This is a genomic window from Lacrimispora amygdalina (assembly GCF_003432035.1).
GTDB classification, from domain to species: Bacteria; Bacillota; Clostridia; order Lachnospirales; family Lachnospiraceae; genus Lacrimispora; species Lacrimispora amygdalina.
Genome location: NZ_QOHO01000071.1, coordinates 1 through 115,343, shown reverse-complemented (window position 1 = coordinate 115,343; position 115,343 = coordinate 1). Strand labels below are relative to the sequence as shown.

Sequence of the window (115,343 nt, the reverse complement as noted above, 5' to 3'; positions counted from 1 at the left end):
GATGTATGTAATGGACATTTTATCCCCTTCCGGTGAATACGTTCCGGCAATTTCCCGGGGGTTGTTTGAGACCAAACAGGTAAATTTTATATTTGACCAGACAATCCTTTCTATTGATTATAACATGATCGAGCGGGACAGCGGTAAACAGGTTATTATTCTGCGTTTTAAAAATCCGGCACAGGGCATCTGGAGGTTTCATGTATCCGGAAGCGGTGATTTGCCTGGAGATTTCCACATATGGCTGCCTTCCGGTAATTTTATATCGGATCAGACATTTTTTATTAATTCAAACCCCTTTACTACCATAACATCACCTGGCAACAGTATCATTCCAATCACTGTGACGGCTTATAATGCAGCGACGGGAGCGTTATATCCGGAGTCGGGAAAAGGATTTTCAACATCAAATATAATAAACCCGGATCTGGCCGCTCCAGGTGTTGACGTAGTATGTCCGACATTAAACAACGAATTTACTACCATAACGGGAACGGGTGCGGCTGCTGCACATATGGCTGGTATTGCAGCCATGATATTTGAATGGGGTATCGTGGATAATAATTATCCGAATCTGGACACAATAGGAATCAAAAAATTTCTTCTGCGGGGAGCGAAAAGAAGCAGTAATCTTCAATATCCCAATCAGAATTGGGGCTATGGTATTGTGGATGTTTATAATTCTTATAATATTTTCAGAACCATTTTATAGATAATGGGCATTTTTAATTTTCACTATAAAATACATACAGGTAGATGTTGTCGCAATAGCAATACTTGCCATTGTTTCGATTTGCTTGTTGGTTGCAAAAAAGAAGTTTAAGAAAGAATTACCTCCAATTATAATAATTCTTATTTGCGCTGCGTTAGGTGGAATATTATATTAAATGTATTAGAACACGGATACCTCCAGACTGATAATACTATCTTATATCAATTTGGAGGTTTGTTTTTCTGTTAATTCTTTACATAAGGCTTTTAACAAATTCTACAGGGAACATGGTTTTCTTTGCAGTTTCCTCAATACCAAGTCCTTGTGCTAAAAAACGTTTTGCTACACTTGCCATACTTTCCGCCACTTCAACTATAAATTTATCATAGTCATAAAACCTTATAACACGCTGTCCCCACGGATATTCTTTGGCCTTGTGAATAAATTCAATTCCTTCTGTGCTGCTGATTTTATCTTGCCAATAATCCAAATTTTCCACTTCAAAGTAAAGCTGAAAGTTGTTCGGCTGTGCCTTTAAGGGCAAATCTGCACCAACAAGTTCGGCGTAATTGGATTGCAGGGATAGCCCTCTTTCAAAAGACACATGTACCCCCAAATCCATCATAATCGTTTGTTCCATTACAGTTTCGTAAAAATACTTTGCCTTCTCCATATCAGATACGGCAATCAAAGTGCCTTGATATTGCATACTATCACTCCTTTTTAGTTTTACTTAATTATATATTAGAATTTGGCTATCTCGCTGTAAAAATCGGACATATTATCCCGATACTCCTGTGGGGTGATGCCGCAAATTGTCTTAAAATCATTAATGAAGTGAGATTTATCATAAAAACCAGTTTCCATAAAAACCTGTGTTAAGTTAAAATTATGTCGCTGTAAAAGCCGTATAGACTTGTTTACACGTACAAGGCGAGAGAACGATTTTATACCCACGCCCATATATTCGTCAAAAAGCCGTCCTAAATGACGTTCGCTATAAAAAACATTGTGTGAAAGCTCTTTCACGGAAAGAGTCCCTCCGCTGTTTATAATCAGATTGTTTGCTTGTGAAAATTCCTGACGATAAAATGCACCTTCCAAATACGCAAGAAAAAGCCTGTCTATTTTAGTAATCAGGTTATGGATGCTTAACGACATCTCCACTTCATATGCCATCAGGCGGTTCATTGAGGGATTAATATCTTCAAAGTCAATTACACAATCTGCTATTTCTTTTTGCGGCATTCCGCTAAAGGCATAATATCCCGCCGGTTGAAACTCGACAATAAACAAGAGGCTGAAATTATTGGCTGACTTACCAACGAAGGAAGGTTTCGTGATGGGACCAAACAAGTTGCAGTGGATATGACTATCAGTACATGTTAGTACAAGTGTAGCACTCCCGTGGGGTATAACAGCGTAATTATCTGACATCATACCGTTACTGGGAAAAGTGATGGTGTAATTGGAAATAAAATTTCTTAGCTCTAAATGTGGTTGAATATATATAAAATCAACACCTCGAATTAGTACACGGCTATGATTCATATAGTTTTGAATTGATTCTTTTATAAGCATGGCACGACCTTTGCCCCCTTTAGCATTTGTGATTCAAGTGTAATGTATTGATATTTTCATTTTACAGACTCCGGCACTTTGATGTGCCAGAGCCTTTTTTAAGGAATTAAGGCAATCTCTATTTTGTTCTGCTTTGCTGCAGCAATAAAAATATCTTTACTGCAAAAAATAGAAATAGCAGTATTGTTGCATATGGTTCTCTTGCTGCAGCAAATAAACAGATTGCTACCGCACCGGCTGCAATAGAAATTTTCGAGGTAATGCGATACAAAGCCCCTTTATCGAAGTAAGTAAAAGCAAGTCTGGCAATTCCAAGACCGATTATAAATAAAAAAACAGCCCAATGTACTCTGATATCTATATTTGGCATATGTGTATTTGACAGTAGATTTACATGGTAAACATAGTTGCCTTGAGGCTCTCCATAGATTGGTAATACAATAAATGAAACTGCCGACACATCTATTATTCCGCTGATAATGTTATAAATTCTTTTCACATTAGAATGGTTTTCAGTTTCGGCAAGAGTAATCAGTTCTTCACCTGATAGCAGTTCATCTATCGTCACAGAAAAGAATTTGGAAATACACTTGAGCGACTCAATGTTAGGGTAGCCTTTGCCGCTTTCCCATTTTGAAATTGCTGTCCTTGACACATATAATTGCTCTGCAAGCTGTTCCTGTGTCAGGTTTTTCCCGGTTCTGAGTTGTTGTAGTTTTTCGTTAAATTCCATGAGCGTTCTCCAGTTTGTTTCTTCTTTTTATATGCCCGATACAAGTCCCAGCAATCGGACAGTGTTTGCCACAATCATACATACAACAATACCAGTTACTGTTGGAATTGTAAAGGAGACCAGTGTCCATTTTAAACTCTGTGTTTCTTTTTTTACTGTAAGGCATGTGGTACCGCATGGCCAGTGCAGTAACGTGAACAGCATTGTACATACGGCTGTAAGCCAGGTCCACCCGTTATTTACAAAAAGCTGATGTAATTCTGTCAGACTATCCATGTCAGTCAATGTTCCCGCTGCCATATAGCTCATAATCAAAATTGGAACTACGATTTCATTAGCTGGAAAGCCTAAAATAAACGCCATTAAAATGTACCCGTCCAGACCAATGAATCTGGCGAACGGATCAAGAAAACCAGCACAATGAGCAAGCAGGCTCAAATCTCCCGCATGAATATTGGCCAGTATCCAGATGACCAGCCCTGCAGGAGCGGCAACGGCTATGGCTCTGCCTAGCACGTAAAGTGTCCGGTCAAAAATTGAGCGCACAATGACTTTTCCAACCTGCGGCCGGCGGTACGGTGGGAGCTCCAGTTGAAAGGAGGAGGGCATTCCCTTAAGAATCGTCTTTGAAAGCAGCTTTGAAATCAGAAGCGTCATTGCAACACCCAGTACGATGGTTACGGTCAGCATCAGGGTTGAAATGACGGATTGGAATGCTCCGTTGGCAGATCCGGCAAAAAACATGGTAATAATGGCAATCAGCGTTGGAAATCGTCCATTGCAGGGAACGAAGTTATTTGTCAGAATGGCGATTAAGCGTTCACGGGGCGAATCAATGATTCGGCACCCGATCACACCGCAGGCGTTACATCCGAAGCCCATACACATAGTTAGTGCCTGTTTTCCATGGGCACAGGCCTTGCGGAAAAAGTTGTCAAGGTTAAATGCGACACGCGGCAGATATCCCAAATCTTCCAGAAGTGTAAATAACGGAAAGAAGATTGCCATTGGAGGAAGCATTACGGAGATCACCCAAGCCAAGGTCCGGAAAATACCATCTACGAAGATTCCTCGTAACCATTCCGGTGCAGACAACCATAAAAAGAACTGGGAAAGGGGGTTCTCCAGCATAAAAAGTCCTGACGCAAGAAGGCTGGAAGGAACATTGGCGCCAGTAATGGTAAACCAGAAAATACCGAACAGCATCGCAATCATAATCGGTATACCAGTAATTTTTGACGTGATTATCTTATCAATTTTACGGTCCCGTGCCGCATATTCCTCTTTTTCAAAGGTCACGGCTTCTCTGCAGATATTCTCACAGCACTGAACAATTTTTGTGACAATCTGATCCCGGAACTGATCGGTTTGTACTCCGGCCTCCTCCATAATGAGTTTTGCCTCTTTGACCGCCTGTGCTATTTCATCATTTTGCAAAAGATCAAAGCCAAGATGATTTTTCAGAGAGGTAAGCAGGCTCTCATCCCCGTCAAGCAGCTTCAAAGCCACCCATCGGCTGCTGATTTTTTCACCTGAAAGATCAGTAAGAACTGGTTCCAGCATACTCACAGCGGCTTCTATTTCTTCACCGTAATCTATGCGAAGCGGATTAAGTGCCGCTTCACTTTCTGATAATCCTTTCACTGCTTCCATCAACTCATCTAAGCCCTTTTTGGATCGCGCACTGGTCCCGATTACTGGAATTCCCAGTCTTGAGGTGAGAACCTTTAAGTCAATGTTTATTTTCTTCTTTCTCGCTTCGTCCATTAAATTAACGCACAATATAACACGGTCAGTAACTTCCAGCGTCTGCAGAACCAGGTTTAAATTTCGCTCCAGGCAGGTAGCATCAGCCACGACTACCACACTGTCAGCTCCACCAAAGCAGATGAAATCTCTGGCAATTTCCTCTTCGGTGGAATTTGCCATCAGGGAATAGGTACCTGGAATGTCTACCATGATGAAATTCGTATCTTTATATCGGTATTTTCCCTGTGCGTTAACAACGGTTTTTCCGGGCCAATTGCCTGTGTGCTGATTCAGCCCTGTCAAAGCATTGAAAACCGTGCTTTTTCCCACATTTGGATTTCCTGCTAATGCGATTATCTTATCTTTTGGTGTCACCTTCTCAATATGTAAGCCGCAGTGATTCAAAACTCCCGTCCCGGTTGATGCATTGGTAAGTCCCATATGAGCAATCCTCCTAAGATAATGAAATAATTGTCATCTCTCTTTAACCATATTATTTATTAATCGATACGATAATTTTTTCGGATACATCGGAACGCAGCGCAATGACTGCACCGCGAATAAGGTAGGCTGCCGGATTGCCGGAGGGGCTCTTATACAGGGGTTCTATTTCAGTCCCGTCAACGATACCTAAGTCCAGCATGCGTCTTCTTATTGTACCGTCAAAAGTCAAAGCGAAAACATGTGCTTTTCTTCCGATTGGTAATTGGTTTAATGATATTTGTGCAGTATCCATAGTAAAATCCTCCTTAACAATATATTTGGTATTATAGTTCGTCTGTCTGTTAGGGGCGGGAAACACCGTTTCTTATGACTAATTTATGAAGATAAAGCATAAGGTGTTACAGGTATACTAAAAAAATGTTGTGATGGGGGAACATGCTTATGAACAAGCCAATAGAAAACGAATTTCATACCGTTCGCGGATATCAGCTGATAAAGCAAAGTGAGAGCAGACTAACCCCTGCTTTGGAGGACTATCTAGAGATGACGTATCGATTGTGTTTAGAAGAGGATTATACGCGCATTAATAAGCTTTCTGAGAAATTAAATGTCAGACCACCTTCTGCATCTAAAATGGTTTCCAAACTTGTTGAATTGGATTTCTTAAAATATAATAATCTTGATAACATCCTTTTAACCACAGAAGGAAGAATAACAGGGGCTTATTTATTGGAGCGCCACAATATTATAGAAAGTTTTTTTACATTGGTAGGGAGTGCAAATGCCTTGGAGGAAACGGAATTGGTTGAACATACGCTGGGCTCTGCTACCGTGTTCAGGATTAAGCGTCTGCTGGAGTTCTTTACACAGAATCCGTCTGTTAATCAGGAGTTTCAGTCATTTATGGACTTGTCTGCCTTTCCTGAATTCTGAATGCCTCTTACGGGTATAAATTATTAGATAAGTGAATAAAAAATATGGAAGACATAACTTAATTTCGTTATATAAGGATTTAAGGTACCTTTCTGGTAAAGGAGAAGAATGGCAATACCTGTTTATGTTGTCACAGGGAGTCTGGATGCAGGGAAAACGACCTTTTTAAATAATCTGTTTGAAAAAAGAAAAGTAAAAGCTCTGGTAATACAGTTTGAGGATGGAGATGAAGATTTCTTTTACGGCTATGCCGGACACAGGAAGCTGATGATTCCCAGGCGGCTGTTGGACCAGCAGCAGGAGCTGATATCCGGTCAGATTTACGAGGCGGTACAAAACGGAGAGTGGGAAGAGATTTGGATTGAATGGAATGGTACAGCCCCTTTTTCCTGGCTTTTGTCATTGTTTTGGGACCCGGTATTTCCCACAGTCTGCCGGTTGGAAAAGATCATTCATATTGCGGACGCTGAGAAGCTGGAATTCCTTCTTAGTGGAATGGGTATTTATTTAATTGATCAGATTTCAGAAAGTGATATCGCGATTGTCCGCAATTGCGATACAAAAAGCCAATATCGACGTGCCCGCCGATTATTGAAAGGAGTAAATCCCGGATTAGAAATTTTAGAAATGACCTCTGACAGAAAACTTAGTAAGCGGGTTTTAAAACAGCCAGATGGACCGGTCAGCTCTTTTCTTATGGAATTTATGCTTTTCATCTGCCTGTTTCTTCTGGCTGGAATCATATCTGCATCGGAGGGATTACCGTTAAACAGAATGGTGAATCTTTTTTTTGGAATGACTCTGCAGGCCGTTCCCTTTTTGCTTATTGGAATTATGCTATCATCTGTCATTCAGATATTGATTCCGGATGGAATGCTGGAACGGTGGTTTCCAAAGTCTCTTGTTTGGGGAATGGTGGCAGCATTAGCCGGAGGATTTTTACTGCCAGTCTGTGACTGTGCCTCAATTCCTGTGTTTAGAAGTCTCATGAAAAAAGGAATTCCGCTTCCAGTAGCGGTCACCTTTATGATGGCGGCGCCTGTCATGAATCCGGTTGTCCTGCTGTCAACCTTCTATGCGTTTGGCGGTAACTTGGCGGTGGTGGCTGGCAGGGCAGGGATCGGAGCATTCGCGGCAGTTTTGATTGGATTGTTTGCTGCTGCCTTTCAAAAAAAGACCCCGCTCCTTTTGGGGAGTGGAAGAAGCAGGATCATCTGTGCGTGCGGATGTTATGAGGATAGTCAAAAAATGAAATCACTTGCAGGAAAGCTGGTTCTTTGTCTGCGTCATGGGCAGGATGAGTTTTTTCGGGTGGGCAGATACCTTCTGATTGGAATACTGGCTGCCTCCGTCTTCCAGGCGTTAGGAAATGGGCATCTGGCTTTTGCACAGTACAGAGGCGGGCTGGCCGCTTCCATTCTGCTTATGATGGCAGCGGCCTTTATCCTGTCACTGTGTTCTTCATCTGATGCGGTCATTGCCCGCAGTTTTGCCAGCCAGCTGCCAGCCGGAGCTGTTATGGGGTTTCTGGTATTTGGTCCAATGATGGACATTAAGAATATGCTGATGCTCTCCTCCGGATTTACGAAAGGATTTATATTGAAGCTGATGCTGGTAACTTTCACGGTATGCTTCTTCCTGGTCTTTTTGCTGTATGAAATAAGGGGGATCAGGTTATGAAGAAAACAGTCAAAGTGTTAAATTCCCAGGTGTTAATTGAAATCGTCTGTCAGATTTCTTTTGGAGGAATGATCGCTTATCTCGCTGCCAGCGGTGATTATCTCCGGTATGTTACTCCGAGAATGAGGCCTTATCTGTATTTTACCGCCTGCATCATGGGATTATGGGCATTAGCAGGAACCGGAAGATTGTTCAGACCCAGATATAAAATACGCATGAACCACTGCTTCCTGCTGATTATCCCGGTCCTCATTATGCTGCTGCCGCACACACCTATTGATATCTCTTCCTATAATACCATTGGTGAAAGCTCACTGCAGATAAGTCAGGCAGAGCGGAAAGAGCCTGAGCATACTCCGGATCAGGCGGAGGAGACAGCCGGCCGGCAGCAGGAGACGGTTCCGTTGGAAAAGACATCTGCCAAAGAAGAAAATGAGAACGCAATGCCAGGACTTAATAAGGCAGAAAAGAAAATTATGGTATCGGATGATTTATTTGGAATGTGGTATTCCGAGCTGTACATGCATATGGAACAATACGAAGGATATACCATTTCAATAACCGGATATGTGCTGAAGGACCCTAAGGTCTATGGAGAAAATGAGTTCGCAGTGGCTCGTCTTGCGATGACCTGCTGTGTGGCTGATTTGGCTCCTGCCGGTCTTCTATGTAATTATAGGGAAGTACCGGATTTGAAAGAAGATTCCTGGATAACCGTAGAGGGAACCCTGACTTTAAACTACGAAGATTACGATGGACATAAGTATGCAAATCCTATTATTATGGTGACAAAAATAACACCCGCAGAAAAAGTGGAGGGATATGTATATCCATATTAAAACGTACTTATTTAAAACCGCAATCCCTTATAAAAAAGGACTGCGGTTTTTATCTGCAGTTTGTATTTATTTTCAGCCTGAAAGCAGGCAATTACTTGTTTTAACATGGATTCTTATTATCTTCGTCCAAAAAATATTTCATACTGCTTTTCTTTAATTCTTTTGTGCTATATAAAACTTCATAGTTATCAATATGTGTCATTTGGGAAATCTTTTTAATGGTATTGTCACATAAATCAAAACTATCAGAATGTATCATGGTATAAATATTATATCTCCAATTATTCAAAAGTTCCCGTTCATAACAATGGCTTACCTGAGGAAATGAAACCATAATATCTGTAACCTCTTTTATTCTTTCGGCGGGAACGTACCAGACCACCATGGCATTAGCCAAAAATCCTACAGACCTGTGGTTTAATACCGCACCAATTCTGCGTAAGGTTTTATTATTTTTCAATTCTTTGATATAATCAAGGAGTTCTTTCTCTGATATTCCAATTTCATTTGCAATAACTTTATATGGTTCAGGTACTAAGGGTAATTTATCCTGTAATTTTTGAATGACCTGTTTTTTCTGAGAAATGTCCATAAACTATGCTCCTTTAATCTTTAAATTAACATTAATTTTAAACGTCTGCAGAGAGTTCAAAATCATGATATCATTAATCCCGGTTTTGTTTTTTATCTCATTGATATGTGTATCAAGACTGTATTGAGAGGGCACAATCAGAGTAAACCACATATTGTATTTATGATCTCTAAGATAATTATGTGTAACGCAAGGATAAGAATTTATAATTTGAGAGACTTCTCCGATCCTGTTCTCCGATACTTCCATAGCACATAATGTACCTTTATAGCCTAATTTTTTAGAATCAAAAATACCACCTAATCTGCGGATGGTTCCTTGTTCTTTTAACTCTTTTATGATTTCCAGAACCTCAATTTCAGACATTCCTAATTGATCAGCAATGGATAAAAAGGGTCTTGGTTCAATCGGGAAACCATTCTGAATCATATTCAGCAAATTATTATAATTACTCAGCATATTCTAATATTCCTCCGTTCTATGTCTAAATCAACGCTGTATCTTCAGGTACTCCAATTTCTTCATTGGTGAGATAACATGCCGGATCTGATGCCCAGAAATCACTGGTAACGGCTTCTGCCCTGACCCGGAGATTACCATTGCATACGTTCAGCCAACAGCATTTGCTGCATCTTCCTTTTAATAAGGCTTTTCTGTCCCTTAGACCAATTGCTAATGGATTTTTTGGATTTGTCCATATTTCACTGAATTTAGTTTCCTTTACATTTCCAAAGGTATGATGCCACGTAAACTGGTCAGCATGTACATTCCCTTTGAAATCAATGTTTCCAATTGCAATACCAGATCTGTTTCCGCCATTCATTTGAATTAATTCCCATATTCTGTCTGCCAGGTGAGGATACTTCTTTTTAGCCTGAAGATATAAATAAACGTTGTCAGCATGATTATCAACTGTTAAAATTTCCACTTTATTTCCGAATTCCTGTGCTTTTTGCATAATCAAATCTAATGCAGCCCTTTTTTCTTCGTTCTCGATATCCAATGATATCACCTTGCTTCCCCTTCCAGAGTAGGCAAGGTGATAAAAACATACTCTGGGAATTTTTTCTTCTTTTATCAGAGCAAAGATATCATTTAACTGATCATAATTATACCGGTTAATTGTAAAACGAAGACCGGCCTTTTGTCCAATTTCCAGGCAGTTCCTGATTCCTTCCAATGATTTATTAAAACTGCCGGGGCTTCCTCTAAAATCGTCATGTCTGGTACCAATACCGTCTAAACTGATCCCTGTATAACTTACGCAAGCCTTTTTTAAATATTTTGCAATATTTTTATCTATTAATGTACCGTTCGTTGAAATAGTAATACGTATATTGTATTTATTTGCATAATTAATTAATTCGAAGATGTCTTCCCTCATCAGCGGTTCTCCTCCGGATAAAAGCAGTACCGGGATATGTAGTTTTGCCAGGTCTTCAATTAAATTTTTAGCCTCTTTGGTATTTAACTCTTCCTCTGATTTCCTGCTGTTTGAATCAGCATAGCAGTGTTTGCATTTTAGATTACATTGATTGGTACAATTCCATACCACTACAGGTCCATAGCCTGTACTGGTACCGTATTTTTGTTTTGATGCATCCGGTACATAACGTAATTTGTCACCAAAATTATCAGAATTGCATAATAGTTTCGTTATTCCTACCATAATAGCTCCTCTTCAATAAACAAATTGAAAATAAGGTTTCATATATATTTTTATTTATATCGTGTATGTACTGATATTATGAAGCGTAATTGGATTATTTCAGAATAGCAGGTTACTGTAAGCTGATAAATGCCGATAAAATAACCAGAGGTTAAATCTACGCATAGATTTTAATATCAGAGTATATCTGGCAGTGAACTTAAGTCCATGCGCAGATGCCGTATCTAAAAATAGAATTAATTAGGGGAGGTAAATTGTGAGTAAGAGAAAAGGCGTTATATTTTTAGTTGTATTTCTGTTGATTAATTTATTCATTTTTAATCTGTGCGGGGAAACTGTAAAGGCGGCTTCCGTATTTTATGTTTCTGGGGCGGGGAATGACAACACTGGAACCGGAACACTATCAAATCCATGGAAAACCATACAAAAGGCAGCAGATACCATGACAGCCGGAGATACCTGTATCATACGAGGCGGTACATACCGGGAAACAGTAACACTTAATACTTCCGGAACTTCTGCAAATCCCATAACCTTTAAGGCTTATACAGGAGAGACGGTAACAGTGTCAGGTGCCGATCCGGTCACCGGCTGGGTAAATCACTCTGGATCCATCTATTATGCAGCCATGGCTGGTTCTCTTGGAACAAAAAATCAGATTTTTGTTAATAAACAAATGCAATTAGAAGCCAGATGGCCCAATTCAGCAGCACTTGATCCTTTAAATTCAACATTTGCAACAGCTGATTCCGGCTCCACCACAACCATCAATGACGGGGACTTAATTCAGGCAGCTGGTTACTGGGTTGGGAAAACTGTTTGGTGTGTTCCGGGAACAGGCTATAAATCCTATAAAAGTACCATTACCAGCTCAAGTGCCGGCTCCATTACCTTTGATACAATGGGCGTTGCGGCGACAGCTGGCAACAGCTATTATATTACCGGTAATTTAAAAGATCTTGACAGTGCGGGAGAATGGTACTATGACAGCAGTACCGGCAGGCTTTATTTATGGGCGCCCGGCGGAGTTAATCCCAATACTTTAACAGTAGAAGCAAAGAAGCGGACTTATGCATTTGATCTAAGTTCCCGTTCGTACATAAATATTACAGGAATTAATATCTTTGCCTCCAGCATTAAAATGTCTGCTTCTAATTCCTGTAAGGTTTCTAATATGACTGCGGAATATGTCAGTCATGATTCTGATGTTACCAGCCAATACAGTACAGGGATATTTATGTCCGGCACCAATAATGAGCTTAGAGACAGTACTTTGACTTACAGTTCCGGTAACTTGTTAAGTATACAGGGAACAGGCAATAAAGTAATTAATAATCTTATTCATGAAGCAGATTATTCGGCAGCGGATATCCCGGCAATCTATCTGCTGGGGGCAAACCACCTAATCAGTCATAACACGATATATAACGCCGGGCGTCATCTGATATTTATGCCGACCCAAAACAGCCGGATACAATATAATAATCTGTACAATGCAGGAAAGCTGACAAGAGACTGCGGAATACTCTATGAGTTTGCCTGGGATGGACAAGGGACGGTTATTCATCATAATTACATTCATGATAATCTGGCAAAGAATTATTCCGGCGCTGGTATCTATCTGGATAACGGCAGCAAGGGTTATATTGTGCATCACAATGTTGTATGGGGAAATTATACAGGGATAAGACTGAATACACCCAGTAATTTTAACCTGATCTATAACAATACCACCTACGGTAACGGAAACATTGGATATTGGGGAAGTGATTTTTCGTCAGATATGTACGGTGACAGAATTTTCAACAATATCTTTACCACAGCCTTTACACTGCCTGGTACTCATATAGAAGGAAACAATATTACCTCAGGAACCAATCTGTTATTTGTAAACCCCGCAGCATATAATTTCAGGCTGCAGGCATCTTCTCCGGCTATTAATGCAGGGGCTGTAATACCTGGAATCACAAATGGTTATGCTGGTACGGCACCGGATATTGGAGCATATGAGTATGGCGGAACTGACTGGACTGCCGGGCATGATTTTTCTTCACCTCCGAACCCGATTTTTGAGAATGTCAGTGTACTTTATGAAAATAAAGTAAGGCAATCTGATTTCGAGAAAGGGGTAATCTCACCCTGGGTAAAAACCTGTTCAGGTACTGCTGCAAGTGCTTCGGTATCAAGAAGCTGCTCTAAAAGTGTTCGCCTGGGAATCGGGGAAGATGGTATCAAGCAGGAGATTACGGGGCTAAGTCCTAATACCAGCTATAAATGTTCCGCCTGGGTTAAGACAGACACAGGAGAGCAGATTCAGATTGGTGTTAACGGCTTTGGAGGAACGGATGTATCCGTTACATCTGCCAGTACATCCTGGACTATGGTAAGCATTCCTTTTACAACCGGACCAGATGCTTCCAGTGCAACCGTGTATGCTTACAAGAAGCCCGGTACAGCACATGTTTATGTGGATGATTTTGGGGTAGTTGTGGCCAGATAAGCTTAAAAAAACGCAATCCCTTAAAAAAAGGACTGCGTTTTTTTCTGCAGTTTTGTATTTATTTCCAGCCTGAAAGCCAGGTTTTATCATTTGCAATAGCGGTTACTACTTCTTCACCGGATTTGAAATTATCAAAAGTTCCGTTGTTGATTTCGTTTATCACTTTACCTAACAGGTTTTCATAATAAGCTTCCGGTGTGATCTCGGTTGTGGTCTGGTGGAAGTGCTGCTGGGATTCCATAGAGGCTATTCGTGCGTATTCATTTTTTACCTGTGCTATGAGTTTATCGCGATTCATATAATTTGCTCCTTTGCATAAAAAGTTGTTTTAATCCTTACTAATAATAGAATTATTATTTACACGCAAAGGGATATTATACAACAGCAGGCATTTTTGCATATCTTGACACTTCTTCCAAACACCACTATAATGGGACCAGATTAGACTGGTGGAGTGGAATAAATTGGAGCATGTATAAAATACTATCGGAGGGTTCGTATGACAAAAGAAGAAAAACTGAAACAAGTATGCAGTCAGTTTACCTTTAAAGGAATTTTTGATGAGGCAGAACCTTATGGAGACGGTCATATTAATGATACGTTCAAAGTAACTTATGTTGATGATGATAAAAAGCCAACGCAATATATTTTACAAAGGGTTAATCATCTGGTTTTTAAAAATACAGTTGGCTTAATGGAAAATATCGAACATGTCACTTCTTATCTAAGCAGCCGGATTACGAAAGAGCAGCAGGCAGAGGGGTATGAGATACTGACTTTAATAAAAACAAAAGGTGATAAAAGTTATTTCCAGGATGACGAAGGCAATTTCTGGAGAGCCTATGTTTTTGTGAAACATGCAACCGGTCATACCTTTGCAGAAGACGCAAATATGTTATACGAAGCAGGTAAAGCATTTGGCCAGTTTCAGCATTTGCTTAGTGAATACCCTGCGGAAAGCTTAATTGAGACAATTGAAGGCTTTCACAATACCATTTGGCGTTTCAAAAATCTGAAACATGCGGTTCATGAAGATCCTCTGCTAAGGGCTGACCAGTGCAGGGAAGAAATCCAGTTTGCACTGTCCAGAGAAGAAATAGCATCAACGCTGGTTCGTGGTTTGGAAAGCGGCGCGATTCCTCTTCGGGTTACTCATAATGACACGAAGATTAACAATGTCTTACTGGATGATACAACAGGAAAAGGCAGATGTGTAATCGACTTAGATACCGTGATGCCGGGAAGCGCATTATATGATTATGGAGATGCCATTCGTTCGTGTGGAAGTACAATTGCAGAAGACGGCGAGAATTTGGAAGATTTAAAAGTGAATTTCGAAAAGTATGAAGCATATACAAAAGGTTTCCTTGAAGCAATGGGACGAAATTTAACTCAACAGGAAATGAAATGGCTTCCTCTGGCTGCAATTATTATGACTTTGGAATGTGGTGTTCGTTTTTTGACTGATTATCTGGAAGGGGATAACTACTTTAAGATTCACAAAGAGAATCACAATCTGATTCGTGCCAGAAACCAATTTAAATTTGTTGATGAAATGGAAAAGCAGTTGGATGTAATGACAGAAATTATCAATAAATATTGGAGATAAAGGAGCAGCCGGTAAGATCACAGGATCCTGCCGGCCGTATGAGAAAATTATATTTTAAAGGATATTACCTGTAACAATTATTAATATACCCATTGGCTGTGTAGAAAAGTTGTGGAAATTGTGAATAGACTGTGAATCAGGTGTAAAATTGCGTGTCTGTATAAATCGGGAGGGTTAGTTTCCTCCTACTGATATAAGTTCTGTTGCATAACTTCTTAGTTTAGACATTAGTGCTGCATTTACATCATAAGAAGCATCATCGGCTGCGTTATCAAATTTCCAGGTAAAGTCACCCTGGTTTAAACGCCCGGCACCAGTTGTAACAATTTGTTCAACATGATTCACGCTATCGATATCAGCGGGGCTGGCACCAATGTCTTTTCTGGTGTCAAAATTGTTATAAGCAGTACCTCCTGCTAAGGTTTTATAAGAATTTGGAACGGTTTCGTTTCTTGCAGATGCTAAATAAGCGTCAAAGGACACCCCGTCTTTCTTGGTTGTTCCTTCATTGGAGTTTGCATAAATCAGGCTGGAGGCATTTTCTGTTATATTATCAAAAGCTTTGATCATACCGCCATTTTCTCCGGAAAACGTACCTTCACCTAAAGCATCCGTACCTTGTAAGGAACTCATCATAGGGTATTTGCAATGTCTGAAATAGTTTGCTTCCACAAATGCAGAACTTCCTTTTGTAACACCAACTCCGTATTTTGCATTTCCATCAAAGAAATTATTGTAAATATGTACGGAGGCGGTCCTGATTCTCGGATGGCGGGAATCGGAATGATCGTACCAGTTATGATGATAGGTTACGAAAAATTCCGCAGTATCTTTCATTCCGCAAAGAGAACATTTTCCGGAATCCCAGAAATGATTGTAGGAAAGGGTCACATAAGTGGAACCGCCCTTAACATCGGCTGAACCATCTCCTTTCGCCTGATCAGCATCGGATCCTGCACTTCCGTAAAAGATATCATTATTATGAACCCAAATATTACAGTTAGCCGTATCAAGTGAAATTCCGTCGTCAGGGAACAGCATAACACCTAAGTTCCTGATTTCTAGGTTTCCGCAATTTCTGATTAAGAATCCCCAGCCATAAGCGGTTGCATCATCGCCAATGCCTTCTAACGTCATATTCATTTCTTTGTAGGAAGTTTTTCCTTTTACCTCAAGGTATCCGTTGCTGTTAAGCTCTAAAGCCATGCTGCTGTCTGTTATTTGTCCGATAAAACGGATTGCAAGCGGAGTTGTGTCATATCCCTTCTGACGTAACTTTAAAATTTCACCAATACCGGTACCTGTTTGCTTTTTACCGGAACTGTTTACTATAACATCAAGTGTTACGGTTTTTGCTGTATCAGAAGTTATATAAATCACCTGTGCATGATCTTTTAGTATTCCATTTTCCCTGTATGCGCCAGATCCGGATTTATACTCAGAATCACCGGAAAAAGCAAATCCGGTTCTGTCGTTAGCATTCACGGTGATAGTACCGGAAACAATGCTTTCTTTCGTGTTACCGGGGAGTATAGCTTCTGCTTTCATGACATATTGGCCGGCTGCAAGACCTACCGCATCAGCTCTCCAATAAGTGGGATACTTTCTTATTAATTCATTATCAATCTGCTCATAAAAAGAATCGTCCGCTGCCGCTGGTTTAATATACACTTTGTAGGAGACCGCATTGCTGACAGGTTTCCATTTGATATAAGCACTTTCAAACCAGCCTCCGCTCTCTGTCAGCGAAATACCTGCTGCAGAAGCCGGCAGTATATAATTACCTGATACCATCGTCAGCATCAAAGTAAATAACAGTAGTTTTGTAATAATCATTTTGCATTTATCTTTCATATTCCTTCTCCTCTTTTATAGTCCGGTGAGCACTAATTATAGAGTGCATACATCGTATCGGCACCTGCAATACCATCCGCAGTTAATCCTTTGCCGGACTGAAATTTCTTTACAGCTGATGTTGTACCGGAACCAAAGATTCCATCTACTCCATTGGGGTTAAATCCCCGGCAATAGAGCATTCCCTGCAGGAGATGAACCGCATTTCCCTGGCTGCCGGATTTTAAGGTTTTTACAGCAGCCTTTGAGCCTGCACCGAAAATGCCGTCGGCAGTTACTCCAAGGACTCTTTGATAAGCTTTCGTAGCAGCCTTCTTCGTATTTGCTCCATAAATGCCATCCGGGGTTAAGCCGGCGGAATAGTTGTTATTAAGCCAGGTTTGAAAGCTCCTGATGGTGCTGTCTCCGGTTGGTCCGCTGCCGCCGCCTGTATACCGGAGAACATAAGTCCATGGACTGTTATAGTAAGAGCGGGTACAAATTTCATTTCCGGTCTGATCACCGGTTTTTCCTCCTGTGCTGGTTTCCTTTTCATTCTGGCTGGCATGTACAATTCGGCTGCCTCCGATAAACATGGCAGTATGTCCGTGATTCCCGGTTCTTAGCAGTACATCACCATATTCTAATCCTTTGCCGGAACTGAGTGTGACCTGAGAGGTGACGTCAGAAAACCCGCAGTTAAGAAAGGGGCCGTACATTGTACCGGTAGCTCCGGCTCCGTTGCTTTTAACGGGTACACCTGCATTTTCCCATGCTGTGATAACAGCGGAAGAACAATCGTAATCAGGTCCCCATCTGTGTGTCTGGTCATAACCATGTGCATCGTCGTTAGCCAGATTAATCATCCATTGTGTGGCAATTTCAATTTTCCCCATTTTAAAAACCTCCTGTTGAAATGATTTTAGTTACAGAAAATCGGATCCGCGTTTTCTATAACTCAATGCTACAGCCAGTGGGGAATGCAATACAATGAAATGGTTTTAAAGTACAGCACAGAGGTTAAAATAATTTGTGGTTTACAAAGTGCTGCCATTCGCCTTTTTCCTTAGTAAATACCTTTAAGGAGGATTCGTTTATGAATGGCGGAATCGAAAAAAAAGAGCAGAAAAAAGCTTTTTTACAATCATATCAGACACTCAGTTTTTCGATAAAAACTTTGGGAAATTTGCTGGTCAGTCTTCAGGAGGAACAAAATCAAGTGCTTTCTGTTATGCAGGGAGATACGGACACAGACTCAGGTATGGAAATGAAGGATGTATTCTCATCTTTAAGAAAGCAGCTGGGGGAAAAGAATCAGATATGTAAGATAATCGTTAAGAATGTGAGCCGCATGGACTCGGAAATAGAAAAAAATATACTTCTGTTAAAATATATCTCCGGATATACATGGGAAGAAATCAGTGAAATGACCAACTATAGTTTAAGACAGGTCTATAATATACATAATCTTGCACTGAAACATTTTACCATGTGATAAGTATGGGAATGACTGATTGTTACAAACTGCGAAAGAAAAGGGAGGCAGTAAGGTACCGGTTCTTTTCCGCCTCCTTATTCCTTTCAGAAATGTATTTATCCTGCTTCGTGTCCGGGAATACTGTTGTTAATATAATTATTTCCTTCTAATTTAGGAAAGCCGGTGACCTTCATATCGCGGATGATGGGATAAAGATCCTGATCATGAGGGAATTCAAAATGTAAGGTTTGGTCCTTCCCAATATATGCAGCTTCGGTACCGTCTCCAGTGAAATAAGCGGTACTGGTTGGGAAAATAATTGTACTTTCATCGGTTGCCATAACCGTTTCAGATATTGAAAAATCAAAAGAAGTATCAGTAATATTACTGATCATGATTTCACAATATACAAACGGGGATTCCGCCGCTGGAATATCCACATATTTGTATACACCTTCATCAAAATAAGTTCCTTCATATAACTGGACATTTGCTTTGACATGATCAGATTCGGTATCTGTTGGTGCTTCATTCGTTGGAACAGCTTCGCTGGAGGTATTTTCTACTGTAGTTTCTATGCGCTGGGTCATTCGGTCAGCTCCCTTCGCACAGCCGCTTAACAGGAAGCCTGCGGATAGACAGATGCATACTAAAACAATTCTCTTTTTCATACCTTTCACCTCATATAATTAATTGCCAGGCTTTAATGCCATTTAATATATTATATTTTACCATGAAACGGAAATTGTTTCAAATAACCAACAGCGAATTTGTGCCAGTGGGCAGGCAGTACAAGCAATAATCAGCAGTGGTCTATTGTAACGCCTTGATTGTAAGACGTTAAGCAACGATTAGAAGAAGGGGAACTTCTCTATGACTTTTCCGTATTTTAGAGATTGTCATAGAAAAGTTCCCTTTCCTTTGCAGCTTTCTAAAGACATAACGATTTTATTTTTAGGTTTACATTTTAGATTAAAATTTCTTTATAAAAGTTAGAAGCAATTCAATTTTTCAATTAATTCAGATAGTTGGTAATCCACCTGCAATAAATGGGGGAAAGGAGAGGCGAGAGATATTTTACAGGTAAGGAACCGGCTGATGAACTGATTGTTAGATTAAAAATATTAGGAGGTTATCGTATGATAAGAAAAGAGTTATTTAAACGTAATTCAGTTACATCGGATAAACCAAACCAGGCAGCCAATAATACTGCAAAAAGCGCAGATGAATATCAAAAAAGATTTATGGAACTTTGGGGAGACATTAAGGATCCGAAAAATGGGTATTTCAGTAACAAGGGCATTCCATATCATTCTGTTGAGACTTTGATTGTAGAAGCTCCGGATTATGGACATGTAACTACAAGTGAAGCTTTCAGCTATTATATGTGGCTGGAAGCCATGTATGGAAAATTCACAGGAGATTTCAGCGGTTTCAAAACAGCCTGGGATAAAGCAGAAGCCTACATGATTCCAACGGAAAAAGACCAGCCCGAATCCAGCATGAGGAAATATACGGCTGACAAGCCTGCTACTTATGCCCCGGAATGGGAATTGCCCAGCTTATATCCTGCCCAGCTGAATTTTGGTGCAGCTGTTGGATCTGACCCTATTAACAGTGATCTGGCCACTGCCTACGGCAGCAATACCATGTATGGAATGCATTGGTTATTAGATGTAGATAACTGGTACGGCTTTGGAAGCAGAGGTGACGGTGTATCAACACCATCTTATATCAATACGTTCCAGAGAGGTGAGCAGGAGTCTACCTGGGAGACCATACCTCAGCCATGCTGGGAAACAATGAAATACGGCGGCAGGAATGGATATCTTGATCTGTTCACTGGAGACAGCAGTTATTCAAAGCAGTTTAAATATACCGATGCACCCGATGCAGACGCCCGTGCAATCCAGGCTGCTTACTGGGCTGATAAATGGGCTGAAGAATATGGTGTTGACCTTGGAACCTATAATTCCAAAGCCAGCAAAATGGGTGATTATTTAAGATATGCCATGTTTGATAAATACTTCCGTAAAATCGGTTCTCCGGCAGCTGCTGGTACCGGGTATGATGCAGCTCATTATCTGTTGTCCTGGTATTATGCATGGGGCGGCGGAGTAGGTTCCGACTGGGCATGGAAAATTGGAGACAGCCATAACCACTTTGGATATCAGAACCCCATGGCAGCCTGGATATTATCGGAAGTTGAGGATTTTAAACCTCTGTCCCCAAAAGGAGCCAGTGACTGGAAGTTAAGCCTTAACAGACAGCTGGAATTTTATCAGTGGCTGCAGACTTCGGAAGGTGCGATTGCAGGCGGAGCAAGTAACTCCCATAAAGGCCGTTATGAAGAATGGCCGGCAGGTACGTCAACCTTTTATGGAATGGGATATGTAGAAAATCCAGTCTATGCAGATCCTGGAAGCAACACCTGGTTTGGTTTTCAGGCATGGTCCATGCAGCGTGTAGCTGAATATTATTACAAAACGAAGGATGACAGAGCAAAAGCTATTTTGGATAAATGGGCAGGCTGGATTAAATCAGTGGTACAGCTGAATGAAGACGGAACCTTTGCTATTCCAAACGGTCTTGACTGGTCCGGACAGCCTGATACCTGGACAGGTACTTATACAGGTAATAAGAACCTGCATGTAATTGTTACCAGCTATGGCACAGACCTTGGTGTTACAGGTTCTCTTGCAAACACCTTATTGTTTTACAGCAAGGCATCTGGTGATGATGAATCAAGAGTACTGGCAAAGGAATTATTGGATCGTATGTGGAATCTGTACAGAGATGATAAGGGCCTTTCAACGCCAGAATCAAGAGCAGATTACAAAAGGTTCTTTGACCAGGAAGTCTACGTACCAGCAGGCTGGACGGGGAAAATGCCAAATGGCGATGTGATTAAATCCGGTGTTAAATTTTTAGACATTCGTTCTAAATATAAAGATGATCCGGATTATGAGAAAGTTCTTACTGCTTATAACAATGATACTGATCCGGTATTTCACTACCACCGTTTCTGGGCACAGTGCGATATCGCCATTGCAAATGGTGTATATTCCCTGCTGTTTGGAGAAGGCGGTGAACCAGTAACCAACTCTGCTATCAACCCTGTAGCTGCAGTTTTTGATAAGAATATTACTGAACAAACAGATATAACAGTAGAGCTTATCTTAAATGGTAATACGTTTACCGGTATTAATGACGGAAGTACTTATTTAACGGAAGGTACAGATTATACCTTATCCGACAGTACGGTTATTTTGTCTAAAGACTATTTAGCAAGTCAGGATATCGGCAAGTTAAAGCTTGTTTTTGATTTCAATAAGGGAGTTGATCCTGTACTGACAGTAACGGTCACTGATTCCACACCAAGCGGTTCTGTTACACCTTCTGCAGCTACCTTTGATAAGAACCCTGCAAAACAGGCAGATATTACAGCCGTCTTAACTATGGCAGGACATAAACGAAAAGGTATCAGGCTGGATAGCAGAGAGTTAGTTGAAGGCGTGGATTATACCATATCTGGTAGTTCCATTACTTTCTTAAAAACTAAGCTGGCTGGACTTAATACAGGTACCTACAATGTAGTATTTGATTTAAGTGCAGGAACAGATCCTGTAATGGTTCTGACTGTAGTAGATACTTCCATTGCGAAAGGAAGCATTAAGATACAGATGTATAATGGAACCACATCAGCGCAGAACGTTTCTCTCAGTCCGAAATTCAAGATTTATAATAACGGCACAACCAGTGTAAAACTTTCTGATGTCAAAATTAGATATTATTACACTATAAATGGAGAAATGGATCAAAACTTCTGGTGTGACTGGTCTTCAGTTGGCAGCAGTAACATTACCGGAACCTTTGTTAAATTGCCTGCTGCAAAGAAGGATGCCGACTACTGCCTGGAAATCGGTTTTACATCTGAAGCCGGTAATCTGGCGGACGGAGAGTATGCTGAGATTCAGGTAAGAGTGACTAAAAGCAACTGGACGAATTTTACTCAGACAGATGACTATTCCTTTGAGGGTTCAGCAATGAGCTACGTGGATTGGCCAAAGGTTACAGGGTATATATCTAACAGCCTGAAATGGGGAATTGAACCTTAAGTGATGTCATAACAGATGAAAGCACATAATGATTAAAGGGTGGGCGGGTGTAAAATAACTGAGTATCAGTCATTTTGCACCTGCCCCCTTTCTTACAGGAGTGGGTTTAAAAACTCATAGTTGTGAACAACCGTGCAGAACTAAACTCATAATTTACGCACTGGTCTGACATATTTCCAGAATCGCTCGGGATTGTGATAAAAGTAAAGAATTCTGCCGGGAGAAGTATCAAAGCAGTAGCCGGTATCCGCAAAATCAAAGTCCGCCATTGCCTTTTCGATTTTTTCTTCCACACTTCGGTTTTCCTGTTCATAATCAAATGGCCCGTGTTCAAATGTAATATACTCTGCTTCAGGGACATCAATCAGAAGCATTTGGGGCGGTACTTCGCCTTTGTAATCAACAGGAAGACGTACACCATAACACTCTGTGCGGGGAATGCCCCAATCGCAGAGCCGTCCGTCAGGGTCATTCATATAAGCCATAATCTGACCGCTGCCGCTGTTTGATTCAGTTCCGCCTTCGTCATCCAGTTTGCCCTTAATACTATCCAGTAAGCCGCAGATGGTGTCGCAGTCCTGTCCTGGAATCAGGCTTTGTTTCTGCCAAAAATCCCAATATCCATTACTTTCGTAGTTTTTAATGTGCAGAAATTTGTGTGCTGGAATGGTAACAAAATAAATCTTTACATTATTTTCCGATTTTATCATGCCAATCTCTCCAAATCCTAAAAAGTAGCGGTCAAAAGGAGTTATTTTAGTACGAAGAACTACAGGTTTGGGCTTTTTCCGGTATTCACTTGGAGTTACACCATAGGAATTTTTAAAAGCTCTGGTAAAGGCTTCATGTGATGAAAAACCATAATCAAAAGCAATATCCAAAAAACTTTTCTCACTGTCACGGACCTCTTTTAACGCAAAGGCTAACCTTCTAAGCCGCAAATATTCTCTAAACTGCATACCTGATATTTCTTTGAATTTTCTGGTCGTATGAAATTCAGAATAACCAAGCTTACGGGAAAGAAAGCGCAGTGTCAGTGATTCATCATGATACTGTCTGATCGATTCATCAATTTCATCAACAATTAGCTGAATTTGTTTGTGCCATTCGTACATTTAATATTCACCTCGTTTCAATCGCTCTAAAAGAATTATAACGGATAAGAAATCAGAATTCTTGATTTTACTTGCTGAAAAACTTATAAGCGTCCCCTAAAAATTGAATACTTCTTCCCATGCAAAACAGGCGGATTCTTCTGTACTTTTAGGCCAATGGCTGCACCATGCAGGTACACCAGGAGTTTCTACTCTGTCAAAGCTTGGTGTATAGGGTTTAATGTCAATTACTGGGGTATTATCGTTAGCGTCGATAAATGCAATTTGAATCATCCCTTTTACATAATCAATATGGATCACATCTACTGTGGTCAAAGCAATCGGATTAGGACGCAGCGGTGATCTTGTGGCAAAAACCCCTATTACTTGGGGAGCACCCTGATAGGGCTGCTCTTCCTGAAGCGTTGAGCGGGATTGATCATCATCAAAATCGCTGAACCACCAGAAGATATTAATGTTGCTGAATCCTTCCAATGCTTGCAGCGCTGGAATATAGTGTTCATTTACCTCAATAAACGTGCCGTCTTCGTTGTTATGAACCGTTCCAATTGGTTTTACTGTAAAATTACTCATGTGTTTTTCCTCCATTTTCTTGGTTTCAAGCAGAGCATAACCCCTCACACCATGTGAGAGTCAAGTGGATAAAAAGAAGAATGGGGCTATTTAATTTCTAATGGTATCTGAATCTCTATCAGATATTTTTCAGGACTGCTTTCATTCCACGGCCCGCGGTGTACGATTTGTCTGGTTGGGGCGGACATTTCATATTGACTGTTTTCTTGCAGCCATTGTGCAAATGCAAGGTAAGCGCCAGCAATATTTGAAAAGGCTCCGTATACCATTGTGCAAGCCATCATTGGTACTGGCTCAACGTTTCTAAACGTAAAGCCATCTATGTTTTTTCCTGGTTTTTTTACAGGTGCGCATAACTCAACGTCTACATCTTTTTCCCTGTATTCGGTATCATAGTAGATTGAAAAAGTACTTTTTGATAATTGTATTTGATGTTCAGCTGCAAAACCGGATAACTCCTGCCATAAACCACCCTCTGCATAATAATCAGGTATTGTGCGGCGTAAGGAAAGAACCGGATAACCTGGAATGGATTTAATTGAAATGTTATAATGCATTTCGCTTTTTTTGTTTAACAGTTCCCTTTTTGCAAGTTCTATTTTATTTAATTTCTCCTGTTCAGCCAGGATTGCCTGTTCCACCTCCAGCTGTTTCCTGTCAAGCTGCGACACAAGAGAATAGTCGTCCTTGATGCTTAGAGCTGCGGCAATTTCTGAGACAGTAAAACCGCTGTCACGAAGATAGATGATTTTGTTTAGAACCGGTATTTGCTCCACAGAATACATACGATATCCCGTCCAAGGGTCGATTTCGGCAGGTTTTAGAAGCCCTGCCTCATCATAATATCGGAGCATACGAATTGTTATTTGCGTCAGCTTTGAAAATTCACCTATCTGGAACATTAATTTATCCCCCTTTTGGATTTCCACTTTTATTATAAGCATAGTTTAACGATACTTCAATTTTTTTAGAGTTGTTTATTTCTTAAAAATCTGTTATTATAGTCGACATCTCTGTAAAAGAAAAGGAGGATAACTGCTATATGAAATTTCCAGATGGATTCCTATGGGGAGGAGCAGTGGCTGCAAACCAGTGTGAAGGAGCATATAACGAGGATGGAAAGGGGTTAAGTACTCAGGATGTGACCCCACGTGGTATTAAAGGACCGGTAACAAAAGAACCGACTCCAGATAATATGAAGCTGGTAGGAATTGATTTTTACCATCGATACAAGGACGATATCAAGCTGTTTGCGGAAATGGGTTTTAAAGTGTTCCGTACTTCAATTGCCTGGAGCCGGATATTTCCAAATGGGGATGATAAAGAACCCAATGAAAAGGGACTTCAGTTTTACGATGATTTGTTTGATGAGCTGCTGAAACATGGAATTGAACCTCTGGTAACGATTTCTCATTATGAGACACCTTTAAACTTGTCCGTTAAGTATGATGGCTGGATAAACCGGGATTTGATCAGCTTTTATGAACGGTATGTCAGAACTATTTTTAAGCGCTTCGGTGGAAAGGTAAAATACTGGCTGACATTTAACGAGATAAACTCCGTGCTGCATGAACCATTTTTAAGCGGGGGAATCTATACGGATAAGAACAGGTTAAAGAAACAGGATCTTTATCAGGCCATTCACCATGAACTGGTGGCCAGTGCTCTGGCTACGAAAATCGGACATGAGATGATGCCCGGCTGCAAAATCGGCTGTATGATCTTAAGCATGCCAATATATGCCCTGACCTCTAATCCGGATGATGTAATTGCAGTCATGAAATCAGATCATATGAATACATTTTTTGGAGATATGCATGTCAGAGGCCGGTATCCTGGTTATATGAAACGGTATTTCAGGGAAAATAATATTCAGATTCAGATGGAAGATGGCGATGAAGAGCTGTTAAAGAATCATACTGTGGATTTCGTATCATTCAGCTACTACATGAGTATTTGTGAAGCCGCCGACCATTCCGCGGCACAGGCAGGGGAAGGAAATCTCATGGGAGGTGTAGCAAACCCTTATCTAAAACAAAGTGAATGGGGCTGGGCGATCGATCCCCAGGGACTTCGCTACGTGCTCAATCAGTTTTATGACCGGTGGCAGAAACCTCTGTTTATTGTGGAAAACGGATTGGGAGCAGTCGATGAGCTTGTAACACAGCCGGATGGAACAAAGACAGTCCTTGATGATTACCGGATTAATTATTTAAGAGATCATTTAATTCAGGTAGGAGAAGCCATAGAAGACGGAGTTCCGGTTATGGGCTATACCAGCTGGGGGTGCATCGATGTAGTCAGTGCTTCCACTGCGGAATTAAAGAAACGGTATGGCTTTATCTACGTTGACCGGAATGATGACGGAACTGGCACATTAAACAGATATAAGAAAAAATCCTTTGACTGGTACAAAAAAGTGATCGCAACCAATGGGGAAAGCCTGTAAAAGTTCAAAAATAGTAGTTGATTACTTTGACACTCCTGTGATATGCTTTAGATAATTCACAGGAGTGTTACTATTAAATTAGGCAAGTCTGCATCTGTTTTTTTGGTGCATACTTGTTTTTTTGTTTTAAAAAGGATTGAGTGAAAGAAAGGGGTACATATGAAATTATCAGTGAACCAGGAATTGTGGGTGGATGAAATTCTGGAAAAGATTAAATCAAAAATGAGTCTGGTAGCAGAACGCAATCAGAACAAGATACCATATACGGCGGAAAACGGAGTTTTCAATGATTATTCCCATGAGAAAATTTACTGGTGGACCAATGGTTTCTGGCCTGGAATCATGTGGCAGATGTATCATGTTACCGGAAATAATCTGTATAAAGATATTGCAGTTAAAACAGAGCAGAAGATGGATCAGAATTTTCTGATGCCGGCAAAGCTGGATCACGATAATGGGTTTAAATGGCTTCCCTCGGCAGTGGCCGATTACCGTATTACAGGAAGCCAGGAGTCTCGAAACAGAGGACTTCTGGCGGCAGAACTTCTGGCGGGACGTTACAATCCTGCCGGACATTTCCTTCGTGCATGGAATGAATGGGGAGGAGAAAAACACCTTGGCTGGGCAATTATTGACTGCATGATGAATCTGCCGCTGTTATACTGGGCCTGGAAAGAAACCGAAGATCCCAGATTCCGCCATATAGCGGTTAACCATGCGGATATGGCACAGACCTGTTTTGTAAGGCCCGATGGTTCCGTTAACCATATTGTTGAATTTAATCCGGAAACCGGAGAAATGATAAAATCACATGGAGGTCAGGGATACGAAGACGGATCTTCCTGGACAAGAGGACAGGCATGGGGAATTTATGGGTTTGTTTTAAGCTACAGGCATACACAAAAAGAATCTTACCTGAATACTGCTAAGGTCATTGCAAATTATTTTATTGCCAATATCCCAAATAGCAGCTTAATCCCTGTGGATTTCGCCCAGCCACAGACCTGCGTCTGGGAAGATTCTACGGCGGCAGCCTGTTCTGCCTGCGCAATGATTGAGCTTTCCAAATATGTCAAAGAATCAGAGAAGCAGGTTTACCTTAATCCAGCCATTCGTCTATTAAAGGCACTGGCTGAGAACCGTTGTAACTGGAATCCTGACATCGATAATCTTCTGGAGAACTGTTCTGCGGCTTATCATGATACGAGACACAATTTCCCAATGATTTATGCTGATTATTATTTTATAGAGGCTATTTTGAAACTGGCCGATAAAGATTTATTTATCTGGTAAAAGAAAGGAATCATTTTATGTCGATGAAGACCGAGGTAAGATCATACTGGCTCAATACAATGCTTAAAATTGCTCTTCCGGTACTTGAAAATCTGGCAAATGACAATTTAAAGGAGCGCTTGCCAAATACAAATCCCAGCTGCCATAAAAATGCATTGCTGGAGGCATTTGGGCGTACCGCTTATGGGATCAGCCCATGGCTGGAACTGGAAGGCCTCACCGGAGAAGAAAAAAAGATGCAGGAATCCTGTCGGAAGCTTTTTCATAAGGCACTGGCCAACGCAACCGATCCGAAAGCGAAAGACTATATGATATTCGGAGGAGATGAGGATGAAAGACAACCGCTGGTGGATGCGGCGTTTTTATGCAGTGCCCTGGTAAGAGCACAAAACAGTCTTGTCTGCAATATGGATGGGAAAACAAAGGAGCAGCTGATCCGCTGCCTGATGATGACCAGAAGGATCCAGCCATTAGATAATAACTGGGTCTTATTCAGCGCCATGGTGGAAACAGGTCTTTATCTTCTGGGAGGAGATTATGATAAGAACCGGATCCGTAACTATGTCTGCAAGATGCTTGGCTGGTATAAAGGGGACGGATTTTACGGAGATGGAGAAATATTTCATTTTGATTATTATAACAGCTTTGTCATACAGCCGATGCTGCTGGATATTATGAATTGTTTTAAAGATATGGAACAGGAGATGCTGCCTGCTGTCTGGCAGCGTTCAAGGCGGTATGCAGCAATTTTGGAGAGAATGATTTCTCCGGAGGGGACATATCCGATTGTAGGACGTTCCGTATGCTACCGGTTTGGCGCATTTCAGACTTTATCGCAGATGGCCCTGTACCACAGTCTTCCAGAGGAACTTACGCCTGCTCAGGTGCGCTGTGCCCTGACTGCAGTGATCAAACGGATCATGGAGGGACCTTGCATTTTTGATGAAAACGGCTGGTTGATAACCGGTTTCTGCGGCTATCAGCCGGATTTGGGAGAGCGTTATATCAATACTGGCAGTTTGTATCTATGTACTACTGTATTTATGGCTTTAGGTCTTTTGCAGGAGGATCCGTTCTGGTCAGATGAGGATCAGCCGTGGACCTCACAAAAATTATACTCCGGTCAAAATATGGCTGCAGATAAAGCCATTAAGTTATAAAAAATATTAGAAACAAACGGTTAAAAACAGTAAAAGTGTACAAAATATATGAATCAATATTGGTCAAAATACCGATTGCCTTTGCTGCACTCCTGTGATAAGCTTTACGTAGTTTACAGGAGTGTTACTATTAAATTAGGCAAGTCTGCATCTGTTTTATTTGGTGCACGCTTGTTTTTTTTGCTTTTAATCCATCTGTAGCGTTATGTTTTTTACACATTGAGATCGAGGAAACTTTTATGAAAATGGTTATTAAGCAGATATTAAATACAAATGCTGTGATATCAAACGATGAAAATGGACAGGATGTCCTGCTGCTTGGAAGCGGACTTGGATTTAAAAGCCGTATCGGTGATGCCATCGATCAGGAGCGGGTTGAAAAGCAGTTTATTCTGAAGGATAAAAACCATAAAAGTCAGTTCCGGGAAATACTTGACACAGTGCCCCAGGAATATATCATGGTTGCAGAGGATGTCATTGATTTTGCAGTCCAGGTCTTTGATATGACTCTCAATGAAACCATTCATATTTCCCTGGTCGATCATATTTATCATGCCGTAGAAAATTTTCAGCAGGGGCTAGTTGTACCGAATTCTATACTTCATGATATCATACGGTTTTATCCGGACGAATATAAGGTTGGACAAAAGATGCTTGATTTGATCGAGTCAAGATTCGGGTACCGGTTATCCAATGATGAAGCTGGATTTGTAGCCATGCATTTTGTAACAGCCCGGCATAATCAGATAAGCGGAAATGCAAAAAAGATGATTGTCATGGTGAGCGAACTCAATGATCTGATTATGTCAGAACTGAATTTTCAGGTGAAGGAAGATTCCCTTCCCTATTACCGGTATATGACCCATTTGAAGTTCTTTGCCCAGCGTGTCATGAAAAAGTATTATTATAAAGAGCATGGCGGGGCGCGTATGTTAGAAGAACTGCTTAGGAACTACCCCGATGAATATCGTTGCAGCCAGAAAGTATGTCAATACATTGAAGATAAATATCATTACAAAGCAGGACACGATGAATTAGTTTATCTGGCAGTTCATCTGTCACAATTGAAAAACAGTTAGATTTTGGCAGTGTTATGATTCAGTTCAGCAAAGCCTGGTTATTCTCTTGATTATGGGGGATAACCAGGCTTTTTTGATAAAAAATTATTAGGGAGGTATCAAAATGGCGGATTATTCAAAATTAGCCAAAGATATTGTAGAACATGTTGGCGGGGAAGAAAATATAAACTCCCTGACCCATTGTATCACACGGCTTCGTTTTAAGTTAAAAGACGAAAGCAAGGCAGATACGGAAACACTGAAAAATATGCAGGGTGTTATTAAGGTAATGCAGGCTGGCGGCCAGTATCAGGTTGTAATCGGAAGTGATGTGGAAGATGTGTATGACCAGATTTTACTGAGTACTTCCATTGGGGAGAAAAATCAGAGTGAACCAGCGGAAGCAGGCAATTTGGCATCAGAAAACAAAAAGAACAGTTTTATGGAGAAGATGACAGATCTTATTTCCGGCATATTTATGCCCTTTATGGGAGCATTTGCCGGTGCAGGACTTTTAAAGGGTTTTCTGGTATTATTCACAACCCTGTCCCTGCTTGATAAAACTTCTACCACTTATACCATACTTTATGCTGCATCAGACGGTATTTTTTATTTCCTGCCTGTTTTTCTGGCATATTGCGCAGCACAGAAATTTGGCGCAAAGCCGTTTATTTCGATGGCAATCGCCTGCGCTATGTGTTATCCTTCCATGACGGCGCTGTTCGGTAATAAGGAAGTTGCTGTTACATTTTTCTCAATTCCTGTAAAACTGATCAGCTATCCCAGTTCTGTACTGCCGATTCTCTTAACCGTTTATGCGCAGTCGAAACTGGAAAAAGGGTTGATGAAAGTAATTCCTAAGATTATTCAGAGTATTGTTATTCCGGTGGTGGATTTTGCTGTTGTTTTCCCTGTCGCTTTGATCGTGATCGGACCGGTTACTGATATTGTGAGCAAAGGTATTGCCGGAGGAATTCAGGCAGTATTTACTTTCTCTCCAGCAGTTGCAGGATTTGCTATGGGCGCTTTATGGCCGCTGTTTATCGTGTTTGGTTTGCACTGGGGATTTGTACCTATTATTATGAATAACTATTCCGTATTAGGATATGATTACATCTCACCAACTACATTTGGCGCTAACTTTGGTATTGCAGCAGCATGTTTGGCAGTATTCTTAAAAACAAGAAATAAAGATATGAAGTTAGTATCCGGCTCTGCTTCCGTCTCAGCTCTGATTGGTGGAATAACAGAGCCAGGTATCTACGGTGTTTTAATGAAAAACCGTAAAATATTCATTGGAATGTGTATCATTAACGGGGTCAGCGGTATTATTGCAGCAGTTACAGGATGCATCCGTACAGCACAGGTTCCAGTCAACCTTTTAACGATTCCAGCCCTTTTTGCTATGGCAGGTCCGGCTATCGTTGTATCAATCACATTTTCTTTTGTGGTAGTATTTTTATTAACTTATTTCTTTCTCTATAAAGATGAAGTATAATAAAGAATGGTGAATTATGGCAGCATAAAAAGATAACAGGAGAGTGAACGATGCTGAATTTTTCAGAATTATACCCATGCAGCAATCAGGCCAGAATGGCGCAGCTGTTGGATGGTATGTGGAAATTCCGGTTTGATCCGGAAGAAAAAGGACTTCAGGAGGGCTGGCAGCATAAGCTGCCAGACCCAATCTCCATGCCGGTTCCCGCCAGTTTTTCGGATTTTTTTACTACAAAAGAGGAACGGGATTACTGCGGTGATTTCTGGTATGAGACGGAAGTATTTGTACCACGGGAATGGGAGAAACAGGAGGTGGAGATCCGTTTTGGAAGCATTACCCACCGTGCAGGCGTTTATTGCAATGGTAGTCTGACAACTACCCATGAGGGCGGATTTTTGCCGGTGATTGCCAGAGTGACGGATCATGTAAAATTTGGTGAGGTAAATACATTTATCGTAAAGGCCAACAACGAATTAAATGAAGAGAGTCTTCCCTGCGGAGCCACTGCAGTGCTCAGTGACGGAAGAAAACTGGCCAGGCCTTATTTTGATTTTTTCAACTATTCCGGAATCCAGAGAAGCGTATGGCTTGTCTCAAAACCCATTGAATCCATCGAAGATTACAGTGTGGAATATGAATTAAACGGAGAAGATGCGGTTGTTCATTATGAGATCAGGACAAATGGTAATCATGAGGTTTCCTTTGAATTATTTGATGAAGAAAAACAGCAGGTGGCTAAATGCACGGGCAAGCAGGGAAGTGTGATTATTCCCAAAGCCCATTTATGGAACGTAGGAAAAGCCTATCTGTATCAGGCTGTCATGCGCATCTGGAATGGGGAAACGCTGATTGACGAGTATTCCTCTAAAATCGGTATCCGCACTGTAAAGATAGAAGGAAAAGAAATTCAGATTAACGGCAAAGCTGTTTATCTGAAAGGATTCGGAAAACATGAAGATTTTGAAGTAATTGGAAGAGGCTTTAACTGGGGGGTATTAAAGAGAGACTTTGAATGCATGAAATGGATCGGTGCAAATTGCTTCCGGACCAGCCATTATCCTTATGCAGAAGAGTGGTATCAGTTTGCAGATGAAGAAGGCTTTTTGATCATTGATGAGGTTCCTGCAGTGGGAATGATGAGATCCACCAGAAACTTTGCAGATGCAGGTACAGGTAAGTTTACAAGATTCTTTGAAACACCTACCGTACCTAATTTGTTAAAGGCCCATCTTCAGGCAGTGGAAGAGATGATTGTAAGAGATAAAAACCATCCCAGTGTAATTGCATGGAGTCTGTTTAATGAACCGGAAACTACCAGTGAACAGTCGAAAGATTATTTTACAACGGTTTTTGATGCTGCAAGGGCTTTGGATCCCCAGAAACGTCCGATGACAGGAGCATTTGAAAAGAATAGTCAGCCGGAAATCTGCCAGTGCTACCAGCTTTGTGATTTTATCTGTTTAAACCGGTATTACGGGTGGTATATTAAAGGAGGTCCGGAGCTTGTTGATGCAAGGGAAGCCTTCCTGATTGAGATGAATAAGTGGAAAGATAAAAATTTGAATATTCCGTTTGTATTTACTGAGTTTGGTACGGATACCCTGGCAGCAGAGCATAAACTGCCAAGTATTATGTGGAGCCAGGAGTATCAGAACGAATATCTGGATATGAATTTTGAAATATTTGACCAGTTTGATTTTATACAGGGTGAACTGGTTTGGAATTTTGCTGATTTCCAGACTACAGAGGGAATCATGCGTGTAAATGGAAACAAAAAGGGAATTTTCAATCGTGCCAGGCAGCCAAAAAGTGCTGCTTTTGTATTAAAAAAACGGTGGGAATCATTGGACTAAACATATAAAGGACTGAATAGAATGGGATTTTTAGATAATATATTTGGTAATAAAGAGAAAAAGGAATTAGAGACACCTGCTGTAAAGAGTATTACCTGTGAGCCGAAAACAATTTACAGCCCTTTAAAGGGAACCGTAGTACCGCTTTCTAAGGTAAGTGATCCGGTATTTGCTGAAGAAGTTATGGGACCGGGTGTGGGAATTAATCCGGAAGAAGGAAAGTTATATGCTCCGGTGGATGGAGAAATTGCATCCGTATTTCCTACCGGACATGCAATTGGAATGACAACCGGGGATGGAATGGAAGTTTTACTTCATATCGGTATAGATACCGTACAGCTGGAAGGTGATGGCTTTCACGCGTTAGTAAAGCAGGGAGATCATGTGAAGGCAGGGGAGCTGCTGGTAGAATTCGATTGTGTTAAGATTAAAGAAAAGGGCTATCAGACTACCACTATGGTACTGGTACCCAATGCAGCTATATTAGGCACGATGAGTCAGCCTCATACAGGTCCGGTTGAACCTCTGGACCGGTTATTTGATTTTCAGTAATCACTTTCAGGGGAGTGATAACGATATAGATCATGCATAATAAAGAAAAAATCGCGGGCAGCTTTCCAGTATCGAAGCTGCCCGCGATTTTTTCTTTTATAATGAAGTCTCTCTTATATTTTTCAGGATATTAACAACTTCTTCCTTTTTTAGTACTTTACCAAAGGAAACCACCTTACCGTCTACCACAAGGGCCGGTGTGGACATAACCCCGTATGCAGCAATCTGTGTGAAATCTGTCACATGATCAATGGTACTCTCCATACCCAGTTCTTTCAGTGCTTCCCGGGTTGCTGCTTCCAGCTGGTTGCATTTTGCGCAGCCTGAGCCAAGCACCTTGACTGAAGCGCCGTTTATCTTCGTTTCATCATTGTCAGCCATTGTGTCGCTGCAGCTGCAGCTGCCCTCACAGCAGACTCCGGAGTTTATTTCCTTTTCCTCCTCTTTTTTCTTACCAAACCCAAACAATGCCATAATTTTATCCTCCTACAAATTTTTATTTACATAAGAAAACTTTGAAAAACATTAAACAGGTAACCAATGATAATGATGCCTATGGTGCAGATTGCCACGAAAATACCAAGCAGTCTGGGCTTGACGGCTTTACGCAGCATGATAATGGAGGGAAGACTTAAAGTCGTGACCGCCATCATAAAGGAGAGGACGGTACCCAGCTGTGCCCCCTTATAAAGAAGTGCCTCTGCAACCGGTATTGTTCCGAAAATATCCGCATACATGGGAACGCCCAGCAAAGCGGCCAGTATTACACCAAACGGGTTGCGGCTGCCCAGCACCATCTCAATCCAGTTTTCAGGAATCCAGTTGTGAATGATTGCTCCAATACCTACACCGATTAAAATATAGGGCAATACCTTCCTGAAGGTAGCTGCCACCTGATCCCGTGCGTAAATCATACGGTCTTTTCTGGTCAGGCTGGGCGAATCAATATCCACTCTGCCGGCTGACCGGATAAAATCCTCCACATAGCTGTCCATGTGCAGTTTTTCAATCAGAGTTCCTCCCAATACTGCAAGGATCAGTCCGATGATCACGTAGACAAGCGCCACCTTTGTTCCAAAGATGCTCATCAGCAGCACAAGGGAACCAAGGTCCACCATGGGAGAGGAAATAAGGAAAGAAAAAGTCACGCCCAGGGGCAGGCCTGCACTGGTGAAGCCAATAAACAGCGGAATGGAAGAACAGGAGCAGAACGGTGTCACAGTGCCAAGCAGTGCTGCCATAATGTTTGCCCATACACCATGAAAACGGCTCATAATTTTCTTGCTGCGTTCAGGGGGAAAGTAGCTTTGTATGTATGAAATGATGAAAATCAGCACACAGAGCAGCACGGTGATTTTCAAAACATCATAGATAAAAAACTGTATACTGCCGCCAATCTGCCCGGAAATGTCAATGCCAAGGGCCAAAAGCAGTCTGCCAATGAAATCATTGAGCCATTTCATACCAAGTACCTGGTTTTGAAAAAACAGCCACATTGTTTGAAGGGGGTTCATTAGAAAAGTACCTCTCTTTCTTAATCAGATATTCATATCAAAAAAAATTGATGCTTCGCGTTAAATAAGAGCCATCTCTCATCTGATGGCTGTTATCAATTACTACGGCCGCTAACCTCTGCAGCCGGATTGGTAGTGGTTATTGCTTTTAAAAGGAGCATGGCATCTCTGCTTCCCTGTTCACTGATTTTATAATGTGTCCATTTCCCTTCCTGTCTGCTTTCCACAATTCCGGAATCACATAAAATCTTCATGTGATAGGACAGGGCGGACTGACCAATATCCATCTGATCAATCAAAACACAGGCGCATTTTTCACCGCTTCGCAGCAGTTCTAAAATCATAAGCCGTTTTTCATCACAAAAAGCTTTGAATACTTTCGCGTTTTTTTCAGAACTGAGTTCCATATTTTTACCTCACATCAAAATAATTTGATGTAACATAGTATATGCTTTTAAATAAAAAAAGTCAATACAATATAGAATAAAATAACAAAAATAATTGTTGCAAAATACAACAGTTGCATGATAATATATTTTTTGAGGTGATGATATGATAAATCAGGACAGTAAAGTCTTGCGTGAATTAATCCGTATACTGGTCAGGGATTTAGGAATTCTTGAAAAAAGCGATGCTTCCTGTTGCGGCGTTAGTTTAACACAGTGCCATGCGATTGTTGAAATCGGCCGTAAAGGAAAGATTTCATTAGTTGATCTGTCCCGCTTATTGGGACTGGATAAAAGTACAATGAGCCGGACGATCAATAATCTGGTGGAATCGGATTACGTTATACGAAAATCAGATATGGAAAACAGGCGTTATATAATTATTCAATTAACGGAAAGAGGCAGAATCGTTTTTCAGAATATTGAAGAGAGTATGGATAAGTATTATAAAGGTATCTTCAATGCAATACCAGAGAATAAAAGAAGTCAGGTACTTGAGAGCTTACAGCTTCTTAAAGATGCGGTGGAATTGAGCAATTGAGCAGTATAGGTTGAGGCATATTGTTAGGAGGAAAAAATCATGGAATACAGAATTGATGAAATGACAGCATCGGACTGGCCGCAGGCTGCAGATATTTATATGGAGGGTATTGAAACTAAAATTGCTACGTTTCAAAGCGAGGCACCAGACTGGGAAGATTGGGATAAAGGTCACTGTAAGAACTGCCGGCTGGTAGTCAGAAGCGGTGATAAGATATTGGGCTGGGCAGCTTTATCTCCGGTTTACGGGCGGTGCGTTTATTCAGGAGTAGCAGAAGTAAGCATCTATATCAGTAAGCAAAATCAGGGCCAGAAAGTTGGTACAGCACTTTTGGAAGAGTTAATCAGGCGGTCCGAAGAAAATGGATACTGGACTTTACAGTCTGGAATTATCAGAGAGAATTCCGCCAGCTTAAACCTGCATAAAAAATGTGGATTCAGGGAGATTGGGTATAGAGAAAGGTTAGGTAAAATGGATAACGGTAAGTGGCATGATGTAGTATTGGTTGAGCGGAGAAGTAAAGTAACTGGCTAGTATTTTACAAAAGATAACCCTAAAGTTTACACAAAGCATATTGACAAATATCAATATGCTTTTATAATAAAGATATAGATAAATATCTATGCATTAACAGAAGTATATGGAATGGAGAGAAACAAAATGGATCTGCATACAGACTATGCTCCGGTGTTTAAAGCATTAGGCGACGCTACAAGACTAAAAATCATAGAGATGTTATCCTGCGGTGAACTTTGCGCATGTGATATACTGGAATGTTTTGACATTACACAGCCCACATTATCTTACCATATGAAGATATTGACAGAATGCGGGCTGGTGATTAGCCGCAAAGAAGGATCCTGGATGTATTACAGTAATAATACACAGTTAATTGAACTTATAAAAAATTACTGGAGTAACATGACTACAGAACAGGAAAATTGTATCTGCAAATCCCTTAAAACAGATAAACAATGCAATTAAGCATGGCTGATAACGCGTATTTTTTGGAACATATAATTATCCGGCGCATAAAATATGCATATATGCTCATATAAGTATTTAAAGAGGAAGGGGTGAAATTGTGGTTGATATTTTTAAAGCACTGTCTGAAGAGAGCAGGCTGCGAATCCTGACTTTGCTGATGGAAAGAGAAATGTGTGTCTGTGAGATAGAAGTTTGTCTGAATATGACACAGTCAAACGCTTCCAGGCATCTGACTGTACTTAAAAACTGTGGAATTTTATATTGTTATAAGAAGGCGCAATGGGCATATTTTGGCATAAGCGATAGTTTTAAAAAGGAACATAAAGACTTATGGGAGTATCTGCAGCAAAAGATTGTTGAATTACCTACCTATGAGACAGATCATGAACAATGCGAAAAGTATAAAAACGTTGATGTTTGTGCAAATTCAAAAATAACACATTAAGGAGAGTCGAAATGAATAAAGAGAAATCAGCAGAAATTGGTTTTTTTCAGAGATACTTAACCATATGGGTGGCATTATGCATGATCACAGGAGTATTGATCGGTAAATTTCTGCCGGCAGTGCCTGGGTTTTTTAATCAGTTTGAATATGCTAATGTTTCAATTCCTACGGCAGTATTAATCTGGATTATGATTTACCCTATGATGATGAAGGTGGATTTTGAAAGTATAAAGCATGTAGGAAAAAATCCAAAAGGATTGTATGTAACGTGGGTTACCAACTGGCTGATTAAGCCGTTCACTATGTTTGGAATCGCTTCGTTCTTTTTCTATGTCGTATTTAAAGGGTTGATTCCAGCAGATTTGGGAAAAGAATATTTAGCAGGTGCCGTTTTATTAGGAGCAGCACCCTGTACTGCGATGGTTTTTGTATGGAGCCAGCTGACGAAAGGAAACCCGGCCTATACAGTCGTACAGGTAGCAACCAATGATTTAATTATTCTGATTGCTTTTGTACCTATTGTCAAATTTTTACTGGGAGTGAGTAAGGTATCCGTTCCCTGGGATACTCTGGTTTTATCCGTTGTTTTATTTGTTGTGGTACCTTTAACTGCAGGAGTGCTGACAAGAATGTATGTCAGTCAGAAAAAAGGAAGAGAATATTTTGAAAACCAGTTTCTGCCTAAGTTTGATCATGCAACAATTGCCGGATTGTTATTGATGCTTGTACTTTTATTTTCCTTCCAGGGTGATGTTATTTTAAATAATCCTCTGCACATAGTACTGATAGCAGTGCCGCTGACCATACAGACATTTTTAATTTTTTTCATTGCGTATCTGGCAGCAAAGGCGTTTAAGCTACCTCATAATATAGCAGCTCCGGCAGGTATGATAGGCGCTTCTAATTTCTTTGAACTTGCAGTTGCGGTTGCGATTGCCCTGTTCGGAATGGATTCTCCGGCAGCTCTGGCTACTGTAGTAGGCGTTTTGACTGAGGTACCGATTATGCTGATACTTGTTAAGATAGCAAATAAGACAGCTCATTGGTTTCCTTCCGGTATTAATGCAAATACAAAATAAATGATTCAGGAAAGGAAGTATTATTAATGAAAAAGATGCAGATATTTGAACCAGCCATGTGCTGCTCAACAGGACTTTGCGGAGTTGGAGTGGATCCGGAATTATTAAGGATATCCACAGTTCTGAATACCTTAAAGAATCATGGAGTGCATGTTGACCGGTTTAATCTTACAAATGCACCTCAGGAATTTGTAACGAATAAAACAGTAAATGATTTTGTCAGAGAAAAAGGCGTGGAAGGGTTACCGGTTATCGTTGTGGATGGAGAAATTACTATAACTGGAAGATATCCATCAAATGAAGAGTTTATGCAATTGCTTGATGTTCCGGCACATTATATTGGCAGTAACACAGGTGATCGGAAAGCTGAAACTAAAAAAAATAAGGGCTGTGGCTGTTCTGGAGGGGATTGCTGTTGTTAATGGAAAATTTTCAAATAGAAAAGGCAGGATTCACAAAGTATCTTTTCTTTACTGGAAAAGGCGGAGTTGGAAAAACTTCAACAGCCTGTGCCACAGCGGTATCCCTCGCTGATTCAGGTAAAAAAGTTCTGCTGATCAGTACGGATCCGGCCTCCAATCTCCAGGATGTATTTGAAACAGAATTAAATAATAAAGGCGTTCCCATTCCTGGAGTAGCTAATCTTGTAGTGGCAAACTTAGATCCCATTGAGGCAGCCGGGGAATATCGTGAAAGCGTAATCGCACCTTACCGCGGACAGCTGCCTGAGGCTGTGATAAAAAATATGGAGGAACAGCTTTCTGGTTCCTGTACTGTTGAAATTGCAGCATTTAATGAATTCTCCAAATTTATTACAGACCAAAAAGTTCAGGATGAATTTCATTATATTATATTTGATACTGCACCCACAGGGCACACATTAAGGATGCTGAAGCTTCCAGCGGCCTGGAGCAATTTTATCAGCGAAAATACCCATGGTGCTTCCTGTCTGGGGCAGCTGGCCGGACTGGAAAGCAAGAGAGAAATCTATAAAAAGGCTGTAGAAACATTAGCGGATGGAAATCTTACGACCTTAATTCTGGTTTCAAGACCAGAGGTAACACCGTTAAAAGAAGCGGCGAGAGCCTCTCTTGAACTCACAGATATTGGAGTAAGAAATCAGATGATGATCGTAAATGGCATATTAACATCTTATGATGATACTATTTCAGAAAGCTTATATAAAAAGCAGCAGGCAGCTCTTGCCGGTATGCCGGAAGAACTTAAGAATATGAAATGCTGTTTCATACCTCTCAGAGCCTATAATATAACCGGTATGGAAAATGTAAGAGCTTTGCTGGAAAAAGACAGTTATATCATTCATGATGATAAAATTAAGGCAGATATCATTCCGGGTTTAAATGATGTAATTGACGATTTATATGTTTCCAACAAAAAAGTCATATTTACCATGGGGAAAGGCGGTGTGGGTAAAACAACAATAGCAGCCTCTATTGCATCAGGTTTGGCATCAAGAGGAAAAAAGGTTCATCTGACTACAACCGATCCGGCCGCTCATCTTAAATTTGTTATGAGTGAGACTGATAAGATTACAATGAGCCATATCGATGAAAAAGAGGAGTTAAAGAAGTATCAGCAGGAGGTACTTTCAAAAGCAGGGGAATCTATGTCAGAAGAGGACCTCGCATATATAGAAGAAGATTTAAGATCTCCCTGTACCCAGGAAATTGCCGTATTCAGGGCCTTTGCAGATATCGTTGAAAAGGCAGAAGACCAGATTATAGTGATTGATACCGCACCGACCGGACATACGTTATTACTTCTGGATTCAACACAAAACTACAATCAGGAAATGAAACGCTCCCAGGGTGAAGTTCCTGAATCAGCAAAAAAACTGCTTCCAAGATTAAGGAATAAAGATGAGACAGAAGTTATTATTGTAACTCTTGCAGAAACCACTCCGGTCTATGAAGCATTACGCCTGGAAGAAGATTTAAAGCGGGCTGACATTTCTGCAAAGTGGTGGGTGATCAATTCTTCCCTTTACCGTACCGGTACGACTAATAAATTGCTGTCAGCAAAGGCCGGTAATGAAATTGAATGGATTAATAAGGTGGCTGAGCATGCAAATGGAAATTTTGCAGTGATAAGCTGGATTCCGGACGAAATAAAAAATGAGAGTCTATATTTGCTGTAGATAAAAGAGGTGATAGCAATGGAGAAAATGAAAAAAGATAATAAACCGAAAGTTGCCTTCGTTTGTGTGCATAATTCCTGCCGGAGTCAGATAGCAGAAGCGCTGGGAAAGCATCTTGCCAGTGATGTATTTGAAAGTTATTCGGCAGGAACTGAGTTAAAGGATCGGATCAATCAGGATGCGGTTCGGTTAATGAAAAAGATATATGGGATTGATATGGAGGCAACGCAGAAGAGTAAGTTAATTCAAGATATACCTGGTCCGGATGTAGTAATCACTATGGGCTGCAATGTGAATTGTCCTGTTCTTCCATGTAAAATGAGAGAGGACTGGGGATTAGATGATCCCACAGGGAAAGATGATGCTGTTTTTGAGGAAACAATCGGGATAATTGAGAACAAAATCATTGATTTAAAAAACAGGCTGAATAAGTAAATATATGAATAAATAGTGGGCAGCTTCAAACAACAGGCTGCCCACTATTTGTGGTTTGTTGTTAGAGAACCATCAGCACCTCCTTTTCCAGCAGTATACCATGACCGGCGAATATGCCGCTCGACTGTGAATGCTTTTTTAGAGTATAAAAGAATCGTTTTTGTAAAAGTGCAATATCCAGAACTATATATAAAAAAGAATGATTAGATTGGCTGTTTAAGAGATTGAATAATGGGGTAAGGAAAACGAAAAGGAACGGATTTCACGACTTGTCTAACTTCGGCATAAAATATAGTATATCCTATTAAGAAAGGAGTGATATTTATGTGTTGTTGTAGATGTGCTTGCTGCAGACGTAATTCCTGGTCTGTAATTGACTGGGGTGAAGTGGAATCTGATGACGACTACAACGGTAACCTTAACGATTATTTCAGCGATAATTTCAGCGATAACTTTAGGGATAACTTCAACGATAACTTTAGGGATAACTTCAACGATAACTTTAGCAATAACATTATCATTATAATTAACGATAGCTTTAACAATAACACTCTTTAGGATATGATAAAAGGCAGGTATCCAGTTGAACGGGCCTGCCTTTAATATGAGTAATTTAAGAACAGGCAGATGTGGAAAAAGCCAAAGTATTATACAAGCACAGGAGAACCATAACGGAAACTGAAAATCTCTGCATACCCGGCCCTAATAGATCTGATGCCCGCCTTCCAGAGCATCATCCAGCTGTTTATCGGTGCATCTCCTCGCTGCCCCGGCATCACGTTCTTTGATACATTTATATAAACAAAGCACACTGTCGTATAACGCCTCTTTTCCGTATCGCAGACAAAAGCGCTTCCAAAGCTGTGTTACAACAGGTTTAAATGATATGTAAATCAACGGTATAATACTGTTTCCACTGATAACAGAAAGCTTGTGATGAAAAGAAAAGGTGGCAAGAACAGTATCATCTATGGTTTTTGCAGCAGCAACCTCCTCTAATAATCCTTCCAATCCGAGAATATCTTCATTTGATGAGTTTTTAATAATTGAATCGGTTGCCAGATGTTCCAACGCCCTCCGAACTTCTATGATTGAGTAAATTTCGGCCTGTCCAAGTGTATCTCCATGATATTCCATAATGGCATTTAAGGTATTAATGTTGCCGTTCCTGCCGTAATCTGCCACAAATACTCCCTGCCTCGGATGCACTTCCAGAAAACCCTGTTTTTCAAGTTCAGCAAACCCGCTGTTAACGACTGCCCGGCTGACCTGCATCTGCCTTGCAATGTCCCTCTCAGAAGGCAGTCTGCTTCCAACCGGCATTTGTCCGGATAAAATCATGTCACGAATCTGACGAATAAACATTTCTTTTAAGCTTAAAGCGCTAAGTTTCTGAAATTCCATTTTTTTTCCTCATTCTGGCTCTGGTCATACCAGAGATTGAACCTATTTTATCATATATTCTTACTAAAATTCAATAAATAATTATGGGAAAATGACAGTTATTTTTTGCATGATTGCCAGTGCACTGAGAATATTTTATAATAATATTGTTATGACTGAACCAGTATACATATAAAAAACAATCCTGTATCTTTATGGTTAAAAGAACTTATTTTTTAGCCGTCAGATGACAGAGACAACAATGGTAAGGAAGGAGCGCGGCGCATGAAAGATTTTAAAGTTCTTGAGATAAAAACAAGTGTCTTTGCTGACAACAACTTACAGGCTGAAAAGCTTCGTGAAGAATTAAAGGATAAGAATGTATTTCTTCTTAATCTGATGTCAAGTCCCGGGGCAGGTAAGACAACCACTCTGGTCCGTACAATCAATGCCTTAAAGGACGACCTTCATATCGGCGTTATGGAGGCAGATATTGATTCTGATGTGGATGCCCGTACCATTTCGCAGACTGGTGCAAAAGCGATTCAGCTTCATACAGGCGGTATGTGCCATCTGGATGCGGAAATGACACGTCAGGGTCTGGAGGGTCTTGATCCGGACGGCCTGGACCTTGTAATATTGGAAAATGTGGGCAACCTGGTCTGCCCTGCGGAATTTGACACCGGTGCTGTAAAAAATGCCATGATTCTCTCCGTACCGGAAGGAGACGACAAGCCTCTGAAATATCCGCTGATGTTTTCTATCTGTGATGTGGTACTGATAAACAAGATGGATGTATTGCCGTATTTTAATTTTGATCTGGAAAAATGCAAAGCAAATATACGCCTCCGTAATCCAAACGCAGTTATTATTCCCATCAGTGCACTGAAAGAGGAAGGCTTAAAAGAATGGACCGACTGGCTTGGCAATGCAGTAAAATCCTGGTGTGATAATAAAATAGATTGATTTTAAAATGAAATCTGATAAATTCTAAAAGCGCGAAACAGGCGCGGGAAAGGGAACTATGAGTGAATTAAGACCTAAAATAGTAAAGCTGGCAAAAATGGTAGGCGGTATTGCAGGCGTCATGAATAAAATCGATGAAAATTCTCCCGAATACTATGCACTGGATTGTGTCGTAACCGATGACATGGCTGACATTGCCATGATAATCGGGCTGCGCAGGCCGCGTACCTTTGAATATGTGGCAAAACGCTCCGGAAAAAGTAAAAAAGAGACGAAGGCCCTCCTGGAGCAGCTGGCTTACACCGGTGTAGTCAAAGTATGGAAAGATAAAGAAGATCACAAAGAACGTTTTTTTGTGAATATCTTTGCTCCCGGTATGTTGGAAATGATGGTTAATAACCGGGAACAGTTGAACGAGCATCCTGAAATCGGAAAAGCCTTTGAAGAATATACCAGACTGCGTCTTGCACCCATGGCAGCTAAATTCCCCCAGGGTATGGCCATGATGCGTGTGATTCCGGTAGAAGAGGCCATCCGGGATATTCCCGGTACGAAACCCTGGGAACATCTTTCCTACTATCTGGATAAATATGATACATTCTCCGTATCTGACTGCTCCTGCCGCCAGTCCCGCCGTGTCATTGATGAGGGATGCGGTCATCTGGAAAAAGAAATCTGCATCCAGATGGGGGAAGGTGCCGAATATTATATAAAGACAGGCAGAGGCCGCCAGATCAGCAGAGAAGAAGCAAAAGAGATTATCAAGTTTGCAGAAAATAACGGACTGATGCATGAAATGCCCCATACAGACGGACTTGGTGAATCAGCGGCAATCTGTAACTGCTGTGGCTGTTCCTGTTTTTCCCTCCGCCTTGCAACCCTTTTTAATACTCCTGATTCCATACGGTCTAATTATACAGCCAAAGTAAAAAAGGAAAACTGTGTGGCCTGCGGACAGTGTGTGGAGAACTGCCCGGTGAATGCGTTAACACTAGGACAAAAACTCTGCTCCAAAACACCAGTCACCATAAAGGCAGAGCCTACCGCCCGCGACCATATCTGGAAAGAAAGCAACTGGAATGTGGATTACCGCATAAACCGCAAAGATGTTGCCAAAGAAGGTACATCTCCGTGTAAAACGGCCTGTCCAGCCCATATAGCCGTACAGGGTTACATAAAGCTTGCTGCTTCCGGCCGTTACCGTGAAGCGTTAGAATTGATAAAAAAAGAAAATCCTTTCCCTGCTGTCTGCGGACGGATCTGCCCTCACGGCTGTGAAAGTGAGTGCACCCGCGGAGATATTGATGAACCGGTTTCCATTGATGAAATCAAAAAATTTATTGCGGATAAAGAGCTGGATGCATCTGTCCGCTATATTCCTCCTATGCGTTATCATCTTGGAAATAAAATTGCAGTGGTGGGTTCCGGTCCTTCCGGTCTTTCCTGTGCGTATTACCTGGCAATTGACGGTTATCAGGTAACTGTTTTTGAAAAAGAAGAGAAACCGGGTGGTATGCTCACTCTTGGCATACCTTCCTTCCGCTTGGAAAAAGAGGTCCTGAATGCTGAAATTGACGTTCTTCGGGAGATGGGCGTTACTTTTAAAACCGGAATTGAAGTTGGAAAAGATATCACGCTTAACCAGCTTCGTGAAGATGGGTATGAAGCCTTTTATCTGGCAATCGGCGCACAGGGAGGCAGAAGTCTTGGCATTGAGGGGGAAGAAGGCGAGGGGGTTATTTCAGGCGTAGATTTCCTTCGCAATGTGAACCTTGGAAGAAAAGTACAGCTTTCCGGTAATGCAGTAGTGATCGGCGGTGGAAATGTAGCCATTGACGTTGCCCGTACGGCTGCAAGACAGGGGGCAGCTGCAATTAATCTTTACTGTCTGGAGAGTCTTAGTGAAATGCCGGCATTACCGGATGAGATTGCAGAAGCTGAAGAAGATAACGTTTCCTTCCATAATGGCTGGGGTCCCAAACGAATCCTGACGGAAGACGGAAAGGTGACCGGAGTGGAATTTAAGCGCTGCACCAGTGTATTTGATGCAGACAACCATTTTGCTCCAACGTATGATGAAAATGATACAATCATTGTAAAAGCCGATTCGGTGCTGCTTTCCATCGGTCAGTCCATAGAATGGGGCGGTCTTCTTTCAGAAAGCAGGGTAGAACTTGGACGGGGCGGTACAGCAAAAGCGGACAGTCTGACTTTGCAGACTTCACAACCGGACGTTTTTGTGGGCGGCGACTGCTTTACCGGTCCTAAATTTGCAATCCATGCCATAGCATCCGGAAAAGAAGCTGCAATATCCATTCACCGTTATGTACAGCCCGGACAGTCTCTTGTATTTGGCCGTGACCGCCGTGAATATCATGCTTTTGATAAAAACAACATTGCCATCGGTTTACAGGATTTTGATATGACGCCCCGCCAGAGACCAGGACATTCTCCTGAGAAAAAAGGCACTTTCTATGATGAGCGTCTGACCTTTACAGAGGAACAGTTAAAGAGAGAGACAGAACGCTGCCTCGGCTGCGGAACGGTAGAAATCGACCGTTATAAGTGTATCGGATGCGGCTTATGCACGACCAAATGTAAATTTGATGCAATCAGCCTGGAACGCACCTATGACACGGTTCCAGATACTTATGAAAAGCTTCCTGTCAAGATTGCTGCCAATGCAATTGTACGTACCGGTAAGATTGCTGCCACAACTCTCAAAGAAAGCGCCGTCAAAAGAAGCTGAAGAGAAGAGGAGAGGCAGCAATGCATGAACTTGGTGTACTAAACTCTATGGTCCATACCATTGAGCGTATTGTAAAAGAGCAGAACATAACAGAAGTCAGCAAACTTGTCATCGAGGTTGGAGAGCTTTCCGGTATTGTTCCCAGATATTTGGAGCAGAGCTGGCCGGCCGCCTCCTATAAGACCTTTATGGAAAAAACGCAGCTGGAGCTTATCGTCATTCCGGGTATTGTTAAATGCAAAGGGTGCGGCAGGGTATTTAATGCCGTTTACAGTGATTTATGCTGTCCTGACTGCAAAAGCAGGGAAATGGAAATTTTAGAAGGTGATGACATGATAATTAAGGAAATCGTGTGCTGCTAAAGATTTCTCCTGCCAATTGAATTCACAAGTAAAAAAAACAGACGTTTTTTATTATGAGATTGTACCTGACATGGTAATTCATATAGAAAAAGTCTGTTTTTTATTTTATCTGGATTTCTCTTATAATGAACATTGATAATGTAATTTGCATGCGCTGGCATTGATATTCTATTTTGGCCTCCTACATTGGTGCATTTATATTTATTGTTAAAATATAATAGCACATATTGCTATAATTGATCAATCAATCCGATGATGATAAAATAGTTGATATATAGTTTCTATACTTAAATATTTAAAAGCTAAATAGAAAGGGGCAAAAAAATGTATCATATTGTACAAATTAAAGCTGGCTCTAATTGTTATCTTGTTTCCGAAGCGGATTCGTCAATCCTTGTAGATACAGGTTTAAAAGGAAATGAGCGGAAAATATTAGATGTATGCAAAGGAAAAAACGTAAAACTTATAGTACTTACTCATGGTCATATCGATCATATTCAAAATGCAGCATATCTTGCAAATAAAATGCAGGTTCCTATTGCCATGCATGAAAAGGATATTGTTTTGATACATAATAATCTGTGCCGTGAGATGAAATCAAATGGATTTCCTGGCAATATAATAAAATTTTTCTCAGTTATGAGTGCAAAATACGCAAAAATACAGACGTTTGTGCCAGACGTTATTTTAAAGGAGGGTGACAAACTCCTGAACTATGGAATTGATGGAGAGGTGATTGAACTGCCTGGTCATACTCAGGGATCCATTGGAATTAAGCTGGGAGACCAATATTTACTGGCAGGAGATGCATTAATGAATTTTTTCGCTCCTGGTGTATCGTTATTGTATGAAAATCGGGAACAAATGCAAAAGAGTGCAAAAAGAATTTCTGATATGGGCAGATTAATTATTTATTTCGGACATGGGAATGCGGTTGAAAACCGTATATGGGTAAAATAATATGCGTGATTATGAAATGATATCAGAACAAGTGGAACGGCTGGTTCACAAGCATAACCAGAAAGAAGATATGAAACATTAAATTTGTTTTGAAGAACATCATAAATATCATGTGGAAAATGAAGGTCTTAACTGGAAACCATTCCCTGTTAAGGCCTTTTTGCTGCCTCAACTATAAAGCCTGCTTTTACAAAACTTTGCAAAAATATATTGACCCTGACATCATGTCATAGTGTAATATGGAATCAGACGTACAGGAGGTGAAGATTTGGTATGAAAACAATTAAACAGGTCTCGGATCTAACGGGTATCAGTATCCGGATGCTGCATTATTACGACAAGATCGGTTTGCTGAAACCCAGTAAAACAACAGATGCAGGGTATCGGCTATACGGTGATGATTCTCTTGATATTCTGCAGCAGATACTTTTTTTCAAAGAGTTGGATATTCCGTTGAAAGAGATGAAAGAAATTTTGGAAAGTTCACATTATGACAAGAGACAGGCTCTCCGTAAGCAAAAAGGTCTGCTGACGCTGAAAAGAGACAGACTGAACGAACTGATAGAGCTTATTGAGAAAAAATTGAAAGGTGATGATACAATGAGTTTTAAAGAATTTGATATGAGTGAATATTTTAATATGCTGGAAACATTTAAGCAGGAACATGAGAATGAAGTGGTCAAATATTATGGCAGCGTGGAGAAATTCAATAAAATCATTGAAACAATGAAATCCAAAGAGCTTGAGAGCGCTAAAATGGCAATTAAGCAGTTTGGAAGTATTGAAAAATACACAGAAGCCATTAAAAATAACCTGGATCACCTGCCGGACGTGGTAGAAGGATTTCAGACTTTAAAAAACAATATAGATGTTTATATGGCTCAAATGGCTGAATTAATGGAACGTTTCACATCAGATTTAAGTAAAAATCCTTCTTCGCCTGATATCCAGAAAATCGTGAAAGAAATGGATGATATGGTCAGGGAGCAAAATGAAATTGTCGGAATGGACATGGGAGAAAACTACTGGGGACTGATGGCAGACTTATATTTAACAAACTCCGCGTTCACAAAAGTTCATGATATAAAGTACGGCAAGGGTGCAACAAAATTTATAGGGGAAGCCCTCAAAGTCTACAGTGAGAACGATGCAGTTTCTTAATATTAACGAAAGCTAAATAATTCTTTACAAGCGACCGTTAGTCGTTATATAATAAAACCATAAGAAACGACCGACGGTCGCTATATGGAGGTATTGTCACATGCCAAAAGGAATTATGCTTACACCCGAACAGCAGGAAGCACGCCGGGAAGAAATTATCGGTGTTACTTTGCGCCTCGTAGCTGAAAATGGATTCCAGAAAACATCAATGCGGGAAATTGCAGTTTTAGCAAATATGGGAAAGTCCAGTCTCTATGATTTTTTTAAAACAAAAGACGAGATCATTGTATACGCCGTTGAGAAAATAATAGAAGAAACCATTCAAAAGTTTCAAAGAATTATTGCTGATGAATCCTCGCCGGAGCAGTGCCTCAGAAAAATCATGAGAAAGCATCTTCAAGTACCAAAGCAGTATAGGACTGTTCTGATGTGGCTGAATACAGAATCTGACCACTTGGAAGAGGAATATCGAAAGCGGTTGAAAGCTATGCGTTACAAATATCAGGATATTATAAAATCTGTGATTGAAAACGGAGTGAGCGCAGGCATTTTTCGCAAAACGGATGCCGGTCTTTTAACACGTTTACTGATTAATTCCGTTATGGCAATCGTCTACACATCCCGGCCGTCAGCCAGTCCGGAAACAATGCTTGATGAAACAATGAATATATTTCTGCACGGAATCATGAATGGAGGTGAATGATTATGATTGATTATATCCTGCCCCTGGCGCATAAACAGGCAACCCTTGAAGCAGTTGGGGGAAAAGGTATGTCTTTATCAAAACTCCTGACAGCGGGAATTCCTGTACCCGACGGCTTTCATGTTACCACAGTTTCCTACCGGAATTTTGTTGAAATGAATCATATTCAGCCTCATATTAACAGGCTGCTGGCTGATATTGATTTTAACAATACCAGCCAGCTTGAAGATGTATCTGCCCATATTGGGATGCTTTTCCATAATGGAATTATGCCCCAGGCAGTGTCTGATGCAATTAAAACCGCTTATGCCGGATTAGGGAGCATCGCGGTGGCTGTCCGTTCTTCTGCGACCGCCGAAGACTTGCCTGACGCTTCTTTTGCGGGACAACAGGATACATATCTTAACATACAAGGTGAAAGCGAAGTTCTTGATGCTGTTAAGCGGTGCTGGGCTTCTCTGTGGACGGCCCGGGCGATAGCTTACCGCTTGAAGAAAGATATAAAGCAGGAGCTTGTGGCGCTCGCTGTTGTAGTACAAAAGCTTGCATTATCCGATGCGTCCGGTGTGATGTTTACAAGAAACCCCATCAATGGCAGACAAAGCGAATTGATTATTAATGCTGCCTGGGGGCTTGGTGAAGCAGTGGTTTCCAGTTTCGTTTCACCCGATACGATTGTTATGGATAAGAAGTCCGATCGAATTATATCCTATGATACGGCAGACAAAGAAATCATGACGGTCCGCACCTCAGACGGAACGGAAGAAATCCAGACTCCTGAACGGTTAAGGAAGAAACATGCTCTTACCCGGGACCAGATCAGGCGGCTGGCACAGCTTGGAAAGAAAATTGAAACGTATTATCAAATGCCTATGGATGTAGAGTGGGCGCTGGAAAATGATAAATTGTATATTGTTCAGGCCCGCCCCATAACGGTCCTGCCGCCGGAATGGACGCTTCCGGAAAAAGATGTGATTTACACAAAGGGCAGCCTGGCGGAACACCTGCCAAATCCTGTTACGCCCTTATTCGCCACGCTTGGTCTTGAAATCGTCAACCGCGCATCGGCGCTTTTATGGGCAGATATGTTTGATAAAAGTGCAAAAAAGCTGCTGCCCGATAAAGGGGCATACACGACCATTAATGGATATGTCTATCTTTCCGCCAAATCAAAACCGCTCTTAATTGCCGTCAAATCCCTTTCTCCCCGCTCCCTGCGCAGGGCACTCACCAACAGCGTAGCACGCTGGGAAGCGGCGCGGGATGAATTTCAGGTTGTGATTCAAGAATGGGAAGAAAAACCTCTTCATACGCTGAACGCCCATCAGTTGATGGAGGGTATTCAGTGCGTATTTTACGCCGCCTGTATTTATTTCACAAGGATTCAGCTTACACTGCCCGCTGCCTCTGTCAGCGAAACATTATTTACAAAATTATTTCAGGGAGCGGCCCGCCGCGCCGGTATGACAAATACTGCCGTTTTCCTGTCAGGGTTTGATACCATTGCTCTGCAATCGGATAAGAATCTGTGGGGGATATCGGAATGGGCAAAGAAAAATGAACCTCTCAGCCTTTATCTGAAAAACAATCCTGCAATGAAGATAGGGAAAGATTTCATGTCCCCGGCTGTGCCTGCCGGAGTTTCTCAGGAAGTATGGATAGAATGGAAAAACCGAATCAATCTGTATTTCAAAGAATTTGGCCGCACCGCTTATGAATTTGATTTTGCGTATCCCACACCGCAGGAAACGCTTACACCTGCTCTGGAATCCATAAAAACGTTCGTTGAAGAAAAGGGGGAAAGTCCTTTTTTACGCCAGGACACATTTGTAAAGCAAAGGAAACAGGCAGAAGAAGAGATATTAAAACAGATAGATGGCTCCCGTAAAAAGCTGTTTTTCAAGCTGCTCCATTGGGCGCAGGAAACTGCCCCCATGCGTGAAAACGCTATTTATTTAATGGGAATGGGGCATCCGCTGATTCGCCGTATGTTTCAGGAACTTTCAGTACGCTTTATACACGGGGGAGCTATTTCACAAACAGATGATATTTACTGGCTCACAAAAATGGAATTGGAAGCACTCATAGTTCAGCTGGATAAAAATATGCCTCTGTCTGATAGGAGCGGAGTAATACCTGCCCGAAAGGCGGAACTCAAAAAGTACAGGGGTTATGTGCCGCCTTCCAAATTGCCGGAGAAAAACGAAAAAACCATATCACACGCACCACAGAAACTCAAGGATGGAAAAATTTTGCTGAAGGGAATTGGAACCAGTGCCGGTATTGTGACGGCGCCTGCCTGTGTGCTGGGCAGCCCGGCAGATTTTGAAAGCTTTGAGCCTGGAAGTGTGTTGGTTGCCGTTACCACAACTCCCGCATGGACACCATTATTTTCTTCAGCTAGTGCCATTGTAACAGACATTGGCGGTCCTCTCAGCCATTCAAGCATTGTCGCGCGGGAATATGGAATCCCCGCCGTCATGGCGACACACACTGCCACACGGATTATCCGGAGCGGGCAAATGGTAACGGTGGACGGATCGGCGGGGACGGTGACACTCAGTGAATGACCTGTGATGTAATATGATTGGAAAAAAAGTCGGACCTCTCTTAAAATGATATGATATACTGTCATTGTCTTAAGACGAAAGGACGAGAAAGTATGAATTATTATGAATGTATGCAAGAATCCATTAATTATATTGAAACAATGATATATGAAGAAATTGATTTAAATAAAGCTGCTGATCGTGCATTTATGTCATTATCAAATTATTACAGGCTGTTTTTCGCTATTGTCGGTTGTAATGTAAAAGAATACATCCGATTAAGGCGGATTCACCTGGCGGCACAGGATCTGTTATCCAATGACTGCAGCATCCTTGATACAGCTGTGAAATATGGTTTTACCAGTGCCGATTCCTTCTCGCGTGCATTCAAAAAAGCAACAGGATTTCTTCCGAGTATTTTCAGAAAGCAGGAAAGACAATACATTTTTGAGAGGGTTGATATTATGGATAAATATTTTGAGGAGCAGGACCTGGAACTGTCAGAGAAATATCCTGATATAAAAGTGCTGAAGGAAACCGGTTCCTTTTATGGAGCTGCGTTTCGGGCAGACAGTAAAACGCCGGAAAATGATGCATTTATGGGACTGAAGGAATGGTTTGATAGAAACAATATCGGAGACATTATGCCGGATTACCGTGTGTATGGATATGACATTCCAAACTCAGGAAAAGAGGATGGTACTTATGGATATGAAGTTGTTGTAACAATTCCTGATGATTTTGAAGTCATGGGAGAGGGGGTAGTAAAGAAGCATTTTGAAGGCGGTCTTTATGCTGTGACAGAAACCACAGTCGGTGATATTGTAAAGGCATGGCAGAGATTTATATCCTGGCTGGATATCAGCCGGTATGAAATGGGAGCTCATCAGTGCCTGGAAGAGCATGAGATCGACAGTGGCTTTCTAAAACGGGATTTTGAGAATCCCGAAAATATCAGAATCAATCTTTATATGCCTGTAGTAAAAAGAAGCCAGACTGAATATGGCAAAGTGACGCTGCAGCCGGTTCGTGTGGCATATTATCGGGAATATGGAAATGATTCCGAACAGACGGCCCATAATGTCTTTAAGGTAATGCTGACCTGGGCAAAGAAGAACAGACTTGATTGCAGTAAATGCAAAATGTATCTGTATAATCATGGATTCACCAAAGTAAAAAAATTCTGGTTTGAGATTATGATTACACTTGATGAGAATTTTGTATTTCAGGATGATTTGATTCAGGAAAAGATATTTGAAGGCGGAAAATATCTTACCTATGACACAAGCCTCAGCCACCTTATGCCGAGCTGGCAAAAAGTGAATCAGTATGCAGCCTCCAACAAGATAAAAAGTGGAAAACACCAGTGGGTAGAAGAATGGAATTTAGACAATTGGGAATGTCCTGGAAAGGGGATTAAAATATATTTTCCTCTTGCTTAGGTTAAAATGAAAAGGATGGACTCTGCCATAATAAGGCAGGGTCTTTAAAATTAATAAAAGTTATCTTTAAGATCACAGATTTATATGTTACTATTAGCTTAGTTCCCAGAGGCATTTGTGATGGAGCATGTATTATCAAAAATAGCAGATTGGAGGATTTTTTATGGAAGAATGGCTGATGATGGCGGGATATTCTGTAGGAATAATTGTATTGCTTTACCTGTTTATCTTCAAGATACTTGGATTAAGAATCATCAACTCAAACGAAGTAGCTGTAGTAGAAAAATGGTGGAGTCTTAAGGGTTCACTTAAAGATTCCATTATTGCACTTAACGGAGAAGCGGGATATGCACCCGGTCTTTTGAGGGGCGGTATCCATTTCAAATCCGTACTGATGTATAAAATACATAAGTACCCGCTTATTACGATTCCCCAGGGACAAATCGCCTATTTATTTGCCCGTGACGGTGCTCCGCTTTCTCCGGTGCAGACGCTGGGACGGATTGTGCCTGAAGCAAACAATTTTCAGGATGTTGCCGGATTCTTAAAAAATGGCGGGCAGCGCGGTCCGCAGAGGGGAATTTTAAGAGAGGGTACTTATGCCATTAATCTGGCACAGTTCATTGTGATCACGCCCAGCGCGATCAAATCCATCTCCAGCAACTTAAAGCAGGAGCGCAGCGAATTAATCAGCATGCAGAAAACTCTGGCTGAACGGGAGGGATTCTCGCCTGTTGTGATCATGGGCAGAGGGGGTAATGAGTCCAGTGACATGATGGGAATTGTTACAGTGCACGACGGAACGCCTATTTCGCAAGGCGAGATTATTGCTCCGGATGTAGGCGAAGAACATGCCAGTTTTCAGGATCCGGAGAAATTTCTGGAACTTGGCGGAAGACGGGGCAAACAGATTCAGATTTTGACGGATGGTACCTATTACATCAATCGTCTTTTTGCTACAGTTGAATTCCGTCCCAAAACAGTTGTGCCCATTGGCTTTGTAGGCGTTGTGGTTTCTTTCTTTGGCAGTGAGGGTGTAGATACCTCAGGAGAAAACTATAAGCATGGAGAACTTGTAAGCGTTGGCTCCAAGGGTGTACTGGAAAAACCTCTGATGCCAGGAAAATATGCGTTTAATACCGATGCGGGCAAGGTCGTACTTGTTCCCACAACCAACATCATTTTAAAGTGGAACAAAACCGAAACCGGTGATCATAAGTATGATGAGAACCTGACGGAAGTGGATATTATCACCAAGGATGCCTTTGAGCCATCCCTTCCGCTGTCCGTAGTCATGCATATTGACTATAAGCAGGCACCATGGGTCATTCAGCGCTTTGGTGATATCGGAATGCTGGTAAACCAGTCTCTTGATCCCCTGGTCAGTGCATATTTCAAAGATGTGGCACAGACGAAGACGCTCATCGAACTGATACAGGAACGAAGTGCAATCCGTGAACGTGCTGTTCTTGAAATGAAAGAGAAGTTTGAAAAATATAATCTTCAGCTGGAAGAAGTTTTAATTGGTACGCCTAAAACGACAGTAGCCGATACCCAGATCGAGAACATTCTGATGCAGCTTCGGGAACGGCAGATTGCCGAAGAAAAAAAGGTCACCTACCAGAAGCAGCAGTCGGCAGCGGAAAGTGAGAAATCCCTGCGTGAAGCCCAGGCGATTGCGGAGCAGCAGAGCTTCCTTACGAAATCCAAGATTCAGATTGAAATTGAGGGTAACAATGGTGCGGCTCTTGCAAGCCGTGCTGAACAGGAATCCAATCAGATCATTGCTCTTGCAAAGGCCAATGCTTCCAAAATCAAGCTGGAGGGTGAAGCGGAGGCTTCCAAAGAATCGAATGTCGGTCTGGCAAAGGCACAGGCCATTGAGGCACAGGTCAAAGCTTACGGCGGTGCCGAATACCGTGTCATTCAGGAAGTCACTGATAAACTGGCCGATGCTGTCAAAAATGCTACCGTGGATATCGTTCCCAAAACTGTTGTGCAGATGGGAAGTGGAGATAACGGTTCAGGAGGCAGCTCCGGCGGGAGCGGCACCGTCATGGATACCCTGCTGAAATTCATTACACTGGATAAACTGGGTGTGTCCCTGCAGCATATTTCAGAGCCGTCTGCTGCCCCACAGGCAAATGAGTCCGCGGTAAAGTCAGACCAAGGCATAGATGCACAGGAAAAACAGCCGGAAACCGACTAAAACAAACGCATTTTATCGGGTAGGTGTAATACAATCCTGTTATACTTAGCTCAGAAAGGAGGCAGGATGGACTATTTAAAAGAAATGAATCATGCACTTGACTATATTGAAAGCAATTTGGAAGGAGAAATTGATTACTCCACAGTGGCAAAGCTGGCTTGTTGTTCAATCAGCTGTTTTCAACGAATGTTTTCGTATATTGCTGACATACACTTGTCAGAATACATTCGGCGCAGACGGATGACATTAGCTGCATTTGAATTGCAAAGAAGCAATGTAAAAGTGATTGACCTTGCTGTTAAATACGGTTATGAATCCCCGGATTCTTTTTCCCGTGCATTTTTGAATGTTCATGGAGTAATTCCCTCTGTGGCACGCAATTCCGGGAAATCTTTAAAAGCTTATCCTCGTATTACCTTTCATATTTCTATTAAAGGAGATGCTGAGATGAATTACAGGATTGAGAAGAAAGAAGAATTTCGAATTGCAGGTATGAAAAGGCATTTTCATGCACCGGAGGATGATCCGGGTGCTGTGGACAAATTCTGGAAGGAAGTTTTTGAAAATGGAACTTATGAAGAATTAATGGCTTTATCAAGTGGTGATCCGAAAGGCGTTCACGGTTTCATTGAAGTGATAAGTGAGGAAAAAGTGGACTATACCATTGCCTGCATTACTGATAAAGAGCCGCCGGAGGGCATGGACAGCTTTGTTATAAGTGAATCAACCTGGGCTGTTTTCCAGATTGAAGGTCCGGTGAATAAAGCAGTGGAAGATGCATGGAAGCGTATTTTTAGTGAATGGCTGCCTGTATCAGGATATCAGTATGCTGAAACGGTGGATATTGAATGCTTCCCATATCAGGGGAACAGAGGAGCAGCTGATTTCAAATTTGAGATATGGCTGCCGGTTAAAAAAATGTAAATATAATATAGATGATGCCGCCCAAATACCATGCAGGTCCGGGCGGCATCATTTTTAAATAGTCCTGTTATCTGCTCCCTCCGCCGCCGCCGCCGGAGAACCCTCCTCCGCCTCCGGAACTGACGCCACCGCCGGTTCCTGCTGTGTTGGAAGCCGGAGAGGCAGCACTTGAAATATGGTGTGTCATGGTCATTAAATAAATCATATTGTAGGAATTGCAGCCGTATGTGCCTGCGAAGGAGTCAAAATGTTCCGGATCAAGGGCTTTCATATGTTGAAGAACCCGCTCTCCAATTTGGAACAGGGTAGCAAACACAAGATAATCTCCCCACAGTGTTCCCTGAGATGTCTGGCCGTTACTTTGTCCTCCCATATCCATCAGATATTTTTGAAATCCAAGTATCCGGACAGCCTGCTCAAAACCAGAGGCAGTGAATCGAAGAGCGCTTTTTAAGTCTGCTGCCGCAGCATTCAAGTCCATTAATTCATGATCCCCTTCCAGTTTCACTCTGCTTTCCCATGCAGTGAGCTTCTTATAAAACTCTTCTGACCGATTTCCAATATCTGAGGTCCAGAGAATGTTGTTTTCATCGGATTCACTGAAAAAGATCATGTACAGCGTATACTCCACTGAGGGTCCTTGTGGCTGAGTCTGTGTAAATACAATAGCTTCTTCTTCCTTAAGTTTTCTGCCATTCGTATTTTCACGCTTTTCCATGCGGATATACCCTTTCTCCTGCCAGCGGATGAGATAGGCACCCATAAGATTTTCTAAGGAAATCCCCTTGCGGATCAGCTTCATGGCGGAATATACAGCGGGAATACTGCCGTCAAAAGGGATGGACCAGTTGGCGTTTATCTGTTTCATTGAAGGAAGCCGTATAACTGTTCCGTCTGCCAGTTTGTATCGGGAATAAAAGAATACAATGGGAATAATGGCCATAATAATAGCCGCCCCTAAAATGGCAAAGATGATATACATAACCGTATCTGAATTATCGTTATCTGCTTTTTTCTGCAATTTTTCAAAAGTCATATCTGCTTTTTGTGCTGTCGGAAATAAGCTTCTGTCAAAGCGGCAGAGTACATTCGCATAATCACTTTTTCCCAAAGCTTCTGAAGAAAAGGCAGTAAGGCTTCCGTCGTTGTTCATTTTCACTTCACCCTTAAAACCATAACCCCAGATTCTGGCGTTGTCTTCTGTTAATTGCGTATCAGGCTTCCGGATTTTAATATAGGCTGATCCCGGAGCGCTTGAAAGCTCTGATATAAACTGATGATAAAATCCGGCGTAATCGCCATAATCTTTGACTAATCCCTCAATCGTATATTGTATGGTATATTGATGGTTACCATAATTTCCTATTCCCCAGCAGAGTTCGTAACCACGGGAAGTCTTTAATATTCCGCAGGTGCCGGACTTTTCCTCTCTGGTGCGTTTGGTATCCCAGTTATCCAGAGTCTTGTATTGCTTACCTGATTCGTCTGAAACAAGAAAAGAATGAACGCTCATTCCATCCATGTTATATAAAGCCTTATAATACTCTGTACCGCTGGATACACCCCGCACATCCCAGATTTCCGTGATAACTGCAGAACCATCATTCTGAAGCATGACATCAATATTAATAGATGGTATCGCATCTTCAGCTGCAAATGATACAACTGACTCCAGGATAAATAGTACTGCGAGCAGTGCGAAAAAAATAAGTAACTTTTTTTGTTTTATTTTCATTTATCTTCTCCTCGTCTTGTAATTATTACACTTACAGTGCATTATACCACATTTTCCGCTTACATATCACCATCTTCCGTATGTATGACTGATTGCTGCAGGGGAGCACTTACTGTATCAGCTGCATAAGATATAAGGGGAGGCGGTATAATACGGATTCTTAAGATTATATCGGGCAGCCTGGGGAATATACAAATGGGAAAGGGCAGTAATAAGATATAAAGGGAGAGCGTATTTTATGAAGAAGTTATTAAGTGCAACAGCAGTATCAAATCCCACATGGTATGTAGGCGAGAGAGTTATTTATCATGGACAAGCGAGACCTTATGATTATTATGGCGCAAAGGATCCTACCATCGTTTATTATGGAGGAAAGTATCATGTATTTTATACCGGCGCCAATCAAAGCGGCGGCTGGCAGATGCTTTATACGTCAGCGTCCACGATCTCCGGTCTTAAAAATGCTGCGCGCACCTATATGAGTTCGATTGGGGAAAGCTATTTTTGTGCACCTCAGGTATTTTATTTTGAACCGAAAAAGTTGTGGTATCTGGTATATCAGGACGGAACACACGGTGCAGCATACGCAACAACAACGAATATAGCTGACCCAAGATCATGGTCAGGACCCAAATCCTTTGGCATCTCCGGAAATTTGGGGTGGGATTATTATGTGATTTGTGATAATTCCTATGCTTATATGTATAATACTCCAAGTGATAATTCCCATAAATTATATGTACGAAGAACTTCGCTTTCTAATTTCCCGTCAGGCTGGGGAGCGCCTTCCGTAGCCATAACAGACACCTTTGAAGGTGCAAATGTCTATAAGTCTTTAGCAGATGGCCAATACTATCTTGCGATTGAAGATATGAAAGATGGCCGGTATTATGAATTATGGCAGTCAGCCGGTGCCGGAGGTCCATGGAACAGAGTGGCTGAGAAGTGGGCATGGAGAGGCAATTTACAATATAACGCAGACAGGTGGACGACCAATGTATCTCACGGTGAATTCATCCGTGCCGGCTATAATCAGAAGATGGAGATTAATGATATAAACCGGGTTGATTTTTTGATCCAGGGTACGAATAACTTATCAGGACCTTATCAGCAGATTACCTGGGATCTGGGAGTGATAAAAAATTACAGATAAGAGAAATGGAACTATTCATGCAGTCAGTACCAAAAGAATTGTAAATGGTACAAGCTTTTAAAAGACCGTATGTGCTGACATGGGATGCCCGGCTTTATATGCCGGGTGTTCTTCAGCATTCCGGTGATTGTATAAATCTCCAAACTGATGTAAGATAAAAACAGGTTCGAAGGGAGGAGATACATATGTTAATTGATAATGAGATTAACTTATGCACCACATTTACTCCTGTTGAAAATGACGTTGCGCTTTTTGTCATGAAGAATAAGGAGCACATCATTAATTTATCTATTCAGCAATTGTCTGATGAAATACATATATCCAAATCAACCATTCACCGATTTTGTAATAAAATCGGGCTGAAAGGGTTTAATGAACTGAAAGTTAAGCTGGCACTGGATTTGGCAGAAACGCAGAAAGAGGGGGAAGTGATTGATGTTAATTATCCCTTTAAAAAGCAGGACAGTCAGAAAATGATTGCAAGCCGGCTGTTAAAACTATATGAAACAACAATCAGGGATACTTATGATTTTATCGATCCGGTGGAATTGGAGAAAATAACGAAACTGCTTCATAAAGCAAGCGTCATTGATATTTATACTCATGCACACAATTTAAATCCTGCAGAAAATTTCCAGGATAAAATGCTGACAATCGGCAGAATGGTTAATTGTCCCAAATCATTTTATAAGCAGAGAATGACGGTTTTGGCTGCTTCCGATGACCATGCAGCTCTCGTATTGTCATATTCCGGAAAAGCTACTTTCATACTGCCAATTATCCATATGCTTTATAAGAAAAACATACCTGTGGTTTTAATTGGAAAAGCAGGAAGTAATTTATATCCTAAGTATATAAAACACCATCTCTATATCAGTGACAGGGAAAACTTACGGGACAGGATATCCCAGTTTGCTTCCCATATTGCGATGCAATATATGCTGGATGTAGTGTTTGGATGTATTTATAATATTGACAGAAATAAAAATATTGATTATCTTCATGAAGCTATTTCTTTTATGGATGACAGAGAAATAGACAAATAAATGGGTGCCAAAGCACCCATTTTTTTGTCCGGAATTCAGAAAGTTTCAGCGCTTATAGCATTTAAAAAGGTTTTTTGGAAAAAAGTATCTGCATACATTGGAAAGATTGATTTTCTGATATCCAGTGTCTATGATAAATCTATCAGGAACAGTTGTTCAATTTGACAGGCATGAGGAGGGTTTAAATGGAACATTCAATAAAAATAGTTACGATTGGAGGAGGAAGCAGCTATACTCCTGAATTGATGGAGGGATTTATAAAACGTTATAAAGAACTGCCGGTCAGGGAGATCTGGCTGGTGGATATTGAAGACGGACGTGAGAAAGTTGAGATCGTTGGTGCACTGGCACAAAGAATGTGGGATGCGACGCCTTACCAGGTAAAGGTATATACCACTCTGGACAGAAGAGCGGCATTGGTAAATGCCGATTTTGTCACTACCCAGTTCCGGGTGGGGCTGTTGGATGCGAGAATTAAAGATGAGAGAATTCCTTTGCTTCATGGAATGCTGGGACAGGAAACCAATGGTGCCGGAGGGCTGCTCAAAGCCTTTAGAACCATTCCGGTAATGAAAGAAATTATATCTGATATGAAAGAATTGTGTCCGGAGGCATGGCTGATTAATTTTACAAATCCAAGCGGGATTATAACTGAGACGGTAATCAGGCATTTTGGTTGGAAAAAATGTATCGGTTTATGTAATGTGCCAACCATAGCCATGATGGCGGAGCCAGCTGTGATTCATAAAGAGGCTGGGGAATTAAATTACCGGTTTGCCGGGCTCAATCATTTCCATTGGCATAAGGTGTTTGACAAACAGGGAAAAGAGCTGACTTCCCAACTTATCGGACATATCAATGAAAGAAATGGGGGTACACCTGCAAATATTTTTCAGGCTGAGTTTCCCATGGAACTGCTGCAGACAATGAATCTGCTTCCCTGCGGATACCATAGATATTATTATATGCAGAAAGAAATGCTTGAGCACAGCCTGGAAGAATTTAAAAACGAAGGAACCCGGGCAGAGCAGATGAAGAGAGTGGAAGCTGATTTATTTGAGATATACAAACAGCCGGAACTTAAAACAAAGCCGGAACAGCTGTCAAAACGGGGAGGGGCATATTACAGCGATGCGGCATGTGAGTGCATCAGTGCAATCTACAATGATAAGAGAATTCATATGGTTGTAAGTACACAAAACCGGGGAGCGATTCCGTGTCTGGACAGTGATTCCATTGTAGAAGTGTCTTCCCTGATTTCCGCAAAAGGTGCGGAGCCCATTGTATGGGGAGAGATGCGTCCGGCAGAAAAGGGCTGGCTCCAGATTATGAAGGCAATGGAAGAGTGTACAATTTCAGCAGCCCTGACAGGGGATTATGGTCTGGCTCTTGAGGCGTTCACTATAAATCCTTTGATTCAGAGCGGATCAGAGGCAAAGCGAGTGCTCGATGAATTGCTGGTTGCACATGAAAAATACCTTCCCCAATTCCGGGAAGCAATTGAACTATTAAAGGAGAAAGGAATTGAGTCCCTTGATCCGGTAGTCAGCAGCCTTATGAAATACGGACATTAATAAGGAGGAGCAATGAGCGTAGCCAGGGAACGATTCGGGTTCATGAAGGATGGGAGGGAGGCATTTCTTTTTACAATACGTAATTCCAGGGGAACGGCTGTAAGTATCACTAATTTTGGGGCGGTTTTAGTGTCACTGCTGGTAAAGAAAGGGGATGGAAGTTTTCAGGATGTTGTGCTGGGATATGACTCTTTAGAAGAGTATTTTCAGAATTATCCGATGTTTGGTGCAACGGTAGGAAGAAATGCCAACCGGATATCCAATGCTTTATTTGTTCTGGATGATAAGGTTTATCATCTGGCAAAAAACAGAGGGTGTCATAATATTCACAGCGATAAGGAGAATGGATTTCATAAAGTGCTGTGGGATTATGAAATTACGGGGAATAATTCTTTAAAATTAAGCTATCGAAGCACAGATGGGGAACAGGGATTTCCAGGAACGATTGATGTGGCGGTTACTTATCACCTGACAGAGGGAGATGGAGTGATTATTTCATACCATGCAGTCAGCGATAAAAGGACGCTGCTTAATATGACAAACCACAGTTATTTTAACTTAAAGGGTCATGGAGCGGGGAGTATAATGGATACGGAATTCATGATTCTGGCAGATGCGTATACGCCCGTCGATAAGGATATCATACCAACAGGAGAAATCTGTCGGGTACAGGGAACTCCCATGGATTTTAACAGTCCGCAAAGGCTGGACCGGGTGATAAAGGCGGAGTATGGGCAGTTAAAGCTGGCAGGAGGCTTTGATCATAATTTTGTTATAGGAAATCCCCATTCAGGTGTGAGAAAAATGGCTGAGGCAGTAAACCGCACCGCGGGGGTACGGATGGAGGTATACTCCGATCTGCCTGGTATGCAGTTTTATACGGGGAATTCTTTAAAAGATGTTTCGGGAAAAGAGGGAGCGGTTTATTCAAAATGGAGCGGTTTTTGTATGGAACCACAGTATTTTCCCAACAGTATCAACACAAAGGGATTTGAGGTCCCGATCCTTAATAAGGGTGAAGAATATAAATCAACCACAATCTATCAGTTTTCATCATTTGGGGAATCGTTTGAGGAGGATTACATATGAATAAGGGGAAAGACAGTAAAGCGTTTGCAGTAGTACAAAAAGTGGGAAGATCCTTTTTTCTTCCTGTATCGATCCTGCCTATTGCGGGAGTATTGCTGGGATTAGGGGCATCCTTTACAAATCCAAAGACAATAGATGCGTACCAGTTACAGTCCATCCTGGGACAAGGCACGATATTACACGGACTTTTAGTAATTATGTCACAGGTGGGCAGTACGATTTTTGGTAATTTACCAATTATTTTTGCCATGGCAGTCGCACTTGGTATGGCGAAAAATGAAAAAGCAGTTGCAGTTCTTTCGGCAGGAATCTCGTTTTTTGTGATGAACACTACCATAAATGCCATGTTAAAGCTCACAGGACAAATCCTGTCTGACGGAAGCTATGGGGAGCATGTATTAAATGGAGCACTCACAAATATGTGTGGAATTGATACTCTCCAGACAGGTGTATTCGGAGGTATCGTAGTTGGTCTTGTTACATCTTATCTGCATAACCGCTTTTATAAACAGAAATTACCGGCTGCCCTGTCTTTTTTTGCAGGAATACGCTTTGTGCCCATTGTATGTGTGGTTGCACATATTGGAGTTGGTCTGATTCTGTTTAATATCTGGCCCATAATTCAGCAGGGAATCTTTGCTGTCGGAAATGTGGTAATGAAATCAGGTTATTTCGGAACCTTTATTTTTGGATTTATGGAGAGGGCATTAATTCCGTTTGGTCTTCATCATGTATTCTATATTCCGTTCTGGCAGACAGGACTGGGAGGAACTGCGGTAATCGACGGTGTAACGGTTGCTGGAGCACAGAATATCTTTTTCGCAGAGCTGGCATCTCCGTCGGTTACCCGTTTCAGCGTCAGTGCCTGCCGGTTCATGACAGGTAAATATGATTTTATGATGGCAGGTCTTCCGGCGGCTGCACTGGCAATGTACCATTGCGCCAGACCGGAAAACCGCAAAGTAGTGGGCGGACTGCTTGCATCAGCGGCGCTTACCACATTTTTAACGGGTATTACAGAGCCTATTGAATTTACATTTTTGTTTATAGCACCTGCCCTGTTTGCCATTCATTGTGTATTTGCAGGATTGTCGTTTGTTATCATGCACGTATTAAACATCTGTATCGGAACCACGTTTTCCTGTGGATTAATTGACTTCATCCTGTATGGTGTACTGCAGGGGCAGGCTAAGACCAACTGGCTTATGATTCTCCCTGTATTTGCCGGTTACGGTGCTTTGTATTATTTTGTATTTAAGTTTTTCATTTTGAAATTCAATCTGCCAACACCCGGACGTGAAGAGATGGAAGGGGAGATTAAGCTTTATTCAAAAAAGGATTTTCAAAACAAGTTAAAGTCTGAAAACAATGAGAAATCCAAGATGATTCTTGAGGGACTGGGCGGGTTAAAGAATGTGATCGATATTGACTGCTGCGCCACCAGGCTGCGCCTCACAGTTGCAGATGCAGACCTGATTAACGAAGATATTTTAAAGAAAACCGGTTCCAGGGGTGTTATAAAAAAAGGAAATGGAGTTCAGGTAATTTATGGCCCCCAGGTATCAATTATTAAAAGTGATCTGGAAGAATATGTGGAGAGTATAGGAAATCTTTAAACGCAGTGATCGTGTATTCCGGTACAATTCTATATCTTTACGAACTCAAAGAGCCGCAGGTGCGAATACCTGCGGCTCTGGCTATTTGTTATTTTACTGTTCTGTTTATCAGCTTTTTCGGTTTTTCCAGTGTCTGTTTCATCAAAGAGCCAGCGGAATAAACACCGATCAATACAATGAAGATTTCCAGCCTTCCAAGTATCATTCCAAGCATTTCCACCACCAGCGTTGCATTGCCGGTAGCAGGAGAGGTAATGCCGATGGACAGTCCTACAGTGCCGAGGGCAGATGCAAATTCAAACATGGCTTCAGTCAGGGAACAATCTGCAGTTACTGTGATCAGCAAAGTGCCTGTAATATACAGAAAGAGATAAGAGGTTACAAAGCCGGTCGTGTCTGCTGCCAGTGTGGAATCAATCTCTGTTTTTCCCTGTGCTCTGAAAAAATAGATTGTTTCTACATTTCTTGGTGAAGAAAGGCGTTTGCGTATATTCTGCAGGGCAGTACGGATCATTAAGTAAACACGGGTCAGTTTGATGCCGCCGGCCGTCGATCCGATGCCGCCGCCGATTAACATGGTTAAGATCAGCATACTGACTGCAAGTGGAGGCCAGGAGGTATAACTCATACTGGAATAGCCTGTTGTTGAAAGCGCAGATGTAACATCAAACAAAGCCCGGCGGAGTCCTTCAAAAATACCCATATTCATTCCGCTTATGAGGGAAAATGCCGTAACAGGAACCGTTATGAGCAGTACAAGGAACATAAAGCGGACTTCACTGACTTTAAATACCTGCTTCCATTTTCTCTTTGTTAATAACAGCAGTACAGCGAAGTTTGTCGTGCCTATTAACATTTGAATAATTGTGATGATCTCAATGGGGAAGCTGTTATATTCCCCTATGCTGTTCAGCTTGGTTGAAAATCCACCGGTAGATAAGGAACACATCGTATGATTGACTGCGTCAAACAGACTCATACCGGCAATGACGTAAGCCGCTGTTCCTATTACTAAAAAACCATTATACATCAGACAAATCGTCTGGGCTGTCTTTTTTAAGTTGGGCAGGAGTTTATCCGGATGCCCCTCGGCGTTGTACAGATTCATGGATTGTTTATCCTGCACAAGCATTACCATCATCATTACGAACCCCAGACCTCCGCAAAATTGCATAAAGCTGCGGTGAAACAGATAGATATGGGGAGTAATGGTCACATCCATGACGGAGAGGCCGGTTGTTGTCCAGCCGCTGACTGCCTCAAAAAGTGCCTGAACAAAAGTGAGCTGCCTGCCCAGTACGAATGGACCTGCACCGATAAAAACACCCCATCCCCATGCAAACAGGACTGTAAGGCTGCTGCGCTGCATGGAAGAACGCCATTCAAACGTGGATTCCTCCTTTTTTTTCATCAGGCAGATGATACTTCCAAGTACGATTGAGCCTAGTGATGGAAGTAAAAATGGAACAATATAAACTGCGTCCTGAGGATAAAATGGAACTATCACCAGAGGGACAGCAACAAGAATACCGATCAGCAGCATGAGTTTTCCTATGTTGCTGCGATTATAAAATTTACGGGTCATGTCATCACCTTCCTGTCAATTCCTGAATGGCGGCCATTTCCTGTTTATCAGAGGAGATCAGTACAAGCATATCCCCGGACAGAATCCGTGTGTCGCCTCTGGGCACCATGGTCGTATCACCGCGGAGGATACAGCCTACAATTACTTCCTTTGGAAGATCAATTTCCCACAGCTTTTTTCCCACAGCAGGTGAGGTATCTGGAATAGGAACCTCTGCAATGTTGACGCGGCCTTCCCCAATGGGAATCAGTGTTGTTATTTTATCTACAAAAGCCTGTTGTTCAATAATGCCGGTAATTGCAGTAATGGCACAGACAACACTGTCGATTCCCATCTTGTAAAAAAAGTCGGTTTTTTTCGGATCAGTTAAAAGTGCGACTGTCTTTTTTACCTGGAACTTTTTCTTGCATAATTCACAGATAACCAGATTATCCTCGTCTTTTGCAGTCATTGCAATGGCGATATCCGCATCGCCCGCATTGGCATCTTCTAAAACAAAGGGCCGTGTTCCATCACCATGAATGACGGTAAGCCTGTCGATTTCAGACAGCTTCACACAGTCTTCCAATGTATCATTTATTACGGTTACCTGGTAACCTTTATTTATTAACGAAGCTGCAAGAGACTTTGCCTTGCTTCTTCCGCCAACCAGCAACACCTTTGTTTTCATGATTCTGCCTCCTGTAATGATTCTTTGTGAATGTCCGGTCTGGATAATATTTTATCGATTTCCTTTACGGATAAGACAGCCGGGCATATGGTATCGATGCCAAATTCACGATAAACGTACTCCCTTTCCGGATCATATAACCTTGCGATCACCCGTTCAATGTGGAATAGTTCGCGGGCAATCTGAGCTACCAGTATGTTCGCATTATCATTATTAGTAACAGCGATCACTGCAGTTGCAGTGCTTATCTGTGCTTCCTGCAAAACATCCAAGTCTGTGGCATCGCCGTTTAAGGTAAGTCCGCCAAACGCTGGGGACAGTTTTCGAAAAGCATCCTTGTTTTTGTCGATAATCAGCACATCTTCACCGCTGTCGGAAAGTGTATTTGCCAGGTTAGCGCCTAATCTGCCGCATCCAATTATAATTGTGTAGTTTTCATTTTTGGGTTTGTTTATTTGAATTTTCATATTCAATTCCTCCTGATGACATGATCATTGTCATCTGTTATACAATCATTTTCATTATAAGCACACCTGCCATTTGAGAAAAATGTGCCGTAGCATTCCAGATTCCGCCGTGCAGGCAGATATGTGGGATCAAGTGCCCAGGCTGCACGAAAGTGCTTCATGGCGGCGGGGTGGTCCCCCGTTTTTTCAAGCAGTATTCCAATCAGATTATGGGGCTCCGGCGCATGAGGGTATTTTCCTATAGCCTGGCAGATCATGCTTTCACACGTTTGATAGTCCTGCATACTGATCAGATCCCGTATCGTTTCGCAGAGTGCAGTAAGATTTTCTTTGCTTTCATTTAATTCTGTATTCATTGATCTGAACCTCCCTTGCAGATTTCTTACACATTTATCCTAGCAAAAAAGCTGTGAGCATGGCGTGAGAGACCAGTTATTCCTGTGAGGATGCTGTGAGGATGAAAAAAGACCACTTCGGGAGTACCAAAGCAGTCTTTTCTGAAGAATGGAGTTGTGTTATACATCTGAAAGCCGGTATCCTACACCGATTTCAGTCAGGATATAGCGTGGTTTAGCAGGGTTCTTTTCGATTTTCCGCCTTAGCCCTGCCATGAGTTTTCTAAGAGCCTGGGTGTCGGATCCGTACCCTGCCCCGTATATTTCTTTGATAATATACTTTGTAGTCAGCACTTTTCCTATATTTCTGAAAAACAAGGAAAGCAGGCTGTATTCAAGCGGAGTGGTGTGCAGCTCGCTGTCCTCAAGATATACCAGACGTTTGTCTAAATCAATTCTAAGCCCGCCTACGGCTAAATTGGTCTGGGACCGGACCCCACCCGCTTTATGCAGGTGGCGGAGCGCAACCCTGATACGGGCCATGAGTTCCATGGATGAAAATGGTTTCGTCAGATAATCGTCCGCTCCGTTGTCCAGCGCAGATGCTTTTTCCTTATCCTGATCCCGGGCAGAAACTACGATAATAGGCATTTCCGACCACTCGCGGACCTTTTTAATTACTTCCATTCCATCAAAATCAGGAAGACCAAGATCAAGAAGCATAAGATCAATTTGTTCTGTAACAAGTGTTGACAGTGCACCCTGTGCCGTTCCGGCAGTTATATAAGAAAAACCTTCCTGTTTCAGTGAATAGGAGATAAAATTGCGAATCTGTGAATCATCTTCTACAATCAGGATCTGTTCATTTCGGTTCTGCATGATTGTGTCCCTCCTTTGGCAAGATAAATATAAATTCAGCACCCGCTCGGCCAGCACGGTTATGACCCTCTATGGTGCCTTCATGAGCTTTGATAATCGCCTCACATATGGGCAGTCCAAGACCCACACTTCTTTGTGAATCCGCTTTTCCGGAGTGAGTGGTATAAAACATCTGGAAGATATTCGGCAGGTCTGATGCCGCTATGCCGCACCCGGAATCAGCGACTGAGAATACAGCGAAATTGTTTTCCAGACTGACCGTAATTTTAATCTCTCCGGTGGGAGGAGTATGCTTAATGGCATTATCAAGTAAATTAATCAGCACCTGCTGGATCAATTTAGCGTCCATGGGAACAAGAAGAACCTCTTCCGGAACATCTACCGTAATTTCGTATTCCGGATAACGCTTTAGGATATGGCTGACAGCACCGCCAACGACTTCTTCTGCCGCTTCAAGCTGCTTTGTAATAGTGAGCCGTCCATCCTGCAGCCGGGTCAGACTTAAAATGTTTTCAACCAGAGAATGCAGCCAGTCTGCATCTTTATGGATGCCTTCTGCAAGGTTATATCTTGGATCCTGTGGTTCAGTCATGTCCATAAGTATCTCCGATGTACCCATAATACCGGAAAGCGGCGTGCGCAGATCATGAGAAATAGCCCGCAGGAGATTACTGCGGTATCGTTCCTGGATGGTTTCCTCTCTTGATTCCTGCTGCTGCCTGGCACTTCGAAAGCGATCCATGGCAAGTGCTGTGCTTTCAATCATAGAACGAAGCAGACGTTTTTGGGGTTCCCCCATGGAAACGGCATTTTCTTTCGGTATTCTCAGGAGGCCAAGTATTGATTCTCTGCCATAAATTGGCCAGTCGTAAAATTCACAGTCTATGGCATAACCGCTCCTGAGCCCCTCTATTCGGTGCTTCAGTTCAGTTGTATCGTCCACTTTTCTTCGAACCTGCTTAGTGCTGCTTAACTGCTGGATAAAGCTCTGCTCCGGCTGACCGCTTTCGTCAAAGCACAAACAGGCAGCACGGCAATTCATAATACCGCTGATGGTTTCTGTGGTGATACCTGCAATATCGGATATATCAGCGGCATCCGTTAATCGGTTGGTAAGATGAAACAGTGCACTTGTTTCCGCTTCTTTTTCCTGTGCCTCCACAGCGTTCTGCTTTACTTTCGAAGTAAGAGTGCTTGTGATAATTGCTGTGATTGTCATAATTCCAAAAGTAATGAAATATGTAGGATCGCTGACAGAAAGAGTATAGTAGGGGTCTGTAAAAAAATAGTTAAAGGTGCAGGTAGCAGCGACGGCTGCCACTATTCCGTAAGTATATCCCCTTGTAAAGAGGGCGGTTATTAAGATAGAAAGAAGATAAACAATAACAATGTTTGTTTCAGGAAAGCCAATCATTAAAAAGATCCAGCCGATACCAGTAGCAGCGGCTATGATTACCGTTGTTATTAATATATATCTTATTATTTCTTTAAAATCCTTATTTTTAAGGGATTTCACGACTTCTGCCTCCGCATTTATAGAGTTTTTGTAAAGTAATAACGCTTTCCTGTTACCGGATAGTTTTCTAATGTGAAGACTTCCCTGTATCCATGTTTTTTATAAAATAAAGGAGCCTGAAAACTGAAAGTATCTAAAAATGAATACTTACAGCCCCGTTCTTTTGCAGTTTTTTCTGCCTGCCTTAAAAGTTTACTCCCGATTTGCTGCCCCCGTAATTCTTTGCTCACCCAAAGGTACTTTACAGATAACCAGTTTCCATGGGTGCTGCCGATTAGTCCTGCAATCTTTCTGCCTGTTTCATCCTGAAGAAAGATACCCAGATCCCTGGGGTTTTTGTCTTCGATTCTCTCTAGATTATATTCCAGCAAGCCTTCAAAGATATATTTTTCATCCGTTTCATGAATGGTGTCTGTTATTTCAAAGTTCATTAATTTTACTCTCCTTTATGCTTAAGCAGTTCATTTTTTTCTTTATCAGAGCATATCACATTTAGAAACAGGATTCTACCGTTTTTATTCAGTTATTTACTGGAGTTATTTGATATTTTCAAGAATAAGAAAAGTGATGGGGAGAATCAACTTGACAAGGTCTTAAAAAGAAAGTAAACTTAGTACTATTATTGTACTGGGAATGAGGCTCTCCCCGGATCTTGATATCCAAACCGCACTTTGCTGATGGCTTCTGTATATTTATGTTGAATATACGGAAGTGATCAGTTATTTTTTTACTAAGGAGTATATTTAAAATGATTTTAAGTAAGTTTAAAAGTTTAAGGCAGCTTTTAATTTTAGGCATTTGCGCAGTTGTAATCGGAGCTGTAACAGGAGCACTTGACGCGGGATTTGGTGAAATATTAATTTATTTAACCGAAGTCCGGGAACGTTTTTTTCTCCCCCTCATATTATTTTTGCCGGCAGCAGGAGTTGTAATAGCTAAATCATATTCCATGGTTGGGGGAAAATGTGTAAAAGGGATGGGGCTCATCTTTTCAGTCGGTCATGGGGAGGAAGATGTAATTCCGCTGCGATTGATACCTTTAACGGTAATCGGGACATGGATGACCCATCTCTTTGGCGGCAGTGCCGGACGTGAAGGGGTTGCAGTACAGATTGGGGCAACATTTTCCCATTGGGTAGGGCGAAAAATGAACATGGTATCTGATTCAAAAATATTTCTGGTAACAGGAATGGCAGCCGGATTTTCCGGATTATTTCAGACACCTATAGCCGCGTGCTTCTTTGCACTTGAAGTTTTAATTGCAGGTTCTTTACAGTATACGGCTTTATTTCCGGCGATTATCGCAGCCTTTGTGGCCAATGCGGTTTCCAGAGGATTGGGATTGGAGAAATTTCATTATGATCTTCAGTTACAAATACAGATGAATCCTGTATTTATAATAAAAATGATTTTGTTAGGGATTATTTTTGGTTTAGTGGGTGCAATGTTTGCACACGGTTTAAAACTGGTAAAGGAAAGATTGAATAAAGTATTTGAGAGTCCCATTAGAAAAATAGCCATAGTAGGAACCATTCTTGTAATTTTATTTATTGTGTCAGGAATGGGGCGTTATTCCGGCCTGGGAACAAATTTGATTTCTGCAGGATTTCATGGCAGTAAGATTTATCAGTGGGATTGGATTTTGAAATTTATTTTAACGATAATTACATTGGCGGCAGGTTATCAGGGTGGAGAAGTTACCCCTCTGTTTGCCATCGGATCAAGTCTGGGAGCTGCTATCGCCGTACTGATTGGTCTGCCTGTTGAATTTGCTGCCGCATTGGGATACACGGCAGTTTTCGGCAGTGCTACCAATACTCTTTTAGCTCCGGTTTTTATAGGAGCAGAGGTTTTTGGATATTCTTATGTGCCGTATTTTTTCATGGTATGCTGTGTCGCTTATGTATTTAATGATAACAAGTCGATTTATGCTGCACAGAAGAATTTGCAGGATATGCTGTAATCTGATAGGATTAGAGATATGACACCATTAATATAAATTTAAGGATGGAAGAGAGGTAAATATGAAACGACTGATTTTGGTAACATCTCCTCCCGCAAGCGGAAAAACATATATTTCCAAACAGCTTGCCAGGAATCTTAAGCATGTTGTTTATCTTGATAAGGATACACTGATTGTTTTATCCAAGCAGATATTTGTGGTTGCAGGTCAGGAATACAACAGAAGTTCTGATTTTTTTGAATCAAATATCCGGGATTATGAGTATTCGGCAATTGTAGATCTTGCCATGGAAGCGTTGGAGTACGATGATATTGTGCTGATTAATGCTCCATTTACAAGAGAAATCCGAGATACCCGGTATATGAATGATTTGCGGGAGAAGCTGATCAAAAAAAATGCAAAGCTTACCATAATATGGGTTCAGACGGATGTGGAGGTATGCAGGCAGAGAATGATTGAACGAAACAGTGACAGGGACCGGTGGAAGCTGGATAATTGGGAAGAATATATATCTGGTGTTAATTTTGACATACCGGAAGAATTAGACGATCCAGGCTGTAACGATGATCTGCTGATTTTTAAAAATTCATCAGATGCTGAATTTCAGTCATCAATGAGAGAAATATTAGATATTATTGAAAGCTAGCAAAACAGGCTGACTCCATAAAAATGAAGTCAGCCTGTTTTACGGTTGTTTGATAGTTACTAAAAGTATCAGATTATTTTTTTACTGCAACAATCATTCCATCTCCAATTGGCAGCAGGGTGCTGCTCAATTCTTGAGAATTGGCCACAAGGTGGTTGAACTCACCTACTGGTTCCACCTGATCGTACCACTTTGGATCTAAGTCCATTACAGGAAATAAGGCATCATCGGCGGCGAAAACACCGCCGGGTTTTAAAATCCGGATACAATCCTTAAGCAGGATGGGGTAAAGCTGTTTATCCACATCCTGAAAAATAAAATCAAAAGAGGCGTCTGAAAAGCCAGGGACTATCTGGCATGCATCGCCCTCCAGGATTTGTATGGTACTGTCAACGCCTGAGCGGACAAAATTAATTTTCGCCTGCGCGGCAGCGGTGGGATCAAATTCAATTGTTGTGATAGTTCCGCCATACTCTCTGGCAATCAGTGCCATGGAGATTGCCGAAAATCCGATGCTGGTACCAATTTCAAGGATATTCTTTGGCTTTTTCATCTGCAATATTAATTGCAGAAAGCGGGCCGTGTCGTCATCCACAACTGGCACAAAATCTTTCCAACCGGTTTTGCTTACAAATTCTTTTTTTCGCAGAGAAGCTGTTACACTGTACAGATCTTCGATGTAAGTCTGATATCTTTCCAATGTGTCAGTCTCCAAATCCAATTCTTTTCTCATAGCTTTTATCTCCTTTTTATTTATATTCCTGCCTGAAGGAGAACGCAAAAAACACACCCTCCAACCAGGCAGGTTGGACAGTGCGTTGGCTTACGTGAACGCTTACGAGATTTATGTACTGATAGTATAAATCAATTCAAGATTTAAATCAACCATCAAATAATAAAAATAAGACAGAAAAATCTTGTATTGACATATATATCATAATGTTATATCATAAAAATATATTCGATCAATTTTACGAACTGCCATAGAAGTAAAGGCAGGAAAATAATTAAAAAAGGGAGTATATTATAATGAGACAACGAGTTCGCAAGGGTTTATTAATTTATTCTGCGTTGATGTTTCCAATGACATTTTTTCTTTTATCACCTTTTGTAATTGTTCTATCTGCCTCACAAGGTGTTTTAAATGGAAGCGCGATGATTTTTGGGCTGCTTCTGATGTTTTCAGTCATTGGAAGCCGGCTTTTCTGCGGCTGGCTTTGTCCTGGAGGTACTGTTCAGGATTATATTTCCGTAGCAAACAACCGCCACTGGAACAGCAAGTTTAAAAATCTGGCCAAGTATATCATCTGGCTGATGTGGTTTTCTTTCATCGTTTTTCTTTGGATACATAATTGGCCGATAAAAGCAAATTTCCTGTATTTTATGGACATTAATATACAGTATCTTATCATTTATGGAATTGTGATGTCTATCATATATTTGTTCACGTTAATGACCGGCAGACGCGGAATGTGCCATAGTCTTTGTTGGATGGCTCCGTTTATGGTAATTGGCGAGACAATTGCAGACTTTCTTCATATACCAAGATTCAGGCTGAAGGCGAAACCTGACGCTTGTGTCTCCTGTGGCAAATGCAGCAGAATCTGTCCTATGGGGTTAAATATAGCTGAGATGGTTAAATCTGGAAGAGTAGATAATACGGAATGTATTAACTGTCTGGAATGCGTGGATGGCTGTCCGAAGAAAGCAATTGGATTTGGAATATGTCAGAAACAGTAATATGTATGAGCAAATGGTGAAACTGCAGGGGATAAACGGAAAGGCAGGCTCCTTTTTTCAACTGAGCCTGTCTTAAAATTACTTTAATATAATTACCTTGCCGGAACTGCCGTCAACGAACACCTCATCTCCATCCTCTAACAGATCGGTGGCATTTCCAATTCCAAGCACTGCAGGGATGTTATATTCTCTGGCCACAATTGCACTATGGGACAGAGGGCCGCCTGTATCCGATATAACCGCCGAAGCAAGAACAAACAGGGGGGTCCAGGAGGGATCTGTATAGCGGCAGAGCAATATATCACCGGGCTGCATTTTATCAAATTCCTGCTGAGTCAGTATTTTCCGTACCCGGCCCCGGCATCGTCCGCCGTTTCCGGAAACACCGGTCAGGGTATTCTGATTACTTGTTTTTGTGCCGATTGAAAACCCGGACCAAAGCACTTCGTTTTTCTGCCGGTTGAATTTTCTCACAGAAATCAATTCTTTCAGGTCCGTCATGTTGCCCGGTAATTCATAGACCTCGTTTAGGGTGAGATACCGGATATCGTCCGCCTGTTCAAACAGCTGGGGAAAACGGTTCGCCAGTTCAAATGCTGCCCTGCGGGCAAGACCGTAGCACATTTCTATCAGATAAAGGCTCTCTTCCCGGTTTACATGATATGCCCGTATCTCTTCAATTTTCGTTTTTAACCGGTCAGCTTTCTTTTTATCAAACTGTTTTGTAATCTTTGTCATAATGTTTTGAAACTTATCGGATGCTTCCTCGTTTCTTCCGGAGTTTTGCAGAACTTTCAGCATTGAAAACAGGGAATCCAGATTCTCAAACCATGAAACGGAGCCGAAAGCACAGTAGCTGCTGTTTGATTTCCAGCCGAATTCATTTAAGAAATTTTCCAGCTTCGACTTAAAATCAGGCTGATTAGACACAAATTCCGATATGGCACGAGGATTGGCTCTGTCCAGCGCCACAAATAACTGCTCCAGTTCAGGGCTGCTGTGGATGTAACCGGATAGTTTTTTTAACTCGATGTTTAAATTCCAGGTTTTATAGGAAAGATTACTCAGCAAATCATATTCGTTCATATTTTTATCAATTTTTTTCAAATCATGATGAATCAGTTTTGAGACAGCCACAGACGGAAAGATATTGTATCGGAATCGTGTGTAAGCAAGCTCCTCAGACAGTTCCATGAGTTCCATGATCTGCCGGATCAATGCTTTGGCAGGTAATGAAGTAAGGGCAGTTTTCTCTATGGTGTCCAATTTCCTCCTTATATTATGAAAAGAATCCTTTGTCCTGGCTGAATTGATGGAAAAATCGGTAAAACGGCTCAGAAGGAAAGGGATTTTAATTATCTTAGGTGAGATATGTATTTTTCCGGCAGACAGTGCAAGCAATCCGTTATCAGCCATGGTCAGTTCGCTGTCCACAAAGATGCCCAGCTCATGAAACACTTTGTTTTTTGCTTCATCCACTAACAGGCATGGTGCCACATCAAGGGGATAGAGCGGGGTGGGGCAGTGTTCGATCCAGTTATTTAATACCGCTCTCTGGGATTTTGTAAGCTGGATATCGCTGCTGCTTTTTCCATTTAAGGTGGTGATTGGCCGTGCCTGCAGTAAATACAGCCTGTTTTCAGAGATGGCCCATTCCAGATCCTGGGGGCAATGAAAGTGCTGTTCTGTTTTTCTGCCCAGTTCAAATATTTCTATTGCCTGTTTCTCGGTTAAACTAAATTCACTTCTTAGCTGTGAGGAGGTTTCTTTCTCTTCGGTTCCGTCTGCGCTGTAGCAGACCAGGAGCTTTTTATCGCCTAACCGTTTTTCAACTATCTGCCGGTGGTCTCTGTCGTATAAAAAGATATCAGGAGTTACTTTCCCTGAAACAATGGATTCGCCCAGACCCCATGAGGCATTGAGCATCATCCTGCTTTTATTTTTACTAACAGGGTCCACGGTAAAAAGGACACCGGATATTTCGCTGTTTACCATACACTGGACTACGACGGATAACGAGATCTTTATGGTGTCGAAGTTCGTCTGCTTTCGATAGGCGGACGCCCGTGTTGAGAACAGGGATGCGAAACATTTTTTGACGGACAGATAAAGCTGATTAAGTCCCTGTATGTTGAGATAAGTTTCCTGCTGCCCGGCAAAACTTGCTTCCGGCAGGTCTTCGGCAGTGGCAGAGGAACGTACCGCAACCTTTGAATCCGGGCCAAGTGCATGATAATATTCTGCGATTTCATCCTCCAGTTCCTTCCAGAGCTGTCCTTTAGCAATTTCCTCACTGGTGAGGCTGGTTCCTGATGCGGAAGAATCGAACCCATTCCGTCTCATGTAATCATCAAAGGCATGGCTGGTAATGCAGAAACCATCGGGAACCGGAAATCCGGCATTAAACAGTTCTCCCAGATTTGCACCTTTTCCGCCTGCGGCAGAGATGTCTTCCTTTCTTATTTCACTGAATTTCATAACATATTTCATAGATAAAGCCTCCTCTTTTTTTAGCGTCTTGCCGGGGTTATATTTGAATGCCAGAAGAATGGATGCAGTACCTGACAGGGCAATTATAGTGATTCCTCCAATAAAGTAATTTTCAGGAAAATGAAGTGAAAATTGAAATAATATGGCTCCCAGACTGCCTCCTAAGTTGCGTATGAGATGAGCCATGCTGTTGACTCCAGCAGCGTGGTGAACAGTCCTGGTTGCAGCATAGCCTAAAAGTGCAGACATCAGGATTCCGGAACCCAGTCCAAGTGCCGTAAGGGCAATTCCAATGAATGATTTCATCAAAAGGCTTCCGGTAAGGCAGGTGATCCAGCCGGCGGCTATCATTTCCCTCTCTTTCTGTTTAACCACTCCGCCAAGAACACTGCCAATTCCCATGGATAATACAAATACAGTTAAAAGAGTACCCGACTGGTTTGACGCCATGCCTAGGGTAAACTGCATAATGCCGGGGAGATAAGCCAGACAGATGTTGTAGAATGCCCCCATCAGAAAAATCTGCAGGCAGAGATTGCGCAGCAGGCAGTCACATAAAAATTCCTTTGGAAGTATGGCGTTATCTTTTTTAATGTCTTTTAATACCACAAGAAAAAGAAGTGCCATGCCTGCAAGCAGCAGAAAATATTGGCTTCTGTAAGCAAACTCGATGCCTAAGGTAAGAAGCAGAATTGCTGCAATCATCAGCAGATGACGCTGCAGCTTTAAGGGTGCGTTAGAAGGGGGAGTTACCTTGTTGGAAATGTTTCTGAATACAAGGAAAAAGCTTATGATTTCAATGGGAAGCAGAAAAACGAAAATAGTCTGCCAGGATGCCAGTTCCGGGAGATATCCGCCTGCCAGACTGCCAAGGCCATTGGTGATAATCTGTACAACTGCAAAAGCTGCAAATACAGAAGAATAGCTGCTTTTTTCAAACTGGTCTCCGATTATGCCATAAGTTGCAGGCACTACGATACCTGCACCGATTCCCATAATAATTCTTGCAGCGATAAGCTGCAGCATGGAACCGCTGAAGGGAGCAGTAAGGGTGCCGATGCCGAAAAGCAAAGATCCGGCTATGAAATTATTCTTATTACCAAATCGTTCGCATAGACTGCTGGATAACAGGATTACTGCGGACGATGCCAGAATATAGCTGACATGCACCCATGAATAATAGGCAGTGGATTGAAATTGTCTGCTGATTGCAGGCAGTGCACTGCTGAAGTATGTCTGCATGACAGTTGACGCACCCATGCAGAGAAGTAATCCCGTAAGTATGGTGATCTTTTTTGATTGGTTCAAAGCACATACACCCCCTTTTTTGGATTATAGCACCGTTCTGTGAAAATATCAAATAATATTCACAGCTTTAATAAAAAATATCAAATAAGCTCCAGAATTAATTTTTGAATTTTTTCATACCAGAAAGAAAAGCCATCGCCAATCATTTCCTTCTGCATGCATAAAGCAGCCAGTGCGGCAACTGCAGAAGCGATTTCTTCATCGGAAGCTGACAGGGAAAACCCCTTGCCTGCCCAGATATTTTTAAGCTTTCGGATAAAGTCCAAATTATCCTGTGATGCAGATGCATCATTATTCCAGACCAGTGATTCTAAAAGACCGCCGTATTCACTGGCATAAAATTTGTTTGTAGAGGTTTTTTCCAGAAACACATTTGCCAGATCGGAAAAAAATCCCTGGGGTGTCTGGTTTTCCTCATCAATGATTGTCAGAATTTTCTGCCGTATTCTGTTTTTTTCATCCCGCAGGATTTCTTCGTAAAGAGCTTCTTTGTCTTTGTAGAAGGTATAAAAGCCTCCCATGGAAATACCGGCTTTTTTGGTTATCTCCTGAATTTTGCAGTTTTTAAACCCTTCCTCCATAAACAGGAGCGAAGCGATTTCTTTTACTTTATTTTTTAATTCTTCCCGCTCTTCATCTGAATAAGGTCGTCCCAAGATGACTGCCCCCTTTCCTTGTTTGTATTTCTATATTAACTTGCCGCCATAAATTCGTCAATATCAGAGTTACTCTAATTATTTACATAAACATTTTAACCGTTTGTCGAAGAAAATGAAGGAGAAATAACCGGAAAAAGAGAAAAAAATGAAAAAAGCAGTCGAAATAATATCAAAATAGTCGAAAAAGAAATGGTTTTGCGCTAAAAAAATGAAGTAATTTGGAAAAGAAGATTGACAAAATAAAAACAATGGGTTAATACATGTAGTATAAATAAGCTAAGATCTGTATATTTATAAAAAAACTTTGGAAAATCCAACATTTATTCAGTTAAAACCTGTTGTATTTTTAATTTTTAAGTGAAAAACTACAATGACAAGTTTGCTTCGACTAACTGAAAATGAGGATAGAGAGAAAGGGGCGGGAATATGAATGAGATGTACTATTGGTCTCCTGGAGTACAGTTTTGTGTAAAGGATGAAGAACTTTACGTGGAACGGTTTCGATACGGAAGGCAGGCGGCACAGTTTTTTCCGGAGTTTTATTATTTGACCCAGTTTGGAGCAAGGACAGAAGATCTGGAAAAGCGGTTTGAGACAGAGAATAGAAGTCTGCTTAAGAATTTAATACAGGATTTTATGAAAAAGAAAATTCTGGTCTGTTCCGTGATTACACCAAAGGAACTGTTTCACAGTCAGACAAGGCTGTTTCAAAATGATTATCCGGAAACGATTAAATTTGTTAAAGAGGAACTGGAGGAGTTTAAGCTGGAGCAGTCCGGGCGCCAGCTTGTGAAGGAAGGGCTGACTTATATTTTAAAGGATTCCGATTACTGCAATGATATAATCTGCCGTGAAACAGTCAGGAGATTTTCAAAAAAAGCCATATCGTTCCATTCTTTTTCAAGAATATTAGGGTCTATGCAAAACAGGGAGGACAGAAGAAGTACCAGATATTACCCCAGTGCAGGGGGGTTGTTTCCGGTTGATGTCTATGTGTTTGTAAAATCCGGCAGAGTGGAGGGGGTGGAACAGGGATTGTATTATTATAACCCTGTAATAAATGGAATTACGCTTGTGGACGAGGGAGATAACATCACGATTAAGTCCCAGTTTATCACCAATCAGGAGATTTTTGCCGGTTCAGCCTTTACCATATATTTTTTGTACAATGCCAGATGCAGTATGCCCAAATACAGCGGAATGGGATACTATTACGGAATTTTGGATTGTGGGATTATGACAGGTCTTATTACCCGGGTCAGCGTAGAGGAAGGGATCGGGACCTGCTCCATTGGAGATATGTTATATGGAAAAATAGAATCCTGCTTTCATTTAAACAAAGACCAGATATTTCTGCATTCCATGGAATGCGGCTACAAGGATGAAACTGAGAGTGAGCAGTCAAAGGAGAATGAATAGATGAGTTTTAAACCCTTACATGATATGCCGTCTCCGGAACAGTTAAGAGAGGAATATCCGGTTTCCTCCCGGCTGGCAGCCAGAAAACTGGAAAGAGACAGGGAACTTGCTGCAGTGATTCAGAATCAGACGAATAAGTTCCTGGTTATTGTAGGACCCTGCTCTGCAAGCAGCGAGGATGCGGTCTGTGATTACGTCAGCCGCTTATCAAAAGTTAACAGGAAGTTAAATAAAAAGCTTTTTATAATTCCGCGGATCTATACGGCAAAACCAAGAACCAACGGTAACGGCTATAAGGGAATTCTTCATTACCCGGTTGGAAAGGGGCATTCCGATCTTGTGAAAGGGTTAAGGGCAGCCAGAAATCTTCATTTAAGGGTTGTGGAGGAATCAGGTCTGACGACGGCTGATGAACTTCTATATCCGGAAGCTTATGCTTATTTTCAGGATATTATAAGCTATCTGGCAATAGGAGCCCGTTCCGTGGAAGATCAGCAGCACCGCTTTGTATCCAGCGGAGTGGACTGCCCTGTTGGTATGAAAAATCCCACAAATGGCAATCCGGATACGTTATTCTATTCCATTTTTGCAGCTCAGCATGGACATAAATTTATATATAGAGACAGAGAGGTGAAAAGTTCAGGAAATCCTCTTGCCCATGCCATTATCAGAGGGTACGAAAATCTTAAGGGAGAATATGTACCTAATTACCAATACGAGCAGCTGCTGAAAATAGGAGAGAGATATCGAAAACAGAGGCTTAAAAATCCCTTTATCATCTGTGATGTAAACCATGCGAATTCAGGTAAGGATTACTCCAGGGAACCAATGATTATTTATGATGTACTGGAAAGCCGGAGTAAATCGGAGGAGATCCGGATGATGGTGAGGGGGGTAATGATAGAAAGCTTTATTGAAGCAGGCAGACAGGAGATTTCCGGAAATGTGTATGGAAAGTCGGTTACCGATGGATGCCTTGGGTGGAATGAGACAGAGGAACTGCTGCATTACATAGCCGAACACGTATGAGAATTGAAATGAAACGGGGGAAGAAACTATGAAATCACATTTACGCGGAAAGAATATTACGATCAGAGCACCGTATCACATATTGCCTGATTACATGGAAAGAGCCAGGGAAGACGGTTTTATTGTTTTTGCGGATAGAAAGGGAACAGAATCCAGGCTGAAATTTAAGGAAATCAGAAAGAAAGCAAAACAGCTGGGTTCTGTTTTACTCAAGATGGGACTGAAAAAAGGGGATAAGCTGGTATTTCAGATCAGTGATCCCCAGTCCTTTATCATCTCTTTCTGGGCATGTCTTTATACCGGTATTATTGCAGTACCTGTTACAACTGCAGCAGAAACAAAATCCGCAAATATTAATAAAAAGCTGGAGGCTGTTCTGGAAAAACTCGACTGGCCCCGGCTGATTCTGGAAGAAGAACTGCTCTGTACTCTTTCCGAAGATGTGAAAGCACGGGTAAATATCCTGATATTTGAGAATATGAAAAAACAGGCAGAAAGCAGTAATCTCTTATTTTGTCCGGAGCAGATTACGGGAGAAGATACGGCATATATCCAGTTTTCATCAGGAAGCACTAATTCGCCAAAGGGAGTCGTATTAAAGCACCGCAATCTTATTTATAATGTGGAACAGATTGGAAGCCGGCTGAATCTGACAGAAAAAGACGTTTCAGAAAGCTGGATGCCTCTGACCCACGACATGGGGCTTGTAGGGTTCCATATAACCACTTTTTGCAAAGGCATGAATCAAATTATTTTTTCTCCGATGAATTTTATCAAAAATCCAACATACTTTTATCAAAAAGTAAAGGAATATAAGACAACAATTATGGGCATGCCCAATTTTGCCTTTGACTGGTCCGTAAAAATGGTAAAAGAAAAGTATATGAAAACGCTGGATCTTTCCAGTATCCGGGCAGTTTTAAATGGGGCAGAGCCCATTAATATCAATTCTATACAGCGGTTTAATGAGAAGTTTGCCGCCTGCGGGCTTGATCCTAATGCCATGCTGCCGGTATATGGTATGGCAGAGGCGTGCATCGGAGTAACCATTCCCCACTGCGGCGACAAACTGGTTGAAATTAAAAAAAGTCCGGCAGAAAAGAAGGGGTATGTGGCTGTGGGAGAACCCCTGGATGGAATCGATGTAAAAATAACAGATGAAAATGAAGAGATACTGGAAGATGGCCAGATCGGAGATATATTAATACATGGTCCCAACTTAACCTGTGGTTATTACGACAGTGCCCTCATCAATGAGGAAAGCTTTTCAAACGGCTATTTAAAAACCGGAGATATGGGGTTTATTAAGAATGGGAAGCTCTTTATTACAGGCAGAAAAAAAGATATGTTTTTTATTAATGGACAAAACTGCTATCTCAGTGATCTGGATATCCTTCTTTCAGAAAATGGAATCAAAGACTGCGCCGCTGTTTATGACGACGAAGAAAACGATTTAATCGTTTTTGTCAAGCATCTGGGTATGGGAGAAAAGGCTCATGAGACAGAAAGAAAAATAAAAGAGGCGGTGCAGAGGGCGTTTCATATATCTGCCCGGCATGTATTAAACGTTAACAATATTCCAAAGACCACCAGCGGTAAGGTACAACGATATCATTTGCTGAATGAATACAGAAAAACATACAGAAACAAAGAAGATTCCCCCATAAGTGAGCCCCTGGCCCGGCTGTGGGAGCAGATTCTTGATGCAAAGCCAACAGATAACAACAGCTTTTTTGATCTGGGGGGAGATTCCATTAAACTGATTGCTTTGTTAAATGAGATAGAAGAGACATACGGATTAGTAATTGAAGTGGAAGATTTCTTAAAGCAGCCATATTTTACCTGTCTGAACACTCTTGTTTCTGAGAAAAAAGAGGCGGTAAGAAATGATAAAGAAGCAAATGCTAAAAACAGGGAACTGCCGGATGCCATACCTGCCACAGAACTTCAGAAAGCTTATTTAATCGGGCGGGAGGAGGATATTTCCACAAAGGTACTTTATGAATTATCCACTCCATGGGAGATTGACCGGCTGGAGAAGGCGGTTAACTCCATGATACGGTGTCAGCCCGCACTTCGCTTACGAATATCCAGAGAGGGGGTTATGTATGCGGATAAAACATGGGACTGGTACCATATAAAAACAATGGATATTTCCCATCTGTCAGAGGGCGAAAAAGAAAAAGTGCTGGATCAGGAGTTTGAATTTCAGAAAAGCCAGGTATTTGATACGGAAAAAGAACCTCTTTTTTCCATTCAGGCCATAAAGGCAGGGGAAAGGGATATACGGCTGCTGATTCAGATGGATATGCTTATTGCCGATGGAATGAGTCTGAAACTTTTCATAGACGGAATTGCTGATTATTACGAACATGAGAATCAGGATGATCAGCCGGATCAACGGTTTTTCCTTTATTGTCTGGAGAAGCAGGAGGAAAAATATTCCAGACAATACAACAAGGACCGGATGTACTGGCTGGACAAACTGGAAGAATTTCCGCCCGCTCCGCCGTTAACTGAAAATCATATCACTCAGGACAGCTTACGGGGATTTGGACGAAAAACTGTGACGCTTGACAAATCCAGCTGGGACAAGATAAAAGAGGGACTGAAAAAATTTTCTGTAACGCCTTCTGTGCTTATTTTGTGTCTGTATGCAAAGATATTGGGCTTATACAGCAGTACCAGCCGGTTCACAGTGAATGTTCCTGTATTTAACAGAAAGAGCAGCGGCAAAATGATAGAGGCAATTGGAGATTTCACCTCTGTTTTACTGCTTGACATTGATTTATCCAGAGAGAATCTGATGGAGCTTTGTTCCAGTGTACAAAAAAACATGCTGGAAGCACTTATGCATAAATCCTTTGACGGAATTGAGTTTATGCGGGAGATTGCAAAGGTGAGGGGAAATAAAGAAGCCAGTTTTCCGGTAGTGTTTACGTCTCTTCTCTCAGATGCTTTTGAATTGAATTTAGATAAAATCGGACGTATGGTCAGAGGCTACAGCCAGACTTCCCAGGTAGATCTGGACTGCCAGGCTTATGAGGAGAAAGGATCTCTTGTAATAAACTGGGACTACAGAGAAGGGGTATTTGAGAATTACCTTCTGGAACGCATGTTTTCCCTGTTTACTTATGACTTAACAGGACTTTGTACAGACACCGGATTTCCAGCAGGACTCTCAGACAGAGGATTTTTAAAGAGGCTGCTGCCCGGGGATATGGAACGGATCTATACATACAATGCCACAGAAGAAGAAATTCCTTATGTCAGTTTAAATGAGCTATTCGTACAGGCCCATGAGAAATTCAGAAATAAGGTCATCTTATCCTGTGGAGAAAATACCATGAGTTATGAACATTTATGGGAAAAATCAGGCAGGGTTAAAAATTATCTGAGAAAGAAAGGTGTAACGTCAGGCAGTAACGTGGCAGTGATCGGAACGCGGGATCCTGATACTGTGGTCAATATACTGGGAGTAATCCGCAGCGGAGCTGCTTATATACCCATTGATGAAATACAGCCTGAGGAAAGACGAAAGCTGATTCTTGAAAAAAGCAGCTGCTCTGTAATCCTTGAACGAAATATGGATTATAACGGTTTTGAAGATGAAGGCGAACAAGAGGAAACGGTCTGTGCTCCGGATGACATTGCCTATATTATATATACATCAGGCAGTACAGGACAGCCTAAGGGAGTATACGTAAAACACGGAGCTGCTGCAAACACTATACTGGATATCAATAGAAAATTTCATGTGTCGGAACATGATGTAATCGCCTGCGTATCCTCCATTGGCTTTGATTTATCGGTTTATGATATTTTTGGTGCCCTGATTTCAGGAGCTGAACTGGCGCTGATTCCGGATGTCCATGATACGGATCAGATGATGAAGATTCTTTCTGACAGAGGAGCCACTGTATGGAATTCTGTACCGGCACTGTTTCAGCTGATGACAGATTGTCTGAAAAATGACAGGACAGAAAGTGAAGAGTATTTTGATGATTATATGGGAAACGGTGATGCCTTTTGCCGCCTGCTGTCTCTTAGGCTTGTTCTGTTAAGCGGTGACTGGATTCCCAAAAATCTCGTACAGGATGCTTATGGGTACCTGGAAAATTGCCGTATTGTAAGTCTTGGAGGAGCAACAGAAGCGTCGGTCTGGTCTATTTATTATGACATTAAGGAGGTAAAGAATCAGTGGGCTTCCATTCCTTACGGATATCCGCTGGCTAATCAGAAAATATATCTGCTGGATGAAGCCGATGATTTCACACCTGCCGGTGTAAAGGGGCAGATATGCATTGGCGGAACCGGCGTGGCAGAAGGTTATTATCAGGATCCGGAAAAAACAGCAGCGGCATTTTATGAAAAAGAGGGACTGGGAAGAATTTACCATACCGGTGATTATGGAGTATTTTCAGAAGAAGGCCACATTGTGTTTCTGGGCAGAAAGGACGGGCAGATAAAAATCAATGGGTTCCGTATTGAACTTGGAGAGATTGAAAATGCCGTCAAAGGGCTTTCCTACGTCAGCAATGCGGCTGCCCTGGTTCATGAATTTAAAAGCGGAGTGAAATCGGTCTGTGCTTACGTGTGTACTTATGAAACGGTCAGTGAAAGTAAAGTAAAAGAAGACTTAAGCAGTATTCTGCCATATTATATGATTCCGGCTGCCATTGTTTTTCTTGACAGAATTCCCCTGACCGGAAACGGAAAACTGGATAGAAAAAGCCTTCCTGAGATTAAGGAATGCAGGGAACATATGGACCGGGAGCCACAGACTAAAACTCAAAAGGAGTTGTATGAAATATGGATGAAGTATTTAAAAACAGAAAATCTATCGGTGAGCAGACCATTTATGGAGCTTGGGGGAGATTCTCTGGCCATGATCTCAGTCGTCCATGAGATAAAATCAAAATTTGGTATGGAGATTCCATTCCGGGAATTTATGACACTTGGATCTATAGAAAGTATTGCGGATTTCGTTGATCACAGGAGGCAGGAGGGGGCAGCAGACTTAAAGGAATACACTACAGTCACAGGAAAAAAAGAGGAACGATACGATAGCTTTCCTTTGACGGATATCCAAAGGTCTTATTTTGTGGGGAGAAGCAGCGGATTAAAAATGGGGGGTGTTTCCACTCATGCCTATTATGAAATCGAAAATAATTTTGATATTCCCCGTCTGACCAGAAGTTTGAATAAAGTGATCCGGGCAAATCCTATGTTAAGAGCAGTGGTGAATTCAGATGGTACTCAACAGATTTTAGAAAATCCGGGCTGGTATGAGATAAAAGAAACGGATTTAACCGCTTTGACATCAGAAGAAAAGAAGGAGGTTCTAAGGGAGGCAAGGGAAGAACATTCCCATAGAGTCTTTGACCAAAGTGTTTTTCCCTTATTTGAATTTTTTGCATTTCGCCTGGCAGAAGACCGGGTGAGGCTGCTGGCCGGCTTTGATTTGCTGATTGCCGATGGAATCAGTATGAGAATCCTGATCAGAGAGATTATGCGTGTGTATGAGGATGAAAGTATAACACTTGATGAAAATGGATTTACCTTCCGTGATTACATACTTTCTGCAGAGGAAATGAAGAAAAGCCCGTATTATAAAACGGCAGAAAATTATTGGAAAAAACAGGCGGAAAGCTTTTCTGGAGCACCGGAACTTCCACTGATCCATACTCCAAAAGAATTTGAGAAACCCGTATTTCACAGATTGATTCATAAAATATCCATCGAAAAATGGCAGGCTCTGAAAGAAAAAATAAGTGCGCATTCCATAACTGCCTCCACATTTCTCATGACAGTATATGGAAGAATTCTTGCTGTTTACAGCAACAGGAATTCCGTTACCTTAAATGTTACGGTATTTACAAGGTTTCCATTTGACCAGGCCGTAAAAAACATGGTAGGAGATTTTACCTCTGTCATGCTTTTGGATATAAACGGGGAGTCTGCGGCGCTGTGGGAAGAGTGCCTGAACGTGCAGAGGAAAATCAGCGAAAATTTAGAGCACATGGAATATGACGGAGTAAGTGTGATCAAAGAGGTTTCCAAAAAGCAGAAACGGGTGGGGGAACTTTTATTTCCTTATGTTTTTACAGGGATGATTTTTGAAAATGAGGACGGGATCAGTCTGGAAAACATGGGAGAGCTGGTCTACAGCGTCAGCCAGACATCTCAGGTTTATCTGGATTGCCAGGTGATGACAGGCAGCGAAGGGCTTAGTATTACCTGGGACTATGTACAGCAGTTGTTTGATCCGGTTATGATGGAGCGTATGTTTGAACGTTATACCTGCATGATTGAAGCAGCCGGTGAGGGCAGCCTCATTTCAGAGAGGGATTTGGCGCTTGTGGATCAATACAATCAGACGGATTGTGATCTGGAATCTGTGACGCTGCTGGATGCATTTGAAAAACAGGTCCTTTTAAGGGGAAGCCAGACAGCTCTGATTACCAGGGAAGGCGCCTATACGTATCAGATGATAAACGGCCTGGCTGAAAAAATGGCAGCAGGATTAAAAAAGAGAGGACTGAAAAGCGGCGATAAGGCAGCCGTTTACGAATACAGGAATGCCCGGACTATAGCCGCAATTCTTGCAGTTTTAAAATGCAGGGGAGTGTATGTTCCCATAAGTCCGCTGATTCCGGAGGACCGGAAAGAATATATCCGGGAGAACAGCGGTTATAAGCTGGAGGTTACGGCTGATCTGGCTGAGGAGCTTATGAAGGAAACAGAAGGTTTACTAAAAGAAACCGGGAAAGAAGAGGATGACACTGCTTATATCATCTACACTTCAGGCAGTACAGGAGTTCCAAAGGGGGTTGTGATCACACACAGAGAGGCCATGAATACCATTCTTGATGTAAACAGAAGGTTTAAAATTACAGAGAATGACAGAATTCTTGGAGTATCCTCCTTTACCTTTGATTTATCCGTATATGACATTTTCGGAACCTTTGCAGCAGGCGGAACCCTGATTCTTGCAGAGGACAGTAAAAATGCGGAGGAACTAAACCGGCTTGTCAGTGATGAGGCAGTCACTGTTTGGAATTCTGTACCTGCACTTTTTGAACTTCTTCTGTCTGCCAGGGAAAATGACGAAGAAAACTACTTTGATGAGATCAGTCAGGAGCTGGAGGTGAAGTTTGAACAGACACAGTCCCTTAGGGTTGTTATGCTTAGCGGAGATTATATACCTGTGGATTTACCGGACCGAATCAGAAACAGGTATGAAAATGCCAGAGTGATCAGCCTTGGCGGCGCTACAGAAGGTTCCATCTGGTCCGTTTACTATCCGGTCAATGAGGTGGGTCAGACATGGACGACCATACCATACGGGTATCCGCTGGGGAACCAGAAGCTGTATATCCTGGATGACCACCAGAATATCTGTCCTGTCGGTGTTCCCGGAGAAATTGCCATAGGCGGAGCGGGCGTAGCAGAAGGGTATTGCAATGATCCGGAAAAAACCTCACAATCATTTCTTAGACTTGAATCTCTCGGAAGAATATACAGAACCGGGGATATGGGTGTGTTGACTGAAGCAGGATACATCGGTTTTCTGGGAAGAAGAGATAATCAGGTAAAAATAAATGGATACCGGGTGGAATTAGGGGAAATCGAATCGGCCCTGCTCCGTTTTGAGGGCGTGAAAAGTGCGGTGAGTACAGTCAGTGCAGAGAATCGAAACCGGCTGATTGCATGCTTCACTTCAGATGAAAAGCTCTCCGTTGACCGGATCCGGGAATTTCTTGCTGAAAAGCTACCTCATTATATGATGCCTGCTCTGATCAGACAGATTGAAACGATTCCTCTTACTGCAAATGGAAAAACAGACAGAAAGCAGCTGAGCCATCTGGACAAGCTGTCTGATGAGCGAAAGGTTCTGGCTCCGGAAACAGATAATCAAAAAATTCTGTATCAGTACTTCAAAGACGTTCTGGGGCTTAATCAGTTCAGTATAAGAGATAATTTTTTTGAGCTGGGAGGCGACTCCATCAAAGGCATTACTCTTTATAATAAAATCAATGAAGTATTTGAGGCAGATATGAATCTGATTTTTCAGTATCAGACAGTGGAAGCCCTGGCAGCCAGACTAAAGAAGAGAAAGAATGACTATAAGGAAGAACGGCTGAAGCAGTTTAAACAGCAGTATTATGCTGCCATAGATACTCTGGAAGCACAGAAGAGACTGGATGATGATTATAATGCTTATCTTGACAATGCTGAAAAAAAATTCAAATCCTTTTCGGCCAGTGGCTTTAAAGATTATAAAACAGCACTACTCACAGGGGCAACCGGATATTTAGGAGCCAATTTAATGGAAGCCCTGCTTACCATGACAGATATGATTATATTTGCGCTGGTGAGAGGTGATGACTATATAAACCGCCTGAAAGAGAATCTGGAATTTTATTTTGGAGAGGAATTCTATTCCCGGTACAGCAACCGGATTGTGGCATTTCAGGGAGATTTATCCCAGGATATGCTGGGACAGAAAAAGGACGTATACGAAAGCTTAGCAAAAACTGTAGATACAGTATTTCATTGTGCCGGTAAAGTGGAGCATTTCGGAAAGTATGAAGATTTTTACAGAAGCAATGTTAAAAGTGTGGAAAATCTTTTAAAATTCAGCATGGTAGGAAAACAAAAAGAGCTTTGCCATATGTCCACTACAAGAGTGATGGAATCCATTGACAGCAATGATATGGAAGTTTTGTTCCATGAGGATTTTGAGGCAATGAACGGTAACGCGGAAGAATTATATGTGCGGTCGAAAAAAGAGGCGGAAGACTTGATCCGGGAATACAGGAAAATGGGAGCCATGGTTAAGGTATTCCGTATAGGTACGATTGTATTTGATTCCAGAAACGGGAAATTTCAGAGAGATATAGATTTTAACTCATTTTATCTGATTATGCAGGCATTTTTTGAACTGGGGGCCATGCCAGATGTGGATGCCACACTTTTGGATTTTACATTTGTGGACGAGTGCAGCAAAGCGATTGTGAAACTGGCTATGGAAAAAGAAGTGAAGGACGGAATTTATCATGTCTATAATGAGAATAAGCTTGGCATGTATGAATTCTATGATAAGTTAAAACGGGCAGGAATGAAGGAAAATCTGGAGATTATGGAGTTTAGCGAATTTTTTGATTTTGTATACGACAGCTATAAAAATGAGTCCATGGAGGACTGCATTAATACACTTCTGCTTCATTCCAGCGCATATATGTCTCTGGAAGGTGCAGTCCGTGTCATTGTTAATGACTATACCAGAAGCATTTTGGAGTGTATGGGATTTAAGTGGTCCAGGGTAAGTGAGGATCATATCAGAAGTATGCTGGAATACGGAAAGAAAATCGGATTTTTTAAAAAGGAAGTGATCGTATGAGACTGAAAAATTTTATAGACCACATGAATGCGGTTCATAGCAGCGCTAAGGAATATTACCAGGATATGAACTACGATATTGTGCCGGGGTTAAACGGTACGAATCATGCGCGCTGGATGAATGTAGGGTATTGGAAACATGCAGCCTATTATAATCAGGCGTGTGAAAAGCTGGCCCTGCTGCTTAGCAGAGCCGGAAAATTTAATGAGTCGGATTCCATACTGGATGTGGGCTGCGGAAGCGGAGAGCAGGACTTTTTCTGGAGCAGAAAATATCCGGGGATATCCATCACAGCCATGGATTTATTGGAAAAGCACATTGATGAAGCCATTGTAAGGCAAAAAAATGAGGAAGGTACATCCATTCGCTTTATGGCAGGAACAGCCAGTAAGCTTCCCTTTGACAACGAGTCCTTTCATAAGGTTTCTGCACTGGACTGCGCCTATCATTTTGACACCAGAGAAGATTTTTTCAGGGAGGCCTACCGCGTGCTTAAATGGGGAGGAGTATTAACAGCCACGGATATGCTTCCTGCAAAGCAGGCTAAGAAAAAGTTCTTCTGGCAGAAGAAGTGGCGGGAAGGGCTGTTTATCCCGGAAGAAAATATGTATGATATTGACTGCTATGTAAAGAAATTAAAGGCAGCTGGTTTTACCCGGATTAAAGTAAAGCACATTGGGCATGAGGTATTTACAGGGCTTGCATGGTATTTTCTTTCCCGATTTTTAACCCCCCAAAAGCCTATTGAGCAAATAAAAATACGGATTGGAAGAAGAAGCTTTTGCAGCAGTTTTTATCCTGAAATATGGGGTGTTTTATTTGGAACTCCTGATTATGTTCTGATTACTGCTGCTAAACGTGAGAAAGAGGAGGGAATGGTTTGATTTATTCAGTTGGTACTAATTTTGATTTGGAGCTTTTGGATGTCATCAAAAAATATGATACTAAGAATGAAATTAAGTCTGTATTCGGAAAATTAAAAATTGATGGTTTTGGGGGAGGACGATCTTCCATGGTCCTTCCTGATGTAAGCTGGAAGGAGTTAGAGCAGTATATTGCCCGGTGTCATAAGCAGGATATTAAGTTTAATTATCTGATAAATCCAATGTGTTATGGCAGTCATGAACTGGAACGGGACTATAATAAGAAGCTGGATAAATATTTAGACAGACTCTCCAGGATCGGCGTTGATATTATTACAACGAATTCCCCCTATATGCTAGAAAGCATTAAAAAACGTTTTCCCCATCTGAAAGTAACCGTTGGTCTTTATGCACTGGTGGATACGCTTCAGAAAGTGAAATACTGGCAGGATCTTGGGGCAGATGAAATCACATTAAATGACAATTTTATGAGAAATTTCAATAAACTTGAGAATCTATTGCTGGTTACAAAGGGGACAGGCTTAAAACTTCGGCTGATCGCCAATAACATATGCCTTCATGACTGTCCTTACAGCGTCAGCCATGGAAACTCCCAGTCACATGCCAGTGAGAAAGGCAGTTCATCTGCAGGTTTTTGTGTAGATTACTGTATGCTCAAATGCACAATGACCCGTTTGGGAGATCCCTCCCAGTTCATCAAATCCGCATGGATCAGACCGGAGGATATTGTTCATTACGAGGCGCTGATGGAAAAAACAGGAAATCCTGATTTTTCCATCAAACTTCTTGACAGAACGAGAACCACGGAGTTCTTAGAACAGGTGATTAAAGCTTATACGCAGCGTAGCTATGAGGGGAATTTCCTTGATATAGTGAATCTTCCATCAACGAAAGCAATTAAAAATATTGATATGAAAGGGGTAATACCAAAAGCACCCCAGTTCAACATTCAGGGTCTCATGCAGTATAAGGATATTTTCAATATTCCGGATGTGTATATGGACAATAAAGCAATGGATGGGTTTTTGATGAAATTTGTGAATGGTGAGTTCTCATGTGGGGATCACGTATGCAGGGAAGTTGTGACAGACAGCAGAGTAGAGTGCAGCTATTGCTTTCAATGGGCGAAAAAGGCCATCCGCAGTTCCAGTGAGGATATCAGGGCATGGAAAGGAAAAGCGGATTCCATTCTTGAACAGTTGAATACAGGAGAATTTTACAAATTATTTTAGAATCGGGAGGAGAAACATGGAAAGAACATATCATTTATGGAACCCATTTACGGATCTGGAGGAATTTCTGCCTTATAAGGATGTGGGGCCTATGACCATTGTCAGAGGAGAAGGGCCATTTGTTTATAACGAAGCCGGGAAAAAATTCATCAACGCCAGCGGCTCATTGTGGAATGTGGCAGTTGGGCATGGGAGAGAGGAACTGGCAGATATAGCATTTGACCAGATGAAAAAACTCTGTTATTCTTCCTGTTTCCGCCAGACACATCCAAAGGCATGTGAGCTTGCAGATTGCTTATGTGCCCTCACTGGAAATTATTACGATAAGGCTTATTTAGGAAGCAACGGTTCAGAAGCTGTTGAAACGGCACTTAAAATGACAAGGCAGTATTTCCGCCAAAGTAAGGAAGAAGACAAACGGGGAAAATATAAAATTCTGTCCTTTAAAGGCTGTTATCACGGAGTAAGCTATGGAGCCATAGGCCTGTCTGGAGATGAGACCAATGAAAGGCTTTATGCACCGCTGCCGGGGGGACTGCTTAAGGTGGAACCGCCCTATTCCTACCACCGGGCATATGGGACGTTGGATCAGACGGAATGCGAATTTAAATGTCTGGAAGAAATCCAAAGAGTGATCGAGAGAGAAGGTCCTGATACCATGGCGGCCTTTATAGCAGAGCCTGTTATGGGAGAGAGGGGAATTGTAACAATCAGTGACAGCTTTTTCGATTCTCTTATGGAACTGTTAAACAGGTATGATATGCTTATGATTGCCGATGAAGTGACGACAGGTTTTGGCAGAACAGGAGATCTTTTCGCCACGGACAGGTGGAAAAAACGGCCGGATATCCTCTGTCTGGGAAAGGGGATCAGCAGCGGTTATCTTCCGGTATCCGCTGTATTGGCTACCAATAAAGTTTATGAGAATTTTAAAGGTGAGAATAACTATTTTCAGCACGGAAGCACTTCCAGCGGAAATCCTGTGTGCAGTGCAGTGGCTCTGGGTAATATTGATATTATTCTTCGCGAAAATCTGGTGGAAAATTCCAGGGAAACAGGGGCGTATTTAATAAAAAAGATAAAGAGTCTGATGGAAGAAAGACCAGTGTTAGGTGATGTCAGGGGACGTGGTCTGATGATTGGTCTGGAACTTGTAGAGGACCGGATTACCAGAAAACCTCTGGGTGAGTCTGAGATGTTTGAGATTGTTGCGGACTGCGCCTCTCTGGGAGTGATCGTTTATTATAACAGAAATGTGATTGCGCTGTTCCCGCCTCTTATTATTACGAAAGATATTGCGGATCATATTTATTCAACTCTCAGGACGGCACTGGATACCAGTAAAAAAGAGGAGATTCTGAAAAAGAAGAGATTATTAAAAGAGCTTGTTTCCTCTAAAATGAGAACGGCCAATTCATAAGTGAAAGGGGAAGAGGCAATTGAATTTATTTTGCATACCCTGTGCAGGCGGCAGTGCAGTTATGTTTAAAAAAATACAGAATCTGCTGCCTTTCAAGGTAAAGGTACAGCCTCTGGAACTGGCTGGAAGAGGAAGCCGTTTTTTAGAAAGACCTTATGCAGATGTTAAAATGGCAGTGGATGACCTGTATCAGACAATCAATGGAAGAATTGACAGGGAGGACTACTGTTTCATGGGTTTTAGTATGGGAGGGATTCTTACTTTTGAATTGTGCAGGAAAATTCTTGAAAACGGGAGGAAGCCTCCTTTGGGCGTTTTCTTTCTGGGGGCGGAACCTCCCCATATAAAGTCCAAAACTGCATATCATAAGCTTAACGACAGAGAATTCAGGCAGGAGATGATCGCTATGGGTGGAATACCAGAGGAAGTGTTGCTGCGTGATGAGTTGTTTGATCTATACCTGCCTGCATTAAGAGCAGATTTTCAGATTTGTGAGTCCTATTGTTTCACCAAACAGCCATATAAATTTGATTTCAGTTTCTACCTGATCAACGGACTGGATGATACGATCACACCTTCTGTACTCAATGAATGGAAATTGTATTGCAAAAAATGTCAAATGGATTTTGTCCCAGGCGGTCATTTTTTTATAAATACAAATACCTCAGAAACCTGCCGGTCAATTAACAGAAGTTTGATGGAAATGGGCATTGGATAAGACCGTTGTTAAATTAATATGAAACTTAGTGAGGGGCAGAGCCGTTTATGGAGATTTGCCCCTTTTTTATTTTTAGATATAATCTTATGAAAATCTTAGTAATTTCTAATACAAAAAATCATAAATAAAGCAGCAGTCTTTGATACAATAAAAATAGCATAATATACCTTAAATTATAAAAAAGGAGGAAACCAGTTTGAATGATAAAATTCTTGTAGTAGATGATGAGCGGGATATTGCTGATCTGATAGAAGTCTATTTAAAAAATGAGAATTATACCGTATTCAAATATTATTCAGCCAGGGACGCACTTAACTGTATAGAAAGTACAAAGCCTGACCTTGCTATTTTAGATATTATGATGCCTGATGTAAACGGATTTGATCTTTGCCGTAAAATCCGCGAACGAGATACCTTCCCGATTATTATGCTGACCGCAAAAGATGAGGAAACCGATAAAATAACGGGTCTGACTTTAGGCGCTGACGATTATGTAACAAAACCATTTCGTCCTCTTGAATTAATTGCCAGAGTAAAGGCACAGCTTCGCAGGTACAAAAAATACAATGGAGCAAAGGAAAAATCGGAATCCAGCCCGGTTTTATGTTATTCGGGTTTTGAAATAAACACGAAAACTCACGAATGCCTCCTCAATGGAAATCCTGTTTTGCTTACTCCCACGGAATTTTCCATACTTCATATTCTGCTTGAAAATAAGGGGACGGTAGTAAGCGCTGAGAAGCTGTTTCGTGATATATGGCAGGATGAGTATTATAGCAAAAGTAATAATACTATTACGGTTCATATCCGGCATTTGCGTGAAAAACTAGGTGATACGGGAGAAGAACCCCAATATATCAAAACCATATGGGGAGTGGGATATAAGATATAAAAACGGAGGTGGCAATGATAAATAAAAGCATGGAAAAGAAACTGCGTGTGAAGCTCTGCATTACTTTAATTATCTATACTTTTATGGGATATATAGTTGCGGTCCTGCTTGATTACGGATTAAGCAACTGTTTAAATCCTTTTTTGAAGTGGATGCATCTGAGAATCGAACTGATTTATTTCCTGTATCTGGTTGCAGGTTTTTGCGGTCTTTTTAATCACTACTGGAAAAAACCATGGGGTTATTTAGAAGAGGTTGTCAATGCAGCTAAAACTGTGTATCAGCCAGACGACAGCACTATTGAATTATCCGAACCTCTAAAAGATGTGGAAAAACAGATGAACCAGATTAAAATGGCAGTTCTGCTCAGTCAGCAGGCTGTAAAAGAAGCTGAAAACAAAAAGAACGAACTGGTAATGTATCTGGCCCATGATATCCGCACGCCGCTCACCTCCGTAATTGGATATTTGAGCCTGCTGGATGAAGCACCCGATATGCCGGAAGAACAAAAAGCAAAATATGTTGAGATTGCTTTGAAAAAGGCTCTGCGCCTGGAGAAACTCATTAACGAATTTTTTGAAATTTCACGGTATCATACACAGCAAATCAAACTCACGAAAGAGAATGTTGATTTATATTATATGCTTGTCCAGCTTATTGATGAATTTTATCCGGTTTTATCTGCCAGGGGTAATTTTGCTGTACTTCATGCAGATGAAACACTTACGGTTTATGCTGATCCTGAAAAACTGGCCCGTGTATTTAATAATATTCTCAAAAATGCCGCAGCATACAGCTACCCAGATACCGAAATTTCAATATCCGCGAAAAAGCAGCAGGACACAGTTAGTATTATATTTGAAAATCACGGGCACACGATTCCAGAGGATCAGTTATGTGGAATATTTGAAAAATTTAACCGCCTGGATGATGCACGTAAATCGGATACTGGCGGAGCAGGACTGGGATTATCCATTGCGGCTGAAATTGTTCGTCTGCACGGTGGAAAGATATCTGTGTGCAGTGAAAAGGATACAGTTACCTTTACTGTTTCTCTTCCGGTCCGGTTTTAGGAAAAAAACAATCAGATATTAGGATTTTCTTAGGAAATTATCCGGTTCCTGTTAAAGTTTAAAACGTCTCTTTTCTGTACAATAAAACAGAACAGGGACGTTTTAAGTTGTAAATAAGAAAAAGGAGAAACTACATGGAACTGACAATAACAAACCTTAGCAAACAGTTTAAGGATAAAACTGCAGTTGATGATGTCTCCCTGAGCCTTACGCCAGGTATATGGGGTCTGCTTGGGGCCAACGGAGCAGGCAAGACTACATTGATGCGAATGATTGCAGGTATCCTTAAGCCAACCAGAGGGAATATCTTTTATGACGGCAAAGATATTCTTACAATGGGAGAAGAATACAGAAATTTATTCGGCTTTTTACCCCAGGATTTTGGATTCTTTCAGGATTTTACAGTGAAGGATTATCTGGAGTATGTAGCAGCGCTGAAGGATGTCCCGGCAAAAGAGACTGGAAATAAGATTGACAGCCTTCTTCATACCCTGACTCTCACCGATGTAAAGAACAAAAAGATAATAAAATTATCCGGTGGTATGAAACGCCGGGTGGGAATCGCACAGGCAATGCTCAATGATCCTGAAATTCTGATTATGGATGAACCCACAGCCGGTCTTGATCCGGGAGAAAGGGTTCGTTTCCGAAACCTTATTTCTGAATTCTCCCATGGACGCATTGTACTGATCTCAACCCATATTGTTTCCGATATTGAGTATATAGCTACGCAGAATGCGATTATGAAGGCCGGAAAAATTCTTAATGCAGGTACAACAGACCAATTAGTAAAACAGGCAGATGGAAAAGTCTGGACCTGCGTTGTGCCTGCAGAAAAGATGACTATGTATGAAATGCAGCTTCGCATTATTAACCAGCGCAGCGAAGGCAGCAACCGGGTGGCGGTTCGCTATTTGTCAGATGAGGCAAAAACCAGTGATTCCGTGATGGTAACGCCCCGTTTGGAGGATTTATATTTATGGTTGTTTCCGCAAGAGGAAATCAGTGAAAGGGGGAGATAATCGATGCGTATTTTTTGTTTGGAAATAAAACGGGTGCTTAAATCACGCCGTGTCTTAATTTTATTGGTCATTGCCCTGGTTATGTCTGTAGTTATGGCCTGGCTTCCGGTTATGTATGAGGATATCAATCAATATGGGGAGAATGGAAACAAAGTAGCGGAACTGAATGGACTGAGTGCCATTGCCTATAAAAAATCCCTTCGTTCCGTCAATAATGGAGAAGTGATTCCGGAAAAGCTTAAAGGGGCTTTGTCGGCCTATCAGAGCGCTGTTTCGCCTTATGGAGAAAACAGCCTTTACAGCGGAGAATTTCCGATGCCTGTTTATATGGAAAAAGTATTTGCACAGGAAGCGCTTCTGGGTAGACTGCCGGAAGCATATTCAGATCCGAAAACGGGTCAGGCTGAGAGCTTAATGGAGATTTCTCCGGATCGAACAGAGAGTTTTTATGAACAAACAGTTCAGCACTTAAAAGATATAATGCAGATGGAACAAAAAGGTCACCCGGCAGCACAGGAGCATGCGTTGAAAAAATATGCAGAAGTAAAAACACCATTTCAACTTTATGCAGGATATACCAGGGATGCGTTTGATTACATCGTTTTGTATATTTTTCTTCTTGTTATACTATGTACAGCGGCCGCTACGCCTACATTTTCCAATGAGTATCAAACTGGCTCAGACAGCATTTTACGATGTACTAAGAATGGGCGTTCTAAACTGGCAATGGTAAAAGTATTGGCTGCACTGACTGTTTTTTCAATTACATTTATTATTTGTATTTCACTTCATCTGTTAATCTCAGATCTGGCATTCGGACCGGAGTGTATGAAAACATCCATGCAGATGCTGTTTTCTGTTATTAGTCTGCCAGCCCTGAATTTAGGTCAGCTTCAAATGGTTCTGGCCATTGGAGGGCTTGGATCCCTGCTGGCAACTATCAGTTTTACATTATTTTTATCAGCCAAATTTAAAGATTCCATTTCGGTTATTTTAATCGCGGTTGTCGTGTGTCTGCTTCCGATTTTTATGTATTCTGCCGGAACTGACTGGCTTAGTTTTATTTTACCGACTGGAGGAATCGGAATGCAGAACAGCTTCCTTTATCAGCTGACAGATTTTAATTATCTGCATATAGGATCAATCAGCATTTGGTCACCTTATGTAATCATAGCAGCAACAATAATAGAAATACCAGTATTTCTTTTTCTGGCTGTACGGACTTATTGCAGTCATCAGGTTGATTAGGAAAGTTACAGCTGATAGAAATAGTGGTGTCTAAGATCTATTATATTCTAAATTTAAGAATAACAATCTGATAGTATAGTACATAAAAAATGACTGTACTTACTATCAGGTTGTTTTTTTGTAAAAAGTTTAAAATGTATCATTATTTTATTATTCGTCTGTATTATTTTTGACATAAATTTATCTTACTTTTTTACATTTACATGCTATAATTATAGATAGTTGTTTGTAATAAGGGGGATTAAGTATGTCAAATAAAATTTTAGTAGTTGAAGATGAAATAAGTATAGTAGAATTTATAGAGTTATATTTAGAAAACGAAAATTTTGAAGTATATAAGTGCTTTACGGCAGAAGCTGCATTAAAAATTATTGAAACAATGGAATTTGATCTAGTGTTATTAGACATTATGCTGCCAGGTAAAGATGGCTTCTTTTTATGCAAAAAAATCAGAGAAGAGTATCGGTATCCTATTATTATGCTGACGGCTAAAAACGATGAAGTGAGCAAAATAAATGGATTAACATTAGGGGCAGATGACTATATTACAAAGCCATTTCTTCCATTAGAAATGATTGCAAGAGTAAAAGCTCAGCTTAGAAGGTATAAGAAATATAATCAGTCTGAAACAGATGAAGATTCTGGAATTTTGTCATATTCAGGACTTGAACTCAATGTCAGAAAAAGGGAGTGCAGCTTAAAGGGGAAGCAGCTCAATCTGACGCCAAGTGAATATGATATATTAAGACTATTGTTAGAACATAAAGGTGAAGTAGTTAGTTCCGATGAACTTTTCAGACTAATCTGGCACGATGATTATTACATAAAGAATAACACCATATCTGTTCATGTGCGTCATTTACGTGAAAAACTTGGCGATAAGGCGGAAAATCCGAATTACATAAAAACAGTGTGGGGGGTTGGCTATAAAATTGTTTAAAGAAAAACAAAAGCGTTTAAAATGTAACAGAAAACTATTTCTTCATCTTATCCTCACTCTGCTGTTTTACACTGTTTCAGGCTGGATTTTAAGAATTGTTTTTGATTATTATTACAGCAAAACTCATACATCGATTATTATGTGGATAAATCTTCGTGTTGATTTATTCCAATTTTTATATTTAATTATCGGTTATATAGGTATATTTATGTATTTTTGGTGTAAGCCTTGGAGATATCTATATGAAATAATTAATGCTGCAGAGGTTATATACAAAAAAAATGATACTGTGGTAAAACTTTCGGAACCATTAAAAGAAATTGAAACTCAATTGAATCAGATAAAGATGTCTATTCTTATGGCTGATCAAGCAATCAAAGTTGCTGAAAGTAAAAAAAGTGAGATGGTTGCATATATTGCCCATGATATAAGAACTCCGTTAACCTCCATTATTGGCTATTTAAGCTTAATTAAAGATATGCCAGAGTTATCAGTAAAAAAAAGGCAGGAATACCTGGAAATATTACTCGATAAGGCTATGCATTTAGAACAAATGGTGAATGAATTTTTTGATATCACTCAATATAATACACAGAAAATCCAAATTAATAAACAAGAGATAGATTTATATTATTTATTTATTCAATTAACAGATGAATTCTATCCAATGATTAAGAAAAAAGGCAATACTTTAAAACTTGATATTGCTAAAAACTTATCCTGCAATATTGATTCTGAGAAAATGTCGAGAGCATTTGGTAATTTACTGAAAAATGCCATTAACTATAGTTTTCCCAAAACTGAAATTTTTATATCTGCAAAAAAATGTAATGATAAACTTATTATCGTTTTTAGAAATCAGGGTGAAACATTATCAGAAAGTGAGTTGTCACAAATATTTGAAAAATTCAATCGCTTAGATAAATCGAGAACCTCTGGCTTAGGTGGTGCCGGTTTGGGTTTATCGATAGCGAAGGAAATTGTACAACTTCATTGTGGAGAAATTATTGCGCAGAGTGAAAATGAGACCATTACTTTTATGATTACTATACCGGATTAGTTGTAAAATGCCTTAAGTAGATCCTTGAAGTTTATATTTATTTGTCTAATTTCTTAATTAATTCTCATGATTTTCAATATGTAATCTTAAAACAGAAATCTTTCTTACCTGGTATTATATTACCAGATAAGAAAGATTTTTTTGTGAATCTATGAAAAATTGATATTGGGAGGGAAATGAGCATGATTGCTGCTAACGATACAATAAAAGAATTTTACCGGGAACTTAATACCAACGGCAGAATAAGCAGGCTGGGAAAGGTTTTTAAAACCGATAAAAACTATTATTTTTTGGATACAGGTACAGGAAAAGTTGCATGTTTAAAAGCAAATGTATACAAAGTTATGAAAAGTTTATTGGAAAGTGATAGTTATGAAGATTTAGATATTCCCAATTTAAATGAAAAGGAACTAGAAAGCGCAATAAACGAGATAAAAGAAGCTATGAAGACAGAACATATATTATCAGCCCCAATTCTCAAAACATTAACTGGGGCAGCGGTAACGCACTTAAAGGAAACATTAGAGAGCGCAGTAGAAAATGTTACACTAGAGGTGACGGAAAAATGCAATTTACGTTGCAGATATTGTATTTATAATCCATCTCATGAAGAGTATAGGGAATTTGGACATAGAGATATGTCTTGGGAAACTGCAAAAAAGGCAATTGATTTTTTAATCAATCACTCAAGCGATGCTGAACATGTACATATTGGTTTTTATGGCGGAGAGCCTTTGTTAAATTTCAAGTTAATAAAACAATCTGTTGAATATGCAAAAAATAGATTTAAAGAAATTACATTTGCAATGACGACCAATGCAGCTATGGTAACTGATGAAATAGCTGAATATTTGTTGGATAATGATTTCGATATTATTGTAAGTTTAGATGGACCAAAGGAAATACATGATGCAAATCGAATAACGGTAGAGGGAACTGGAAGCTTTGATAAAACTGTTAGAGGTACCAAAATATTATTAAACACACAAAGCAGATTAGGCAAAAAATCAAAAATATCCTTCAATATGGTGGTGTCAGGACCGAATTATGAAGAGAACTATAATAAAATACAACAATTTTTAGAAAGTGAAGAGTGGATTCCGAAAGATATTATGGTTTTGACAGCATCTGTTGATCATGGCCCTAAGGATAGTGAATATTTTATTCCTCAGAGTAAACAAGAATATAAATTTACAGAAGGATCATATGACCCTTTAAATGAATGGGATTGGAATTACCGTAGAGAAATGGGGATCGGTGATTCAAAAAAAGGGCTGTTTTCAGATGGTGTCATGGATAAAGGAATGATGATTATACATAAAAGACTCTTGTCTGAACTTCCTGTTAAAGCGTATGGTATGAATGGTTGTTGTGTTCCTGGACAAAGAAGAATATATGTAACAGTCGATGGTAAATTTCTTCTTTGTGAAAAAGTCGGAAATATTCCTGATATTGGAAATGTTGATACTGGGTTTGATATTGATCGTATTCAGAAATTATACGTTAGTGATTTTATCAATAATGCTAAGGAATTCTGTAAGGATTGTTGGGCGGTTAATCTTTGTACTATGTGTTATGTAAATTGTTACGATCAAAAGGGTCCGCATTTTTCGTACAGACATAATTCGTGCCGCAATGAAAGATTGTATTTAGAAAACAATCTGATTCGTTATCATACAGTATTAGAGGAGAATCCGGAGGAACTGATGGAATATAATGAAAAGGATTTTCGTTAGTCAGTCAAATACGTTATGTTTTACATAAATGTATTTAGAAATTATGGAAAGGAGATTTCGCTATGAAATTCATTAATCCAATTGGGAGAAATCCAGGAAGTGGTATTCAACCTCAGGCATGTACATGTTCTAGTGGATATGCTGGATACAGGGGTAATGATGATGGCTGCATTCATTGTGGGTGTGGCTGCGGTGGTGATGGTGAATATCGTACGGGTAATAGAGTAAAATCTATTAGAACCATTCGCTCATCATCATAATCATCTTGCTGTTTGAAGGAAAGCAGCATCTGAGAAGATTTCTCAGATGCTGCCTCTTTCTTAACAATTTTCCGAATGATGTCTGAGGAATATTACAATGAATAAATTTAAAGGTAATATAAAATTATTTGTTTACACAATACAGCTGTTGTGTAAGATAAATAAAAAAATTTTTGCTTTTTCTGTTGTCCTGTCTATTATTAATGGTATTTTCCCCATTGCAACACTTCTTTTAAGTCAAAGTATTATTAACGAAATACAATTACTCAAAAAACCGTTCGACATTTTATTGAAGTTAATTATGATTTATTTTCTGATATCCGTTATTGGAACTATATTACAGAATATTAGTGGATATATATTAAGTAAACTCAACAACATATTGCAGTACGGTATCAATAGAATAATTATTGAAAAATGTTCAAAATTGTCATTGGAAATGCTGGAAAGGACAGAGACATATGATACAATTGCGCGACTGGAGCAAGATATATCAACTAAGCCTTATCAGACATTACAGTCGATCATGAGTATATTTTCTAATGGAGTTTCTGCGGTATTGGCATCCATTATAATAATATCATGGAATGTTTGGATAGAAGTTTTACTGCTTATAATTTCAATAATGATGTTTTCAGGTGAAATAATAATAGGAAACAAAGAATTTATTATGAAGTACAAAAGAAGTGATAAGGAACGAGAGGCATGGTATTATTCATACCTTTTGACTCATGATACAGCATTTAAAGAAGTAAAATCGTTTGGACTTAAAAATCATTTCTTGAAAAGATACATAGAATTAAGCAACATCTTTATCTCGCAAACCAACCAAATCGAAAAGTTTAAAACACTTTTGAACATTTCAATTTCTTTAATACAAGATGTGTTTAGTTTGGTAACAATGATTATGGCTATCTATGCTGCTTATATTGGCCGTATTATGATTGGTACAGCCATGTCATATTTAAATGCAATCACAATGGTTCAAGGTTCCACAAATGCTTTGGCATCAGGTATTTATACAATTTATAATTCAAATCTGTATATTAGTTTATTAAAAGATTTTTTAGAAAATTTTGATGGTGAGGAAGAGATAGACAGTGAGTCTAAATTAAAAGTAGATAGTATTTCTTCCTTGGATTTATTTAGAATAGGATATGATTATCCTGAGTTTAAAAGTGCTCTTAATGAAGTGACTTTAAAAATCAACAAAGGAGAACAGATAGCAATTGTAGGAAAAAATGGATCAGGAAAGAGTACACTCTTCAAAATTATATGTGGACTATACAAGACATCAAGAGGCAAATTTATGGTTAATGGATATGATATTGATACTTACAATATTGAATCCTATAGAAAAAGAACTTCAGTATTATTTCAGGATTTTTTAAAGTTTGAGGGTTCACTTAAAGAGAATATTGCAATTGGAGATATTAATAAGCTGGAAAATAATGAAGATATATATATGGCTCTCGATAAAGCTAATGTAAATTTTTTAAAAAGTAAGGGTTACTATGATTTGGGCAAAACTTTAGGTAATTGGTTTGACAATGGAAGTCAGCTTTCAGGTGGACAGTGGCAGAAAATAGCTTTAGCAAGAGCTTATTACAGAAAAGCAGATGTGTTTCTTCTTGATGAGCCAAGTTCTGCATTAGATGCAATGGCTGAGATGAAAATTTTTAAGAGTTTTTTTGAAATAAGTAAAGATAAAATTGGTATTTATATAACACATAGAGTAAAAATCGCAAAAAATGCTACAAAAATTATTGTGCTGGAAGGTGGTAATATTGTAGGGGTTGGTAATCATGAGAAATTATTAAGAGAATGCTCCGTTTATAAGGATATGTATTTCGAAGAACTAAAAGAAATTAATGGCTAATTTTAGTGGGGGAGTAAATGCAAAAGGAGGGCTGATATAATAGCCCCTTTTACGATTAAATTTGGTATAAAACATGAAATAAGTTAAATACTAATGAAAAAAGTAAAAATGGAGCTAAAATGAAAGCAAATAAAAGACTGACAAAAGCATTTAAACATGCTGAAAACAGAACATTTGATAAAAACTCAAAATATATATTCTTTAGTGACTGCCATCGGGGCGATGACAGTGTTTCAGATGAATTTATACGGAACCAAAACATCTTCTTACATGCATTAAATTATTATTACAAAGAAAATTATGTATATGTAGAGGCAGGCGATGGCGATGAACTGTGGGAATATAAAAATTTCAGTGTGATCCGCCTGGCGCATACCGATGTATTTACTGTCATGAAAAAGTTTTATGATTCCGGCCGGTTCATTATGCTGTATGGGAATCATAATATATATTTGAAATCAAAACATTTTGTTAGATCCAACTATTATCAATATTATGATTTATATAATCAGAAAAAAGTAGATTTATTTAAGGGATTAGAGCCAAAGGAGGCATTGGTTCTTAAAGAAAAAGACAGCGGACAGAAAATTTTTGTACTTCATGGACATCAGGGAGATTTTATGAATGATCAGCTATGGGTTCTGTCCATGCTGCTGCTGCGGTATTTTTGGAGATATCTCCATCTAGTCGGCTTTGACAATCCCACAAGCCCTGCCCGTAATTTATTTAAGAGGCATAAAATAGAGCGGATATACAGTGAATGGATTGAGAAGCATAAAATCATGCTGATTTGCGGACATACCCACAGACCGAAATTCCCAAAAGCAAATGACCTTCCATATTTTAATACCGGGTGCTGTACCCGGACCAGGGGAATATCCGGAATTGAGATTATAAATGATGAGATTTTGCTGGTTGACTGGAGAATCGCAGCTGATGAAGAAGGAGGGCTAAAGGTCCTGCGTACCGTAGTCAGAGGACCGGAGCCCATTGAAAAATTTGATGGAAGGAAATAATCCACGTTCGTTAAAAGGAAATCTCAAATACAGCGCCCTGCTCCTGGTTATATGCCGTAATTCTGCCGTTGAGCAGTTCTGCCGCAGATTTTGCTATGGCAAGCCCCAAACCGAAATTGCCTTTTTTCCCTTTATAGAAACGGTCAAAGATAAAGGGAATGTCGTTTTGAGGGATGCCATCTCCGTCATCGGATATTCTTAAGGATACTGTATTTCCTTTTTTCTCAAGGACGATGGTGACTTTTTGCCTGGCATAGCGCATGCAGTTGGAAACGATATTGATAACTGTCTGGGATAGAAGTATGTCATCAGTCTGAATCATAACATCATACTCCGGAAGCAGCAGCTCCAGATCTTTATCTGATTTTGCCGCCAGTCCCATAAGGCGCTGGGTATAATCCTTTAATAAATGGCAGAGATTGACCTCCTCCCACTGGGGGGTGTACATGCCGCTTTCGTATCTTGAGAGAGTAAGCAGCTCGCTTACCAGCTCGTTTAAGCGTATGCTTTCGCGTTTAATGATCCGTGCGGCTTCCTTTGTATCCGGAAATATACCGCTTTCAATCCCTTCGGCATATCCCTGGATGGACATAAGTGGTGTGCGAAGCTCATGCGAGGCATTTTGCAGAAATGTCTTCTGGTTTTTGTCGTAAGCTTCAAGCCTTCCAACCATGATGCAGATATTATCATAAAGCTGTTTAAATTCCAGGGTGTCCTGAGGGGTGAGGAAGTGGCTGACATCAAAGTTTCCCTGTCCGATCTGCAGGGAAAGGACACCGAGCCTGGTAATCGGGACAGTTATATGTGCCGCTATTTTCTCCGAGAAATAGATGGCGATAAGGATACCCAGAAGCATGATGGCAAAAAGGATAAGATTGACCGCACCGAGGTATTTATTCATATGGTCTGTTGGGAGCGCAAATACAGCAGTTAAATTGCTCAAATCATCATTGCTCATGGAATAGGCAATGGTAAAATACTTTTTTCCGTTTACAGGAATGGTGTAAACAGTTCCCTGTTCCATCTGATGAAATTTAACTTTTATCACATCTAAATATGCAATCTGTGAAGGGGCAAGCTTTATTTGTGCCGGAAATACAGGCAGCGCATCCTGGTCCAGAAGGTAGAAATCCATCCCCTGTGAGAAATGAGAGGATTTCAGGGCCATCAGGATGTTCCTTGCCATATTTAAGGCTTTCTTTTCTGATTGCTGGCCTCCGTCTGTTTCCAACTCACTTTTTATTTCCTTTTCTACTGCCCGGATTGTGGCTTTTAATTCATTTTTTGCAGTAGCGTTGATGTAGATCTGAAAGGAAAAGTTGAATAATATGAGTGTTGCAAGCGGAATCAGGATGAGCAGGATCAGAAATGGCTTTTGGATCTTATTTTTTATACTCTTCATGGGTATCTCCTAATTCCAGGCGGAAACCAAAACCCCAGACTGACTGGATTTTCACAGTTGCTTCGGCTGCCGCCAGCTTTTTCCGAAGCCGTTTAATTACATCATCGGTTGCTCTGGTATCCGCATCGAAGTCGAATTTCCATACATGCTTTAACAGCTCTTCCCTGGACACGGCCTGCTCCTTTTTTTCCAGCAGATATACCATAAGGGCAAATTCCGTTGGGGTGATATCAAGTGTCTTTCCGTTAACGGAGAAATCTCTTTTATTCACATCTGCCTTTATATTACCAAAGAGATAGATTACACCCTTGTAGCTGCCTAAGTCTAACTCCATTCTTCGAAATAATGCTTTTACTCTGGTTACAAGCTCTATTGGGGAAAATGGTTTTGTTAAGTAGTCATCAGAGCCCAGGGTAATTCCGGCTATGCGGTCGGTTTCACTGTCTCTGGCAGAAACGATCACAATCAGTGCATTGCTTCTATTTCTGATCTCGCGGCATAGTACCAGACCGTCCGTGCCGGGCATCATGATATCAAGAATTACCATGTCGGAAGGATTTTTATCAAATGCTGCATACAATTGATCGCCATCCGGAAATGTCTGAACTTCAAACCCCTCAGCAGCCAGAAAAAGCTGTATTAAATCTCTGATGGGCTTCTCATCATCTGCAAGGTAAATTCGTTTCTTTTTCATTTATCTGTAACTTCTCCCTTCGGCTGTTTCATTCATTTTATCATTTTATTTTTCTAATTCATAGAGCTGCCACAATTTTGCCACAGTTTCACCTTTGAAATGCGTCAGGGAAAGGTAGTATGATTTCACACAGATAAGAAAATCCCCCCAAATGAAAGGAGAAACAATAATGAGAAAATCTATGAAATCAATCACCTCTCTTTTGACAACAGCAATGCTTATTACAGGTACATTAACCGTTCCGGCTCAGGCAGCCCAGACAACGGCAGCAAACCCAACAAAAGCAGCAGCCACCCAGGCAGCCACAACACAGAAGAGTAAGTCCGGCACGGCAGCGAAACCAACAGAGGCGGCTAAGGCAGCGGCAGCAAAACCAGCAGCAAAAACAACAGAAGCAGCTAAAACAACTGAAGCAGCAAAAGCTGACTCAGCAAAAGCAGCAGCAGCTAAAACAGATAAAAAAGCGGCAACAAAAAAGGCTAAAAAGGCAACTGCAGTTAAAAAACATAAAAAAGCAGCAAAAAAGACCAATAAGGCAAAAACACATAAAAAAGCAGCAAAAGCAAAAAAGACCGCAGCTAAATCAGCAGCAAAGGTAAAAAAAACTGCAGCCAAAGCAACAAATAAAGCAGCAACAACAAAAGCAGCAGCAACAACAAAAGCAGCAACAACTGCAAAGAAATAATACAAAAGATATAGTTCCATTTATTTCATTATCAGCTGCACTATTTAATGGAAGAAGTTAAATAGTGCAGTACTTATAATGTTTTTCTTCTGTTACTTCTTTTATCAAAACCCAATATATGTGAAAATTGCATAAAAAACAGCTGCTGTTTTAATTGTATGAGCGGATTATAAATAAAAAAGAGCGGTTATTGTAACAAATTCAGAATAATGTCTTCCTAAAGCCCGGTCCCATTGATTTGTAGCCGGGCTATTTATACTGTCCAATTACCGTAACGGATACGGAAAATAACCGGGTTGAGTTTCATTATCCCAATGTTATAATGAAATTACCGAAAGGAGGTGGCAGCTTGATTGACAGAAGGCAGCAGCTTCTGTTCTCAAAACTTACCGGCAATGAGTACATTACGGCAGCTGAACTGGCGAAACAGATGGGGCTCAGTGAAAAAACGGTCAGGACCAGAGTAAAGGAACTGGAGAAAGAACTTTTACCCTGCGGTGCCCGTATCATATCGAAACAGGGGCATGGATACCGCATTTCCATAACCGATCCATTGCTGTATCAGGAGCTTATAAAATCCCTGTCAGCAGACGGGAATGCATTGCCCACATCTTCACAGGAACGGATTTTATATCTACTTTCGTGTCTGCTTAACAGCGAGGACTATGTAAAACTGGATGATTTAAGTTCCTTCTTGTTTGTATCAAGAAATGTGCTGACAGGGGATTTGAAAAAGGCAGAGGACATGCTTTTGAAATACGGTGTCAGACTGGTGCGCAAACCTCATTATGGAATCAGGGCAGAGGGGACTGAATTTGATAAAAGGCTGTGTATTTCCAATTATCTGATGAAGCCGGATCTTATTTTACAGGGGCACCGCCGCAGAAGTACGGATGAGATGAGGTCCATCGGAGATACGCTTCTTACCTGCATCAGGGAACATAACATTAAATTGTCTGAGGTTTTATTTCAAAATCTGATCATTCATATATACATCGCAGCAAAGCGGATAAAGGCCGGGCTATATATGACTGCAAAAGAGGCTGATTTTTTTCAGATAAGTCTTGGCGAGAAGGAAATGGTCATTGCACAGGATCTTGCGAAAGGACTGGAGGCCAGTCAGGGAATCGTTTTTTCAGAGCCTGAGATAAAATATCTGGCAATTCATCTGGCTGGAAAAAGAAGCATTGGGGAAGAAGACGGTGAAAGGATAAAACCGGAAATCCCCAGGCGGCTTATGGATCTGATTACGGAAATGCTTCAGTCGGTGTATGACAGTTTTAAAATAGACTTCAGACAAAACCAGGAGTTAATTCTGTCGCTTTCTCAGCACATGGTACCTTTGGACATCAGAATCCGGTACGATATGGGAACAGATAATCCGTTGCTGGAGGAAACAAAAAAGAATTATTTTCTGGCCTATGCCATTGCCAGGCAGGCATGTATTATTATTAACCAACATTACCACAAGAGCCTGTCAGAGGATGAGGTGGGGTTTATAGCGCTTCTTTTCGCACTTGCCCTTGAGCAGGAGAAAAGAAACAACGGCAGGAAAAATATTCTGATTGTATGTGCATCAGGAAAGGGAAGTGCCCAGCTGTTAACCTATCGCTACAAAGAGGAGTTCGGCAATTATTTAAATCAGGTTTATACCTGTAACACACATGAACTGGATCATTTTGATTTAAGCAAAGTGGATTATATTTTCACCACGGTCCCTCTTGAAATTTCTGTTCCGGTTCCAGTTATTTCAGTGAAGGATTTTCTTGGGGACAGAGAAATTCTGGCGGTCAAAAAAATCCTGTTTATGGGAAATAAAAGTTTTCTGTATGAGTTCTACGACAGGCGTTTGTTTTTTACAGATATCCGGGGGGAAAGCAAAGAAGAGATAATTGGAGAATTATGCAGACGTATCGGCACTGTAAGAGAATTACCCAAAGGATTTTATGGAGCAGTTTTAAAGCGGGAAAAACTTGCCCAGACAGACTTTGGAAATCTTACGGCGTTCCCGCACCCATATAAAACACTGACTGAGGAAAGTTTTGTTTGCGTGGGAATTTTACAAAAACCGATTCTTTGGAACACAAACCAGGTGCAGGCAGTTTTCCTTGTTTCCATCGGTGAAGTGGAGCAGGAACAGCTTCAGGCTTTTTACCAGCTTACGATGAATCTTCTGCTGAATCAGAGGGGAGTGTTAAGGCTTATTAAGGAAGCATCTTTTGATACGCTGATCGAGCTTTTAATGGATGATAAAAATAACAGACAGTGACAATGGGGGAGAATAACAAATGGACATAACTATTGAAACAATCATGATGGAGCTGGTTGTAAACGGAGGAAATGCCAGGAGCTGCGCAATGCAGGCAATAGCTGCTGCAAGAGATGGAAAGCCAGGTCTGGCGGAACGGTTAATGAAAGAGGCAGATGAAGCAATTGAGAAAGCCCACGAGTTTCAAACCGGGATTTTACAGGCAGAGGCCTCAGGGGAACATCTTGAAATGAGCCTGATTATGGTTCATGCACAGGATCATTTAATGAATGCCATGACCGTAAGAGATCTTGCAAAAGAGTTTTTAAAGCTGTATAAAAATCAGATATATGCGGCAGGTAAGGAAGGAGTGGTAATATGATACACATCACGTTAATTTGTGCAGCTGGAATGTCTACCTCCATGCTGACTCAGAGAATGCAAAAAGCGGCTGAAAGTAAGAATCTGGAGGTTGAGATCATAGCGATGCCTGAATCAAAATTCCGGAAATATAAGGGAGAGACGGAGGTCCTACTTCTGGGACCTCAGGTACGGTATCTTCTTGAAGAAATCAAAGCCGAATTCCAGCCAAAGGGAATGAAAGTGGCAGTTATTGATATGAAGGATTATGGAATGATGAATGGGGAAAAAGTATTGGAGGATGCATTAAAACTTCTGGGGTAAATCAGGGTGCAGCAGATAAAAGGTATGTTAAAAGGAGAGGGATATATGAATAATTTAACTGGATTAATTGAGAAATATTTCGTTCCCATGGCTGGAAAGCTATCGAAAAACAAATTTTTAAAAGCAATTTCCAATGGATTTTCTGTACTTTTGCCAATTACAATGATAGGTGCAATCTTTACACTTCTTGCTAATCTGCAGATTGCGCCGTATCAGAGCTTTGTTAAAGCTGTTCACTTAAAAGAAATATTTGGTTTTGCACCTAAGGTAACGACAGATATGCTTGCAGTATACGCAGTTTTTCTCATTGGAAAAGCGTTGGCGGAGCAATTTGATTTTGATGATAATGTCTCCACTATAGTGGGAGCGCTGAGTCTGTTTTCATTCCTGGTTTTAATTCCTCTTGGCGTTTCAGGAAAAGCGGAGAAAAGTCAGGAAATCGTCTCGATTGCCGGGGCCATGCCTACCACGTATCTGGGAGCTGCCGGTTTATTTACAGCCATGATTGTGGGACTTCTTGTGCCGTTTATTTATCAGACATTTATTAAGCACAATATCGTTTTAAAGATGCCGGAGCAGGTTCCGCCCACAATTGCAAAATCCTTCAGCGCTTTGATTCCGGCCTTTAGTATCGCATTTATTTTTGGTCTGATCCGGTTTTTATTTTCCTTAACACCTTTTGGAGATGCCAATAGTTTTATATACACAGTGATGAAGGCGCCTCTGTCCAATCTTGGAGCCAGTCCAGCAACCTTTATCCTGTTTATTCTGGTCTGCTCCCTCATGTGGTTTTTCGGTCTCCACGGCGGTATGATTGTCATGCCTTTTATCAATGTTCTATATACCGCAGCAGGGCTTGAAAACCTGGAGGCTTATGCAAACGGAGTGGCTGGTCCCAATCTGATCACCAATGCATCATGGTTGATTTTCGCCTCTGTGGGAGGAGCTGGCGGAACTTTAGGATTATGCATTATTATGGCTTTCATGGCAAAAAGTTCCCGGTATAAAACGCTTGGCAAGCTTGCCCTTCCGGCAGGAGCCTGCGGAATTAATGAGCCGATTACATTTGGTCTTCCAATGGTATTAAATACCATCATGATAATTCCGCTGATCATTACTCCTATTACCACATTTCTTATTTCGTATTTTATGATGAGGATTGGAATCATTCCTCCGCTTAATGGAACAACCATCCCTCTTGGAACTCCGGTAGTGTTTGCCGGTCTTGTTGCAGGAGGATGGAAAACAGCAGTTTTGCAGATTGTATTAATTGCAGTTCAGATATTAATCTATCTTCCGTTTTTTAAAGTTCTTGATAAACAGGCCGTACTGGAAGAGAAGGGTACAGCCTGACCTTAAAACAGATGGGAAAGGAGGGACACTGTGGAAAAGAAATCCAATATACTGCTGTTTGTAGCAGATCAGATGCGCAGTGATTCATTAGGCCATTTAGGAAATCCGGCGTCAGTTACTCCTAATCTTGACATGCTTACAAGGGAGGGGGTTTCATTTCGGAATGCCTACTGTCAGAATCCGGTATGTGTTCCTTCCAGATGCAGTTTCCTTACGGGATTATATCCGCATACAACGGGACACCGTACCATGCATTTTCTTCAGAATCCGGATGAACCTAATATTTTAAAGGTTATGAAGCAGGCGGGCTATGAAGTAATCTGGGTGGGCAGAAATGATGTAATTCCAGGAAACCGAACTAAGGAAGAATATTGCAGTGAGTATTATAATGGTGTTGTAATGGAGGATACAAAAGGGGAGAGTAATAATGTCTTTGGTTTTAAGAAAAAAGGTAAAACTCCTGCAGTCAAACCGGAAGAAGATGATAATTATTATTCTTTCTATACCGGAAAGCTGGATAAAAAAGAAGCACAGGAGAGTTTTGACTGGAACTGTGTGAAAAGTGCACTGGATTATCTGGAGAGAAGAAGCAAAGAAGCAGATTCCCCTCCATTCTTTCTGTATGTGACGCTGACCTTCCCCCATCCGCCTTATGGGTGTGAGGATCCATGGTATTCCGGCATAGACAGGAAAAAGCTGCCGCCGAGAAGACCTTGTGTGAAAAGTTTAAAAGATAAACCGTCCATGCTTTATGGAATTAATTCCAGACAGAATTTAAACGGCTGGTCAGAGGAGCGTTTTGATGAACTGAGAGCCACCTATCTGGCCATGGTTTCACGATTTGATTATCAGTACGGTTTAATATCAGATAAGCTGAAGGAAACAGGAGTCTACGATGATACCAATATCATTGTATTCAGTGATCACGGCGATTACACCGGGGATTACACCATAACGGAAAAAGTACAGAATTGTTTTGACAACCCCATCAGTAATGTTCCGCTTTTAATAAAACCCTCCCGGGATCATGAATGCAGTCCCCGCATATCGGAAGCACTTGCAGAGCTGGTGGACATACCGGAAACAGTCGCAGATATGGCTGGAATCAGGCTGCCGTATAAGCAGTTTGGAAAATCACTTCTGGCTGCGGTAAGCGGCATTGAGTTTCATAAGGATGCGGTATTCTGTGAAGGAGGCAGGCTTCATGGGGAGGAGCACTGCATGGAAAAGGGACACGGACCATTATCTCCTTACTGGCCCAGACTTGATACGCAGTGCAGTGAGGGGGCAGAGCATACAAAGGCAGTTATGATAAGGATGGGGAATTTGAAATACGTCAGGCGTTTGTATGAGACAGATGAACTTTATGATCTTGAAAAAGATCCAATGGAGCTAAATAATGTAATCAATGATTGGGCTTATAAAGAAGAAATCTTAAAACTGAAAGAGCGTATGCTTACCTTCTTTCTTGAAACAGGAGATTATGTGCCTGACCGTAAAGATATTCGATAAATCATGAGGGGCTGTAAAAAAACTCCC

The 115,343-nt window shown here is 41.0% G+C and carries 96 protein-coding genes and 1 riboswitch (1 of these 97 running past the window's edge); of the genes, 64 read left to right on the top strand and 32 right to left on the bottom strand.

Annotation, left to right across the window (positions count from 1 at the left end):
• A protein-coding gene (locus DS742_RS21195) for a S8 family peptidase (RefSeq protein WP_117418956.1) crosses the window boundary here: on the top strand, positions 1-712 show its 3' portion. Its footprint begins 995 nt before the window's first position; 712 of the gene's 1,707 nt are visible here — the last part of the coding sequence; its start codon lies beyond the left edge, outside the window; the stop codon is at positions 710-712.
• 253 nt (positions 713-965) lie between these two features.
• Here DS742_RS21195 and DS742_RS21190 read toward each other — a convergent pair whose 3' ends face one another.
• The 5 genes from DS742_RS21190 to DS742_RS21170 form a co-directional block, all read right to left on the bottom strand.
• Positions 966-1,421, bottom strand: coding sequence for a VOC family protein (locus tag DS742_RS21190; RefSeq protein WP_117418955.1), 456 nt, complete (start codon positions 1,419-1,421; stop codon positions 966-968).
• Between the two features lie 35 nt (positions 1,422-1,456).
• Positions 1,457-2,293, bottom strand: coding sequence for a helix-turn-helix transcriptional regulator (locus tag DS742_RS21185; RefSeq protein ID WP_117418954.1), 837 nt, complete (start codon positions 2,291-2,293; stop codon positions 1,457-1,459).
• Positions 2,294-2,411: 118 nt separating this feature from the next.
• Complete coding sequence (locus DS742_RS21180) at positions 2,412-3,026, bottom strand: helix-turn-helix domain-containing protein (protein ID WP_117418953.1); 615 nt, start codon at positions 3,024-3,026, stop codon at positions 2,412-2,414.
• 27 nt (positions 3,027-3,053) lie between these two features.
• Entirely contained in the window at positions 3,054-5,216 is a 2,163-nt protein-coding gene (gene feoB / locus DS742_RS21175; RefSeq protein ID WP_117418952.1) for a ferrous iron transport protein B, read from the bottom strand.
• A 52-nt stretch (positions 5,217-5,268) separates the two neighbouring features.
• Positions 5,269-5,511 carry a FeoA family protein gene (locus tag DS742_RS21170; RefSeq protein WP_117418951.1) on the bottom strand — a complete coding sequence of 81 codons (243 nt, stop codon included), beginning with the start codon at positions 5,509-5,511 and terminating at the stop codon, positions 5,269-5,271.
• Positions 5,512-5,660: 149 nt separating this feature from the next.
• Between DS742_RS21170 and DS742_RS21165 the strand changes: the two genes are divergently transcribed.
• From DS742_RS21165 to DS742_RS21155, 3 genes are all read left to right on the top strand, one after another.
• Positions 5,661-6,152, top strand: a complete 492-nt coding sequence (locus tag DS742_RS21165) for a metal-dependent transcriptional regulator (protein WP_117418950.1) — start codon at positions 5,661-5,663, stop codon at positions 6,150-6,152.
• A 108-nt stretch (positions 6,153-6,260) separates the two neighbouring features.
• Positions 6,261-7,832: a permease gene (locus DS742_RS21160; protein ID WP_117418949.1), complete on the top strand. Its 1,572-nt coding sequence runs from the start codon at positions 6,261-6,263 to the stop codon at positions 7,830-7,832.
• A complete protein-coding gene (locus DS742_RS21155; RefSeq protein WP_117418948.1) occupies positions 7,829-8,671 on the top strand; it encodes a TIGR03943 family putative permease subunit in 843 nt (280 codons plus the stop codon). Before DS742_RS21160 ends, DS742_RS21155 begins: the two co-directional genes overlap by 4 nt.
• 100 nt (positions 8,672-8,771) lie before the next feature.
• On the opposite strand, the gene ahbB is transcribed toward DS742_RS21155, so the two are convergent.
• Genes ahbB through nirJ1 form a run of 3 tightly spaced genes read right to left on the bottom strand, consistent with a single transcriptional unit; the run spans position 8,772 to position 10,932 of the window.
• Positions 8,772-9,263 carry a siroheme decarboxylase subunit beta gene (ahbB, locus tag DS742_RS21150; protein ID WP_117418947.1) on the bottom strand — a complete coding sequence of 164 codons (492 nt, stop codon included), beginning with the start codon at positions 9,261-9,263 and terminating at the stop codon, positions 8,772-8,774.
• Between the two features lie 3 nt (positions 9,264-9,266).
• Positions 9,267-9,722 (bottom strand): siroheme decarboxylase subunit alpha, encoded by a 456-nt coding sequence (gene ahbA / locus DS742_RS21145; protein ID WP_117418946.1) that lies wholly within the window; start codon positions 9,720-9,722, stop codon positions 9,267-9,269.
• 25 nt (positions 9,723-9,747) lie between these two features.
• The gene (gene nirJ1 / locus DS742_RS21140) at positions 9,748-10,932 is read right to left on the bottom strand and encodes a putative heme d1 biosynthesis radical SAM protein NirJ1 (protein ID WP_117418945.1); all 1,185 of its coding nucleotides are present in this window, start codon (positions 10,930-10,932) and stop codon (positions 9,748-9,750) included.
• Between the two features lie 256 nt (positions 10,933-11,188).
• Between nirJ1 and DS742_RS21135 the strand changes: the two genes are divergently transcribed.
• Entirely contained in the window at positions 11,189-13,432 is a 2,244-nt protein-coding gene (locus DS742_RS21135) for a right-handed parallel beta-helix repeat-containing protein (RefSeq protein ID WP_117418944.1), read from the top strand.
• A gap of 58 nt (positions 13,433-13,490) precedes the next feature.
• On the opposite strand, the gene DS742_RS21130 is transcribed toward DS742_RS21135, so the two are convergent.
• Positions 13,491-13,730 (bottom strand): hypothetical protein, encoded by a 240-nt coding sequence (locus DS742_RS21130; RefSeq protein ID WP_117418943.1) that lies wholly within the window; start codon positions 13,728-13,730, stop codon positions 13,491-13,493.
• 201 nt (positions 13,731-13,931) lie between these two features.
• Here DS742_RS21130 and DS742_RS21125 point away from each other — a divergent pair, with 201 nt between their 5' ends.
• On the top strand, positions 13,932-15,041 hold the full coding sequence (locus DS742_RS21125) for a phosphotransferase enzyme family protein (RefSeq protein WP_117418942.1): 1,110 nt from the start codon (positions 13,932-13,934) through the stop codon (positions 15,039-15,041).
• A 174-nt stretch (positions 15,042-15,215) separates the two neighbouring features.
• Here DS742_RS21125 and DS742_RS21120 read toward each other — a convergent pair whose 3' ends face one another.
• Positions 15,216-16,895, bottom strand: a complete 1,680-nt coding sequence (locus tag DS742_RS21120) for a pectate lyase family protein (protein ID WP_117418941.1) — start codon at positions 16,893-16,895, stop codon at positions 15,216-15,218.
• A 32-nt stretch (positions 16,896-16,927) separates the two neighbouring features.
• On the bottom strand, positions 16,928-17,770 hold the full coding sequence (locus DS742_RS29820) for a C40 family peptidase (RefSeq protein ID WP_117418940.1): 843 nt from the start codon (positions 17,768-17,770) through the stop codon (positions 16,928-16,930).
• A gap of 200 nt (positions 17,771-17,970) precedes the next feature.
• Here DS742_RS29820 and DS742_RS21110 point away from each other — a divergent pair, with 200 nt between their 5' ends.
• Positions 17,971-18,369: a sigma-70 RNA polymerase sigma factor region 4 domain-containing protein gene (locus tag DS742_RS21110; RefSeq protein WP_117418939.1), complete on the top strand. Its 399-nt coding sequence runs from the start codon at positions 17,971-17,973 to the stop codon at positions 18,367-18,369.
• Positions 18,370-18,467: 98 nt separating this feature from the next.
• Here DS742_RS21110 and DS742_RS21105 read toward each other — a convergent pair whose 3' ends face one another.
• Positions 18,468-19,022 carry a hypothetical protein gene (locus tag DS742_RS21105; RefSeq protein ID WP_117418938.1) on the bottom strand — a complete coding sequence of 185 codons (555 nt, stop codon included), beginning with the start codon at positions 19,020-19,022 and terminating at the stop codon, positions 18,468-18,470.
• Between the two features lie 468 nt (positions 19,023-19,490).
• Between DS742_RS21105 and DS742_RS21100 the strand changes: the two genes are divergently transcribed.
• On the top strand, positions 19,491-22,469 hold the full coding sequence (locus tag DS742_RS21100) for a glycoside hydrolase family 48 protein (RefSeq protein WP_117418937.1): 2,979 nt from the start codon (positions 19,491-19,493) through the stop codon (positions 22,467-22,469).
• A gap of 146 nt (positions 22,470-22,615) precedes the next feature.
• Here the strand turns inward: DS742_RS21100 and DS742_RS21095 are convergent, their stop codons facing one another.
• The 3 genes from DS742_RS21095 to DS742_RS21085 form a co-directional block, all read right to left on the bottom strand.
• A complete protein-coding gene (locus tag DS742_RS21095; protein ID WP_117418936.1) occupies positions 22,616-23,584 on the bottom strand; it encodes a helix-turn-helix transcriptional regulator in 969 nt (322 codons plus the stop codon).
• 96 nt (positions 23,585-23,680) lie between these two features.
• Entirely contained in the window at positions 23,681-24,157 is a 477-nt protein-coding gene (locus DS742_RS21090; RefSeq protein ID WP_117418935.1) for an SAM-dependent methyltransferase, read from the bottom strand.
• Between the two features lie 86 nt (positions 24,158-24,243).
• A complete protein-coding gene (locus DS742_RS21085) occupies positions 24,244-25,059 on the bottom strand; it encodes a MerR family transcriptional regulator (RefSeq protein ID WP_117418934.1) in 816 nt (271 codons plus the stop codon).
• A 140-nt stretch (positions 25,060-25,199) separates the two neighbouring features.
• Between DS742_RS21085 and DS742_RS21080 the strand changes: the two genes are divergently transcribed.
• The 7 genes from DS742_RS21080 to DS742_RS21050 all read left to right on the top strand — a co-directional run bounded on the left by DS742_RS21080 (position 25,200) and on the right by DS742_RS21050 (position 34,020).
• On the top strand, positions 25,200-26,606 hold the full coding sequence (locus tag DS742_RS21080) for a glycoside hydrolase family 1 protein (protein ID WP_117418933.1): 1,407 nt from the start codon (positions 25,200-25,202) through the stop codon (positions 26,604-26,606).
• Between the two features lie 159 nt (positions 26,607-26,765).
• The gene (locus DS742_RS21075) at positions 26,766-27,899 is read left to right on the top strand and encodes a glycoside hydrolase family 88 protein (protein WP_170313539.1); all 1,134 of its coding nucleotides are present in this window, start codon (positions 26,766-26,768) and stop codon (positions 27,897-27,899) included.
• A gap of 17 nt (positions 27,900-27,916) precedes the next feature.
• Entirely contained in the window at positions 27,917-29,059 is a 1,143-nt protein-coding gene (locus tag DS742_RS21070) for a DUF2264 domain-containing protein (RefSeq protein WP_117418932.1), read from the top strand.
• A 239-nt stretch (positions 29,060-29,298) separates the two neighbouring features.
• On the top strand, positions 29,299-30,138 hold the full coding sequence (locus DS742_RS21065) for a PRD domain-containing protein (protein WP_117418931.1): 840 nt from the start codon (positions 29,299-29,301) through the stop codon (positions 30,136-30,138).
• Between the two features lie 103 nt (positions 30,139-30,241).
• Complete coding sequence (locus DS742_RS21060; protein WP_117418930.1) at positions 30,242-31,615, top strand: PTS transporter subunit EIIC; 1,374 nt, start codon at positions 30,242-30,244, stop codon at positions 31,613-31,615.
• Between the two features lie 50 nt (positions 31,616-31,665).
• Positions 31,666-33,468: a beta-glucuronidase gene (uidA, locus tag DS742_RS21055; protein ID WP_117418929.1), complete on the top strand. Its 1,803-nt coding sequence runs from the start codon at positions 31,666-31,668 to the stop codon at positions 33,466-33,468.
• 21 nt (positions 33,469-33,489) lie between these two features.
• Positions 33,490-34,020, top strand: coding sequence for a PTS sugar transporter subunit IIA (locus DS742_RS21050; protein WP_117418928.1), 531 nt, complete (start codon positions 33,490-33,492; stop codon positions 34,018-34,020).
• A gap of 96 nt (positions 34,021-34,116) precedes the next feature.
• Here DS742_RS21050 and DS742_RS21045 read toward each other — a convergent pair whose 3' ends face one another.
• The 3 genes from DS742_RS21045 to DS742_RS21035 all read right to left on the bottom strand — a co-directional run bounded on the left by DS742_RS21045 (position 34,117) and on the right by DS742_RS21035 (position 35,941).
• Complete coding sequence (locus DS742_RS21045) at positions 34,117-34,494, bottom strand: thioredoxin family protein (RefSeq protein ID WP_117418927.1); 378 nt, start codon at positions 34,492-34,494, stop codon at positions 34,117-34,119.
• A 26-nt stretch (positions 34,495-34,520) separates the two neighbouring features.
• A complete protein-coding gene (locus DS742_RS21040) occupies positions 34,521-35,534 on the bottom strand; it encodes a permease (protein ID WP_117418926.1) in 1,014 nt (337 codons plus the stop codon).
• 95 nt (positions 35,535-35,629) lie between these two features.
• Positions 35,630-35,941: an ArsR/SmtB family transcription factor gene (locus tag DS742_RS21035; RefSeq protein ID WP_117418925.1), complete on the bottom strand. Its 312-nt coding sequence runs from the start codon at positions 35,939-35,941 to the stop codon at positions 35,630-35,632.
• 145 nt (positions 35,942-36,086) lie between these two features.
• On the opposite strand from DS742_RS21035, the gene DS742_RS21030 reads away from it, so the two are divergent.
• The 8 genes from DS742_RS21030 to DS742_RS20995 all read left to right on the top strand — a co-directional run bounded on the left by DS742_RS21030 (position 36,087) and on the right by DS742_RS20995 (position 41,625).
• Positions 36,087-36,521: a MarR family winged helix-turn-helix transcriptional regulator gene (locus tag DS742_RS21030; RefSeq protein ID WP_117418924.1), complete on the top strand. Its 435-nt coding sequence runs from the start codon at positions 36,087-36,089 to the stop codon at positions 36,519-36,521.
• A 39-nt stretch (positions 36,522-36,560) separates the two neighbouring features.
• Positions 36,561-37,055 (top strand): GNAT family N-acetyltransferase, encoded by a 495-nt coding sequence (locus DS742_RS21025; protein WP_117418923.1) that lies wholly within the window; start codon positions 36,561-36,563, stop codon positions 37,053-37,055.
• Positions 37,056-37,181: 126 nt separating this feature from the next.
• A complete protein-coding gene (locus DS742_RS21020; RefSeq protein WP_117418922.1) occupies positions 37,182-37,505 on the top strand; it encodes an ArsR/SmtB family transcription factor in 324 nt (107 codons plus the stop codon).
• A gap of 100 nt (positions 37,506-37,605) precedes the next feature.
• A complete protein-coding gene (locus DS742_RS21015) occupies positions 37,606-37,953 on the top strand; it encodes an ArsR/SmtB family transcription factor (protein WP_117418921.1) in 348 nt (115 codons plus the stop codon).
• An 11-nt stretch (positions 37,954-37,964) separates the two neighbouring features.
• Positions 37,965-39,032, top strand: coding sequence for an ACR3 family arsenite efflux transporter (gene arsB / locus DS742_RS21010; RefSeq protein ID WP_117418920.1), 1,068 nt, complete (start codon positions 37,965-37,967; stop codon positions 39,030-39,032).
• Positions 39,033-39,058: 26 nt separating this feature from the next.
• Complete coding sequence (gene arsD, locus DS742_RS21005) at positions 39,059-39,454, top strand: arsenite efflux transporter metallochaperone ArsD (RefSeq protein ID WP_117418919.1); 396 nt, start codon at positions 39,059-39,061, stop codon at positions 39,452-39,454.
• Positions 39,454-41,190, top strand: coding sequence for an arsenical pump-driving ATPase (arsA, locus tag DS742_RS21000; protein ID WP_117418979.1), 1,737 nt, complete (start codon positions 39,454-39,456; stop codon positions 41,188-41,190). The genes arsD and arsA overlap by 1 nt, the downstream gene beginning before the upstream one ends.
• An 18-nt stretch (positions 41,191-41,208) precedes the next feature.
• Entirely contained in the window at positions 41,209-41,625 is a 417-nt protein-coding gene (locus tag DS742_RS20995) for an arsenate reductase ArsC (RefSeq protein WP_242996664.1), read from the top strand.
• A 702-nt stretch (positions 41,626-42,327) separates the two neighbouring features.
• On the opposite strand, the gene DS742_RS20985 is transcribed toward DS742_RS20995, so the two are convergent.
• Entirely contained in the window at positions 42,328-43,029 is a 702-nt protein-coding gene (locus DS742_RS20985; protein WP_117418917.1) for a FadR/GntR family transcriptional regulator, read from the bottom strand.
• 264 nt (positions 43,030-43,293) lie between these two features.
• Between DS742_RS20985 and hypB the strand changes: the two genes are divergently transcribed.
• From hypB to DS742_RS20935, 10 genes are all read left to right on the top strand, one after another.
• Entirely contained in the window at positions 43,294-43,974 is a 681-nt protein-coding gene (hypB, locus tag DS742_RS20980) for a hydrogenase nickel incorporation protein HypB (RefSeq protein WP_117418916.1), read from the top strand.
• 58 nt (positions 43,975-44,032) lie between these two features.
• Complete coding sequence (locus tag DS742_RS20975; protein ID WP_117418915.1) at positions 44,033-46,723, top strand: FAD-dependent oxidoreductase; 2,691 nt, start codon at positions 44,033-44,035, stop codon at positions 46,721-46,723.
• Positions 46,724-46,743: 20 nt separating this feature from the next.
• Complete coding sequence (locus DS742_RS20970; RefSeq protein WP_117418914.1) at positions 46,744-47,085, top strand: hydrogenase maturation nickel metallochaperone HypA/HybF; 342 nt, start codon at positions 46,744-46,746, stop codon at positions 47,083-47,085.
• 324 nt (positions 47,086-47,409) lie between these two features.
• Positions 47,410-48,045 (top strand): MBL fold metallo-hydrolase, encoded by a 636-nt coding sequence (locus DS742_RS20965; RefSeq protein WP_117418913.1) that lies wholly within the window; start codon positions 47,410-47,412, stop codon positions 48,043-48,045.
• Positions 48,046-48,318: 273 nt separating this feature from the next.
• Positions 48,319-49,206: a MerR family transcriptional regulator gene (locus DS742_RS20960; protein ID WP_117418912.1), complete on the top strand. Its 888-nt coding sequence runs from the start codon at positions 48,319-48,321 to the stop codon at positions 49,204-49,206.
• Positions 49,207-49,306: 100 nt separating this feature from the next.
• The gene (locus DS742_RS20955) at positions 49,307-49,909 is read left to right on the top strand and encodes a TetR/AcrR family transcriptional regulator (protein WP_117418911.1); all 603 of its coding nucleotides are present in this window, start codon (positions 49,307-49,309) and stop codon (positions 49,907-49,909) included.
• Positions 49,910-49,911: 2 nt separating this feature from the next.
• Complete coding sequence (locus DS742_RS20950) at positions 49,912-52,479, top strand: PEP/pyruvate-binding domain-containing protein (RefSeq protein WP_117418910.1); 2,568 nt, start codon at positions 49,912-49,914, stop codon at positions 52,477-52,479.
• Between the two features lie 92 nt (positions 52,480-52,571).
• Positions 52,572-53,900 carry an AraC family transcriptional regulator gene (locus DS742_RS20945; protein WP_170313538.1) on the top strand — a complete coding sequence of 443 codons (1,329 nt, stop codon included), beginning with the start codon at positions 52,572-52,574 and terminating at the stop codon, positions 53,898-53,900.
• Between the two features lie 163 nt (positions 53,901-54,063).
• The gene (locus DS742_RS20940) at positions 54,064-56,109 is read left to right on the top strand and encodes an SPFH domain-containing protein (protein WP_242996662.1); all 2,046 of its coding nucleotides are present in this window, start codon (positions 54,064-54,066) and stop codon (positions 56,107-56,109) included.
• A gap of 66 nt (positions 56,110-56,175) precedes the next feature.
• Positions 56,176-57,033: an AraC family transcriptional regulator gene (locus tag DS742_RS20935; protein ID WP_117418908.1), complete on the top strand. Its 858-nt coding sequence runs from the start codon at positions 56,176-56,178 to the stop codon at positions 57,031-57,033.
• Between the two features lie 67 nt (positions 57,034-57,100).
• Here the strand turns inward: DS742_RS20935 and DS742_RS20930 are convergent, their stop codons facing one another.
• Entirely contained in the window at positions 57,101-58,768 is a 1,668-nt protein-coding gene (locus tag DS742_RS20930; RefSeq protein ID WP_117418907.1) for a DUF2207 domain-containing protein, read from the bottom strand.
• 238 nt (positions 58,769-59,006) lie between these two features.
• Between DS742_RS20930 and DS742_RS20925 the strand changes: the two genes are divergently transcribed.
• From DS742_RS20925 to DS742_RS20905, 5 genes are all read left to right on the top strand, one after another.
• On the top strand, positions 59,007-59,921 hold the full coding sequence (locus DS742_RS20925) for a non-reducing end alpha-L-arabinofuranosidase family hydrolase (RefSeq protein ID WP_117418906.1): 915 nt from the start codon (positions 59,007-59,009) through the stop codon (positions 59,919-59,921).
• 185 nt (positions 59,922-60,106) lie between these two features.
• Positions 60,107-60,967, top strand: a complete 861-nt coding sequence (locus DS742_RS20920; RefSeq protein ID WP_117418905.1) for a MurR/RpiR family transcriptional regulator — start codon at positions 60,107-60,109, stop codon at positions 60,965-60,967.
• Positions 60,968-61,152: 185 nt separating this feature from the next.
• The gene (locus DS742_RS20915; protein WP_117418904.1) at positions 61,153-62,541 is read left to right on the top strand and encodes a 6-phospho-beta-glucosidase; all 1,389 of its coding nucleotides are present in this window, start codon (positions 61,153-61,155) and stop codon (positions 62,539-62,541) included.
• A 12-nt stretch (positions 62,542-62,553) separates the two neighbouring features.
• On the top strand, positions 62,554-63,630 hold the full coding sequence (locus DS742_RS20910) for an aldose epimerase family protein (RefSeq protein WP_117418903.1): 1,077 nt from the start codon (positions 62,554-62,556) through the stop codon (positions 63,628-63,630).
• Positions 63,627-65,246 carry a PTS transporter subunit EIIC gene (locus DS742_RS20905; RefSeq protein ID WP_117418902.1) on the top strand — a complete coding sequence of 540 codons (1,620 nt, stop codon included), beginning with the start codon at positions 63,627-63,629 and terminating at the stop codon, positions 65,244-65,246. Before DS742_RS20910 ends, DS742_RS20905 begins: the two co-directional genes overlap by 4 nt.
• Before the next feature lie 88 nt (positions 65,247-65,334).
• Here the strand turns inward: DS742_RS20905 and DS742_RS20900 are convergent, their stop codons facing one another.
• The 7 genes from DS742_RS20900 to DS742_RS20870 all read right to left on the bottom strand — a co-directional run bounded on the left by DS742_RS20900 (position 65,335) and on the right by DS742_RS20870 (position 71,129).
• Entirely contained in the window at positions 65,335-66,831 is a 1,497-nt protein-coding gene (locus DS742_RS20900) for a TrkH family potassium uptake protein (protein ID WP_117418901.1), read from the bottom strand.
• Between the two features lie 4 nt (positions 66,832-66,835).
• A complete protein-coding gene (locus DS742_RS20895; RefSeq protein WP_117418900.1) occupies positions 66,836-67,501 on the bottom strand; it encodes a potassium channel family protein in 666 nt (221 codons plus the stop codon).
• Complete coding sequence (locus DS742_RS20890) at positions 67,498-67,968, bottom strand: potassium channel family protein (protein ID WP_117418899.1); 471 nt, start codon at positions 67,966-67,968, stop codon at positions 67,498-67,500. Before DS742_RS20890 ends, DS742_RS20895 begins: the two co-directional genes overlap by 4 nt.
• A 2-nt stretch (positions 67,969-67,970) precedes the next feature.
• On the bottom strand, positions 67,971-68,324 hold the full coding sequence (locus DS742_RS20885) for a hypothetical protein (RefSeq protein WP_117418898.1): 354 nt from the start codon (positions 68,322-68,324) through the stop codon (positions 67,971-67,973).
• Positions 68,325-68,483: 159 nt separating this feature from the next.
• Positions 68,484-69,182, bottom strand: coding sequence for a response regulator (locus DS742_RS20880; RefSeq protein WP_117418897.1), 699 nt, complete (start codon positions 69,180-69,182; stop codon positions 68,484-68,486).
• Positions 69,166-70,698, bottom strand: a complete 1,533-nt coding sequence (locus tag DS742_RS20875) for a DUF4118 domain-containing protein (RefSeq protein ID WP_242996660.1) — start codon at positions 70,696-70,698, stop codon at positions 69,166-69,168. The genes DS742_RS20880 and DS742_RS20875 overlap by 17 nt, the downstream gene beginning before the upstream one ends.
• Before the next feature lie 17 nt (positions 70,699-70,715).
• Positions 70,716-71,129, bottom strand: coding sequence for a GNAT family N-acetyltransferase (locus DS742_RS20870; RefSeq protein ID WP_117418896.1), 414 nt, complete (start codon positions 71,127-71,129; stop codon positions 70,716-70,718).
• Positions 71,130-71,318: 189 nt separating this feature from the next.
• Positions 71,319-71,392, top strand: a riboswitch (Fluoride riboswitch).
• A gap of 54 nt (positions 71,393-71,446) precedes the next feature.
• Between DS742_RS20870 and DS742_RS20865 the strand changes: the two genes are divergently transcribed.
• A complete protein-coding gene (locus DS742_RS20865; RefSeq protein WP_117418895.1) occupies positions 71,447-72,661 on the top strand; it encodes a chloride channel protein in 1,215 nt (404 codons plus the stop codon).
• A gap of 61 nt (positions 72,662-72,722) precedes the next feature.
• Positions 72,723-73,307, top strand: coding sequence for a P-loop nucleotide/nucleoside kinase family protein (locus tag DS742_RS20860; RefSeq protein ID WP_117418894.1), 585 nt, complete (start codon positions 72,723-72,725; stop codon positions 73,305-73,307).
• Between the two features lie 73 nt (positions 73,308-73,380).
• Here the strand turns inward: DS742_RS20860 and DS742_RS20855 are convergent, their stop codons facing one another.
• On the bottom strand, positions 73,381-74,040 hold the full coding sequence (locus DS742_RS20855; protein ID WP_117418893.1) for an O-methyltransferase: 660 nt from the start codon (positions 74,038-74,040) through the stop codon (positions 73,381-73,383).
• 296 nt (positions 74,041-74,336) lie between these two features.
• Between DS742_RS20855 and DS742_RS20850 the strand changes: the two genes are divergently transcribed.
• Positions 74,337-75,047 carry a 4Fe-4S binding protein gene (locus DS742_RS20850; protein ID WP_117418892.1) on the top strand — a complete coding sequence of 237 codons (711 nt, stop codon included), beginning with the start codon at positions 74,337-74,339 and terminating at the stop codon, positions 75,045-75,047.
• A 78-nt stretch (positions 75,048-75,125) separates the two neighbouring features.
• On the opposite strand, the gene DS742_RS20845 is transcribed toward DS742_RS20850, so the two are convergent.
• Positions 75,126-78,845 carry an MFS transporter gene (locus DS742_RS20845; protein WP_117418891.1) on the bottom strand — a complete coding sequence of 1,240 codons (3,720 nt, stop codon included), beginning with the start codon at positions 78,843-78,845 and terminating at the stop codon, positions 75,126-75,128.
• A gap of 80 nt (positions 78,846-78,925) precedes the next feature.
• Positions 78,926-79,501: a TetR/AcrR family transcriptional regulator gene (locus DS742_RS20840; RefSeq protein ID WP_117418890.1), complete on the bottom strand. Its 576-nt coding sequence runs from the start codon at positions 79,499-79,501 to the stop codon at positions 78,926-78,928.
• 429 nt (positions 79,502-79,930) lie between these two features.
• On the opposite strand from DS742_RS20840, the gene DS742_RS20835 reads away from it, so the two are divergent.
• The 17 genes from DS742_RS20835 (at position 79,931) to DS742_RS20755 (ending at position 106,738) form a co-directional block, all read left to right on the top strand.
• Positions 79,931-80,923, top strand: a complete 993-nt coding sequence (locus DS742_RS20835) for a SagB/ThcOx family dehydrogenase (RefSeq protein ID WP_117418889.1) — start codon at positions 79,931-79,933, stop codon at positions 80,921-80,923.
• On the top strand, positions 80,924-81,952 hold the full coding sequence (locus tag DS742_RS20830) for a 3-deoxy-7-phosphoheptulonate synthase (protein WP_117418888.1): 1,029 nt from the start codon (positions 80,924-80,926) through the stop codon (positions 81,950-81,952).
• A gap of 28 nt (positions 81,953-81,980) precedes the next feature.
• Complete coding sequence (locus tag DS742_RS20825; RefSeq protein WP_117418887.1) at positions 81,981-91,358, top strand: non-ribosomal peptide synthetase; 9,378 nt, start codon at positions 81,981-81,983, stop codon at positions 91,356-91,358.
• Positions 91,355-92,242, top strand: a complete 888-nt coding sequence (locus DS742_RS20820) for a class I SAM-dependent methyltransferase (RefSeq protein ID WP_117418886.1) — start codon at positions 91,355-91,357, stop codon at positions 92,240-92,242. Before DS742_RS20825 ends, DS742_RS20820 begins: the two co-directional genes overlap by 4 nt.
• A complete protein-coding gene (locus DS742_RS20815) occupies positions 92,239-93,474 on the top strand; it encodes a U32 family peptidase (protein WP_117418885.1) in 1,236 nt (411 codons plus the stop codon). Before DS742_RS20820 ends, DS742_RS20815 begins: the two co-directional genes overlap by 4 nt.
• A 16-nt stretch (positions 93,475-93,490) precedes the next feature.
• A complete protein-coding gene (locus tag DS742_RS20810; RefSeq protein WP_117418884.1) occupies positions 93,491-94,894 on the top strand; it encodes an aminotransferase family protein in 1,404 nt (467 codons plus the stop codon).
• 19 nt (positions 94,895-94,913) lie between these two features.
• Positions 94,914-95,612: a thioesterase II family protein gene (locus DS742_RS20805; RefSeq protein WP_117418883.1), complete on the top strand. Its 699-nt coding sequence runs from the start codon at positions 94,914-94,916 to the stop codon at positions 95,610-95,612.
• Positions 95,613-95,808: 196 nt separating this feature from the next.
• A complete protein-coding gene (gene vanR, locus DS742_RS20800) occupies positions 95,809-96,504 on the top strand; it encodes a VanR-ABDEGLN family response regulator transcription factor (RefSeq protein ID WP_117418882.1) in 696 nt (231 codons plus the stop codon).
• A gap of 14 nt (positions 96,505-96,518) precedes the next feature.
• Positions 96,519-97,577: a sensor histidine kinase gene (locus tag DS742_RS20795; RefSeq protein WP_117418881.1), complete on the top strand. Its 1,059-nt coding sequence runs from the start codon at positions 96,519-96,521 to the stop codon at positions 97,575-97,577.
• A 134-nt stretch (positions 97,578-97,711) separates the two neighbouring features.
• The gene (locus tag DS742_RS20790; protein WP_117418880.1) at positions 97,712-98,599 is read left to right on the top strand and encodes an ABC transporter ATP-binding protein; all 888 of its coding nucleotides are present in this window, start codon (positions 97,712-97,714) and stop codon (positions 98,597-98,599) included.
• 3 nt (positions 98,600-98,602) lie between these two features.
• Positions 98,603-99,847, top strand: a complete 1,245-nt coding sequence (locus tag DS742_RS20785) for an ABC transporter permease subunit (protein ID WP_117418879.1) — start codon at positions 98,603-98,605, stop codon at positions 99,845-99,847.
• Between the two features lie 247 nt (positions 99,848-100,094).
• A complete protein-coding gene (locus DS742_RS20780; RefSeq protein ID WP_117418878.1) occupies positions 100,095-100,787 on the top strand; it encodes a response regulator transcription factor in 693 nt (230 codons plus the stop codon).
• Complete coding sequence (locus DS742_RS20775; RefSeq protein WP_117418877.1) at positions 100,780-101,847, top strand: sensor histidine kinase; 1,068 nt, start codon at positions 100,780-100,782, stop codon at positions 101,845-101,847. Before DS742_RS20780 ends, DS742_RS20775 begins: the two co-directional genes overlap by 8 nt.
• Positions 101,848-102,029: 182 nt before the next feature.
• Positions 102,030-103,583: a radical SAM protein gene (locus DS742_RS20770; protein ID WP_117418876.1), complete on the top strand. Its 1,554-nt coding sequence runs from the start codon at positions 102,030-102,032 to the stop codon at positions 103,581-103,583.
• Positions 103,584-103,645: 62 nt separating this feature from the next.
• The gene (locus DS742_RS20765; protein ID WP_117418875.1) at positions 103,646-103,843 is read left to right on the top strand and encodes an Apre_1838 family putative sactipeptide bacteriocin; all 198 of its coding nucleotides are present in this window, start codon (positions 103,646-103,648) and stop codon (positions 103,841-103,843) included.
• A 97-nt stretch (positions 103,844-103,940) separates the two neighbouring features.
• Positions 103,941-105,722, top strand: coding sequence for an ABC transporter ATP-binding protein (locus DS742_RS20760; RefSeq protein ID WP_117418874.1), 1,782 nt, complete (start codon positions 103,941-103,943; stop codon positions 105,720-105,722).
• A 119-nt stretch (positions 105,723-105,841) separates the two neighbouring features.
• Positions 105,842-106,738, top strand: coding sequence for a metallophosphoesterase (locus DS742_RS20755; protein ID WP_117418873.1), 897 nt, complete (start codon positions 105,842-105,844; stop codon positions 106,736-106,738).
• Between the two features lie 10 nt (positions 106,739-106,748).
• On the opposite strand, the gene DS742_RS20750 is transcribed toward DS742_RS20755, so the two are convergent.
• Entirely contained in the window at positions 106,749-108,140 is a 1,392-nt protein-coding gene (locus DS742_RS20750; protein WP_117418872.1) for a sensor histidine kinase, read from the bottom strand.
• The gene (locus DS742_RS20745; RefSeq protein ID WP_117418871.1) at positions 108,121-108,834 is read right to left on the bottom strand and encodes a response regulator transcription factor; all 714 of its coding nucleotides are present in this window, start codon (positions 108,832-108,834) and stop codon (positions 108,121-108,123) included. The genes DS742_RS20750 and DS742_RS20745 overlap by 20 nt, the downstream gene beginning before the upstream one ends.
• 169 nt (positions 108,835-109,003) lie before the next feature.
• On the opposite strand from DS742_RS20745, the gene DS742_RS28615 reads away from it, so the two are divergent.
• From DS742_RS28615 to DS742_RS20715, 6 genes are all read left to right on the top strand, one after another.
• Entirely contained in the window at positions 109,004-109,519 is a 516-nt protein-coding gene (locus DS742_RS28615) for a hypothetical protein (protein WP_147325829.1), read from the top strand.
• Positions 109,520-109,868: 349 nt separating this feature from the next.
• Positions 109,869-111,788, top strand: a complete 1,920-nt coding sequence (locus DS742_RS20735; RefSeq protein WP_170313537.1) for a BglG family transcription antiterminator — start codon at positions 109,869-109,871, stop codon at positions 111,786-111,788.
• 19 nt (positions 111,789-111,807) lie between these two features.
• Positions 111,808-112,149 (top strand): PTS lactose/cellobiose transporter subunit IIA, encoded by a 342-nt coding sequence (locus tag DS742_RS20730; RefSeq protein WP_117418868.1) that lies wholly within the window; start codon positions 111,808-111,810, stop codon positions 112,147-112,149.
• Positions 112,146-112,451 (top strand): PTS sugar transporter subunit IIB, encoded by a 306-nt coding sequence (locus tag DS742_RS20725; RefSeq protein WP_117418867.1) that lies wholly within the window; start codon positions 112,146-112,148, stop codon positions 112,449-112,451. Before DS742_RS20730 ends, DS742_RS20725 begins: the two co-directional genes overlap by 4 nt.
• A gap of 45 nt (positions 112,452-112,496) precedes the next feature.
• Complete coding sequence (locus DS742_RS20720; protein ID WP_117418975.1) at positions 112,497-113,804, top strand: PTS sugar transporter subunit IIC; 1,308 nt, start codon at positions 112,497-112,499, stop codon at positions 113,802-113,804.
• 30 nt (positions 113,805-113,834) lie between these two features.
• Entirely contained in the window at positions 113,835-115,316 is a 1,482-nt protein-coding gene (locus DS742_RS20715; RefSeq protein WP_117418866.1) for a sulfatase family protein, read from the top strand.
• The last annotated feature ends 27 nt before the right edge of the window (positions 115,317-115,343 follow it).

Coding starts and splice junctions, on each gene's coding strand:
- DS742_RS20830 (WP_117418888.1), top strand. CDS start 80,924: ATGAGTTTTAAACCCTTACATGATATGCCGTCTCCGGAACAGTTAAGA.
- DS742_RS21085 (WP_117418934.1), bottom strand. CDS start 25,059: ATGTTCCAGATAGGTGAATTTTCAAAGCTGACGCAAATAACAATTCGT.
- DS742_RS20790 (WP_117418880.1), top strand. CDS start 97,712: ATGGAACTGACAATAACAAACCTTAGCAAACAGTTTAAGGATAAAACT.
- DS742_RS21155 (WP_117418948.1), top strand. CDS start 7,829: ATGAAGAAAACAGTCAAAGTGTTAAATTCCCAGGTGTTAATTGAAATC.
- DS742_RS20745 (WP_117418871.1), bottom strand. CDS start 108,834: ATGAAAAAGAAACGAATTTACCTTGCAGATGATGAGAAGCCCATCAGA.
- DS742_RS20755 (WP_117418873.1), top strand. CDS start 105,842: ATGAAAGCAAATAAAAGACTGACAAAAGCATTTAAACATGCTGAAAAC.
- DS742_RS21045 (WP_117418927.1), bottom strand. CDS start 34,494: ATGGCATTGTTTGGGTTTGGTAAGAAAAAAGAGGAGGAAAAGGAAATA.
- DS742_RS21105 (WP_117418938.1), bottom strand. CDS start 19,022: ATGAAAAAGAGAATTGTTTTAGTATGCATCTGTCTATCCGCAGGCTTC.
- DS742_RS20895 (WP_117418900.1), bottom strand. CDS start 67,501: ATGAAAACAAAGGTGTTGCTGGTTGGCGGAAGAAGCAAGGCAAAGTCT.
- arsB (WP_117418920.1), top strand. CDS start 37,965: ATGAATAAAGAGAAATCAGCAGAAATTGGTTTTTTTCAGAGATACTTA.
- DS742_RS21030 (WP_117418924.1), top strand. CDS start 36,087: ATGATAAATCAGGACAGTAAAGTCTTGCGTGAATTAATCCGTATACTG.
- DS742_RS20720 (WP_117418975.1), top strand. CDS start 112,497: ATGAATAATTTAACTGGATTAATTGAGAAATATTTCGTTCCCATGGCT.
- DS742_RS21180 (WP_117418953.1), bottom strand. CDS start 3,026: ATGGAATTTAACGAAAAACTACAACAACTCAGAACCGGGAAAAACCTG.
- DS742_RS20765 (WP_117418875.1), top strand. CDS start 103,646: ATGAAATTCATTAATCCAATTGGGAGAAATCCAGGAAGTGGTATTCAA.
- DS742_RS20920 (WP_117418905.1), top strand. CDS start 60,107: ATGTTAATTGATAATGAGATTAACTTATGCACCACATTTACTCCTGTT.
- DS742_RS20945 (WP_170313538.1), top strand. CDS start 52,572: ATGAATTATTATGAATGTATGCAAGAATCCATTAATTATATTGAAACA.
- DS742_RS21025 (WP_117418923.1), top strand. CDS start 36,561: ATGGAATACAGAATTGATGAAATGACAGCATCGGACTGGCCGCAGGCT.
- DS742_RS20995 (WP_242996664.1), top strand. CDS start 41,209: ATGGAGAAAATGAAAAAAGATAATAAACCGAAAGTTGCCTTCGTTTGT.
- DS742_RS21070 (WP_117418932.1), top strand. CDS start 27,917: ATGTCGATGAAGACCGAGGTAAGATCATACTGGCTCAATACAATGCTT.
- DS742_RS21160 (WP_117418949.1), top strand. CDS start 6,261: ATGGCAATACCTGTTTATGTTGTCACAGGGAGTCTGGATGCAGGGAAA.
- DS742_RS21060 (WP_117418930.1), top strand. CDS start 30,242: ATGGCGGATTATTCAAAATTAGCCAAAGATATTGTAGAACATGTTGGC.
- DS742_RS28615 (WP_147325829.1), top strand. CDS start 109,004: ATGAGAAAATCTATGAAATCAATCACCTCTCTTTTGACAACAGCAATG.
- DS742_RS20960 (WP_117418912.1), top strand. CDS start 48,319: ATGAAAACAATTAAACAGGTCTCGGATCTAACGGGTATCAGTATCCGG.
- DS742_RS20935 (WP_117418908.1), top strand. CDS start 56,176: ATGGACTATTTAAAAGAAATGAATCATGCACTTGACTATATTGAAAGC.
- DS742_RS20780 (WP_117418878.1), top strand. CDS start 100,095: ATGTCAAATAAAATTTTAGTAGTTGAAGATGAAATAAGTATAGTAGAA.
- DS742_RS20760 (WP_117418874.1), top strand. CDS start 103,941: ATGAATAAATTTAAAGGTAATATAAAATTATTTGTTTACACAATACAG.
- DS742_RS20730 (WP_117418868.1), top strand. CDS start 111,808: ATGGACATAACTATTGAAACAATCATGATGGAGCTGGTTGTAAACGGA.
- uidA (WP_117418929.1), top strand. CDS start 31,666: ATGCTGAATTTTTCAGAATTATACCCATGCAGCAATCAGGCCAGAATG.
- DS742_RS20930 (WP_117418907.1), bottom strand. CDS start 58,768: ATGAAAATAAAACAAAAAAAGTTACTTATTTTTTTCGCACTGCTCGCA.
- DS742_RS21075 (WP_170313539.1), top strand. CDS start 26,766: ATGAAATTATCAGTGAACCAGGAATTGTGGGTGGATGAAATTCTGGAA.
- DS742_RS21065 (WP_117418931.1), top strand. CDS start 29,299: ATGAAAATGGTTATTAAGCAGATATTAAATACAAATGCTGTGATATCA.
- DS742_RS20985 (WP_117418917.1), bottom strand. CDS start 43,029: ATGGAATTTCAGAAACTTAGCGCTTTAAGCTTAAAAGAAATGTTTATT.
- ahbA (WP_117418946.1), bottom strand. CDS start 9,722: ATGCTGAGTAATTATAATAATTTGCTGAATATGATTCAGAATGGTTTC.
- DS742_RS21050 (WP_117418928.1), top strand. CDS start 33,490: ATGGGATTTTTAGATAATATATTTGGTAATAAAGAGAAAAAGGAATTA.
- DS742_RS21170 (WP_117418951.1), bottom strand. CDS start 5,511: ATGGATACTGCACAAATATCATTAAACCAATTACCAATCGGAAGAAAA.
- DS742_RS20725 (WP_117418867.1), top strand. CDS start 112,146: ATGATACACATCACGTTAATTTGTGCAGCTGGAATGTCTACCTCCATG.
- DS742_RS20965 (WP_117418913.1), top strand. CDS start 47,410: ATGTATCATATTGTACAAATTAAAGCTGGCTCTAATTGTTATCTTGTT.
- DS742_RS21125 (WP_117418942.1), top strand. CDS start 13,932: ATGACAAAAGAAGAAAAACTGAAACAAGTATGCAGTCAGTTTACCTTT.
- arsD (WP_117418919.1), top strand. CDS start 39,059: ATGAAAAAGATGCAGATATTTGAACCAGCCATGTGCTGCTCAACAGGA.
- DS742_RS21080 (WP_117418933.1), top strand. CDS start 25,200: ATGAAATTTCCAGATGGATTCCTATGGGGAGGAGCAGTGGCTGCAAAC.
- DS742_RS20825 (WP_117418887.1), top strand. CDS start 81,981: ATGAAATCACATTTACGCGGAAAGAATATTACGATCAGAGCACCGTAT.
- DS742_RS21100 (WP_117418937.1), top strand. CDS start 19,491: ATGATAAGAAAAGAGTTATTTAAACGTAATTCAGTTACATCGGATAAA.
- DS742_RS21110 (WP_117418939.1), top strand. CDS start 17,971: ATGAATGGCGGAATCGAAAAAAAAGAGCAGAAAAAAGCTTTTTTACAA.
- DS742_RS20950 (WP_117418910.1), top strand. CDS start 49,912: ATGATTGATTATATCCTGCCCCTGGCGCATAAACAGGCAACCCTTGAA.
- DS742_RS20855 (WP_117418893.1), bottom strand. CDS start 74,040: ATGAGAAAAGAATTGGATTTGGAGACTGACACATTGGAAAGATATCAG.
- DS742_RS20890 (WP_117418899.1), bottom strand. CDS start 67,968: ATGAAAATTCAAATAAACAAACCCAAAAATGAAAACTACACAATTATA.
- DS742_RS21190 (WP_117418955.1), bottom strand. CDS start 1,421: ATGCAATATCAAGGCACTTTGATTGCCGTATCTGATATGGAGAAGGCA.
- DS742_RS20900 (WP_117418901.1), bottom strand. CDS start 66,831: ATGACCCGTAAATTTTATAATCGCAGCAACATAGGAAAACTCATGCTG.
- DS742_RS20810 (WP_117418884.1), top strand. CDS start 93,491: ATGGAAAGAACATATCATTTATGGAACCCATTTACGGATCTGGAGGAA.
- DS742_RS20940 (WP_242996662.1), top strand. CDS start 54,064: ATGGAAGAATGGCTGATGATGGCGGGATATTCTGTAGGAATAATTGTA.
- DS742_RS20905 (WP_117418902.1), top strand. CDS start 63,627: ATGAATAAGGGGAAAGACAGTAAAGCGTTTGCAGTAGTACAAAAAGTG.
- DS742_RS21120 (WP_117418941.1), bottom strand. CDS start 16,895: ATGAAAGATAAATGCAAAATGATTATTACAAAACTACTGTTATTTACT.
- DS742_RS20880 (WP_117418897.1), bottom strand. CDS start 69,182: ATGCAGAACCGAAATGAACAGATCCTGATTGTAGAAGATGATTCACAG.
- DS742_RS20915 (WP_117418904.1), top strand. CDS start 61,153: ATGGAACATTCAATAAAAATAGTTACGATTGGAGGAGGAAGCAGCTAT.
- nirJ1 (WP_117418945.1), bottom strand. CDS start 10,932: ATGGTAGGAATAACGAAACTATTATGCAATTCTGATAATTTTGGTGAC.
- arsA (WP_117418979.1), top strand. CDS start 39,454: ATGGAAAATTTTCAAATAGAAAAGGCAGGATTCACAAAGTATCTTTTC.
- DS742_RS20910 (WP_117418903.1), top strand. CDS start 62,554: ATGAGCGTAGCCAGGGAACGATTCGGGTTCATGAAGGATGGGAGGGAG.
- DS742_RS20750 (WP_117418872.1), bottom strand. CDS start 108,140: ATGAAGAGTATAAAAAATAAGATCCAAAAGCCATTTCTGATCCTGCTC.
- DS742_RS20955 (WP_117418911.1), top strand. CDS start 49,307: ATGCCAAAAGGAATTATGCTTACACCCGAACAGCAGGAAGCACGCCGG.
- DS742_RS21090 (WP_117418935.1), bottom strand. CDS start 24,157: ATGAGTAATTTTACAGTAAAACCAATTGGAACGGTTCATAACAACGAA.
- DS742_RS20865 (WP_117418895.1), top strand. CDS start 71,447: ATGATTTTAAGTAAGTTTAAAAGTTTAAGGCAGCTTTTAATTTTAGGC.
- DS742_RS20835 (WP_117418889.1), top strand. CDS start 79,931: ATGAATGAGATGTACTATTGGTCTCCTGGAGTACAGTTTTGTGTAAAG.
- DS742_RS21185 (WP_117418954.1), bottom strand. CDS start 2,293: ATGCTTATAAAAGAATCAATTCAAAACTATATGAATCATAGCCGTGTA.
- DS742_RS20975 (WP_117418915.1), top strand. CDS start 44,033: ATGAGTGAATTAAGACCTAAAATAGTAAAGCTGGCAAAAATGGTAGGC.
- DS742_RS20885 (WP_117418898.1), bottom strand. CDS start 68,324: ATGAATACAGAATTAAATGAAAGCAAAGAAAATCTTACTGCACTCTGC.
- DS742_RS20970 (WP_117418914.1), top strand. CDS start 46,744: ATGCATGAACTTGGTGTACTAAACTCTATGGTCCATACCATTGAGCGT.
- DS742_RS20795 (WP_117418881.1), top strand. CDS start 96,519: ATGATAAATAAAAGCATGGAAAAGAAACTGCGTGTGAAGCTCTGCATT.
- DS742_RS20870 (WP_117418896.1), bottom strand. CDS start 71,129: ATGAACTTTGAAATAACAGACACCATTCATGAAACGGATGAAAAATAT.
- DS742_RS21165 (WP_117418950.1), top strand. CDS start 5,661: ATGAACAAGCCAATAGAAAACGAATTTCATACCGTTCGCGGATATCAG.
- DS742_RS20850 (WP_117418892.1), top strand. CDS start 74,337: ATGAGACAACGAGTTCGCAAGGGTTTATTAATTTATTCTGCGTTGATG.
- DS742_RS29820 (WP_117418940.1), bottom strand. CDS start 17,770: ATGGGGAAAATTGAAATTGCCACACAATGGATGATTAATCTGGCTAAC.
- DS742_RS20770 (WP_117418876.1), top strand. CDS start 102,030: ATGATTGCTGCTAACGATACAATAAAAGAATTTTACCGGGAACTTAAT.
- DS742_RS20860 (WP_117418894.1), top strand. CDS start 72,723: ATGAAACGACTGATTTTGGTAACATCTCCTCCCGCAAGCGGAAAAACA.
- DS742_RS21095 (WP_117418936.1), bottom strand. CDS start 23,584: ATGTACGAATGGCACAAACAAATTCAGCTAATTGTTGATGAAATTGAT.
- DS742_RS20925 (WP_117418906.1), top strand. CDS start 59,007: ATGAAGAAGTTATTAAGTGCAACAGCAGTATCAAATCCCACATGGTAT.
- ahbB (WP_117418947.1), bottom strand. CDS start 9,263: ATGGACATTTCTCAGAAAAAACAGGTCATTCAAAAATTACAGGATAAA.
- hypB (WP_117418916.1), top strand. CDS start 43,294: ATGAAAGATTTTAAAGTTCTTGAGATAAAAACAAGTGTCTTTGCTGAC.
- DS742_RS20785 (WP_117418879.1), top strand. CDS start 98,603: ATGCGTATTTTTTGTTTGGAAATAAAACGGGTGCTTAAATCACGCCGT.
- DS742_RS20820 (WP_117418886.1), top strand. CDS start 91,355: ATGAGACTGAAAAATTTTATAGACCACATGAATGCGGTTCATAGCAGC.
- DS742_RS21035 (WP_117418925.1), bottom strand. CDS start 35,941: ATGGAACTCAGTTCTGAAAAAAACGCGAAAGTATTCAAAGCTTTTTGT.
- DS742_RS21020 (WP_117418922.1), top strand. CDS start 37,182: ATGGATCTGCATACAGACTATGCTCCGGTGTTTAAAGCATTAGGCGAC.
- DS742_RS21130 (WP_117418943.1), bottom strand. CDS start 13,730: ATGAATCGCGATAAACTCATAGCACAGGTAAAAAATGAATACGCACGA.
- DS742_RS21040 (WP_117418926.1), bottom strand. CDS start 35,534: ATGAACCCCCTTCAAACAATGTGGCTGTTTTTTCAAAACCAGGTACTT.
- feoB (WP_117418952.1), bottom strand. CDS start 5,216: ATGGGACTTACCAATGCATCAACCGGGACGGGAGTTTTGAATCACTGC.